The sequence below is a fragment of the Sphingomonas sp. BRN-1R genome (genome assembly GCF_057748035.1).
Genome location: NZ_CM173236.1, coordinates 285,547 through 395,490, shown reverse-complemented (window position 1 = coordinate 395,490; position 109,944 = coordinate 285,547). Strand labels below are relative to the sequence as shown.

Annotated in this window: 116 protein-coding genes and 1 tRNA gene (2 of these 117 cut by a window edge); 45 read left to right on the top strand and 72 right to left on the bottom strand. The window is 67.9% G+C overall.

Annotated elements, in window-relative coordinates; genetic code table 11:
• The 3 genes from AC3ANX_RS01880 to ppa form a co-directional block, all read left to right on the top strand.
• Positions 1–593: the 3' portion of a DUF1345 domain-containing protein gene (locus tag AC3ANX_RS01880; protein ID WP_488335356.1), read on the top strand. It extends 52 nt beyond the left edge of the window; 593 of the gene's 645 nt are visible here — the last part of the coding sequence; its start codon lies beyond the left edge, outside the window; it ends in the stop codon at positions 591–593.
• A 62-nt stretch (positions 594–655) separates the two neighbouring features.
• Complete coding sequence (locus AC3ANX_RS01875) at positions 656–2,575, top strand: M61 family metallopeptidase (protein WP_488335355.1); 1,920 nt, start codon at positions 656–658, stop codon at positions 2,573–2,575.
• 38 nt (positions 2,576–2,613) lie between these two features.
• Complete coding sequence (ppa, locus tag AC3ANX_RS01870) at positions 2,614–3,165, top strand: inorganic diphosphatase (protein ID WP_488335354.1); 552 nt, start codon at positions 2,614–2,616, stop codon at positions 3,163–3,165.
• Positions 3,166–3,291: 126 nt separating this feature from the next.
• On the opposite strand, the gene AC3ANX_RS01865 is transcribed toward ppa, so the two are convergent.
• The 8 genes from AC3ANX_RS01865 to hisG form a co-directional block, all read right to left on the bottom strand.
• Positions 3,292–3,645, bottom strand: a complete 354-nt coding sequence (locus AC3ANX_RS01865) for a TfoX/Sxy family protein (RefSeq protein ID WP_488335353.1) — start codon at positions 3,643–3,645, stop codon at positions 3,292–3,294.
• Positions 3,645–4,076: a GNAT family N-acetyltransferase gene (locus AC3ANX_RS01860; RefSeq protein WP_488336862.1), complete on the bottom strand. Its 432-nt coding sequence runs from the start codon at positions 4,074–4,076 to the stop codon at positions 3,645–3,647. Before AC3ANX_RS01860 ends, AC3ANX_RS01865 begins: the two co-directional genes overlap by 1 nt.
• A gap of 44 nt (positions 4,077–4,120) precedes the next feature.
• The gene (locus tag AC3ANX_RS01855; protein WP_488336861.1) at positions 4,121–5,011 is read right to left on the bottom strand and encodes a DMT family transporter; all 891 of its coding nucleotides are present in this window, start codon (positions 5,009–5,011) and stop codon (positions 4,121–4,123) included.
• A gap of 230 nt (positions 5,012–5,241) precedes the next feature.
• A complete protein-coding gene (locus tag AC3ANX_RS01850) occupies positions 5,242–5,718 on the bottom strand; it encodes a retropepsin-like aspartic protease family protein (protein ID WP_488335352.1) in 477 nt (158 codons plus the stop codon).
• Positions 5,719–5,864: 146 nt separating this feature from the next.
• The gene (gene ispG / locus AC3ANX_RS01845) at positions 5,865–6,989 is read right to left on the bottom strand and encodes a flavodoxin-dependent (E)-4-hydroxy-3-methylbut-2-enyl-diphosphate synthase (protein ID WP_488335351.1); all 1,125 of its coding nucleotides are present in this window, start codon (positions 6,987–6,989) and stop codon (positions 5,865–5,867) included.
• A gap of 67 nt (positions 6,990–7,056) precedes the next feature.
• On the bottom strand, positions 7,057–7,521 hold the full coding sequence (gene nusB, locus AC3ANX_RS01840) for a transcription antitermination factor NusB (protein ID WP_488335350.1): 465 nt from the start codon (positions 7,519–7,521) through the stop codon (positions 7,057–7,059).
• A 141-nt stretch (positions 7,522–7,662) separates the two neighbouring features.
• A complete protein-coding gene (gene hisD / locus AC3ANX_RS01835) occupies positions 7,663–8,946 on the bottom strand; it encodes a histidinol dehydrogenase (RefSeq protein ID WP_488335349.1) in 1,284 nt (427 codons plus the stop codon).
• Positions 8,943–9,605 carry an ATP phosphoribosyltransferase gene (gene hisG / locus AC3ANX_RS01830; protein ID WP_488335348.1) on the bottom strand — a complete coding sequence of 221 codons (663 nt, stop codon included), beginning with the start codon at positions 9,603–9,605 and terminating at the stop codon, positions 8,943–8,945. The genes hisD and hisG overlap by 4 nt, the downstream gene beginning before the upstream one ends.
• A 59-nt stretch (positions 9,606–9,664) precedes the next feature.
• Here hisG and AC3ANX_RS01825 point away from each other — a divergent pair, with 59 nt between their 5' ends.
• Positions 9,665–10,726: a DUF2332 domain-containing protein gene (locus tag AC3ANX_RS01825; RefSeq protein WP_488335347.1), complete on the top strand. Its 1,062-nt coding sequence runs from the start codon at positions 9,665–9,667 to the stop codon at positions 10,724–10,726.
• Between the two features lie 167 nt (positions 10,727–10,893).
• Here AC3ANX_RS01825 and bla read toward each other — a convergent pair whose 3' ends face one another.
• The 3 genes from bla to AC3ANX_RS01810 form a co-directional block, all read right to left on the bottom strand.
• The gene (gene bla / locus AC3ANX_RS01820; protein ID WP_488335346.1) at positions 10,894–11,946 is read right to left on the bottom strand and encodes a class A beta-lactamase; all 1,053 of its coding nucleotides are present in this window, start codon (positions 11,944–11,946) and stop codon (positions 10,894–10,896) included.
• Positions 11,947–12,126: 180 nt separating this feature from the next.
• Entirely contained in the window at positions 12,127–13,725 is a 1,599-nt protein-coding gene (gene nadB / locus AC3ANX_RS01815) for an L-aspartate oxidase (RefSeq protein ID WP_488335345.1), read from the bottom strand.
• Positions 13,726–13,814: 89 nt separating this feature from the next.
• Positions 13,815–14,741 (bottom strand): ABC transporter ATP-binding protein, encoded by a 927-nt coding sequence (locus tag AC3ANX_RS01810; RefSeq protein WP_488335344.1) that lies wholly within the window; start codon positions 14,739–14,741, stop codon positions 13,815–13,817.
• An 83-nt stretch (positions 14,742–14,824) separates the two neighbouring features.
• Between AC3ANX_RS01810 and AC3ANX_RS01805 the strand changes: the two genes are divergently transcribed.
• Together AC3ANX_RS01805 and tldD are read left to right on the top strand one after the other, a co-directional pair.
• Entirely contained in the window at positions 14,825–15,058 is a 234-nt protein-coding gene (locus AC3ANX_RS01805; RefSeq protein ID WP_488335343.1) for a zinc-finger domain-containing protein, read from the top strand.
• A gap of 47 nt (positions 15,059–15,105) precedes the next feature.
• Entirely contained in the window at positions 15,106–16,536 is a 1,431-nt protein-coding gene (tldD, locus tag AC3ANX_RS01800; protein WP_488335342.1) for a metalloprotease TldD, read from the top strand.
• A gap of 108 nt (positions 16,537–16,644) precedes the next feature.
• Here tldD and AC3ANX_RS01795 read toward each other — a convergent pair whose 3' ends face one another.
• Both AC3ANX_RS01795 and AC3ANX_RS01790 read right to left on the bottom strand, forming a co-directional pair.
• A complete protein-coding gene (locus AC3ANX_RS01795; RefSeq protein ID WP_488335341.1) occupies positions 16,645–16,941 on the bottom strand; it encodes a CcdB family protein in 297 nt (98 codons plus the stop codon).
• Positions 16,941–17,192 carry a type II toxin-antitoxin system CcdA family antitoxin gene (locus tag AC3ANX_RS01790; RefSeq protein WP_488335340.1) on the bottom strand — a complete coding sequence of 84 codons (252 nt, stop codon included), beginning with the start codon at positions 17,190–17,192 and terminating at the stop codon, positions 16,941–16,943. Before AC3ANX_RS01790 ends, AC3ANX_RS01795 begins: the two co-directional genes overlap by 1 nt.
• Positions 17,193–17,233: 41 nt before the next feature.
• On the opposite strand from AC3ANX_RS01790, the gene AC3ANX_RS01785 reads away from it, so the two are divergent.
• The 4 genes from AC3ANX_RS01785 (at position 17,234) to AC3ANX_RS01770 (ending at position 20,195) form a co-directional block, all read left to right on the top strand.
• The gene (locus AC3ANX_RS01785) at positions 17,234–18,172 is read left to right on the top strand and encodes a DUF5996 family protein (RefSeq protein WP_488335339.1); all 939 of its coding nucleotides are present in this window, start codon (positions 17,234–17,236) and stop codon (positions 18,170–18,172) included.
• Positions 18,172–18,375 carry a putative signal transducing protein gene (locus AC3ANX_RS01780; RefSeq protein ID WP_488335338.1) on the top strand — a complete coding sequence of 68 codons (204 nt, stop codon included), beginning with the start codon at positions 18,172–18,174 and terminating at the stop codon, positions 18,373–18,375. The genes AC3ANX_RS01785 and AC3ANX_RS01780 overlap by 1 nt, the downstream gene beginning before the upstream one ends.
• A gap of 144 nt (positions 18,376–18,519) precedes the next feature.
• Positions 18,520–18,858, top strand: a complete 339-nt coding sequence (locus AC3ANX_RS01775; RefSeq protein WP_488335337.1) for a P-II family nitrogen regulator — start codon at positions 18,520–18,522, stop codon at positions 18,856–18,858.
• Between the two features lie 11 nt (positions 18,859–18,869).
• Entirely contained in the window at positions 18,870–20,195 is a 1,326-nt protein-coding gene (locus tag AC3ANX_RS01770) for an ammonium transporter (protein WP_488335336.1), read from the top strand.
• Between the two features lie 254 nt (positions 20,196–20,449).
• Here AC3ANX_RS01770 and AC3ANX_RS01765 read toward each other — a convergent pair whose 3' ends face one another.
• Both AC3ANX_RS01765 and AC3ANX_RS01760 read right to left on the bottom strand, forming a co-directional pair.
• Positions 20,450–20,932, bottom strand: a complete 483-nt coding sequence (locus AC3ANX_RS01765) for a GNAT family N-acetyltransferase (RefSeq protein ID WP_488335335.1) — start codon at positions 20,930–20,932, stop codon at positions 20,450–20,452.
• A gap of 4 nt (positions 20,933–20,936) precedes the next feature.
• Positions 20,937–22,283 (bottom strand): NupC/NupG family nucleoside CNT transporter, encoded by a 1,347-nt coding sequence (locus tag AC3ANX_RS01760; protein WP_488335334.1) that lies wholly within the window; start codon positions 22,281–22,283, stop codon positions 20,937–20,939.
• A gap of 164 nt (positions 22,284–22,447) precedes the next feature.
• On the opposite strand from AC3ANX_RS01760, the gene AC3ANX_RS01755 reads away from it, so the two are divergent.
• Complete coding sequence (locus AC3ANX_RS01755) at positions 22,448–23,119, top strand: queuosine precursor transporter (protein ID WP_488335333.1); 672 nt, start codon at positions 22,448–22,450, stop codon at positions 23,117–23,119.
• Between the two features lie 6 nt (positions 23,120–23,125).
• Here the strand turns inward: AC3ANX_RS01755 and AC3ANX_RS01750 are convergent, their stop codons facing one another.
• The gene (locus AC3ANX_RS01750; RefSeq protein WP_488335332.1) at positions 23,126–25,159 is read right to left on the bottom strand and encodes a putative bifunctional diguanylate cyclase/phosphodiesterase; all 2,034 of its coding nucleotides are present in this window, start codon (positions 25,157–25,159) and stop codon (positions 23,126–23,128) included.
• A 120-nt stretch (positions 25,160–25,279) separates the two neighbouring features.
• Here AC3ANX_RS01750 and thiL point away from each other — a divergent pair, with 120 nt between their 5' ends.
• Together thiL and AC3ANX_RS01740 are read left to right on the top strand one after the other, a co-directional pair.
• The gene (gene thiL / locus AC3ANX_RS01745) at positions 25,280–26,191 is read left to right on the top strand and encodes a thiamine-phosphate kinase (RefSeq protein WP_488336860.1); all 912 of its coding nucleotides are present in this window, start codon (positions 25,280–25,282) and stop codon (positions 26,189–26,191) included.
• A 126-nt stretch (positions 26,192–26,317) separates the two neighbouring features.
• Complete coding sequence (locus AC3ANX_RS01740) at positions 26,318–28,435, top strand: sodium-translocating pyrophosphatase (RefSeq protein ID WP_488335331.1); 2,118 nt, start codon at positions 26,318–26,320, stop codon at positions 28,433–28,435.
• A 3-nt stretch (positions 28,436–28,438) separates the two neighbouring features.
• On the opposite strand, the gene AC3ANX_RS01735 is transcribed toward AC3ANX_RS01740, so the two are convergent.
• Positions 28,439–28,792, bottom strand: coding sequence for a response regulator (locus AC3ANX_RS01735; RefSeq protein WP_488335330.1), 354 nt, complete (start codon positions 28,790–28,792; stop codon positions 28,439–28,441).
• Positions 28,793–29,059: 267 nt separating this feature from the next.
• Between AC3ANX_RS01735 and AC3ANX_RS01730 the strand changes: the two genes are divergently transcribed.
• The gene (locus AC3ANX_RS01730; RefSeq protein ID WP_488335329.1) at positions 29,060–30,460 is read left to right on the top strand and encodes a DEAD/DEAH box helicase; all 1,401 of its coding nucleotides are present in this window, start codon (positions 29,060–29,062) and stop codon (positions 30,458–30,460) included.
• 77 nt (positions 30,461–30,537) lie between these two features.
• On the opposite strand, the gene AC3ANX_RS01725 is transcribed toward AC3ANX_RS01730, so the two are convergent.
• Genes AC3ANX_RS01725 through AC3ANX_RS01710 form a run of 4 tightly spaced genes read right to left on the bottom strand, consistent with a single transcriptional unit; the run spans position 30,538 to position 33,176 of the window.
• Positions 30,538–31,137, bottom strand: coding sequence for a winged helix-turn-helix domain-containing protein (locus tag AC3ANX_RS01725; protein WP_488335328.1), 600 nt, complete (start codon positions 31,135–31,137; stop codon positions 30,538–30,540).
• A gap of 43 nt (positions 31,138–31,180) precedes the next feature.
• Entirely contained in the window at positions 31,181–32,101 is a 921-nt protein-coding gene (locus AC3ANX_RS01720; protein WP_488335327.1) for a transposase, read from the bottom strand.
• Positions 32,089–33,027 (bottom strand): hypothetical protein, encoded by a 939-nt coding sequence (locus tag AC3ANX_RS01715; protein ID WP_488335326.1) that lies wholly within the window; start codon positions 33,025–33,027, stop codon positions 32,089–32,091. The genes AC3ANX_RS01720 and AC3ANX_RS01715 overlap by 13 nt, the downstream gene beginning before the upstream one ends.
• Positions 33,024–33,176: a hypothetical protein gene (locus AC3ANX_RS01710; RefSeq protein WP_488335325.1), complete on the bottom strand. Its 153-nt coding sequence runs from the start codon at positions 33,174–33,176 to the stop codon at positions 33,024–33,026. The genes AC3ANX_RS01715 and AC3ANX_RS01710 overlap by 4 nt, the downstream gene beginning before the upstream one ends.
• A 122-nt stretch (positions 33,177–33,298) precedes the next feature.
• Between AC3ANX_RS01710 and AC3ANX_RS01705 the strand changes: the two genes are divergently transcribed.
• The 4 genes from AC3ANX_RS01705 (at position 33,299) to AC3ANX_RS01690 (ending at position 34,918) form a co-directional block, all read left to right on the top strand.
• Positions 33,299–33,733: a PaaI family thioesterase gene (locus AC3ANX_RS01705; protein WP_488335324.1), complete on the top strand. Its 435-nt coding sequence runs from the start codon at positions 33,299–33,301 to the stop codon at positions 33,731–33,733.
• Complete coding sequence (locus AC3ANX_RS01700; protein WP_488335323.1) at positions 33,733–34,110, top strand: PaaI family thioesterase; 378 nt, start codon at positions 33,733–33,735, stop codon at positions 34,108–34,110. Before AC3ANX_RS01705 ends, AC3ANX_RS01700 begins: the two co-directional genes overlap by 1 nt.
• Complete coding sequence (locus tag AC3ANX_RS01695) at positions 34,107–34,553, top strand: hypothetical protein (protein ID WP_488335322.1); 447 nt, start codon at positions 34,107–34,109, stop codon at positions 34,551–34,553. The genes AC3ANX_RS01700 and AC3ANX_RS01695 overlap by 4 nt, the downstream gene beginning before the upstream one ends.
• 113 nt (positions 34,554–34,666) lie before the next feature.
• On the top strand, positions 34,667–34,918 hold the full coding sequence (locus tag AC3ANX_RS01690) for a hypothetical protein (protein WP_488335321.1): 252 nt from the start codon (positions 34,667–34,669) through the stop codon (positions 34,916–34,918).
• A gap of 44 nt (positions 34,919–34,962) precedes the next feature.
• On the opposite strand, the gene AC3ANX_RS01685 is transcribed toward AC3ANX_RS01690, so the two are convergent.
• The 14 genes from AC3ANX_RS01685 to rimP form a co-directional block, all read right to left on the bottom strand.
• Positions 34,963–35,433, bottom strand: coding sequence for an NUDIX domain-containing protein (locus AC3ANX_RS01685; RefSeq protein WP_488335320.1), 471 nt, complete (start codon positions 35,431–35,433; stop codon positions 34,963–34,965).
• A 182-nt stretch (positions 35,434–35,615) separates the two neighbouring features.
• Positions 35,616–37,964: a polyribonucleotide nucleotidyltransferase gene (gene pnp, locus AC3ANX_RS01680; protein WP_488335319.1), complete on the bottom strand. Its 2,349-nt coding sequence runs from the start codon at positions 37,962–37,964 to the stop codon at positions 35,616–35,618.
• Positions 37,965–38,197: 233 nt separating this feature from the next.
• Entirely contained in the window at positions 38,198–38,467 is a 270-nt protein-coding gene (gene rpsO, locus AC3ANX_RS01675) for a 30S ribosomal protein S15 (RefSeq protein ID WP_093223567.1), read from the bottom strand.
• Positions 38,468–38,487: 20 nt separating this feature from the next.
• The gene (truB, locus tag AC3ANX_RS01670) at positions 38,488–39,441 is read right to left on the bottom strand and encodes a tRNA pseudouridine(55) synthase TruB (RefSeq protein ID WP_488335318.1); all 954 of its coding nucleotides are present in this window, start codon (positions 39,439–39,441) and stop codon (positions 38,488–38,490) included.
• Between the two features lie 47 nt (positions 39,442–39,488).
• The gene (locus AC3ANX_RS01665) at positions 39,489–39,908 is read right to left on the bottom strand and encodes a DUF6491 family protein (protein WP_488335317.1); all 420 of its coding nucleotides are present in this window, start codon (positions 39,906–39,908) and stop codon (positions 39,489–39,491) included.
• Between the two features lie 29 nt (positions 39,909–39,937).
• Positions 39,938–40,516 (bottom strand): thymidine kinase, encoded by a 579-nt coding sequence (locus AC3ANX_RS01660; RefSeq protein WP_488335316.1) that lies wholly within the window; start codon positions 40,514–40,516, stop codon positions 39,938–39,940.
• Positions 40,517–40,933 carry a 30S ribosome-binding factor RbfA gene (gene rbfA / locus AC3ANX_RS01655; RefSeq protein WP_488335315.1) on the bottom strand — a complete coding sequence of 139 codons (417 nt, stop codon included), beginning with the start codon at positions 40,931–40,933 and terminating at the stop codon, positions 40,517–40,519. It lies immediately after the preceding gene.
• 4 nt (positions 40,934–40,937) lie between these two features.
• Complete coding sequence (locus AC3ANX_RS01650; protein ID WP_488335314.1) at positions 40,938–41,258, bottom strand: HNH endonuclease; 321 nt, start codon at positions 41,256–41,258, stop codon at positions 40,938–40,940.
• A 3-nt stretch (positions 41,259–41,261) separates the two neighbouring features.
• Complete coding sequence (locus AC3ANX_RS01645; protein WP_488335313.1) at positions 41,262–41,441, bottom strand: hypothetical protein; 180 nt, start codon at positions 41,439–41,441, stop codon at positions 41,262–41,264.
• Entirely contained in the window at positions 41,438–44,209 is a 2,772-nt protein-coding gene (gene infB, locus AC3ANX_RS01640; protein WP_488335312.1) for a translation initiation factor IF-2, read from the bottom strand. The genes AC3ANX_RS01645 and infB overlap by 4 nt, the downstream gene beginning before the upstream one ends.
• Positions 44,210–45,010, bottom strand: coding sequence for a DUF448 domain-containing protein (locus tag AC3ANX_RS01635; protein WP_488335311.1), 801 nt, complete (start codon positions 45,008–45,010; stop codon positions 44,210–44,212).
• Positions 44,991–45,227, bottom strand: a complete 237-nt coding sequence (locus AC3ANX_RS01630; RefSeq protein WP_488335310.1) for a tautomerase family protein — start codon at positions 45,225–45,227, stop codon at positions 44,991–44,993. Before AC3ANX_RS01630 ends, AC3ANX_RS01635 begins: the two co-directional genes overlap by 20 nt.
• A gap of 4 nt (positions 45,228–45,231) precedes the next feature.
• A complete protein-coding gene (nusA, locus tag AC3ANX_RS01625; RefSeq protein WP_488335309.1) occupies positions 45,232–46,869 on the bottom strand; it encodes a transcription termination factor NusA in 1,638 nt (545 codons plus the stop codon).
• Positions 46,869–47,474 (bottom strand): ribosome maturation protein RimP, encoded by a 606-nt coding sequence (gene rimP, locus AC3ANX_RS01620; RefSeq protein WP_488335308.1) that lies wholly within the window; start codon positions 47,472–47,474, stop codon positions 46,869–46,871. The genes nusA and rimP overlap by 1 nt, the downstream gene beginning before the upstream one ends.
• 163 nt (positions 47,475–47,637) lie before the next feature.
• Here rimP and AC3ANX_RS01615 point away from each other — a divergent pair, with 163 nt between their 5' ends.
• Together AC3ANX_RS01615 and AC3ANX_RS01610 are read left to right on the top strand one after the other, a co-directional pair.
• Positions 47,638–48,858 (top strand): PQQ-dependent sugar dehydrogenase, encoded by a 1,221-nt coding sequence (locus tag AC3ANX_RS01615; protein ID WP_488335307.1) that lies wholly within the window; start codon positions 47,638–47,640, stop codon positions 48,856–48,858.
• A 107-nt stretch (positions 48,859–48,965) separates the two neighbouring features.
• Positions 48,966–49,412 (top strand): hemerythrin domain-containing protein, encoded by a 447-nt coding sequence (locus AC3ANX_RS01610; protein ID WP_488335306.1) that lies wholly within the window; start codon positions 48,966–48,968, stop codon positions 49,410–49,412.
• Between the two features lie 38 nt (positions 49,413–49,450).
• Here the strand turns inward: AC3ANX_RS01610 and AC3ANX_RS01605 are convergent, their stop codons facing one another.
• The 5 genes from AC3ANX_RS01605 to rpiA form a co-directional block, all read right to left on the bottom strand.
• A complete protein-coding gene (locus AC3ANX_RS01605; protein WP_488335305.1) occupies positions 49,451–50,263 on the bottom strand; it encodes a Cof-type HAD-IIB family hydrolase in 813 nt (270 codons plus the stop codon).
• A complete protein-coding gene (gnd, locus tag AC3ANX_RS01600; protein ID WP_488335304.1) occupies positions 50,260–51,243 on the bottom strand; it encodes a phosphogluconate dehydrogenase (NAD(+)-dependent, decarboxylating) in 984 nt (327 codons plus the stop codon). The genes AC3ANX_RS01605 and gnd overlap by 4 nt, the downstream gene beginning before the upstream one ends.
• A gap of 122 nt (positions 51,244–51,365) precedes the next feature.
• Positions 51,366–52,490, bottom strand: coding sequence for a transaldolase (tal, locus tag AC3ANX_RS01595; protein ID WP_488335303.1), 1,125 nt, complete (start codon positions 52,488–52,490; stop codon positions 51,366–51,368).
• Complete coding sequence (gene tkt / locus AC3ANX_RS01590; RefSeq protein WP_488335302.1) at positions 52,487–54,577, bottom strand: transketolase; 2,091 nt, start codon at positions 54,575–54,577, stop codon at positions 52,487–52,489. The genes tal and tkt overlap by 4 nt, the downstream gene beginning before the upstream one ends.
• A 106-nt stretch (positions 54,578–54,683) precedes the next feature.
• The gene (gene rpiA / locus AC3ANX_RS01585; protein WP_488335301.1) at positions 54,684–55,364 is read right to left on the bottom strand and encodes a ribose-5-phosphate isomerase RpiA; all 681 of its coding nucleotides are present in this window, start codon (positions 55,362–55,364) and stop codon (positions 54,684–54,686) included.
• Positions 55,365–55,486: 122 nt separating this feature from the next.
• Here rpiA and AC3ANX_RS01580 point away from each other — a divergent pair, with 122 nt between their 5' ends.
• Positions 55,487–56,116 (top strand): DedA family protein, encoded by a 630-nt coding sequence (locus AC3ANX_RS01580; RefSeq protein WP_488335300.1) that lies wholly within the window; start codon positions 55,487–55,489, stop codon positions 56,114–56,116.
• Between the two features lie 91 nt (positions 56,117–56,207).
• Here AC3ANX_RS01580 and AC3ANX_RS01575 read toward each other — a convergent pair whose 3' ends face one another.
• The 5 genes from AC3ANX_RS01575 to AC3ANX_RS01555 all read right to left on the bottom strand — a co-directional run bounded on the left by AC3ANX_RS01575 (position 56,208) and on the right by AC3ANX_RS01555 (position 63,025).
• Positions 56,208–57,278 (bottom strand): cell wall hydrolase, encoded by a 1,071-nt coding sequence (locus AC3ANX_RS01575; protein ID WP_488335299.1) that lies wholly within the window; start codon positions 57,276–57,278, stop codon positions 56,208–56,210.
• A 176-nt stretch (positions 57,279–57,454) separates the two neighbouring features.
• Positions 57,455–60,280 carry a M16 family metallopeptidase gene (locus AC3ANX_RS01570; RefSeq protein ID WP_488335298.1) on the bottom strand — a complete coding sequence of 942 codons (2,826 nt, stop codon included), beginning with the start codon at positions 60,278–60,280 and terminating at the stop codon, positions 57,455–57,457.
• A 68-nt stretch (positions 60,281–60,348) separates the two neighbouring features.
• A complete protein-coding gene (locus AC3ANX_RS01565; protein WP_488335297.1) occupies positions 60,349–60,540 on the bottom strand; it encodes a hypothetical protein in 192 nt (63 codons plus the stop codon).
• Positions 60,537–61,682: a tRNA guanosine(34) transglycosylase Tgt gene (gene tgt / locus AC3ANX_RS01560; RefSeq protein ID WP_488335296.1), complete on the bottom strand. Its 1,146-nt coding sequence runs from the start codon at positions 61,680–61,682 to the stop codon at positions 60,537–60,539. The genes AC3ANX_RS01565 and tgt overlap by 4 nt, the downstream gene beginning before the upstream one ends.
• A gap of 35 nt (positions 61,683–61,717) precedes the next feature.
• Complete coding sequence (locus tag AC3ANX_RS01555) at positions 61,718–63,025, bottom strand: hemolysin family protein (RefSeq protein WP_488335295.1); 1,308 nt, start codon at positions 63,023–63,025, stop codon at positions 61,718–61,720.
• 143 nt (positions 63,026–63,168) lie between these two features.
• Between AC3ANX_RS01555 and AC3ANX_RS01550 the strand changes: the two genes are divergently transcribed.
• Positions 63,169–63,846, top strand: a complete 678-nt coding sequence (locus AC3ANX_RS01550; RefSeq protein ID WP_488335294.1) for a YiaD family glycine zipper/OmpA-like lipoprotein — start codon at positions 63,169–63,171, stop codon at positions 63,844–63,846.
• Positions 63,847–64,065: 219 nt separating this feature from the next.
• On the opposite strand, the gene AC3ANX_RS01545 is transcribed toward AC3ANX_RS01550, so the two are convergent.
• The 3 genes from AC3ANX_RS01545 to AC3ANX_RS01535 form a co-directional block, all read right to left on the bottom strand.
• Positions 64,066–64,494, bottom strand: a complete 429-nt coding sequence (locus AC3ANX_RS01545; RefSeq protein WP_488336859.1) for a nucleoside deaminase — start codon at positions 64,492–64,494, stop codon at positions 64,066–64,068.
• Positions 64,495–64,569: 75 nt separating this feature from the next.
• Positions 64,570–65,607 carry a nucleoside hydrolase gene (locus AC3ANX_RS01540; RefSeq protein ID WP_488335293.1) on the bottom strand — a complete coding sequence of 346 codons (1,038 nt, stop codon included), beginning with the start codon at positions 65,605–65,607 and terminating at the stop codon, positions 64,570–64,572.
• Between the two features lie 97 nt (positions 65,608–65,704).
• Entirely contained in the window at positions 65,705–65,989 is a 285-nt protein-coding gene (locus AC3ANX_RS01535) for a hypothetical protein (RefSeq protein WP_488335292.1), read from the bottom strand.
• Positions 65,990–66,155: 166 nt separating this feature from the next.
• Between AC3ANX_RS01535 and rpmB the strand changes: the two genes are divergently transcribed.
• Positions 66,156–66,452, top strand: a complete 297-nt coding sequence (gene rpmB, locus AC3ANX_RS01530) for a 50S ribosomal protein L28 (protein ID WP_488335291.1) — start codon at positions 66,156–66,158, stop codon at positions 66,450–66,452.
• Positions 66,453–66,458: 6 nt separating this feature from the next.
• Here rpmB and AC3ANX_RS01525 read toward each other — a convergent pair whose 3' ends face one another.
• On the bottom strand, positions 66,459–67,478 hold the full coding sequence (locus tag AC3ANX_RS01525) for an esterase-like activity of phytase family protein (RefSeq protein ID WP_488335290.1): 1,020 nt from the start codon (positions 67,476–67,478) through the stop codon (positions 66,459–66,461).
• Between the two features lie 197 nt (positions 67,479–67,675).
• Here AC3ANX_RS01525 and AC3ANX_RS01520 point away from each other — a divergent pair, with 197 nt between their 5' ends.
• A complete protein-coding gene (locus AC3ANX_RS01520; protein ID WP_488335289.1) occupies positions 67,676–68,068 on the top strand; it encodes a glycine zipper 2TM domain-containing protein in 393 nt (130 codons plus the stop codon).
• A gap of 419 nt (positions 68,069–68,487) precedes the next feature.
• On the opposite strand, the gene phbB is transcribed toward AC3ANX_RS01520, so the two are convergent.
• Genes phbB through AC3ANX_RS01505 form a run of 3 tightly spaced genes read right to left on the bottom strand, consistent with a single transcriptional unit; the run spans position 68,488 to position 72,473 of the window.
• Entirely contained in the window at positions 68,488–69,210 is a 723-nt protein-coding gene (gene phbB, locus AC3ANX_RS01515; RefSeq protein WP_488335288.1) for an acetoacetyl-CoA reductase, read from the bottom strand.
• Between the two features lie 30 nt (positions 69,211–69,240).
• Positions 69,241–70,245, bottom strand: a complete 1,005-nt coding sequence (gene hemH / locus AC3ANX_RS01510) for a ferrochelatase (protein WP_488335287.1) — start codon at positions 70,243–70,245, stop codon at positions 69,241–69,243.
• Positions 70,242–72,473 (bottom strand): xanthine dehydrogenase family protein molybdopterin-binding subunit, encoded by a 2,232-nt coding sequence (locus AC3ANX_RS01505; protein ID WP_488335286.1) that lies wholly within the window; start codon positions 72,471–72,473, stop codon positions 70,242–70,244. Before AC3ANX_RS01505 ends, hemH begins: the two co-directional genes overlap by 4 nt.
• A 175-nt stretch (positions 72,474–72,648) precedes the next feature.
• Between AC3ANX_RS01505 and lgt the strand changes: the two genes are divergently transcribed.
• From lgt to AC3ANX_RS01475, 6 genes are all read left to right on the top strand, one after another.
• Positions 72,649–73,542 (top strand): prolipoprotein diacylglyceryl transferase, encoded by an 894-nt coding sequence (lgt, locus tag AC3ANX_RS01500; protein WP_488335285.1) that lies wholly within the window; start codon positions 72,649–72,651, stop codon positions 73,540–73,542.
• 80 nt (positions 73,543–73,622) lie between these two features.
• Positions 73,623–74,591: a class I SAM-dependent methyltransferase gene (locus AC3ANX_RS01495; RefSeq protein WP_488335284.1), complete on the top strand. Its 969-nt coding sequence runs from the start codon at positions 73,623–73,625 to the stop codon at positions 74,589–74,591.
• Entirely contained in the window at positions 74,588–75,097 is a 510-nt protein-coding gene (locus AC3ANX_RS01490) for a GNAT family N-acetyltransferase (protein WP_488335283.1), read from the top strand. The genes AC3ANX_RS01495 and AC3ANX_RS01490 overlap by 4 nt, the downstream gene beginning before the upstream one ends.
• Entirely contained in the window at positions 75,094–75,855 is a 762-nt protein-coding gene (gene pgeF, locus AC3ANX_RS01485) for a peptidoglycan editing factor PgeF (protein WP_488335282.1), read from the top strand. The genes AC3ANX_RS01490 and pgeF overlap by 4 nt, the downstream gene beginning before the upstream one ends.
• 165 nt (positions 75,856–76,020) lie before the next feature.
• Complete coding sequence (locus tag AC3ANX_RS01480; RefSeq protein ID WP_488335281.1) at positions 76,021–77,340, top strand: cystathionine gamma-synthase family protein; 1,320 nt, start codon at positions 76,021–76,023, stop codon at positions 77,338–77,340.
• Positions 77,341–77,459: 119 nt separating this feature from the next.
• Complete coding sequence (locus tag AC3ANX_RS01475; RefSeq protein ID WP_488335280.1) at positions 77,460–79,772, top strand: GH92 family glycosyl hydrolase; 2,313 nt, start codon at positions 77,460–77,462, stop codon at positions 79,770–79,772.
• A 21-nt stretch (positions 79,773–79,793) separates the two neighbouring features.
• Here AC3ANX_RS01475 and AC3ANX_RS01470 read toward each other — a convergent pair whose 3' ends face one another.
• Positions 79,794–80,702, bottom strand: coding sequence for a LysR family transcriptional regulator (locus tag AC3ANX_RS01470; protein WP_488335279.1), 909 nt, complete (start codon positions 80,700–80,702; stop codon positions 79,794–79,796).
• A gap of 146 nt (positions 80,703–80,848) precedes the next feature.
• Between AC3ANX_RS01470 and AC3ANX_RS01465 the strand changes: the two genes are divergently transcribed.
• From AC3ANX_RS01465 to AC3ANX_RS01450, 4 genes are read left to right on the top strand one after another with little or no spacing between them, the layout of a single operon-like run.
• Positions 80,849–84,085 carry an efflux RND transporter permease subunit gene (locus AC3ANX_RS01465; protein ID WP_488335278.1) on the top strand — a complete coding sequence of 1,079 codons (3,237 nt, stop codon included), beginning with the start codon at positions 80,849–80,851 and terminating at the stop codon, positions 84,083–84,085.
• Complete coding sequence (locus tag AC3ANX_RS01460) at positions 84,078–85,232, top strand: efflux RND transporter periplasmic adaptor subunit (RefSeq protein WP_488335277.1); 1,155 nt, start codon at positions 84,078–84,080, stop codon at positions 85,230–85,232. Before AC3ANX_RS01465 ends, AC3ANX_RS01460 begins: the two co-directional genes overlap by 8 nt.
• Positions 85,222–86,622, top strand: a complete 1,401-nt coding sequence (locus AC3ANX_RS01455; protein ID WP_488335276.1) for an efflux transporter outer membrane subunit — start codon at positions 85,222–85,224, stop codon at positions 86,620–86,622. The genes AC3ANX_RS01460 and AC3ANX_RS01455 overlap by 11 nt, the downstream gene beginning before the upstream one ends.
• 46 nt (positions 86,623–86,668) lie before the next feature.
• On the top strand, positions 86,669–87,082 hold the full coding sequence (locus AC3ANX_RS01450; RefSeq protein ID WP_488335275.1) for a PilZ domain-containing protein: 414 nt from the start codon (positions 86,669–86,671) through the stop codon (positions 87,080–87,082).
• Positions 87,083–87,097: 15 nt separating this feature from the next.
• Here the strand turns inward: AC3ANX_RS01450 and AC3ANX_RS01445 are convergent, their stop codons facing one another.
• Entirely contained in the window at positions 87,098–88,006 is a 909-nt protein-coding gene (locus tag AC3ANX_RS01445; RefSeq protein WP_488335274.1) for a prephenate/arogenate dehydrogenase family protein, read from the bottom strand.
• Between the two features lie 101 nt (positions 88,007–88,107).
• Here AC3ANX_RS01445 and AC3ANX_RS01440 point away from each other — a divergent pair, with 101 nt between their 5' ends.
• The 3 genes from AC3ANX_RS01440 to AC3ANX_RS01430 all read left to right on the top strand — a co-directional run bounded on the left by AC3ANX_RS01440 (position 88,108) and on the right by AC3ANX_RS01430 (position 90,357).
• Entirely contained in the window at positions 88,108–89,676 is a 1,569-nt protein-coding gene (locus AC3ANX_RS01440) for a flavin monoamine oxidase family protein (protein ID WP_488335273.1), read from the top strand.
• An 11-nt stretch (positions 89,677–89,687) separates the two neighbouring features.
• Positions 89,688–90,125: a GNAT family N-acetyltransferase gene (locus AC3ANX_RS01435; RefSeq protein ID WP_488335272.1), complete on the top strand. Its 438-nt coding sequence runs from the start codon at positions 89,688–89,690 to the stop codon at positions 90,123–90,125.
• 67 nt (positions 90,126–90,192) lie between these two features.
• Positions 90,193–90,357 (top strand): hypothetical protein, encoded by a 165-nt coding sequence (locus tag AC3ANX_RS01430; protein ID WP_488335271.1) that lies wholly within the window; start codon positions 90,193–90,195, stop codon positions 90,355–90,357.
• 10 nt (positions 90,358–90,367) lie between these two features.
• On the opposite strand, the gene AC3ANX_RS01425 is transcribed toward AC3ANX_RS01430, so the two are convergent.
• From AC3ANX_RS01425 to AC3ANX_RS01405, 5 genes are all read right to left on the bottom strand, one after another.
• Positions 90,368–90,892, bottom strand: coding sequence for a GAF domain-containing protein (locus AC3ANX_RS01425; protein ID WP_488335270.1), 525 nt, complete (start codon positions 90,890–90,892; stop codon positions 90,368–90,370).
• A gap of 2 nt (positions 90,893–90,894) precedes the next feature.
• A complete protein-coding gene (ssb, locus tag AC3ANX_RS01420; RefSeq protein ID WP_488335269.1) occupies positions 90,895–91,458 on the bottom strand; it encodes a single-stranded DNA-binding protein in 564 nt (187 codons plus the stop codon).
• A 27-nt stretch (positions 91,459–91,485) separates the two neighbouring features.
• The gene (gene feoB, locus AC3ANX_RS01415) at positions 91,486–93,342 is read right to left on the bottom strand and encodes a ferrous iron transporter B (RefSeq protein WP_488335268.1); all 1,857 of its coding nucleotides are present in this window, start codon (positions 93,340–93,342) and stop codon (positions 91,486–91,488) included.
• Positions 93,343–93,355: 13 nt separating this feature from the next.
• Positions 93,356–93,622 (bottom strand): FeoA family protein, encoded by a 267-nt coding sequence (locus AC3ANX_RS01410; protein WP_488336858.1) that lies wholly within the window; start codon positions 93,620–93,622, stop codon positions 93,356–93,358.
• A 68-nt stretch (positions 93,623–93,690) separates the two neighbouring features.
• Entirely contained in the window at positions 93,691–94,782 is a 1,092-nt protein-coding gene (locus tag AC3ANX_RS01405) for an alkene reductase (protein ID WP_488335267.1), read from the bottom strand.
• A gap of 167 nt (positions 94,783–94,949) precedes the next feature.
• On the opposite strand from AC3ANX_RS01405, the gene AC3ANX_RS01400 reads away from it, so the two are divergent.
• Positions 94,950–95,609, top strand: coding sequence for a COQ9 family protein (locus AC3ANX_RS01400; protein ID WP_488335266.1), 660 nt, complete (start codon positions 94,950–94,952; stop codon positions 95,607–95,609).
• Here the strand turns inward: AC3ANX_RS01400 and ribH are convergent.
• The 8 genes from ribH to AC3ANX_RS01360 all read right to left on the bottom strand — a co-directional run bounded on the left by ribH (position 95,606) and on the right by AC3ANX_RS01360 (position 101,844).
• Entirely contained in the window at positions 95,606–96,025 is a 420-nt protein-coding gene (gene ribH / locus AC3ANX_RS01395; protein ID WP_488335265.1) for a 6,7-dimethyl-8-ribityllumazine synthase, read from the bottom strand. The two genes, AC3ANX_RS01400 and ribH, sit on opposite strands and share 4 nt — an antisense overlap.
• Positions 96,025–97,200 carry a 3,4-dihydroxy-2-butanone-4-phosphate synthase gene (ribB, locus tag AC3ANX_RS01390; protein WP_488335264.1) on the bottom strand — a complete coding sequence of 392 codons (1,176 nt, stop codon included), beginning with the start codon at positions 97,198–97,200 and terminating at the stop codon, positions 96,025–96,027. The genes ribH and ribB overlap by 1 nt, the downstream gene beginning before the upstream one ends.
• Positions 97,187–97,795: a riboflavin synthase gene (locus tag AC3ANX_RS01385; RefSeq protein WP_488335263.1), complete on the bottom strand. Its 609-nt coding sequence runs from the start codon at positions 97,793–97,795 to the stop codon at positions 97,187–97,189. Before AC3ANX_RS01385 ends, ribB begins: the two co-directional genes overlap by 14 nt.
• Positions 97,795–98,742: a bifunctional diaminohydroxyphosphoribosylaminopyrimidine deaminase/5-amino-6-(5-phosphoribosylamino)uracil reductase RibD gene (ribD, locus tag AC3ANX_RS01380; protein ID WP_488336857.1), complete on the bottom strand. Its 948-nt coding sequence runs from the start codon at positions 98,740–98,742 to the stop codon at positions 97,795–97,797. The genes AC3ANX_RS01385 and ribD overlap by 1 nt, the downstream gene beginning before the upstream one ends.
• 23 nt (positions 98,743–98,765) lie before the next feature.
• Positions 98,766–99,134 (bottom strand): hypothetical protein, encoded by a 369-nt coding sequence (locus AC3ANX_RS01375; protein ID WP_488335262.1) that lies wholly within the window; start codon positions 99,132–99,134, stop codon positions 98,766–98,768.
• 64 nt (positions 99,135–99,198) lie between these two features.
• Positions 99,199–99,876 (bottom strand): TonB family protein, encoded by a 678-nt coding sequence (locus AC3ANX_RS01370; RefSeq protein WP_488335261.1) that lies wholly within the window; start codon positions 99,874–99,876, stop codon positions 99,199–99,201.
• A gap of 93 nt (positions 99,877–99,969) precedes the next feature.
• Positions 99,970–101,292 (bottom strand): glutamate--tRNA ligase, encoded by a 1,323-nt coding sequence (locus tag AC3ANX_RS01365; RefSeq protein ID WP_488335260.1) that lies wholly within the window; start codon positions 101,290–101,292, stop codon positions 99,970–99,972.
• 21 nt (positions 101,293–101,313) lie between these two features.
• On the bottom strand, positions 101,314–101,844 hold the full coding sequence (locus tag AC3ANX_RS01360; RefSeq protein ID WP_488335259.1) for a YcxB family protein: 531 nt from the start codon (positions 101,842–101,844) through the stop codon (positions 101,314–101,316).
• Between the two features lie 80 nt (positions 101,845–101,924).
• Between AC3ANX_RS01360 and AC3ANX_RS01355 the strand changes: the two genes are divergently transcribed.
• Positions 101,925–102,860, top strand: a complete 936-nt coding sequence (locus AC3ANX_RS01355) for a ribose-phosphate pyrophosphokinase (protein ID WP_488335258.1) — start codon at positions 101,925–101,927, stop codon at positions 102,858–102,860.
• A 49-nt stretch (positions 102,861–102,909) separates the two neighbouring features.
• On the opposite strand, the gene AC3ANX_RS01350 is transcribed toward AC3ANX_RS01355, so the two are convergent.
• Together AC3ANX_RS01350 and AC3ANX_RS01345 are read right to left on the bottom strand one after the other, a co-directional pair.
• Positions 102,910–103,659, bottom strand: a complete 750-nt coding sequence (locus AC3ANX_RS01350; RefSeq protein ID WP_488335257.1) for a sulfite exporter TauE/SafE family protein — start codon at positions 103,657–103,659, stop codon at positions 102,910–102,912.
• The gene (locus tag AC3ANX_RS01345) at positions 103,656–104,180 is read right to left on the bottom strand and encodes a sterol desaturase family protein (RefSeq protein WP_488335256.1); all 525 of its coding nucleotides are present in this window, start codon (positions 104,178–104,180) and stop codon (positions 103,656–103,658) included. Before AC3ANX_RS01345 ends, AC3ANX_RS01350 begins: the two co-directional genes overlap by 4 nt.
• On the opposite strand from AC3ANX_RS01345, the gene AC3ANX_RS01340 reads away from it, so the two are divergent.
• From AC3ANX_RS01340 to AC3ANX_RS01315, 6 genes are all read left to right on the top strand, one after another.
• On the top strand, positions 104,179–104,487 hold the full coding sequence (locus AC3ANX_RS01340) for a hypothetical protein (protein ID WP_488335255.1): 309 nt from the start codon (positions 104,179–104,181) through the stop codon (positions 104,485–104,487). The two genes, AC3ANX_RS01345 and AC3ANX_RS01340, sit on opposite strands and share 2 nt — an antisense overlap.
• Positions 104,488–104,610: 123 nt before the next feature.
• Positions 104,611–105,810 (top strand): ADP-forming succinate--CoA ligase subunit beta, encoded by a 1,200-nt coding sequence (gene sucC, locus AC3ANX_RS01335; RefSeq protein WP_488335254.1) that lies wholly within the window; start codon positions 104,611–104,613, stop codon positions 105,808–105,810.
• Between the two features lie 115 nt (positions 105,811–105,925).
• Positions 105,926–106,675 (top strand): electron transfer flavoprotein subunit beta/FixA family protein, encoded by a 750-nt coding sequence (locus tag AC3ANX_RS01330; RefSeq protein WP_488335253.1) that lies wholly within the window; start codon positions 105,926–105,928, stop codon positions 106,673–106,675.
• Positions 106,672–107,601, top strand: a complete 930-nt coding sequence (locus tag AC3ANX_RS01325) for an electron transfer flavoprotein subunit alpha/FixB family protein (RefSeq protein WP_488335252.1) — start codon at positions 106,672–106,674, stop codon at positions 107,599–107,601. Before AC3ANX_RS01330 ends, AC3ANX_RS01325 begins: the two co-directional genes overlap by 4 nt.
• 126 nt (positions 107,602–107,727) lie before the next feature.
• Positions 107,728–108,402 carry a phytanoyl-CoA dioxygenase family protein gene (locus AC3ANX_RS01320; protein WP_488335251.1) on the top strand — a complete coding sequence of 225 codons (675 nt, stop codon included), beginning with the start codon at positions 107,728–107,730 and terminating at the stop codon, positions 108,400–108,402.
• A gap of 63 nt (positions 108,403–108,465) precedes the next feature.
• A complete protein-coding gene (locus AC3ANX_RS01315; RefSeq protein ID WP_488335250.1) occupies positions 108,466–108,690 on the top strand; it encodes a DUF3072 domain-containing protein in 225 nt (74 codons plus the stop codon).
• 190 nt (positions 108,691–108,880) lie between these two features.
• Here the strand turns inward: AC3ANX_RS01315 and infC are convergent, their stop codons facing one another.
• From infC to AC3ANX_RS01300, 3 genes are all read right to left on the bottom strand, one after another.
• The gene (gene infC / locus AC3ANX_RS01310; RefSeq protein ID WP_069204113.1) at positions 108,881–109,417 is read right to left on the bottom strand and encodes a translation initiation factor IF-3; all 537 of its coding nucleotides are present in this window, start codon (positions 109,415–109,417) and stop codon (positions 108,881–108,883) included.
• Positions 109,418–109,598: 181 nt separating this feature from the next.
• Positions 109,599–109,685, bottom strand: a tRNA-Leu gene (locus AC3ANX_RS01305).
• 213 nt (positions 109,686–109,898) lie between these two features.
• A protein-coding gene (locus tag AC3ANX_RS01300) for an MJ0042-type zinc finger domain-containing protein (RefSeq protein WP_488335249.1) crosses the window boundary here: on the bottom strand, positions 109,899–109,944 show its final stretch. 680 nt of this gene lie beyond the right edge of the window; 46 of the gene's 726 nt are visible here — the last part of the coding sequence; its start codon lies off the right edge, out of view — the gene reads right to left on this strand; the stop codon is at positions 109,899–109,901.

The window sequence follows — 109,944 nt, the reverse complement described above, 5'->3', positions numbered from 1 at the left end:
TCGCGATCGTCTTCGTCGCCGGGCTCGCCGCCGCGATCCCGCTGCTGGGGTGGAGCCGGGGGGCAATGGCGGCCTTCGACGCGGCGAGTTTCGTCTTCCTCCTGCTCGAAACGGCGTTGCTGCGCCATGACAAGGCGGACGAGATGCGTCGCACCGCGCGCACCAACGACGCCAATCGCGCCGGGCTGCTCGTCCTGACGGGTGTGACGATGCTCACCATCCTGGTCGCGGTCGCCAAGGAGATGCAGGGCAAAAGCGACCCCAAGATCATCGCGCTGGTGATCGCGACCCTGGTGCTGGCGTGGCTGTTCTCCAACACCGTCTATGCGCTGCATTATGCGCATCTCTATTACGGCGAAACCGACGACGGGAAGGATGCCGGCGGGCTCGACATTCCCAAATGCGACGAGCCCGATTACTGGGACTTCATCTATTTCAGCTTCACGCTCGGCATGACCTTCCAGACCTCCGACGTCGAGATCACCTCGCGGCAGATCCGCCGCGTTTCGCTTGGCCAGTGTCTGGCGGCGTTCGTGTTCAACCTCGGCGTGCTCGCCTTCACGATCAACACGTTGGGCAGCGGCGGGAACTGACTGGACGCGGGCGGCGGGCGCGGTCTAGGTTGCGGACATCATCCCTGTTTCCGCTGGATTTCATGCACCCCAAAATTGCCATCGCGCTCGGCGCCCTCGCCGCCGTTTCCCCCGTCCATGCCGAAAATTCGAAGCCGCAGCCGGTGCCCTTCCAGGACACGATCCCGGCCCCGCGCGACGTCGCGTTTCCGGGCACGGTGACGCTGAACATCGACGCGACCGACACGCGGCGCGGCATCTTCACCACGCAGGAGACGATCACCGGCGTGCAGGCCGGCCATATGGTGCTGCTGTTCCCGAAATGGCTGCCCGGCAACCATTCCCCCACGGGGCAGATCGACAAGCTCGCCGGGCTGCACATCATGGCGGGCGGCCCAAATGGAAATCGGGAGATTCCGTGGACGCGCGATCCGGTCGACGTCACCGCCTTCCATATCGACGTGCCGCAGGGTGCGAGCGCACTCGATATCCGCTTGCAGTTCCTCTCGGCGACCAAGGCCGATCAGGGCTCGATCGTGATGTCGCAGAACCTGCTGCGGCTCCAGTGGAACTCGATGAGCCTGTACCCGGCCGGCTATTTCACGCGCCGGATCCCCGTGCAGGCGACCGTGACCTATCCGAACGGGTGGAGCGCGGCTTCCGGCCTGCCGTCGACTGCGACCGGATCGGTCTATCGCTACCAGCCGACCGATTACGAGACCCTGGTCGATTCGCCGGTGCTCGCCGGGCGCTATTACAAGAAGTGGGCGCTGTCGCCGCGCGTCAACCTCGACGTCTTCGCCGACAACGCCGCCGAGCTTGCCGCCACGCCCGAACAGATCGACGCGCACAAGCGGCTGGTCGCGCAGGCAGTCAAGCTGTTCGGCGCGCAGCATTACGACACGTACGAATTCCTGCTCGCGATCTCCGATCAGATCGGCGGGATCGGCCTCGAACATCACCGTTCGTCGGAAGACGGCGTGAAGCTCGGCTATTTCCTCAACTGGAAGGACGGCCCCGGCCCGCGCAACCTGCTGCCGCACGAATACACGCATAGCTGGGACGGCAAGTTCCGCCGCGGCGCGGAGCTGTGGACCCCCGATTTCCGCACGCCGATGGTCGACAAATCCCTGTGGGTCTATGAAGGCCAAACGCAATTCTGGGGCTACGTCCTCCAGGCGCGTTCGGGCATCGTGTCCAAGCAGGACACGCTCGACATGTACGCCGGCATCGTCGCGCAGCTCGACACCCGCCCGGGCCGCAACTGGAAGCCGCTGATCGACACCACCAACGATCCCACCATGTCGCAGCGCCGCCCGCGCGGCTGGGTGAGCTACCAGCGTTCGGAAGATTATTACAACGAGGGGCTGCTGGTGTGGATGGAGGTCGATTCGATCCTGCGCCGCGAATCACACGGCAAGAAGTCGATCGACGATTTCGCCCGCGCGTTCTTCGGGCTCACGGACGGCGATTTCGGCGAAGTCACCTACACGTTCGACGATGTCGTGAAGACGCTCAACCAGATCTTGCCCTATGACTGGGCCGGTCTGCTCTCGAAGCGGCTCACCGAAACCGGCGCGCCCGCCCCGATCACCGGCTTCGCCGCCAACGGCTACACGCTCGTCTATACCGACGCGCAATCGCCGTCCGCCAAGGATTCCGAAAAGACCCGCAAGGTGACGGACCTCAGCTATTCGCTGGGCGTGACGGTCGGCAAGGATGCCGAGATCACCGCGGTGGGCTGGGACACGCCCGCTTTCAAGGCGGCGCTGACGCCCGGCGACACGATCGTCGCGGTCAACGGCGCATCCTATAGCGACGCCGCGCTGAAGGCTGCGATCACCGCCGCCAAGACCGCCACCACCCCGATCACGCTGCTGGTGAAGCATGGCGCAAGCATCGATCCCGTAACGATCGACTATCATGGCGGCTTGCGCTATCCGCACCTGCAAAAGACCGGCACCGGAGAGGGTGGTCTGGATCGCTTGCTGCAACCCCGCTAAGGGCTGCCACCGACCATCAGGGACAGGATAGAAGAACAATGCGGATCGACATGATTCCCACGGGCAAGAACCCGCCGGAAGACCTTAACGTCATCATCGAAGTTCCGGTCGGCGGCGAGCCGGTCAAGTATGAGTTCGACAAGGACAGCGGCGCGCTGTTCGTCGATCGCATCCTGCACACGCCGATGCGCTACCCGGCGAACTACGGCTTCATCCCGCACACGCTGTCGCCCGACGGCGATCCACTCGACGCGCTGGTCGTCGCGCGTTCGCCGTTCATCCCAGGCTGCGTGGTGCGCGTGCGCCCGATCGCGGTGCTCAACCTCGAGGACGAAGCCGGCGGCGACGAGAAGCTGCTGACCGTGCCGGTCGACGCGACCTTCCCCTATTACAGCAACATCGGCGAGGGCAGCGACCTGCCCGAGATCGTGATGCAGCAGATCGAGCACTTCTTCACCCATTACAAGGACTTGGAGAAGAAGAAGTGGGTCCGCGTCGGCAAGTGGCTCGGCGCAGAGGATGCACGCCGCATCGTGATGGAGTCGATCGAGCGCTACGCGCAGTCGAAGAAAGAACCGCACGCGGTTTGATGAGCACGTGGCGGGCGCACAGTGCTCGCCACGCCCGTCGCCCCGGCGCAGGCCGGGGCCGCTGTGTAACGTGAACAGCCGCTCGCCCAAAACCTGACGGCCCCGGCCTGCGCCGGGGCGACGCTTTCAGGTGCGCCGCTTTGCCTTTACCGGCGCACGCCGCGCGGCGGCGATCGCCAGCCCGGCCCATTCCCGCATCGCATCCATATCGTCGTACACATCATCGGGCGCGCGACGATAATTGATCGACTGCACCGTGCCGCCATCCCGCTCGACGGTGAAGCGCTCGGCACCCAGCGTATCCCAAACCGTCTCGCTCTCGGCATCGGCCTTGAACCACAAGGCGTCGTAGGCGAGGATCGCGAAGGCGAACCCGTCGCAATAGAGCGTCGCACCACCGAACAGGCGCTTGCGGCTGATCGCGCCCAGCGACGCGCACGTCTCCGCCGCCCAGTCCGCCAGCCCCGCATCAACCGCCATCAGCGCCCAGCCAGTGTGGCGAGTGTCTCGCCCGAGACGCGCTGCACGGTCCATGCGTCCATCGCCTCGGCCCCGATGCGGCGGTACAGTTCGACCGCCGGCGTGTTCCAGTCGAGCACCCACCATTCGAACCGCGCGCAGCCGCGATCCAGCGCCACGCCGGCAAGATGCCGCAACAGCGCCGATCCCGCCCCCGCCCCGCGTGCTGCGGGCGTGACGTAGAGGTCGTCGAGCCAGATGCCGCGCCGCCCCGTCCAGGTTGAGAAACTGTAGAAGAACACCGCCATGCCGACACGCACGCCGTCGATCTCGGCGATCAGCGCCTCGGCCGCCGGAGCCGCGCCGAACAGCGCCTCGTGCATCAGCGCTTCGGTCGAGACCACCGCTTCGGGCTCCTTTTCGAACGTGGCCAGCTCGCGCACGAAGCCCATGATGGTCGGTACGTCGTCTGCCTGGGCAAAGCGGATCGTCACGGTCACAATTCGGTCTCCAGTATCGGGGCGGTAGCACGCGCGCGCAGGCCACCGAGGCATCCGCAGATGATGAGCGCCGCGCCAGCCAGCGTGTAGAGCGACAGCGTTTCCGAAAACACCAGCCAGCCGAGCAGCGACGCCCATACGAAGCCGGTATATTCGCTCGGCGCAAGATCACTCGCGCGGCCACGCGCGTAGGCCCAGGACAGCAGCATCAGCGAGGTGGTGGCGAGCGCCGCCGCCCCCACCAGCGCCGGCCAGTGGTGTGCGGCCGGGGGCGCAGCGAACAGCGGCGCGGCGGCCAGCATCACCACCGCGACGATTCCTGTCTGGAAGAAGGCGATCTCGACCGGGCGGGCGACCTGCGCCTGTTGTCGCATCAGGATGATGTTCCACGCATAGCACAGTGCCGAACCGAGCACCGCGAGCGAGCCGAGCGCCGCCTCCGGCCCGAGCCGCCCCTGTGCCTGCCCCGCGAAGATGATCGCCACGCCGACCACCGCCACCCCTGAGCCGATCACCGCCCCCCGCCCGATCCGTTCCTTGAGCAGGACCGCCGCCAGCAACAGCGCGACGAGCGGCGCGACGAAGGTGAGCGCGACCGCCTGCGCCATCGGCACGCGCGCGAGCCCCCAGAAAAACTGGATCGTCATCGCCGCCGAGATGCAGCCGCGCAGCAGGTGGATGCGCAGCACCGCCGCCGTCGGCCAGCGCGTCCGCGCGGCGAGGAAGATCGCGCCGGTGAGGATCGTGCCCGCGACGCTGCGCCACAGGATTGCGTTATACGCGCCGATCGCCAGCGACAGACCCTTCATCACCGCGTCCATCGTCGAAAACACGGCGATTCCGAGCGTCGCGACGGCAAAGACGAGGACGGGCGACGCGGGCTTCATCGCGCGCATGTAGCGGGCGCGAGCGGATGCGTCAGCGGGAATTGACGGGGGAGATCATCAGCCACACTTATGGTCGCGATGGCGCATTCCGAAAGACTGCCGCCGCTACTCACCCGTTCGGGCTGAGCGAAGTCGAAGCACGTGCCACGGGCGCAGTGTTCTCGCACGCACTTCGACTAGGCTTAGTGCGAAGGGAGGGAGATGCGACGGTCGGGGATGTGAGGCCGAACTCAATCCAGCCGCATCGTGTCGCCGCTGATGCTCACCTGGTTGAGCCGACGCAGATAGCTCTGCCCGAGCAGCGAGATGTCGGCATCGGCGAGCACCACGCCGCGCACGTCGGCGGCGCGTTTGCCGTCGAGGTCTATCCCGGCGATCCGCACCGCCTGCCCGCGCACCTCGCCCGAGGCGCCGCGCCCGACCACTTCGAACCGGTTCGGGTCGAAGTCGATATGCGCGCGGCGGGCGTCGGCCTGCGTCAGCGCGACCGTATCCGCGCCAGTATCGACGACGAAGCGGATCGGCTCGTCGTTAACATTGGCGACCGTGAGGAAATGCCCGCTTTCGGCGCGGTCGATCACCGTCTCGACCGGCTTCTCCGCTTCGGGCGCGGCGACGACGGCGGGCGGAGCGGCGGGCTTGGCCGCCGGCAGCGACAGGCCGATCGCGATCCCTGCGACGATGACAATGGCGAGCGGCAGCTTCATGGCAACCATGCTAGACGCGCGTGGTTGAGCCGGCGTTAGCGGCGATGGTTAAGGGCGAGTCCGCTTCCTGTTCCCCGGCGAAGGCCGGGGTCCGGTCGGAAAGGTAGCAGCGACGCGCAACGCCGATTTATCATCGCCCCAACACATCACTCCGCCGCGACCGCCTCCGGCGCGTTCGCCGCCTCGATCTCAGCCGCCTTGGCTTCGACCAGTTGCACGATATGGTCGAGCATCCCCTCGTCGCCGACGGTGTGCGCGGTCACGCCCGACAGATAGACCATGTGCTTGCCATTGCCGCCGCCGGTCAGCCCGATATCGGTCTCGCGCGCCTCGCCGGGGCCGTTCACCACACAGCCCAGCACCGACAGCGACAGCGGCGTGCGGATATGCTGGAGCCGTGATTCGAGCGCCTCCACGGTGCGGATCACATCGAAGCCCTGCCGCGCACACGACGGGCACGAGACCACGCGCACGCCGCGGTTGCGGATGCCGAGCGCCTTGAGAATCTCGAAGCCGACGCGCACTTCCTCCTCGGGCTCGGCCGAGAGCGAGACGCGCAGCGTGTCGCCGATGCCGTACCACAGCAGCGAACCGATGCCGATCGACGACTTGACCGTACCGCCGACGAACCCGCCCGCCTCGGTGATGCCCAGGTGCAGCGGGCAATCCACCGCCTCGGCAAGCTGCTGGTAGGCGGCGACCGCCAAGAACAGGTCGGATGCCTTTACCGCGACCTTATATTCGTGGAAATCGTGATCCTGGAGCAGCTTGATATGATCGAGCGCCGATTCAACCAGCGCGTCCGGGCACGGCTCGCCATATTTTTCGAGCAGATCCTTCTCGAGGCTACCGGCGTTCACGCCGATGCGGATCGCGCAGCCGTTCGCCTTGGCGGCGTTGACGACTTCCTTCACCCGGTCCGACGAACCGATGTTGCCGGGGTTGATGCGCAGGCACGCAGCCCCCGCATCGGCGGCTTCGAGCGCGCGCTTGTAGTGGAAGTGGATGTCGGCGACGATCGGCACGTGGGCAGCGCGGACGATCTGCTTCAGCGCGGTGGTGCTCTCCACGTCTGGGCAGGAGACGCGGATGATATCGACACCGGCATCCTCGCAGCGGCGGATCTGGTCGATCGTCGCGCGCACGTCGCTGGTCGGCGTGTTGGTCATCGTCTGCACCGTTACCGGCGCGTCGCCGCCGACGGGGACGTTGCCGACCATGATCTGGCGGCTCTGACGACGGGCGATATCGCGCCACGGACGAAGGGACATGGGTACGGATTCCTTGGAGGTTTCTCAGGCCATATAGCGCTTTGTCGCCGCGACGTGAACCCGCGCGTCAGGCGGTGCGGCGCACGTCCCTGGCGATGCCGTCGAGCAGGCCGTTGACGAAGCCCGCCTCGCGCTTCTCGAAGAAGGCATGCGCGACATCGACATATTCGCTGATGACGGTGGCGACCGGCACGTCGACTCGCGCCAGCAGTTCGTAGGTGCCCGCGCGCAGGATCGCACGCATCGACTTGTCGAGCCGTTCGAGCGTCCAGCCGCTCGCCAGTTTCGCACGGATCGCGGCGTCAATCTCATCACCGCGCGCGGTCGCGCCGGTCACCACATCGTCGAAGAAGGCGACGTCGGCCTCGGCATATTCGGCATCCTCGATCGTCGCGCCGAGCCGGTGCGCGTGGAATTCGTGGAGCAGGCGGGGCACGGGCGTGCCCTCCATCTCATGCTGATACAGCGCTTGGGTAGCGGCAAGACGCGCGGCGGCGCGGGCCTTGGATCGGGCAGCGGTACGGGAAGACATGCGCGCGCCTGTATCAAAGGAATCGCCAGACGGGAACCGTTCTCCCGCGAAAGCGGGAGTCCAGATTCGGCGCGCAGCGCCGACCGCGCTGCCGCGCGCGATCTGGCAAGGGCTGGGCTCCCGCCCGCGCGGGAGCACGGGTCAGAGCCGCAAAGCCACCGACTTCGCGTGCGCGGGCAGGCCTTCGGTCTCGGCCAGCGCCACCGCCGCCGGGCCGATAGCGGCGAGGCTGGCGGGATCGAGTTGCAGGAAGCTGGTGCGCTTCATGAAGTCGAGCACCGACAGCCCGCTGGCGAAACGCGCGCGTCGTCCGGTCGGCAACACATGGTTTGGCCCGGCGACATAATCGCCGATCGCCTCCGGAGTATGCCGGCCGAGGAACACCGATCCGGCATGGCGCACCTGATCGAACAGCGCCTGCGGATCGTCGCACGCCAGTTCGAGATGCTCGGGCGCGAGCCGGTCGACCAGCGGCAGCGCTTCCTCAAGGCTGGCGGTGACGATGATCGCGCCGTTCGCATCCCAGCTTTGCCGCGCAGTATCGGCGGTGGCGAGCTGGCCGATCTGGAGATCGACCGCCTCGGCGACCGCTTCCGCGAAGGCCGCGTCGTCGGTGAACAGGATCGACTGGCTGGTCGGATCATGCTCGGCCTGACTGAGCAGATCGGCGGCGATCCATTCGGGATCGTTCTTGCCGTCCGCCACCACGACGATCTCGCTCGGTCCGGCCACCATGTCGATGCCGACGAGGCCGTACACCTGCCGTTTGGCCTCGGCGACCCAAGCGTTGCCCGGCCCGGTGATGACGTCGACCGCAGCGATCCGGCTGGTGCCGTAAGCGAGCGCGGCGATCGCCTGCGCCCCGCCGATCCGCCATACCTCGTCCACCCCGGCGATATGCGCGGCGGCGAGCACCAGCGGGTTGACCTCGCCGCCCGGCGTCGGCGTCACCATTACCAGCCGCTCGACCCCGGCGACGCGCGCGGGAATCGCGTTCATCAGCACCGAGGAGGGATAGGCCGCGCGCCCGCCGGGGATGTAGATGCCAGCCGCCGCAATCGCGTTCCAGCGCGCGCCGAGCCGCACGCCCGCCGCATCGGTGGTGTCGCTGTCGGCCGGCTTCTGCTTCTCATGATAGGCGGCGATGCGCGCGGCGGCGAGATCGAGCGCATCGCGCAGATCGGGCGCGAGCGCCTCGTAAGCGGCGATCCATTCCGACTTTTCGATCCGCCAGCCGGTCGCGTTGAGATCGTGGCGATCGAACTTCTCGGTGAACGCCGCCACCGCCGCATCGCCCTCGTCGCGCACGCTGGCGAGGATCGTGCGCACGTCGCGCGCGACATCGGCGTCGCTCTCGCGCCGCGCGTTGACCAGCGCGGTGAAATCGCGGTCGAACGACGGATCGGATGTGGAGAGGCGGATCACGCCACCACCTCCGCGCTCACCGCCTGCCGGAAGCGCTCGACCAGCGGCACGATCTCGGCGCGCGTCTTGAACGCCGCGCGGTTGACGACCAGCCGCGAGGAGACCTCGGCGATTACCTCGACCTCGACCAGCCCGTTCTCCTTGAGCGTCCGCCCCGACGACACCAGATCGACGATGCGCGGCGCCAGCCCCAGCAGCGGCGCCAGCTCCATCGCGCCGTTGAGCTTCACGCACTCGGCCTGCACGCCGCGCGCCTCGAAATGCTGCGCGGTGACATGCGGATATTTGGTGGCGATGCGGACATGGCTCCAGCCGCGCGGATCGTCGCCCGCCGCCATCTGCTGAGGCTCGGCCACCGACAGCCGGCAGTGGCCGATGCCGAGATCGACCGGCGCGTACAGTTCCGAATAGTCGAACTCGGCCAGCACGTCCGACCCGACGATGCCGAGTTGCGCCGCCCCGTGCGCGACGAAGGTCGCGACGTCGAACGCGCGCACGCGGATCAGGTCGATGCCCGGCGTCTCGGTATGGAAACGCAGCGCGCGGCTGTTCTCGTCGCTGAACGCGGCTTCGGGGACGATGCCAGCGCGCTTCAACAGCGGCACCGCTTCTTCGAGGATGCGGCCCTTGGGCACGGCGATGATGATCGGATCGGTCATGGATGGCGCGGCTTTACTTGGGCCGCCGCGCAGGCGCAACAGAGCGCAGGAGGCGAATCATGGGCGACGAAGCGACCAACCGGCAGGCGTTCGGGATCCAGCACGGCTTCTGCACCAAGATGGGCGCGCCGATCACCGCGCGGATCTGCGCCGCGCTGGCGGTGAGCCTCGACCGCAGCACGAGGACCGGCGCGCGCATCCTCGACTGGCCGGGCGAGCCGACCGCCGACGCGCTCCCCTTGCGCACCGTCGGCGGGTTGCACGCGCTCGATCTCGCCGGGGTCGCGCCCGCGCTGAGCCGGGTGTTCGCGGGCGAGATCGTCGCGGATGCGGCGGTGCAGGCGGTGTTGCGCGACGCTTTCGCCGCGCATGGCGACGCGCTGTACCCTTGGCTCGACGGGCCGCCGCAGACCAACGAGGCGGGGCGATCGGGGGTGCTGATGACGGGGCTGCTCGCCGTAGCGCGGCGTCATGGTTTGCCGCTGGAGTTGCTGGAGATCGGGTCGAGTGCGGGGCTCAACCTGTTGATCGACCGCTTCCGCTTCGATCTCGGCGGGATACGGGTCGGCCCCGAAGACTCGCCGGTGCTGATCCGCCCCGAATGGCGCGGAGCCCTGCCGGAAAGCGCACCGCTGACGATCCGCTCGGTACGCGGGGTGGAGATCGCACCGGTCGACGTGCGCGATCCCGCAGCGGCGGACCGGCTGCGCGCCTATGTCTGGGCGGACAATCCCGACCGTATGGAACGGCTGACGCAGGCGATCGCGATGATCCGCGCGCGGCCGGTCGCGCTCGAACAGGGTGATGCCGCCGACTGGGTCGAGGCGCGCCTTGCCGAGCCGCAAGCCGAGGGTCACGCGCGCGTGCTGATGCATTCGGTGGTGTGGCAGTATCTCGGCGGCGAGCGACAGGCGCGGATCGCGGCGGCGATGGCCGAAGCCGCCGAACGTGCCACATCAGAACGTCCGCTCGCGTGGGTGCGCATGGAGCCCGATCGCGTGGCGGCCGAGCAGCACTTGTGGGTGCAAAGCTGGCCCGATCACCCCGAACCGATGCTGCTGGCGCGCGCGCAGGCACATGGGAGCTGGATCGAGCCCACCCACCCCGTTCGTCCTGAGTAGCTGCCGAGTAGCCGCTTGCGGCGTATCGAGGTAGCGTATCGAAGGACAGGCCTCGAACGCCGCCTGTGCTTCGATACGGGCTCTCGATACGCCCTATGGGCTACTCGATCCCTACTCGGCACGAACGGGAGGAACAGCGGCCCCGGCCTGCGCCGGGGCGACGGTAACTAGGGGTTCGCCACCACCGCCGCGACCACCGATTGCATCAACTGCTGCCGCTGCGGGATGGTGCGCGGCGTGTCGCCGATCATCACCGCGATCGCATAGGCGCGCCCATCCGGCGCCATCAGCAGCCCGACATCGTTATACCCGGCGGTGCGCCCGGCGAGATCCTGCCCCGTGCCGGTCTTGTGCCCGAAGCTCCAGCCTGGCGGCACCGCGCCGCGCATCCGCTGCTTGCCGGTCTTGGACGATTCCATCGTGCCGATCAGCAGCGCGGTCGAATCGGCCGAGAGCAACTCGCCCTTCTTCAGCCGCGCGAGTGCGCCCGCGATCGCGCTCGGCGCGGCGCCGTCGGGCGGATCGGCGACATAGCGTTCGAACGCAGCAATCCGTGCCGATTGCGGCAGCCGCGCGCGCGCCAGCGAGAAGGCGTTACCGAACGCATATTCGGGCTTCCACGTGAGCCCGGCGGTGGCGCTTTGCAGCAATTTCTCACCCGGACCGAAGCGGATGTTGCCGAGCCCCTTGCGCGCGATGAAGTCCCGCACCGCGCTGGGGCCGCCGACGTAGCGCAGCAGCCGGTCGTTGCAGGTGTTGTCGCTCATCGTCAGCGCGCGGCGCAGCAATTCGCCGACCGTGGTCTGATACTGGCCGTCCTTGAGCAGCGACGCGACCGGCTGGTGGAACAGGGTCAGGTCGGCGCGGGTCAGCGTGATCGGATCGTCGAGCGTCAGGCGGCCGCGATCGCGGAAATCGAGCACGGTCATCGCCACCCACAGCTTGCTCACGCTTTGCTGCGGCAGGCGGACGTCCCCGTTGCTGTCGATCGTCCAGCCCTTGTCGATGCTGCGCACCGCGACGCCGACGCGCCCGTCGAAGCTGCGCGCCACCGCGCTGATCGCGCGGTTCAGCCCCTCGGGCGGGGCGACGGGGCGCGGCACCGACGGGGGCACCGCCATCACCACCTGCGCGTCGCCGCGTGCAGGTCTGGTGTTCGTCGCATGCGATGGCGTGCGTGCATCGTTCACGCACGAACAGAGTGCAACGGCAAGCAGCATGCCGGAAATCGGCCGGGAGGATTCGAACGCCAAGGTCTCGGTCACTTCATGGTTGCCCCGCGAACCCCCGTTGGCAGGAACGGCAAAAGTGCTGAATCTTTCGTGCGTTGGCAATATTGTATTATCCCTGCGCAGGCTCACGCAGCGATGAAGCGACGCAAATCGGCGACAGGCAGCCGCCTACGGCACCAGCACGGTGTCGATCGCCTCAGGCAGCATGTCCGGGTAATCGAGCGTATAGTGCAGTCCCCGGCTTTCCTTGCGGTGCAGCGCCGAACGCACGATCAGCTCGGCGGTCTGGAGCAGGTTGCGCAGCTCGATTAGGTCGGGCGTGACGCGGAAATGGCCGTAATAATCGTTCACCTCGTCGGTGAGCATGCGGATACGGTGCTGCGCGCGCTCGAGCCGTTTGGTGGTGCGCACGATGCCGACGTAATTCCACATGAAGCGGCGGATCTCGGTCCAATTCTGCTTGATGACCACCTCCTCGTCGGAATCGGCGACGCGGCTCTCGTCCCACGCCCGGATACGCGGTGGCGGCGGCAGATCGTCCCAATGCGCGGTGATGTGGCGCGCGCACGCCTCGCCGAACACGAAACATTCGAGCAGCGAGTTCGACGCGAGCCGGTTGGCGCCGTGCAGCCCGCTTTCCGAACATTCGCCCGCCGCATAGAGGCCGGGCAGATCGGTGCGCCCGTCGAGGTCGATGACGATGCCGCCGCAGGTATAATGTTGCGCGGGCACGACCGGGATCGGCTCCCTGGTCATGTCGATGCCGAGGCCGAGCAGCTTCTCCTGGATGTTGGGGAAATGCTCGTGGATGAACTCAGGGCCGCGGTGGCTGATGTCGAGATGGACGTAATCGAGCCCGAGCCGCTTGATCTCATGGTCGATCGCACGCGCGACGATATCGCGTGGCGCAAGTTCGGCGCGCGCGTCGAAATCGGGCATGAAGCGGTAGCCGCTGTCAGGCAGCAGCAGGTGCCCGCCCTCGCCGCGCACCGCCTCGGTGATGAGGAAGTTCTTGACGTCGAGATTGTAGAGGCAGGTCGGGTGGAACTGCATCATCTCCATGTTGGAGACGCGCGCGCCCGCCCGCCACGCCATCGCGATGCCGTCCCCGGTCGCGCCGCGCGGCGCGGTCGAGAACAGGTAGGTCCGCCCCGCCCCGCCCGTCGCCAGCACGGTCGCGCGCGCGGTGAACAGCTCGACGCGGCCGGTCTCGCGGTCGACCGCATAGACGCCCCAGACATGGCCAGCGCCCGAATAGCGCTCCTCGTGCTTGCTGGTGGCGAGATCGACGCACACCATGTCGGGGATCAGCCGGATGTTGGGATGCGCCTCCGCCGCCGTCTGCAACGCGACCTGCACGGCATGGCCGGTGGCATCGTCGACATGGACGATGCGACGGTGCGAATGGCCGCCCTCGCGGGTGAGGTGCGGCGCCCGATTGCCTTCGGGGCCGTCCATGTTGAAGGGCACGCCCAGTTCGGTCAGCCGCGCGATCGCCTTCGGCGCGTTCTCCACCACGAACTCGACGGTGGCGCGATCGTTGAGGCCCGCGCCGGCGATCATCGTGTCGTTGATGTGGCTCTCGAACGTGTCGCCGGGCTCCAGCACCGCCGCGATTCCACCCTGCGCCCAGGCGGTTGAGCCCTCGTCGAGCTTGCCCTTGGCGAGCACCGTCACCTTGAAGTGGTCGGCAAGGTTGAGCGCGGCGGTAAGCCCGGCCGCGCCGGAGCCGATGACGAGGACGTCGGAGGTATGCGCTTCAGCCATCGGCTCTTGTTCCGTTCGTGTCGAGCGAAGTCGAGACACCTGCGCCCGGCTCCGTGTCTCGACTTCGCTCGACACGAACGGGAGAGGGATCAGGCCGCGTTGGCCGCCCGCGTAAGGTTGAGGAACACGTCCTCGAGATCGGCCTCGCGCGTGCTGACGTCGACGATGCCGAACCCGTCGGACTGGATCGCCGCCAGCACGCCGCCCGCGTTCACCCGGTCCTTGCGATAGGTGATCTCGAGCACACGCTCGCCCTTCAGCACGATCTTCTCGAAACTGTCGTGCACCGGCACGCCGGTCACGTCGCGATCGACCGTCACCGCGACGATCTTCTCCTGCGCCATGCCGACCAGCTCGCGGGTCGGCTGGTTGGCGATGACGCGACCGTGGTTGATGATGGCGATGCGGTCGCACAGCTCCTCGGCCTCTTCGAGATAGTGCGTGGTCAGCACCACCGTCACGCCCTGCTCGTTGAGCGTCTTCACATAGGCCCAGAGCTGCTGGCGAAGCTCGATGTCGACGCCCGCGGTCGGCTCGTCGAGCACCAGCACCGGCGGCGAATGCGTCATCGCCTTGGCAACCATCAGCCGGCGCTTCATGCCGCCGGACAGCGTGCGGGCATAGGCATTGGCCTTGTCCTCGAGATGCACCGCGCGCAGCAGCTCCATCGAGTGGCGCTTGCCCTTCGGCACGCCGTACAGGCCGGCGGCGATCTCCAGCGTCTCGAAAGGCGAGAAGAAGGGATCGAAGGTGATCTCCTGGTTGACGATGCCGATCGACGCCTTGGCGTTGCGCGGGTGCTGATCGATGTCGAAGCCCCAGATCGAGGCATGGCCGCCGGTCTTGTTGACGAGCCCCGCCAGGATATTGATGAGCGTCGACTTGCCCGCGCCGTTCGGCCCGAGCAGCCCGAAGATCTCCCCGCGCGGCACATCGAACGTCACTCCATCGAGCGCGCGCTTGCCGCCCTGATAGGTCTTGCACAGATCGACGATGGAGATCGCGGCTTCGGTCATGGTTTCGCGCATACGCCCTCAAACGTGCGGCGCAACCCTAAAGGCGATTGAGTGCGCTTCGGCTCCTTGCTATCGCAACGCCCATGATCGTACCGCCCGAAACCACCCGCGTCTCCCAGCCCCGCGTCGCCTGTGACGGCGCGAGCGATATCCCCGGCGGCGCCGCGCTCGGCCACCCGCGCGTGTTCCTCGAGATCGACGAAGCCGGCTATGTCGATTGTGGCTATTGCGACCGTCGCTTCATCCTCATCGGCGGCCCCGCCGACGGCGTCGACCAGTCGACGCTGCCCGATCATCCGGATGGCGCCAGCGTCTGATCGCGCGGGCGTGATGACATCGCGTTTCGCTGCCCTATATTGATGCGATGACCAGCCCAACCGATCCGCGCGCCTTCCTCTATCATGACGGCCAGCTCTCGCCCGATGCGGCGCTGGCGCTCACCGAAAGCGCATTGTCGCGCGCCGACGACGGCGAACTCTACCTGCAATATCGCAAGTCGGAGGCGTTCGGCTTCGACGACGGGCGGTTGAAGACCGCGAGCTACGACACGCATTCGGGCTTCGGCCTGCGCGCCGTATCGGGCGAGACCACCGCGTTCGCGCACGCCAACGAACTCTCCGCCGACGCGATCCGCCGTGCGTCCGAGACGATGGCGCTGATCGATCCCGCCACCGGCCCCAAGGCCGCGCCCCCGCGCGCGACCAACCGCCACCTCTATACCGATGCCGATCCGCTCGATCTGGTGCCGTTCGCCGACAAGGTGAACCTCTGCCAGACGATCGACGCCGCCGCGCGCGCGCGCGATCCGCGTGTGGCGCAGGTGTCGGTGTCGCTGATGGGAAGCTGGCAGGTGGTCGAGATCGTCCGTCCTGACGGCTTCGTCGCGACCGACGTGCGCCCGCTGGTGCGGCTGAACGTCTCGATCGTGGTCGAACAGAACGGCCGGCGCGAGACCGGTACGCACGGGCTCGGCGGGCGCTATCTCTACGCCGATCTGTTCGCGGCCGAGACGTGGAACCGCGCGATCGACATGGCGCTGGCGCAGGCGGTGGTGAACCTCGATTCGGTCGCCGCACCCGCCGGCGAGATGACCGTGCTGCTCGGGCCGGGCTGGCCGGGCATCCTGCTCCACGAGGCGATCGGCCACGGGCTGGAGGGCGATTTCAACCGCAAGGGCACCTCGGCCTTCTCGGGCCGCATCGGCGAGCGCGTCGCTGCGCCCGGCGTGACGGTGGTCGACGACGGTTCGATCATGGACCGGCGCGGCTCGCTGTCGATCGATGACGAGGGCACGCCCAGCCAGGAAAACGTGCTGATCGAGGACGGCATCCTCAAGGGCTATATCCATGATCGCCTCAACGCGCGGCTGATGGGCGTCGCCCCGACCGGCAATGGCCGCCGCGAGAGCTTCGCGCACGCGCCGATGCCGCGCATGACCAACACCTTCATGCGGGGCGGTAACGACGATCCCGCCGAGCTGCTCAGCCGCGTGAAGACCGGCATCTTCGCCAAATCGTTCGGCGGCGGTCAGGTCGACATCGTGTCGGGCAAGTTCGTCTTTTCCTGCACCGAGGCGTACCGCATCGAGAACGGCAAGATCGGCGCGCCGATCAAGGGCGCGACTTTGATCGGCGACGGGCCGTCGTGCCTCACCAAGGTGAAGGGCATCGGCAACGACTTCGCGCTCGACGAGGGCGTCGGCATGTGCGGCAAGGGCGGGCAATCGGTTCCGGCCGGCGTCGGCCAGCCGACCTTGCTGGTCGAGGGGCTTACGGTCGGCGGGACTGCGGTCTAGGCTTCGTGCAGCGGATTAGCGGCAGCTAATCCGCGCCCGGCACGAAGCCCGGCCGGCCTCGCGCCAGCGAGGACCGACGGCGTGGCTTCGCCACGCCGCGCCTGAGGTTCAGATGCCGGAGATCAGGAAATCGAGCGCGCCTTTAATCGCATACTCATGCTCGATAAGTGTCCCGATACGCTCGCGCAGTAGCCGTGCATCAAGCGCGGTCGCGAAGTGCGTCTTGAGAACGAGGCGATCTCCGTTGAGCGCCAGTAGCGGGTTGAGACGCGCCGATACCTGGCTACCCTCCTCAATTGTCTGGAGCGGAACCACAAGCCGGGTTCCCAGCCCTGATACCAAGTCGGACTGACAATCGACGACCAGCTCGCCATCGGGCAACAGAAACACCTCGAACTGTGCCATCAGAACAGGCGATACTTCTCCAGAGGCAGCCCATGCTCCTCGACCCAGCGATTGTTCGCCTCGATCGCCTCGCGGTTCTCCTCCTGCCAGCGTCGCCAGCGCTCAGCCTTGACCGCTTTGGCAAGCGCCTCCTCGCTGGTACGCGACAGGCTGATGCCGTATTGCTTGGCCTCCGCCACCACCGCTTCGTCGAGCGACAGGTTGACCGAGCGGCGCTTGGGCGGCGATAGCGGTTTCACGAGCATGCGCATAGACTATGCGCATGCCGTATGCGGGTCAAACGGAGACGGCGATGCACGACGACTGGCCCCAACTCAATTGGCCGACATGGCGCGAGACCGCCATCGCGCTGCAACTGCGCACGCAAATCGTCGGCAAGGTGCGGCTCGCGCTGACGCCGTGGCTCAACCATAGCTGGCATGTGCCGCTCTATGTTTCGGCACGCGGGCTCACCACCTCGGCGATTCCGGTGGGCGGCCGTATCCTCGAGATCGACTTCGATTTTCTGCACGACCGGCTGATCTTCATCACCAGCGACGGGCGTAGCCGGGGCGTCGGCCTTCACGCCGGCAGCATCGCCGATTTTCACACGGCCGTGATCGCGTGCCTGAGCGATCTCGACGTACCCGCCAGCTTCGACGGCACGCCCAGCGAAATGGCCGACGCGACACCCTTCGCCGAGGATCACGCGCACCGCCCCTATGATGCGAACACGGTGCGCAGCTTCTGGCAGGCGCTGATCCGCACATCGCGCGTGTTCGGGCAGTTCCGCACCGGCTTCCTCGGCAAGGCAAGCCCGGTGCATTTCTTCTGGGGCAGCTTCGATCTCGCCGTGACGCGCTTCTCGGGCCGCGCCGCGCCGCGCCATCCCGGCGGCGTGCCCGGCCTGCCCGACGATGTGACGTGCGAGGCCTATAGCCACGAGGAAGCGAGCATCGGCTTCTGGCCGGGCAGCGACGCCTATCCGACCGCCGCCTTCTACGCCTACGCCTATCCTTTGCCCGAGGGCTATGCCGCCGCCGCGATCGCGCCTGAACAGGCAGTGTGGGACACGACGCTCGGCGAGTTCATCCTGCCGTATGAAGCGGTCCGCACCGCCGCCGACCCGGATGCGGCGATCCTCGCCTTCTGCCACAGCAGCTACGATGCCGTTGCCGATCTGGCAGGGTGGGACCGCGACGCGCTCGAATGCCCGCTCGGTCATCCGCGCGTGCCGCGGGTGGTCGCCTGATGGCCATCGTGGAAATCGGCCGCTTCAATCGCAACGAAGCGCATATCGTGATCGGGCGGCTGGAGGCGGAGGGAATCCCCGCGCTGGCGCTCGATGCCAATGCGAGCATCGCCGACGGCAGCTACCTGTTCATCCCGGTCCGGGTGATGGTGGACGAAGATGATGCCGAGGATGCGCGCCGGATCGTCGCCGACGCTGCCTGAAATTCAGGCAGTTTCTCGCAACTGCACAAAATTTACCTGGCGATAAGGTTTTGTTCCTGCCAACCGGCGCGAAAATGCGTCGTTTCGACTTGGCACGCGGCTTGCTGAACACCTTTTCGGGATAAAGCGAAAAGGGGGCGTCGAGTGAAGCTCGTTATTGCCATCATCAAACCATTCAAGCTCGACGAGGTGCGCGAGGCGCTCACCGAGATCGGGGTCGCGGGCATGACCGTCACCGAGGTGAAGGGTTTCGGCCGCCAGAAGGGCCAGACCGAAATCTATCGCGGTGCCGAATACAGCACCAACATGGTGCCGAAGATCAAGATCGAGATCGTCTGCGCGTCCGATCTGGCGGCCAAGGTGGTCGAATCGATCCAGGCTTCCGCCAACACCGGCGCGATCGGCGACGGCAAGATCTTCGTCCTCGACGTCGGGCAGGCGGTGCGCATCCGCACCGGCGAAACCGACGAGACGGCATTGTGAGAGGGGTAGCGATGAAACACGGATTGAAGATCGCCGGCGCCGCCGGCCTCGCCGCGCTGGCGTTCGCCGCGCTGCCCGCCTGGGCGCAGGCGGCCACGCCCGCGCCGACCGTCAACAAGGGCGATACCGCGTGGATGATGACCTCCACGCTGCTCGTGCTGATGATGATCGTACCGGGCCTCGCGTTGTTCTACGGCGGCCTCACCCGCGCCAAGAACATGCTGTCGACCATGACGCAGATCGGCGCGGTCGCCTGCCTCGCGATGCTGCTGTGGGTGATGTACGGCTATACGATGGCCTTTGGCGACGGCGGCAACGACTTCGTCTCGGGCTTCGGCAAGGCGTTCCTGAAGGGCATCACGCCCGATTCGACGGCGGCGACCTTCACCGCCGGCGTCGCCATTCCCGAATATGTCTTCATCTGCTTCCAGATGACGTTCGCGGCGATCACCGTCGCGCTCGTGCTCGGCTCGGTGGTGGAGCGCATGAAGTTCTCCGCCGTGATGGTGTTCGGCGCGGTGTGGCTGACGATCGTCTATTTCCCGATCGCGCACATGGTGTGGGCTTCGGGGGGGCTGTTCTTCAAGGCGGGCGCGCTCGATTTCGCGGGCGGCACCGTGGTGCACATCAACGCCGGCGTCTCGGCGCTGGTTTCCGCGCTGATCCTCGGCAAGCGTATCGGCTATCCGACCGAGCGCATGGCGCCGCACTCGCTGACGATGACCGGCATCGGCACCGGCCTGCTGTGGGTGGGCTGGTTCGGCTTCAACGCCGGCTCCGCCCTCGAAGCGAACGGCTCGGCCGGTCTCGCCATGATCAACACCTTCGTCGCGACCGCCGCTGCGGCGCTGGCGTGGATGCTGGTCGAGCGGGCCAACGGCCACAAGGGTTCGGCACTCGGCTTCTGCTCGGGCATCGTCGCCGGCCTCGTCGCCGTCACCCCGGCTGCGGGCAATTCCGGGCCGTTCGGCGCGATCGTCCTCGGCGCGATCGCTTCGGTGGTGTGCTATTATGCGGTCTCGTTCCTGAAACCCAAGCTCGGCTATGACGACGCGCTCGACGCATTCGGCGTCCACGGCATCGGCGGCATGATCGGCGCGGTCGGCACCGGCATCGTCTATGCCCCGACGCTCGGCGGACCCGGCAAGCCCGATTTCAACATGGGCCATCAGGTGCTCGTCCAAGTCGAAGCGGTCGCTACGACGATCGTCTGGGCCGCGATCGGCACCGTGATCGCCATCTTCATCGCCAAGGCGCTGACCGGCCTGCGTGTCTCCCCCGAAGTCGAGCTGGAAGGCCTCGACATCGGTGAGCACGGCGAGCGCGCCTACAACTGATCCAGATCGGGGCGGGCCCGAGACGCTCGCCCCCCACCGCGTTCCTCCTGCGGACGACCTTAGGCCGGTGCGGCGACGCACCGGCCTTTTTTTTTGCGCGCGTCACAGGATGCGGATCGTCGCCCCCCGCTGTTCGGAAAGCCGCGCCAGCCCTGCACCGATAGACGGTGCACCGGGCAAGCTGGCGAAGGCGGCGGAATGGCAGCCGGGCTGCCGGGCGAACCGCGCGGCGATCCCCGGCCGCGGCCGCCACCTCACAGCGTGCGGAACATCACCAGCGCATCGACCGCGCCGAGCGTGGGATGCGCGAACGCACCCGGCAGCGTGCCGACGACCGCGAATCCGCAGGACTGCCACAGCGCCACCGCCCGCGCGTTGCTCGACACCACGAAGTTGAACTGCATCGCCCGGAACCCTGCCGCCCGCGCCCGCTCCAGCGAATCCGCGCACATGCCCCGCGCGACGCCGCGTCCGGTTGCCTCGGGCGCGGTCACATAGCCGCAATTGGCAACATGCGCGCCGCCGCCGGCCTGATTGGCGCGCAGCGTGTAAGTGCCGAGGATCGTGCCGGCATCCTCGGCGACGAACACCTGCTTGCCCGCCGCGAACCAATGATCGAGCGCCGCCGCCTCGGTCATCTCGCGGTCGAGCGCATAGGTCTCGCCCGCGCGAATCACCGGCGCGAGGGTCTGCCAGATGCGCGCGCGATCCCCCGCCGCGGCCGGGCGGATCGCCACGCCATCAGGCGACCAGCAGCCCGGCCAGCGCCGCCGACATCAGGTTGGCGAGGCTTCCCGCCGCCAGCGCGCGCAGGCCCAGCTTGGCGATCATCGGGCGCTGGTTGGGCGCGAGGCTGCCGGTCGATGCCATCTGGATCGCGATCGAGCTGAAATTGGCGAACCCGCACAGCGCGAAGGTGACGATCGCGACGGTGTGCGGGCTCAACCCCGGCATCTTGCCAAGCTGGTCGAACGCGACGAATTCGTTGAGCACGACCTTGGTGCCGAGCAACCCGCCCGCCGCCTGCGCTTCGCTCCAGGGTATGTTGAGCAGCCACGCCACCGGCGCGAACACCACGCCGAGGATTTCCTGGAAGCTCAGCGCCGCGTGGCCGAACATGCCGCCCACCGCGCCGAGGATACCGTTGGCGAGCGCCACCAGCGACACGAACGCCAGCACCATCGCACCGACTGCGACCGCGATCTGCACGCCGGTGCGCGCGCCCTCGGCGGCGGCTTGGATGACGTTGGCGGCGCGCTCCTCATGCGGCGCCTCGACCGCGCGGATCGTCTGGTCCTCGAGGTCGATCGCGGTCGCGCCGTCGAGCGCGGGGTCGCCTTCGGGCAGGCGTGGATCGGGCATGACGATCTTCGCCATCAGCAGCCCGCCCGGCGCCGACATAAACGACGCGGCGAGCAGATACGGCAGCGCGCCTGGGCCCAGGAACAGCGCATAAGCGGCGAGGATCGTCCCCGCCACGCCCGCCATGCCCACCGTCATCACCGCGAACAGTTGCGAGGGCGCGAGCCCGGCGAGGTACGGGCGGATCACCAGCGGCGCCTCGCTCTGCCCGACAAAGATGTTGGCGGCCGCGCACAGCGACTCGACCTTGCTGACGCCGACCACCCGCTCGATCGCGCCGCCGATCCAGCGCACGACGAGCTGCATCACACCGATATGGTAGAGCACCGAAACCAGCGCCGCGAAGAAGATGATGACCGGCAGCGCCCCCAATGCGAAGGCATGCGCGGGATAGACGCAGTGCGCAGCGGCGGTGTCGAGCGGCTGGTGCGCGCCCGTCCCGAGCGGCTGTGCGGTCGTCACCACGCACGCGGGGTTGGTGAGATCGCCGAAGATCACCCGCGTTCCCTCGCCCGCATAGCCGAGCAGCGCGGACACGCCTTCGGCCATGCCTTGGATGATCTGCCGCCCGATCGGCACGTACAACACCAGCACCGCGATCGCGACCTGAAGCCCGAACGCCGCGCCGACCACGCGCGGCCGGATCGCGCGCCGATCGGAGGAGAGCGCGAGCGCGATCAGGAGGATGACGACGATGCCGGCGATGCCGGTCAGGAATTTGGTCATGCGGTTCGTTCGCGCCCATGCGTCGGGACGCCGCCCCCGGGCGCCCGTTTTCGCCCGCACCATACAGGCGCGATGCGGTCGCGCCAGAGCTTAACGTCGCGTGCGGCGACGGCGTCCGGAGCCAACCCTTTGACGCGCGTGCGAAACGCGGTAGCGTCGCGCGGATGCAAAAGCCGCCTCTCGCGATCCCGCGCTCGCTCTTCGCCTTCTCGATCTTCTACGGCGGCATGGTGTGCATCGCCGGCGTACTCGGCAACAAGCAGGTCTCGCTTGGCCCCATCTCCGCGATCGGGCCGATGCTGGGGCTGGGGCCACTCGCGATCGAGGCCGGCATCGCCGCGTTCCTGCTGCTCGTCATCACCTCGAGCGCGGTCGCCGAACTGCACGGCGGCGCGGTCGCCACCCGGCTGGTGCGCTTCGGGTTCGTGCCGCTTGTCGTCTCGGTGCTGCTGTCGCTGCTCGTGCTGGCGCTGCCCGCCGCGCCCGACATGACGCCCGAGCGGCAGACCGCGTTCGCGATGATGATGGGCGGTACGCCGCGCATCTGGCTGGGCGGCATCATCTCCTACGGCATTTCGCAGACGCTCAACGTCACCCTCTTCTCGATGCTGAAGGGGCGCGAGGGCAGCAGGATGCTCTGGCTGCGTGCGGGCGTGGCGAGCATTCTCAGCCAGATCGTCGACACGCTGCTGTTCGTGACGATCGCCTTTGCCGGCGTGTTCCCGATCGGCGAGCTGCTGATCGGGCAGATGATCGTCAAGGTGCTGCTGTCGGCGGTACTCGTGCCGCCGCTGATCTACGCCTTCGTCGCGCTCGGCCGCCGGCTCGATGCCTGAGCGCGGTCAGCCGGCCGCGGCGCGGCGCGGCGCGGTGGGCGTGTGGCCCTCGGCCTGCGGCTGCGGCATCGGGCGACCCATCAGATAGCCCTGCCCCATCGCGCACCCTTCGGCGCGCAGGATCGAATATTGCTCGGGCGTCTCGATCCCCTCGGCCAGCACCGGGATGCCGAGCGTCTTGCCGATCGCCAGCACCGCGCGGACGATGCCGAGCGCCTGTCCGCTCTGCTCGATCCGCGCGACGAAGCAGCGGTCGAGCTTGATCTTGTCGAACGGGAACGAGCCGAGCACTTCGAGCGAGGAATAGCCGGTCCCGAAATCGTCGAGCGCGACCGCCACGCCGAGCGCCTTGATCCGCCTGAGCGCGTGCAGCGCCTGGGTGCGATCGGCCATGATCGCCGATTCGGTCAGCTCGATCTCGAGCCGCGCGGGCGGCAGCCGCGAGGCCATCAGCGCTTCGTGGATACGCTGCGGCAGGTCGGGTTCGGCAAGCTGGCTCGGCGAGACGTTGACCGCGACCTTGGGCGATCCGCTCCACTGTGCGGCATCCTCGCACGCCTGGCGCAGCGCCCAGTCGCCGAGCGTGCCGATCAGCCCGTGCTTCTCCGCCGCCGGAATGAAATCGGCGGGAGAGACCGCGCCCCGCACCGGATGATGCCAGCGCGCGAGCGATTCGTAGCCGACCAGAGTGCCGTCGGCGAGGCTGGTCTGCGGCTGGTAATAGAGCTGGAGCTGACCACGCTGGATCGCCAGCTTGAGATCGGAGGCGAGCGAGCGCTGCTTGCGCACCGCCTCGTCGACGCAGCCGTCGTAGAAGCACAAGGGCGTATCGCCGGTGGCACGGTGGCGCGCCAATGCGGCGTTGTTGACCAGCATGTCGGCGGACTGCGAATCGTCCGGGTAGATCGCCACGCCGACCGAGGCGGCGATCTCGACGCGCACGCCCTCGATCTCGATCGGCGCGGAGCAGGCGGTGCGGATGCGCGCGAGGAAGTCGGCAAGCTCGGGCCGCGAGGAGAAGCGCTTGAGCGCGCCGAACTCGTCACCGGCCAGCCGGGCGACGCGCTCGCCCTCGTCCACGCCGTCGCTCAGCCGCGCGGCGACGGCACGCAGCACGAGATCGCCGAACAGGTGGCCGTAGGAATCGTTGATCGAATCGAACCGGTCCATGTCGATCGAGATCACCGCGAACCGCGCCTGCGTCTCCTGCGCCCACAGGATCTTGCCGGCGAGATGCTCCTCGAAGCCGGCGCGGTTGGGCAAGCCGGTGAGCGGATCGGTGAGCGCCATGCGGCTGAGCTGCGTGCCAAGCGTGCGCCGAAGTTGCTGGTCGATCAGCCAGCTCATCGCGCCCGCCGCGATCACCACCAGCCCGACCAGCGCCGCCGCGATCGCCATGACCGCGGTTTCCGCGCGCGGCGCGCGCGCAAGCAGCGGCATCGGATCGATCGCGGTTACGCCGGTGAAATGCAGGCTGGAGATGGCGGCCACCAGCAGCGGCGCGGCCCAGCGGGCGGAAAGGTGGCGCACCGTACCGCGCGCCGTCGCCAGCGCGAGCGCGCCGAGCGTCAGCACCAGAGCGACCGACGCGGCGACATAGACGGCCTGCCCGCGCGCGATCTCTCCAACGTCGAACGCCATTGCGCCAAGATAATGCATCGCCGCGATGGCGAGCCCCAGCACCGCACCACCCGCCCAGCTCGCGCGCCGATCGGTGCGCAGCGCGGCGATGGTGAAGCCGGCATAGGCGCCGCCGATCGCAATCAGCAGCGACACCGCCGCCATCACCGGCTCCTGCGCATCGGGCACGATGGCGACATAGGCGAGCGTGGCGACGTAATGCGTGCACCAGATCGCGAACCCGGCGACCACGGCGGCGAGGAACAGCCAGCCCATCCGCTCCAGCCCGCGCGTTTCCACGCCGCTCGCACGCACGAACAGGCGCATCGCCGCCACCGATCCGGCGACGCACAGCAGCGCGGCGAGCAGCAGCAGGGCGTGGTCGTGCTTGCCGCCGATGCAGGACAATACGGCGATCATCGTGTGCGGTACTTCCCTGTTCTTCCCGTTGCCGTCGTGGCGTTCCCCTGCCTTATAGGATCGTTTATGCCCGGAGTGGGCAGCGGGCAGGGAAAAGCGACGGGTATGAGCGGGAGCGGCATGAGCGAGCGCGCCTTTATCGAGGCTCTGCGCGGGATCGCGCGAGACCCCGCCGCGCGTGGCCTTACAGACGATGCCGCCGTGTGCGCGCCGCCCGTCGGTGCGCTGGTGCTGACTCACGACATGCTGGTCGAGGGCGTGCATTTCCTCAGCTCCGACCCGGCAGGCGACGTGGCGTGGAAACTCGTCGCGGTGAACCTGTCGGACCTTGCCGCCAAGGGCGCGGCTCCGATCGGCGTATTGATGGGCTATGGCCTGACCGGCGACGCGGCGTGGGATGCTGCCTTCCTTGCCGGGCTCGGCGCGGCGCTCGCGGCGTTCGACGTGCCGCTGCTCGGCGGCGATACCGTCGCGCAGCCGGCCGGCGATGCGCGCGTGCTCGGCCTCACCGCGCTCGGTACGGGCGGCGCGGTGGTGCCGGGTCGCACCGGCGCGCGGGCGGGCGACGCGCTCTACGTGACCGGCACGATCGGCAATGCCGGCGCTGGGCTGGCGATCGCGCGTGGCGGCGCGGGGGACGCCGCATTGCTCGCCGCCTACCGTCGCCCGCAGCCGCGTCTCGCCGAGGGCCGCGCGCTCGCGCCGGTGGTGAGCGCGATGATGGACGTGTCCGACGGGTTGCTGATCGACGCCGAGCGGATGGCGGCGGCAAGCGGGCTGGCGGTGGAGGTCGACCTTGCAGCCATACCGTTGTCGGCACCCTTGCGTGCGCTCGGCGATGATCCCGCGGCGCGGATCGCGGCGGCGACGGCGGGGGACGATTACGAATTGCTGTTCGCGGCGACCGACGACGCGGCGCTGCCTGTGGCGGCGACACGGGTCGGGCGGTTTTCGGCGGGTGCGGGGCTGACGCTCGTCGATGGCGCGGAGCCGGTCGGGCTGCCGGGGCGGCTGGGGTATCTGCACGGCTGACCCGCCCATTCGTCCGGGGTGGTCAGGGTGTTGCCATCGTCTCACGCAGGTCTATACCTGAACCCATGAGGACGGAGGCGGCCACGCAGCCGACCATCCGCCCCTGACATTAGGGGAAGGATCAGCATGACGATTGTCTATGCCGCCATCATCTGTGGCCTGATTGCCGTGGCCTACGGCGTCTTCACCAGCGGGCAGGTGCTGCGCGCCCCGCCCGGCAACGACAGGATGCAGGACATCGCCGCCGCCATCCAGGAAGGCGCCAAGGCGTATCTCGGCCGGCAATATCGCACCATCGCCATCGTCGGCCTCGTCGTGGCGATCATCCTCGCAGTGACGCTCGGCATCGTCTCGACGATCGGCTTCGTGATCGGCGCGGTGCTGTCGGGGGTGGCGGGCTATGTCGGCATGAACATCTCGGTGCGCGCCAACGTCCGCACCGCCGAGGCCGCGCGCACCTCGCTTCAGGGCGGGTTGACCCTCGCCTTCCGCTCGGGCGCGGTGACGGGGATGCTGGTGGCGGGGCTCGGTCTGCTGGCGATCTCGGGGTTCTTCTGGTATCTGGTCGCGGTCGCGCACCACGCCCCGGCCGACCGCGTGATCGTCGAGGCGCTCACCGCGCTCGCGTTCGGCGCATCGCTGATCTCGATCTTCGCGCGGCTGGGCGGCGGCATCTTCACCAAGGCGGCCGACGTCGGCGCGGATCTGGTCGGCAAGGTCGAGGCCGGCATTCCCGAGGACGATCCCCGCAACCCCGCCGTCATCGCCGACAACGTCGGTGATAACGTCGGCGATTGCGCGGGCATGGCCGCCGATCTGTTCGAAACCTATGTGGTGACGCTCGGCGTGACGATGATCTCGATCGCGCTCGCCTTCAAAAACGCCGACCAGTTGTTGGCGCTGATGACGTTGCCGCTGATCGTCGGCGGGGTGTGCATCCTCACCTCGATCGCCGGCACGTTCATGGTGCGTTTGGGGAAGGGCACGATCATGGGTGCGCTCTACAAGGGGTTCTGGACCTCGGCTTTGCTGTCGGTGCCCGCGATCTATTTCGCGACGCACTGGGCGCTGGGCGACCTCTCCGCACCGATCGGCGCGAACGGCTTCCTCGATCCGCAGGCTTCGGGCGGCATCACCGGCATGAGCCTGTTCTGGTCGATGATGATCGGTCTCGCCGTGACGGGCCTGCTGGTGTGGATCACCGAATATTACACCGGCACCAACTATCGCCCGGTCCGCTCGATCGCAAAGGCGTCCGAAACGGGCCATGGCACCAACGTCATCCAGGGCCTCGCCGTCAGCCTGGAGGCGACCGCAATGCCGACGATCGTGATCGTCGTCGCGGTGGTCGCCGCCTATCAGCTTGCCGGGGTGATCGGCATCGCCTTCGCCGCGACCGCGATGCTGGCGCAGGCGGGCATGGTGGTGGCGCTCGACGCTTACGGCCCGGTGACGGACAATGCCGGCGGCATCGCCGAGATGGCCGGCTTGCCCGACGATGTGCGCACCCGCACCGACGCGTTGGACGCGGTCGGCAACACCACCAAGGCCGTCACCAAGGGCTATGCGATCGGCTCGGCCGCGCTCGCCGCGCTGGTGCTGTTCGGGGCGTACACCAGCGATCTCAAGGAGTATTTCACCGGCCTCACCGTCGATTTCACGCTCTCCAACCCCTATGTCATCGTCGGGCTGCTGCTCGGCGCGCTGCTGCCGTACCTGTTCGGCGCGATGGGGATGACCGCGGTCGGTCGCGCGGCGGGCGCTGTGGTCGAGGAGGTGCGCGAGCAGTTCCGCACCAACCCCGGCATCATGGCGGGCACCAGCCGCCCCGATTATGCGCGCACCGTCGATCTCGTCACCAAGGCGGCGATCCGCGAGATGATCGTGCCCTCTCTGCTGCCGGTGCTGAGCCCGATCGCGGTGTATTTCATCGTGACGTTGGTCGCGGGTCAGGCGTCGGGCTTCGCGGCGCTGGGCGCGATGCTGCTCGGCGTGATCGTCTCCGGGCTTTTCGTCGCGATCTCGATGACGAGCGGCGGCGGCGCGTGGGACAATGCCAAGAAGTTCATCGAGGACGGCAACCACGGCGGCAAGGGCAGCGAGGCGCACAAAGCGGCGGTGACGGGCGACACGGTCGGCGACCCCTACAAGGACACCGCCGGCCCGGCGGTCAACCCGATGATCAAGATCACCAACATCGTCGCGCTGCTGCTGCTCGCCGCGCTGGCGGGCGGGGTGAGCTGACGTCTAGCGAACCGGCGCGACCGTGCGGAACGCAGCGCGCACCATGCCGTCGGCGACCGGTTTGGCGAGAATCGGCGCATCGGGCGCGCACGGCACGCACTGGTCAGGCGATGCGGTGATGTAGATCACCGGCACCGGCCCCATTTCGTCGAGGATCGTCTGGACGGCGCGCGGGCCGGTGCCTTCGCGCAGCATCACGTCGGAGGTGATGACGTCGGGCCGCCGCACGCGCGCCTCGTTCACGGCGTCATCCTCGGTTTCGGCGAACGAAAAACTCGTCGCCCCGGCCGATACCAGCATATCCTGTATGTCGAAGGCCAACAGCGGCTCGTCTTCAATAATCAGAACATGACACATTCTCGCGTCTCCTTACGACCATAACGCAGGTTAAGCCGCATCGGACCCATGGCCGCGCGCGAATTCGGTGCATCATCATTGACTTTTCGCAATGCAGCGAACATATGCGGGGCACCGAGGCGTCTTGCAGCGTGATCGAACCGAGAGGTTCGAGGCTCCGCCCCGGATATTTCGCAAGGCTTCCCTATTCACGCGGGGTGTCGGTTTCCCCCGCCACCCGTGTGCCGTCGTGCGCGCGGGCATGGCCTGATAATGGATTTTCTCCCCATGACTTTCGCTAAACTCGGCCTCGCCGAACCGCTCGTCCGCGCGCTCGAGGCAAAGGGCTATTCGGCCCCCACGCCGATCCAGCAGCAGTCGATCCCCATGCTGCTCGAAGGCCGCGATCTGCTCGGCATCGCGCAGACCGGCACCGGCAAGACCGCCGCGTTCGTGCTCCCCTCGATCCAGAACCTCGTCGCCAACGACAAGCGCGTGCTGCCGACGCACTGCCGCATGCTGGTGCTCGCACCGACCCGCGAGCTCGCCAGCCAGATCGCCGACAGCGCGCGCGAATATGGCAAATTCTCCAAGATGTCGGTCGCGACCGTGTTCGGCGGCGTCAGCATCAACAAGAACCGTCAGGACATGATGCGCGGCGTCGACATCCTCGTCGCGACGCCGGGCCGCCTGCTCGACCTGATCGAACAGCGCTTCGTGAGCCTCGCCACGCTGGAGATCCTCGTGCTCGACGAAGCCGACCAGATGCTCGACCTCGGCTTCATCCATGCGCTCAAAAAGATCGTCCGCATGCTGCCCAAGCAGCGCCAGACCTTGTTCTTCTCGGCGACGATGCCCGCCGCGATCCGTGATCTCGCCGACCAGTTCCTGACCGACCCCGCCACCGTCAAGGTCGCACCGGTCTCCTCGACGGCCGAGCGGGTCGATCAGTTCGTCACGCTGGTGAACCAGTCGGAGAAGCAGGCGCTGCTCACCATCCACCTGCGCAACCCGGAGATCGAGCGCTGCCTCGTCTTCACGCGCACCAAGCATGGCGCCGACCGCGTCGTGAAGCTGCTCGCCGCCAACGGCATCGCGTCCAACGCAATCCACGGCAACAAGAGCCAGCCGCAGCGCGAGCGTGCGCTGGGCGAGTTCAAGTCGGGCAAGGTCAAGGTGCTGATCGCCACCGATATCGCCGCGCGCGGCATCGACGTGTCGGGCGTCAGCCACGTGTTCAACTTCGAACTGCCCAACGTGCCCGAGCAGTACGTCCACCGCATCGGCCGCACCGCGCGTGCGGGCGCGTCGGGCGTGGCGATCAGCTTCTGCGCGGATGACGAGAAGCCGTTCCTGCGCGACATCGAGCGGCTGACCAAGGTCAAGCCGACCCCGCTGCCGCTGCCGGCCGACTTCACCGCCGAGCAGGCGCGCATCAAGGCGGCGCGTCCGGCCGGTTCGGACACGCCCGAGCGCCGCATCGACGATTCGGGCCGTCACCGTCAGGGCCCGCGCGCCACGCACGCGGCGCGCCCGACCGGCGAGCGCCCCGCCGGTGGCGCTGGTCGCCCCGGTGGTCAGGGTCGGCCCGGCGGCCAAGGTCGTCCGGGTGGCGGCGGCGGCCGTCCCGGCGGCCCGCGCCGCCAGTCTTCGGGTGGCGGTGGTCGCCGCTCGCCCGCGGCGGGCTGATCCGGGTACAGATCCGATCGGATGATCGAAGGGCAGGTTCGCACGCGCGGACCTGCCCTTTGCTTTATGCGACATCCTCACGGCTCCGGCACCACCAGCCGATACCCGACGCCTTTCTCGGTGAGCAGCATCGGCCGGTCGAACCCGCGATCGAGCCGCGCACGCAACCGCGACACCTGCACCTCCAGCGCGTTTGTGCCGGGATGGAAGTGCAGATCCCACACCGCCTTGCGCAAAGTCTCGCGCGGGACGACCGCGCCTAAGTGACGCGCGAGGTAGAGCAGCACCGCATATTCGCGCGGCAACAGGCCGAGCGGTTGCCCGTCGCGGGTGACGCGACGTTCCACCCGGTCGATCAGCAGCGGCCCGACGCGGATCACATCCAACCGGGCAGAGCGGCGCAGCAGCGCCGCCAGACGCGCGGCGATCAACGCGTCGCTCGCGGCGGCAGGCACCGCATCGTGCGCGCCCGCGTCGAGCGCCTGTGTCACCGCGTGATCGTCCCCCTCCACGACATGGAGTGTCGGCAGGTGCGCAGGGCAGGCCGCGCCCGGAAAGCGGAGCGCGACGCTCGCCGCGGCCGCCCGTCCACCGGCGGCGACCAGCCGCACGCCGCGCGCGACCGCCTCCGCCGCCAGACCGGCCCGCACGCCGCCAAAGACCAGAGCTTCGTCCACCTCGGCGGCAGGCTACCGCCGAAATCACCAAAATGACGGAGACTCACACCGTTCCGGATGCGTCTGTTCCTGCAAGCTGCGCGAGCCGCAGCCGCGCATGTCCGGCGACATAGTGATCCGGATCACCCGCCGCCGCCTCGAACAGAGCCGTCCGCGCGGAGCGATCGTCCAGCACCGAAGCCAACGCAGCAAAGGCCGTCACGCGCATACGCGGCTCGGCATGACGCGCGGCAAACTGCTGCGCGAGCGCGGCACCACCCTCGCCGCCCAGATGCGCGGCTAGCGCGACCAGCCCCTCCGCCGGCGCGGTGGTGAGTCCGGCCGCGATCGTTCCCGCATCCACGTCGAAGCGGAACTGCTCGCGCCACGCCTGCCCGACCTCGTAGAACAGCACGTTGAGCGACACCGAAAAACGGTCGGGCGGCAATTGCACATGCACGTCGCGCCGCGCGCGGTAGAGCATCAGCTTGCCGGGATCGAGCCGCGACCGCTCGACGAAGCGCAGCCCCGCTACCCCGCCGGGCACCCCTGTCACCGCCGACACATCATAGTCGTAATAATCGCTCCAATAGCCCGGGCCGTCATAGCCATAGGTCAGGAACGAGAAATTGTGGTCGTGGGGCAAATCATAGAAGAACGGCGTGGTCCCGCTCGCGCGCACCACCGCATCGGCGCGCGCCGGCCAGAAATTGGCGCGCAGCAGATAGCGGCCGGTGGGTGGCCTCAGCATGAAGACCTGCGCGCCATAGGCGTTGCCCTCGACCTGCCCCGCGCAGCGCCGCTCGAGTTCGGCGATGACGAGATCGCCCAGGAAACGCGGGTTGCGCCCGAGCCGCGCCAGCAGCGGGCCGAGCGCGGCAAGCGAATCCTCGTCGCGCGGATCGAAGTCCGCCACGTCGAGCGCCTCGGCGAGATCGTCCAGGCCGATCGCCGCACCGGTGTCGGGTGCGATCACGCGCGGCATGGCATCGCCTCGCGCGTGTCCGGGATCAGCGCCAGCGTCGCGCGGGCGGCGGCGCGCACCTCCTCATGCGGATCGCCCGCCGCCATCTCGCGCAGGCGCGGCACCGCAGCGGCGGCGTCGAGCGCGAGCCACTCGCGCATCGCCGGCCAGCGCAGGAAGAAACCGGCATCGCGCGTCGCCGCCTCGAAGCAACCACCGGCATCGGCGCGCCCGGCCAGCCGCAGATAGGCGAGCAGCATCTGCATGCGCGCCGGTCGCTCGTCGAGCATCGCACAGCGCAGCAAAGCGCCGTCCGCAACCGCATATTCGCGCACATACGGCGATGCGCCGGCGCGGATCGTGGCGGTGAGCGTCACCACATCGCGAGTCGCGCCGACCAGCATCTGCCCGTGCGTGCGTCCGTCGAGCCGCACCACCGCGCCGTCCACCAGCGATTCTTCACCAAGCGCGCGGCATGGCGGCGCAGCGACGGCGCGGAAGTCCTCCCCCGCGGCATCCGCCATCCACAGCCGCCGCCGCGCACCGCCCGCACGCACGTAGCGGATCACACTCAGCCGCCCCGAGAGCGTGACGTGCCGCGCCGCTCCCGCCGCTGCGAGCGCATCGGCCGACAGGATCGTCGCGGTCAGCGATATCGCCGGCCGGTCGAACAGCACGATGCTGAAGCGCGCGCCGTCCCGACTTACGACGAACGGCGGGTCGAACAGCGGCTCTGCCTGCATCTCTTCGAGCAGCGGGGCGAGCAGCGCGCCCACCCACGTGTCGTCCGCCAGCACGCGCTCGGCGGCGGCGGCGAGGTGGTCGGCCTCGTCCCCCACGAAGGCCGCGTCGAGCATGCGGAGGACGGGGTGCCCGGCGAAGTCCGCAGCGGCGCGCCTCGATCGCGCCGCCGCCGCGTCGAGCACGGCGCGATCGATCGTCATCATCCGCCCGGCTGGCTCGCCACATGCGCGAGCCCGACGAGATATTCGAACAGATCGTCGCCACCCGACTCGAGACCACCGATGCTGCCCAACGTCCCAACCTGCGTCTCCAGGTGCGCGATACGGTCGATGTCGATTGTCCATTCGGTCATGTTCGTCTCCCCGCGCCCGATTGCGCGAGGCGATAGCTACGGTCGCGGTAGCGGTGGCGGCGAGTTACATCGCTGTAATGCCCCGCTTGCCTGCGGCGGTGCGGCGGTGCGATAGGAGGCGCATGGCACTCCCCGATCCGAGCAGCTTCATCCCCGCCGATTTCGTCGCGATGATGGAAGGGCATCACGGCGGCGCGCTCGGGCTGGAATATCGCGCGCACGGCACCGACTGGGCCGAACTCGCATTGCCCTATCGTGCCGACCTGATCGGCGATCTGTCGCGCGACGTGCTCGCCTCCGGGCCGATCCTCGCGCTGATGGACTCGGCCACCAGCTTCGCGGTGCGGATGAAGGTGGGCGTCGCGCGGCCGCATGCCACGCTCGATCTGCGCATCGACTATGCGCGCCCGGCGGTGCCCGGCCGCACCGTAATCGGCCGCGGCGAATGCTATCGCACCACGCGCGCGATCTCGTTCGTGCGCGGCATCGCGCATGATGGCGACCCGGCCGACCCGATCGCCAATGTCGCGGGCACCTTCATGTTCACGGATCTGTGATGGACGACATCCCTTATGCCAGCCTGCTCGGCGCCGCGATGGTCGAGTGCGATCCGACGCTGCTGACGTTGCCGTTCGGTGGCAATGTGATTGGGCGGCCCGGCTTCCTGCACGGCGGCGCCATCGGCGGATTTCTGGAGGTCGCCTCGATCGTCGCGTTGCGCCACGCGCTCGGCATCGAAAGCGACGCACGGATCAAGCCGATCAACCTGACGGTGGATTTCATGCGCGGCGGCCGCGACAAGCCCACCTTCGCGCGCGGCGTCGTCACCCGGCTCGGCACGCGTGTCGCCAATGTCGATGCGAGCGCGTGGCAGGATGATCCGTCGCGGCCGATCGCGGCGGCGCGGATGAACTATCTGATCGAACGCGCATGAACCCGATCGAGGCGCTGCTCGGCACCGCGCAGGCGGCGCGCCAGTCGGGCGATCTGGCGGCGGCGATCGACCACCAGACCGTCGCGGTCGAGATGCTGCGCGGCGGCTCCAACCCGCTCGCGCTGGCGCAGGCGCTGCGCCACCGCGCCGACATGCTGATCGAGGGCGACCGCGCCGGCGATGCGGAGGCCGACGTGGCGCAGGCCTTGTGGTTCTACGCGCAGGTGCCCGATGCGCCGCCGCTCGACGTGGCCAACGCGGTGCGCTGCGCGGCGACGCAGGCCGAAGCGGTCGGCGACGTGGCCGGTGCGATCGCTTTGTGGCGCGAGGCACGCACGCGCTATGCGGCGCTGAGCGCAGTGTTCGAGGCGATGACCGGCAGCGCCGCCAATCCCGGCGTGGCCGAGGCGACCGCGCGGATCGAGGCGCTGGGCGGGGAGTAACCGTTGCGCCCCAACCGCGGAGGTTGGTGGAAAGCGGACGCGCTGCGCAACAAATCTGCAAATCTGAGATGTAGGGGTCGGCGCCATAAGGTGTTCGCGTTTGGGAGTGCCACGTGAAGACAATACTTACGCGCTGGCTGATAGCGTTCGGACTGTCAGCACTCCTTCCTACTTTCGCGCTTACCGCCTACGCAGCACTTTATATGCCAAGCATGAAAGGGGTCGGAGAATTTATGTCCGGCTGGGTTGAACTTACCTTGATTCAGTTTCGCTTTCCATTTGGCTGGCTCCCGGCCTATATTCTAAGCATATTGCTGACTTTCGTCTGGCATCTACTATTAAGATGGCGAAATGATGAGCGGTGAAAAACGCCTCGGTCACGTCCTTTGATAGGGAAACCCGACCGCGTTCACCAATCGCCGATCCCGCTCACGCCGGAACGATACTCGGCAATGCGTCGCGCCGTTGCCGCAGAGGTGTTTTGTGGAAGCTGATTGATGGGGAACCACCGCGCTTCCTCAATTTCGCTGACGTCTGTTATCTTCAGACCACTTGAAGTCGAGAAAGTCCGTGCGACGAATATCACGATGTGGTCGTCTTTTGCCTCACGGCGGCTATGATACACGCCGAGCACGCGCTCTATACGTGGACTGTCGACAGAGACTTCTTCTTTAAGTTCTCGCAGTAGCGCCGCGTCGCTACTTTCGCCCTTTTTGACGCCCCCGCCCGGCAGATACCAAGCATCCGAATATGTGTGTCGAACGAGCGCGACGCGCTCGTCCTGATCAAGAAGAACAGCACGGGTGCCGAGGGTTCGTGGCTTCGTAACCCGCCAAACAAGTCTTGCGATCTTTTGGATCAATCGATGCTGTAGCGCCATCTCAGGCCTCCCGCACTAACGGTATCAGCGACCAATCGGGATGTCTCTTACTGGCTAACCGCACGCCCAGCATCAAAAGATCAGCAACTGGGCGGGACCAGACACTCGCCTTTCCAGACCGCGCAACAAAAAAGGCCCGGGGTCGCCCCCGAGCCTCTTTCGTCATCGCTACCTGCGAAAGATCAGTCGCGATCGCCGGTCAGGAAGGCGGGCGCGAACTCGGGCGCGGGGCCGTCCTCGTTGCCGCCCGACGACTCGCGCTTGGGGCCACGGCCTTCGCGGCGGGGGCCACGGTCGCCGCGGCCTTCGCCGCCCCGGCCACCGTCACGTCCGCCTTCGCCACGCGGGCCACGGCCACCGTCGCCGTCACGGCGCGGACCACGCGGGCCACGGTCGCCACCCTCACGCGGCTCGCGTGCGGGGCGCGAGTCTTCCAGCTCGGCGCCGGTTTCCTGATCGACGACGCGCATCGACAGGCGAACCTTGCCACGCGGGTCGATCTCGAGAACCTTGACCTTGACCTCCTGGCCCTCCTTGAGGACGTCCGAGACCTTCTCGACGCGCTCGTTCTTGATCTCCGAGACGTGGACGAGACCGTCCTTGCCGCCCATGAAGTTCACGAACGCACCGAAGTCCACCAGGTTGACGACCTTGCCGTCATAGACCTTGCCGACTTCGGCTTCCTCGACGAGGCCCTTGATCCACTTGATCGCGGCTTCGATCTGCGCCGGATCGGACGACGACACCTTGATGACGCCCTCGTCGTCGATGTCGACCTTGGCGCCGGTGGTGGCGACGATCTCGCGGATCACCTTGCCGCCGGTGCCGATCACTTCACGGATCTTCGACTTGTCGATCTGGAAGCTCTCGATGCGCGGTGCGTGCGCCGACAGCTCGGTGCGGGTCGACGACAGCGCCTTCGACATTTCGCCGAGGATGTGCGCGCGGCCTTCCTTGGCCTGTTCGAGCGCGACACGCATGATCTCTTCGGTGATGCCGGCGATCTTGATGTCCATCTGCATCGTGGTGATGCCGGCCTCGGTGCCCGCGACCTTGAAGTCCATGTCGCCGAGGTGATCCTCATCACCCAGGATGTCCGACAGAACCGCAAAGTCCTTGCCTTCGAGGATCAGGCCCATCGCGATGCCCGACACCGGACGCTTGAGCGGCACGCCCGCGTCCATCATCGACAGCGAACCCCCGCACACCGTCGCCATCGACGACGAGCCGTTCGACTCGGTGATGTCCGACAGAACGCGGATCGTGTAGGGGAACTCGTCCTTCGACGGCAGCACCGGATGCAGCGCGCGCCAGGCGAGCTTGCCGTGGCCGACTTCACGACGGCCCGGCGCACCGAAGCGGCCGACTTCACCGACCGAGTACGGCGGGAAGTTGTAGTGCAGCATGAAGTTTTCGTACGACAGGCCGGTCAACCCGTCGATCATCTGCTCCGCATCCTTGGTGCCGAGCGTGGTGGTGCAGATCGCCTGCGTCTCGCCGCGCGTGAACAGCGCCGAACCGTGCGTGCGCGGCAGGAAGTGGACCATCGCCTCGATCGGACGGATCTGCTTGGTGTTGCGGCCGTCGATGCGCTGGCCGTCCTTGAGGATGGCGCCGCGGACAATTTCCGCTTCCAGCTTCTTCATCAGCTTGCCGGCAGCCATCTGGTCCTGCGGGGTCGCATCCGCGAAGGCGGCCTTGCCCTTGGCGCGCGCCTCGTTGAGCAGGCCCGAACGCTTGGACTTGTCGGTCACCTTGTAGGCAGCGGCGATGTCCTTGCCGATCAGCTTCTTGAGCTTGTCCTTGGCAGCCGACAGGTCGGCCTGCGGGGCCATTTCCCACGGGTCCTTGGCGGCCTGCTCGGCAAGGTCGATGATCCCGTTAACGACTTCGCGGCATGCCTTGTGCGCGAACTGGACCGCGCCGAGCATGACCTCTTCCGAAAGCTCCTTGGCTTCCGATTCGACCATCATCACGGCGTCGCCGGTGGCGGCGACGACGAGGTCGAGGTCACCCGCCTTGATCTGCTCGTTGGTCGGGTTGAGGATGTACTCGCCGTCGACATAGCCGACGCGCGCCGCGCCGATTGGGCCCATGAACGGCACGCCCGAGATCGTCAGCGCAGCCGATGCCGCGACCATCGCGAGGATGTCCGGCTCGTTTTCGCCGTCATAGCTCAGCACCTGGGCGATGACGTTGATCTCGTTGTAGAAACCTTCCGGGAACAGCGGGCGGATCGGACGGTCGATGAGACGCGAGACCAGGGTCTCCTTCTCGGTCGCGCCGCGCTCGCGCTTGAAGAAGCCGCCGGGGATGCGGCCGGCCGCGCTGTACTTTTCCTGATAATGGACGGTGAGCGGGAAGAAGTCCTGGCCCTCCTTCACGCTGCGCGCCGCCGTAACGGCGCAGAGAACGACGGTTTCGCCGAGCGTCGCGATGATCGCGCCGTCGGCCTGGCGGGCAACGCGGCCCGTTTCCAGCGTGAGGGTCTTGCCGCCCCACTGGATGCTGGTGGTCTTGATATCGAACATGATGTTTCCTTCACACCGCCGGCCAGATGCCGGGCGGGGCCTGTCTGCGGACTTGACCGGTCCGCGCGGTTCGGAACCTGTCTTGGCTCCCCTGTCGGGACGACGGCCGAATTGCCGGTCTTCCCGTGGTACGTCCGCGGCGGTTTCGCCGTGGCTCGGGGCCGCATACACCATTTCGGCGCGCGACGCTTGAGGGTTTTGCAAAAAGGGCGCCCCGAGGGACGCCCTTTCGATTACTTGCGAAGGCCGAGCTTCGCGATCAGATCGAGGTAACGCTGACCGTCCTTGTGACGGAGATAGTCGAGCAGCGCGCGGCGCTTGTTGACCATCATCAGCAGGCCGCGACGCGAATGGTTGTCCTTGGCATGGCCCTTGAAATGCTCGGTCAGGTTGCGGATGCGCTCTGTCAGGATCGCGATCTGGACCTCGGGGCTGCCGGTGTCGCCTTCGGCGCGGCCGTGATCCTTGATGAGTTCCTGGCGCTTCTCTGCGGTGATCGTCATGTGTTTTCCTTCGACATCTTCTACAGGTTGAAGCCGCGTTCGACCCGGACGTTTCCGTACCTAACCTCGACCAGCGCGACGGGCATGTCACCCAGCAGCGCAAAATGGAGGCCATCTTCAGCGGCGATCCCGGCCAGCACACGCCCCTGTCGGAGCGCCCCTGCCTGGTCGGGGGTGAGGGATAGAGCCGGGATGTCGTCCAGCCCCGCCCTCAATGGCAGGAGTATCTGTTCAAGGGTGCGCCCCATAGCGTGCTGGTCGAGATTGTCCAGCGATATCGCCTGGGTGAGGTCGAACGGCCCAGCCTTGGTGCGGCGGAGCATGGTGACAGTGCCGACCGTGCCGAGCGCCAGCGCGATGTCGCGCGCGAGGCTGCGGATATAGGTGCCCTTGGAAACGTGCGCGGTGAGGGTAGCCTCCCCGATCGTCGCCCCGGCGCAGGCCGGGGCCGCTGCGTGTTGGGCACCCACCTCGCCAAGCCCCACAGCGGCCCCGGCCTGCGCCGGGGCGACGGCGAGGCTGTGAATCGTCACCGCCCGCGTTGCCAGCACCACCTCCGCGCCCGCGCGCGCGAGATCGTAGGCGCGCTCGCCATCCACCTTCAGCGCGGAATAGGCCGGCGGGACCTGTTCGATCGGCCCGGTGAAGCGCGGCAGCACCGCCGCCAGCGCCGCCGCCGTCGGCCGCACGTCGCTGGTGGCGATCACCTTGCCCTCGGCATCGAGCGTGTCGGTCTGCTCGCCGAAACGGACGGTGAAATCATACACCTTGTCGCTGTCGAGCATCCGCCCGGCGAGCTTGGTCGCCTCGCCCACCGCGATCGGCAGCACGCCCGTAGCGAGCGGGTCGAGCGTGCCGCCGTGCCCGACCTTCCACTTGCCATAGCCGCCCTGCCGCAGCACGCGCTTCACCGCCGAGACGCCCTGCGTCGAGCCGAGCCCCAGAGGTTTGTCGAGAATGATCCAGCCATGCATCCGCCCGCGCCTAGCGGGGGAAGGCGCGCCCGTCAGCCCCGATAACGTCAGCCCCGCTTGATGTGGTTGAGGCCGGGCTTGAGCCGCCCCGGCTTGGGCTTGGGGGCGGCGCTGGCGGTGAGGCTGCCGATCGGGCAGCGCTGGCCGTCGACCAGCAGGGTGCCGGTGCGATCGAACGAATCGCCGCTGAAACGCGCATCGACCCCGATCATCGCCGCGAACGACAGCCCTCGGCACACGCCGATCACCTTGGCATAATACCAGCGCTGTCGCCGATCCTGAAGCCACGCGCCACGATCGCCATCGCTCTCGAAACCGGCAAGCGTCTGGTCGCGCGCGGGCATGCTGACTTCCTTGCCGATCTGCGCGGGCGACCAGCCGCCGGTCTTGGCATCGGGCTTCGCGTCGGCCTGCGCAACCGAGGGCACGATGGCGAGCAGGGTGGCGAACATGAGCGGCTTGAGCAAAGCGGATCTCCTACAGCGCGCCCCGCGCCCTAGATCGCGCCGGCTGAACGCTCCATGAAATGCCGACGGCACAAAGCGATGTAGCGGTCGTTGCCGCCGATTTCGGTCTGCGTGCCATGCGTGACAGCCTGGCCCTCGGCATCGACGCGCAGGTTCATCGTCGCCTTGCGCCCGCATTCACACACCGATTTGATCTCGATCAGCGAATCGGCCAGCGCCAGCAGCCGCGCCGATCCTGCGAACAGGGCCCCGCGAAAATCGGTGCGCAATCCATATGCCAGCACCGGAATGCCGTGCCGATCGGCAAGCCGCGCGAGCTGATCGACCTGCACAGGGTCGAGGAACTGCGCCTCGTCGACCAGCACGCAAGCAGGCAGCGCATCCTGCGCCAGCGTGACCGCCTCAAGATCGGTCGCGGCATCGAACGCCAGCGCGGGCGCGGCCAGCCCGATCCGCGACGTGATCGTCCCCGCCGCGAACCGATCGTCGATCGCGGCGGTGAACAGCAACGTCCGCATGCCCCGCTCGCGATAGTTGAAGTCGGCCTGAAGCAGGTTGGTCGATTTGCCCGCATTCATCGAGGCGTAGTAGAAATAGAGCTTGGCCATTCAGGCGGACTCCGCAGGCCCGTCCTCGCTTTCGCCCAAATCCTGCGCGACATGCGGCGCGCGCAGCAACTGGTCGATATGGCTGCCCTCGTCGAAGCTCTCGTCTGCCACGAACTTCAGCTTGGCGGCGTAGCGCGTCTGCACCCGCCCGGCGACCTCGCGCTGGAGGTACGCGGTGTTGGTGCGCAGCGCCTTGAGCACCGCCTCCTCGTCCTTGCCGAGCAGCGCCTTCACGAAACAGGTCGCGTGGCGCAGATCGGGCGACATGCGCACCTCGGTGATCGTCACGGCGTGGCTGGCGAGCGTCTCGTCATGCACGTCGCCGCGCATCAGGATGTCGGACAACGCATGACGCACCTGTTCGCCGACGCGGAGCAGGCGGACGGAGCGGGTTTCGGGGGTTTCGGCTGGTCTCATGATCTCATCTTGTACGGCGCGCGGTCGGCGCATGGAAGTCGGCAGGCTTGTCGGCGATCCACGCGAGGAACTTCGCCAGTCTCGGGTCTTGCGCCACACATTCGGCCACCCCGAGACGCGCCAGCTCGGCATTGGTGAAAGCGGCATGGATCGCGCGATGGCAGATCGGATGCACCGGCACCGTCTCGCGCCCGCCCCGGCTTTTCGGCAGCGGATGATGCTGTTCGGTCTTGCGCCCGAGCGGCCTTGCGCACAGCCAGCAGATCGCGGGCGTCGCGACGGCGCGTTCCGCAACCGCCGCGGCGATACGGCGCGCCCGGCGCATCGCTCAGCGCAGGAGCATCGAAGCGAGCGGCACCGCTGCCAGCACCAGCAACGGCAGGCACCCGGCAGAAACCGCTTCGCCGAGGCACCCGCAGCCTTCGGGCAGCACGTCGAAGATCACGTCGCCGGCCGCATCGCGCACGGGCGAACGGCCGGTTTCCCGCCGCTCGCCCGCGTCGCTCACAGCGTCCGTTCGCGCAGCTCGACCTCGAAGGTTTCGAGGAAGTCGCCCGGCTTGATGTCGACGAAGTTCTGCGTGAACGTCACGCCGCACTCCAACCCTGCGCGAACCTCCGGCACGTCGTCCTTGAACCTACGCAGCGAGGCGATCTCGCCCTGGTAGATGATGACGTCGTTGCGCGTGATGCGCGCCTTGAGCGCCTTGCGGATGTTGCCTTCGGTGACGAGCAGACCCGCCGCCTTGCCGTGCTTGCCCGCCGAGAACACCTCGCGGATTTCGGCGCGGCCGACCACCGTCTCGAACGCTTCCGGCCCAAGCTCGCCCGCCATGCCGGCGCGGATCTCGTCGATCAGGTCGTAGATCACGTCGTAATATTTGAATGCGACCTTCTGACGCTCGGCGATCTCGCGCGCTTTCGCGTTCGGACGGACGTTGAAGCCGATGATCGGTGCGCCTGAGGCACCGGCCAAGGTCACATCGCTCTCGGTGATGCCACCAACGCCCGAGTGCAGCACCCGCGCCTTGATGTCGTCGGTCGAGATCTTGTTGATCGACGACACGATCGCCTCGACCGAACCTTGCGTATCGGCCTTGACGACGAGCGGATATTCGATCGCCTGCTTGTCCTTGAGCGCGGAGAACATGCTCTCCAGGCTGGCCGGGGCCGACGTGGTGCGCTTGTTGGTGATGACGCTCTGGCGATATTCGGCGACTTCGCGCGCACGCGCCTCGTTCTCGACCACTGACAGCAGATCGCCCGCACGCGGCACGCCCGAAAGACCCAGCACCTCGACCGGCATCGACGGACCGGCTTCCTTGAGCTGCTGGCCTTTGTCGTTGGTCATCGCGCGGACCTTGCCGCTCTCCGCACCCACGACGAACACGTCGCCGACCTTGAGCGTGCCACGACCCACCAGGATCGTCGCGACCGGACCGCGGCCCTTGTCGAGCTTCGCCTCGATCACCGCGCCCTCGGCCATACGGTCGGGGTTGGCGCGCAGTTCGAGCAGTTCGGCCTGAAGCTGGATCTTCTCGATCAGCGTGTCGAGCCCGGTCTTCTTGAGCGCCGACACCTCGACGTCCTGCACGTCGCCCGACATCTCCTCAACGACCACGTCGTACTGGAGCAGCGCCTCGCGGACCTTCTGCGGGTTGGCGTCGTGCTTGTCGACCTTGTTGATCGCCACGATCATCGGCACGCCAGCCGCCTTGGTGTGGTTGATCGCCTCCACCGTCTGCGGCTTGATGCTGTCGTCCGCCGCGACCACGAGCACGACGATGTCGGTCACGTTGGCGCCGCGCGCGCGCATCTCGGTAAAGGCCTCATGGCCCGGCGTGTCGAGGAAGGTGATCTTCGACTTGTCCTTCAGCGTCACCTGATACGCGCCGATGTGCTGGGTGATGCCGCCGGCCTCGCCCTTCACCACGTCGGTGCCGCGCAGCGCGTCGAGCAGGCTGGTCTTGCCGTGATCGACATGGCCCATGATCGTGACGACCGGCGGACGCGGCTTCAGCAAGGCTTCGTCGTCGGTGTCGGTCTCGATCGCGAGGTCGATGTCCGAATCGCTCACGCGCACGATGTTGTGGCCGAACTCCGTCACGAGCAGCTCGGCGGTGTCCTGATCGATCGTCTGCGTCATCGTGACGGGCATGCCCATCTTGAACAGCGTCTTGACCAGGTCCGCACCCTTCTCCGCCATACGGTTGGCGAGTTCCTGCACGGTGATCGTCTCGGGCACCTGCACGTCGCGGATCTGCTTGGCCTGCGCCTCGCGCGGGCCGCCCATCCGGCGGTTTTCCTTCTCGCGCGCACGCTTCAGCGCGGCGAGGCTGCGGGCGCGCGCGCCGTCACCATCGCCGAGCGCGCGGTTGACGGTGAGCTTGCCGGCGGTGCGGCGATCGTCGCCCTTGCGGTCGCGCTGAGTCGGGCGCGCCGGTTCGCTGCCGGGGCGCTTCGGCGCGAGGCCGGAGGGCGCGGCGGCGGATGCGCTCGGGCTCGAAGGCGCGGCGGCCGGAGTCGGCGCGGGCGTGGGCGCCGGCGCGGGACGCGGCCGTTCGGGGCGCGGCACCGGTGTGAACAGGCGCGGCGCGGGCAGGCTCGAATCAAGCGTGATCGTCAGCGGCGGGGGCGGCGGCGCGGGCGGGGCCGCGACCGGTGCAGGCGCGCGCACCGGGGCTGCGGCCTGAACCGGCGCGGGCGTCGGGGCTGGCGCGGGTGCCGGCGGGGTGGGCTCCGCAACCGGCGCGGGTGCGGGCGCAGGCGCTTCCGCGACCGGCTCGGGCTTCGGCGCGGGTTCGGGCGCAGGGGGCGGAGCCGCGGCGGCACGGGCGCGCTCCTCGGCGCGACGGCGATCTTCCTCGATCGCTTCCTGACGCGCACGCTCCTCGCGGCGGCGGGTTTCCTCGAGCGCGTTCATCCGCGACTCTTCGGCCTCGCGCAGCAGCTTGGCCTGAAGCTCCTGACGCGACAGCAGCGAATTGGCGGGCGATGCCGGCGCCGGGCGCGGCTCGGGCGCACGCGCCTGCGGGGCTGCCGGGCGCGGGGCGGCGGCCGCCGGTGCGGGCGGCGCGGCGGGCGCCGGTGCGGCGGGTGCCGCCGGCTCGGGCTCACCCGGGCGGCGCAGCGTGCGGGCGCGCTTCACCTCGACCACGACGTTGTTCGAACGCCCATGGCTGAAGCTCTGCTTGACCACGCCGGTCTCGACGGTACGCTTCACCCCAAGCGGTTGGCGCATGCCCAGTTTCGGCTTTTCGTTATCGGTATCGCTCACTCAAATTCCTCGTAACGTCGTATCGGCATCGGGCTCCGGCCCTGAAGTCTCCGGCTCGGCGTCGTTTGGCGACGCCGATGCGCCCTGCGAGGCCGTTTCGCAAGACGAGAGGATGGGGTCGGGTCCGAGAAAATGCAGCCAGCGGTGGATCGCTTCTTCCACGCGCGCGGCGGCATCACGCTCCGTCAGGCCGATATGTACCACATTCTGCCGTCCCAGCGCCACGGCCAATATGGTGCGGGGCACCGGCAAAACCAACCCCCTCAGATCGGACCCTTCGGCATCGCGCCCGACGCGCCATGCCTGATCGAGCTTGCGGTTGCCGTCGGTGCCCGCATCGCAGGCGTGGAGCAGCAGGTGGAGCTGGCCCGAGCGCGCGGCGGTCTCGATCTTTTCCGATCCGGTCAGCAACGTGCCCGAACGCGATTCGAGCCCGAGCCGGTCGAGCGCGGCGCGTTCCAGCGCGGCGGCGAGCCGTTCAGGCAGATCGGCGGGTACCGCGATCGGCCCGGTCTTGAACGCACGCGCGAGCGCACCCTTCAGCTTGCCCTTGGCGATCGCCGTTTCAAGCTCGCCGCGCGTGACGCCGATCCACGCGCCGCGCCCCGGCGCCTTGGCGCGCACGTCGGGCAGCACCGCGCCGTCGGGCGACAGCGCGAGTCGCACCAGCGCCTCGCGCGGCGCACGATCGCCGGTGAGGATGCAGCGGCGGATCGGTTCGGCGGCGGACACATGCCCGCGCTTGTCGACCCGCGCCGGTGGTGGTGGAGCGCCTAGCGTCTCATCGTGAGGATTCCGCATGCGCGTCCTCCTGCACTGTCGGCCTCGGCGCATCGCGGTCGGCCAGCAACCGGCCGCCCGCCGCGTAATTCTCAGTCGAGATTTCCTCGATCACGATCTGCACCGCCGCCGCCGGCTTGCCGAGCCGCGCGACCAGGCTGGCGGTGACGTCGGCGACGACGCCCGCTTTCTGCTCGCGCGTGGCGGTGCCCGCCATCCGGATGCTGACGAACGGCATGCGCTCAGGCTTCCTCTTCGCTGGTCGCGGCAGGGCTGGTCGCGGTGGGGGCGGCGGGCTCGTCGTCGAACCAGTGCGCGCGTGCGGCCATAATAATCTCGTTGCCCTGCTCGTCCGACAGACCGTACTCGCCGAGCACGCCGCCACGATCCTCGCTGCGGCCCTCGGTGCGCTTGGGGGCGTCGTCGTTACGGCGGCGCTGCTCCTGACGCTTCTTCTGGACGAGTTCGTCGGTCGCAAGATCAGCGAGATCGTCAAGCGTCTTGATGCCCGCCTTGCCGAGCGTGACCAGCATCGCCTCCGTCAGATACGGCATCGTCGCGAGATCGTCCTCGACGCCGAGTTCGCGGCGCAGCGTGCGATTGGCTTCCTCGCGGCGCTCGAGCGCCTCGGTCGCGCGGCTCTGCAATTCAGCGGCGAGATCCTCGTCGAAGCCTTCGATGCCCGAGATTTCGTCTGCCTCGACATAGGCGACTTCCTCGAGGCTGGTAAAGCCCTCGGCGACCAGCAACTGCGCGAGCGTCTCGTCGACGTCGAGCTCGCCCTGGAACATCTCGGTACGCTCGGTGAATTCCTTCTGGCGCTTCTCGCTCGCATCCTGCTCGGTGAGGATGTCGATCGCCTTGGCGGTAAGCTGCGAGGCGAGCCGCACGTTCTGGCCACGACGGCCGATCGCGAGGCTGAGCTGATCGTCGGGCACCACGACCTCGATCCGCTCCTCTTCCTCGTCGATCACCACGCGCGACACCGATGCCGGCTGGAGCGCGTTGACGACGAAGGTGGCGATATCGGGCGACCACGGGATGATGTCGATCTTCTCGCCCTGCATTTCCTGCACCACCGCCTGCACGCGGCTGCCCTTCATGCCGACGCACGCGCCGACCGGGTCGATGCTCGAATCGTGGCTGATGACGCCGATCTTGGCGCGGCTGCCCGGATCGCGCGCCGCCGCCTTGATCTCGATGATGCCGTCGTAGATTTCCGGCACTTCCTGCGCGAACAGCTTCTTCATGAAGTCGGGATGCGCGCGGCTGAGGAAGATCTGCGGCCCGCGGTTCTCGCGGCGCACGTTGAGGATCAGCGAGCGGATGCGGTCGTTCACGCGCACCACTTCGCGCGGGATCTGCTGGTCGCGGCGGATCACGCCTTCCGCGCGGCCGAGATCGACCACGACGTGACCGAACTCGACGCGCTTGACGACGCCGGTGATGATCTCGCCCTGACGATCCTTGAACTCTTCGAACTGACGGTCGCGCTCGGCGTCGCGGACCTTCTGGAAGATCACCTGCTTGGCGGCCTGCGCGGCGATGCGGCCGAACTCGATCGGGGGCAGCGGATCGACGATATAGTCGCCGATCTCCGCGCCCTTCTGGAGCTTCTGCGCTTCCTTGAGGTTCACCTGCTTGAAGAAGTCGTCGACCGCCTCGACCACTTCGACCACGCGCCACAGCCGCAGATCGCCGCTGTTGGGGTCGAGCTTGGCGCGGATGTCGTTCTCGGCGCCGTAGCGGGCGCGGGCGGCGCGCTGGATTGCGTCCTCCATCGCCTCGATGACGATGCCCTTGTCGATCATCTTCTCGCTGGCGACCGAGTTCGCGATCGCGATCAGCTCGGCCTTGTTGGCGGAAACGGCGGTGGCCATCAGTTCAGTCCCTTATCCTTGGCGCTCTCCAGCGCCGCATCTTCGTGCAGGTCTTCGTCGGAATCGTCTTCGAACGTCACTTCCTCGTCGGCGCCTTCCATCGAAAGCGGCCGGGTCGCGGCGAGCAGCCGGTCGGTGAACAGCAATTTGGCGTCGGCCACGTCGGCGAAACCGATCGTCATGTCGCCCTGCTTGCGCACCTCGATGGTGATGCGGTCGCCCTCGACGTGCTTGATCGGGCCGGTGAGCTGCTTGCGCCCCTCGACGGCTTGCGCGAGCACGATGCGGGCATCATGCCCGGCCCAGTCCGCGAAATCCTGCAACCGCGTGAGCGGGCGGTCGATGCCGGGCGACGACACTTCGAGGCGATATTCCTCGTCGATCAGGTCTTTGCCCTCCGCCTCCAGCTCGTCCATCCGGTCCGAGATGCGGCGCGACAGATCGGCGCAGTCCTCGATCGTGAGCTGGCGCGTATCGGGGCGCTCCGCCATCACCTGAAGCGTCAGATCGCCCGAGCCGCCGAACAGCTTCACGCGCACCAGATCGAAACCGAGCGCCTTCGCCTCCGGTTCGATCAACGCGTTCAGCTTCGCGAAGTCCGCCATCGATGCTCCAAACAAGCAGGGTTGTCGCCGGAACCGGGTGGCTCCGACCTCTTCACCATAACGATGTAGAGAATATGCCGCCGATATAGGCCGAAAGCCCCTTGCTGGCAAGCGCGACGATTTGCCGCTTGGAACGCGTGCGCCGATCGCTAAGATCGCGGATATGATCCGCCTTGCCCCCGCGTTGCTGCTTGGCCTTGCCGCCTGCACCCCTTTCTCCGCGAATGCAGGAGCCAGTGGCGGCAACACCGCCGCCGCCCGGACCGACACCGCGCAGTCGGGGCCGCTGTTCACCGCCACCAAGCAGGGCCAGTTCGACACGCCATTCGCGATGGCGTTCCTGCCCGACGGCAGCCTGCTCGTCACCGAGAAAGCGGGCAAGCTCAAGCTGCGCGACCCCAGCGGCCATATCCGCGACGTGGCGGGGGTGCCCAAGGTGCGGGACATCACGCAGGGCGGGCTGCTCGACGTCGCGGTCGCGCCCGATTTCGCGGCGAGCCACGCCATCTACCTCACCTACTCCGAATCGCGCCCGCACGGGGCCGCGCTGGCGATGGCGCGCGCGACATTGGTCGGCACGCAGTTGCAGGGCGTCAACGTGATCTGGCGCCAGGGATCGGACGGCGAAGGCGGTCAGTTCGGCGCGGTGATCGCGTTCGCGCCCGACGGCAAGTCGCTGTTCCTCTCCTCGGGCGAGCGCCAGCGCTTCACGCCTGCGCAGGACATCAACCAGAAGCTCGGTAAGATCCTCCACCTCACGCTCGACGGCAAGCCCGCACCGGGCAACCCGTTCGCGGGGAAGACCGGCACGCCCACGGTCACCGTGTTCGAGCCGCCCGAGAATACCGGCGCCGCCTTCAAGGAAAAGGGCACGCAGCAGCCGGTCGACGGGCCCAACACCGCGCCGGCCGAGATCTGGAGCATGGGCCACCGCAACCCCTATGGCCTCGCCTTCGACAAGGACGGCCGCCTGTGGGAGATCGAGATGGGACCGAAGGGCGGCGACGAGGTCAATCTCATCCTGCCCGGCAAGAATTACGGCTGGCCCAAGGCGTCGAACGGCAGCAATTACGACGGCACCGACATTCCCGATCACAAGCCCGGCGACGGCTTCGAAGCGCCCAAGGTGTTCTGGAACCCGTCGATCTCGCCGGGTGGGCTGATGATCTATTCGGGCGATCTGTTCCCGCAGTGGAAAGGCTCCGCGTTCGTCGCCGCACTATCGGGCGAGGCGCTGATCCGCGTGAAGCTTGATGGCGACAAGGCCGCGAAAGCCGAGCAATGGCCGATGCAGACGCGCATCCGCGGCGTGGCGCAGGGGCCGGACGGCGCGGTGTGGCTGTTGCAGGATGACGGCGCGCTGATGAAGCTCATGCCCCGCTGAACCGCCCGGCCCGATCCGGCTAGACCGCCCCCACGCTCACGCGGCTGCGTTAACATAGATCAAACGGTTGCTCGTTACTCTCGTCGTCCGCGGGGGTGGGGAACGAGATGAGCTACCAAAGACTGATCGCCGAGCATGACCGGATCGACACCGCATTGGTGCGGCTGCTCAACCAAGTCGACGCGGTGTCGTCCGATCCGATCGGCGCGTTGCTCGCGCTTTCCGCGCTGGCCGACGAATTGCGCACGCATCTCGCGCATGAGGAGGCCTTTCTCTACCCCGACCTGATCGCAAGTGGCGCGCAAACCTTCCCGCAGATCGCCGCCGATTTCGTGCGCGAGTTCGCCGAAGTGCGCCACGATTGGGGGCGCTATCTGCACGAATGGACCGCGCAAGCGATGGCGGCGGACTGGCTCGGCTTCCGCCACGAGACGCACGCGATGGCGGCACGGCTCGCCAATCGCGTGGCGGCGGAGAACCGCCTACTCTATGCCGCCGCGCTGCGCGAAAGCGTCATCCCGTTACGCGATCCGCCCGCGCGCCACGCGGCCTGAGGCGACGCGCTCCCGCGCGCTGGCGGGAGCGCGCGGGATCAGGCGAGGATGATCGTATCGATCGCCTGCGCCACGCCATCCGCATCGTTTGCCGCCGTGACGTGCCGGGCGAGCGACTTCACCCCGTCGGGCGCCTGCCCCATCGCGATCGACACGGCGGCGCGTGCGAACATCGGCAGGTCGTTATACTGATCGCCGATCACCGCGACCTGCGACAGCGGCACGCCGAAACTTTCGGCAAGCGCACCGATGCCGTCGCCCTTGTTGGCGGCAGTCGCGGTCATGTCGAGATAATAGGTCTGCGACTGGCCGATCGTCGCCTGCCCGCCGAACGCGGCGCGCGCGCGGTCGAGCAACCCGGCGAGCACCGCCGGATCGTCGCTGACGAAAGTGATCTTGTCGGCATGGTCGTACCAGGGCGAGAAATCCTCGACCACAACCGGCGCCTGGTTCGACGAGACTCGCTCGCTGGCAAAATGCGGGCCTTCCTCGGCATGCGCGAACCAGCGATCGTCCGCGAACAGCCACGGTGCAACGGCGAGCCCCTGCGCCAGCTCGAACATGCCCTTCACCACGGCCGGCGGGATGCGGTGCTGGCTCAGCACCGTTCCGTCGCGCTTGAAGATCGTGCCGCCGTTGAACGCGCCGATCGGCACGTCGAGGCCGAGCGTCTCCACGATCGGCATCACCCCCGAACGCGGGCGGGCACTGATGACGGTGAAGCCGATCCCGGCCGCCTTGAGCCGCTCCACCGCCGCGATCGTGCCGGGGGTGAGCTGCTTCTTCTTGTCGACCAGAGTGCCGTCGAGATCGGAGATGAACAGCCGGATACCGTCGTTCGCCACGCTCATTGCGGCATTTCGACATGGCCGCCGAAGCCGAACCGCATCGCCGACAGCAGTTTGTCGCCGAACGTATGCTCGACCCGGCTGCGATAGCGCGCGTACAGGGCAGCGGAGAGGACGTTGGCGGGCACCTTCTCCTCCATCGCCGCGTCGATCGTCCACTGGCCCTCGCCCGAATCGGCGACGCTGCCGGTGAAGTGTTCGAGCATCTGATCCTTGGCGAGCCCGATCGCGGTGAGGTCGAGCAGCCACGACGAGATCACGCTGCCGCGCCGCCACACTTCGGCGATATCGGTGAGGTTGAGGTCGAAGCGCTCGTCCTCGGCGACATGCTCGGACGACTTGCCCTTGAGGATGTCGAAGCCCTCGGCATAGGCCTGCATCAGACCATATTCGATGCCGTTGTGGACCATCTTGACGAAGTGCCCCGCCCCCGCCGGCCCGGCATGGATATAGCCGAGTTCGGCGCGCGGATCTTCCTTCTCGTTGTCGCGGCCCGGCGTGCGCGGGATCGTGCCGAGCCCGGGCGCGAGTGCCTCAAGGATCGGGTCGAGCGTCTTGATCGTCTCGGCATCGCCGCCGACCATCATGCAATAGCCGCGCTCCAGACCCCAGACGCCGCCTGAGGTGCCGACGTCGACGTAATGCACCTGCTTCTCCGCCAGTGCCTTGGCGCGGCGAATGTCGTCCTTGTAGAAGCTATTGCCGCCGTCGATGATGATGCCGCCGGGGCCGCATTGCTCGGCGAGGTCGGCGACGGTCTGCTCGGTCGGCGCGCCGGCGGGCAGCATCACCCAGTAGATCGCGGGATCGGCGAGCTTACCCTGCATGTCGGCAAGCGAGGAGGCTCCCGTCGCACCATCGGCGGCGAGCGCGGCGACAGCCTTCTCGTCGCGGTCGTACACCACCGTCTCGTGGCCCGCGCGCATCAGCCGCCGCGCGATGTTGCCGCCCATCCGGCCGAGGCCGATGATACCGATCTTCATGAGGATACTCCTGCAATTCTGGACACCGTTCCCCCGCGCAGGCGGGGGTTCAGAGCAACAAACGCCGCGCCGCAAGCTCTGGTCCCCCGCTTTCGCGGGGGAACAGGGTCATACGGCAACTGTTACGCGGTCGCCGGCTGCTTGGCGGCGATCGACCCGAGCAGATCGTCGAACGCCTTGGAGAAGGACGCGACGCCTTCCTCGACCAACGTCTCGGTCACGCCGTCGAGATCAAGGCCGAGCCGTTCGGCTTCGGACAGGACGTGGCGCGCGCCGGCGATATCGCTGGTGAGCGTGTTGCCGGGCGTGCCGTGGTCGCGGAACGCGTCCATCGTCTTGGGCGGCACGGTGTTGACCGTGTCCGGACCGATCAGTTCGTCCAGGTACAAGGTGTCGGGATAATCCGGGTTCTTGGTGCCGGTCGACGCCCAGAGCAGCCGCTGCACCTGTGCGCCCTTGGCGGCGAGCGCCTGCCAGCGCGCGCCCTTGGAGAATTCGAGAAACCAGTCGTAGGCGAGCTTGGCGTTGGCGACCGCGACCTTGCCGCGGATCGCCTTCAGCGCCTCGCTCTCCGCGTCGCCGTCCTTGATGCGCGCGTCGATCTTGTCGTCGATCTTGCTGTCGATGCGGCTGACGAAGAAGCTCGCCACGCTGGCGATGCGGTCGATCGGCAGCCCCTTTGCGACGCGCTCCTCAAGCCCCTCGACATAGGCGAGCGCGACCGCCTGATAGGCCGAGTTCGAGAACAAGAGCGTCACGTTAACGTTGATCCCCGCCGCGATCGTCGCCGCGATCGCGGGCACGCCCGCCGGCGTGCCGGGGATCTTGATCATCAGGTTGGAGCGATCGACCGCCTTCCACAGCTTCTGCGCCTCGGCGATGGTCGCATCGGTGTCGTTGGCGAGATAGGGCGACACTTCGAGGCTGACATAGCCGTCCTTCGCGTCGAGCCGCTCGTACACCGGTGCCAGCGTCTCCGCCGCCGCCTTGATGTCCTGGATCGCGAGATATTCGTAGCGGTCCATCGTCAGCGCGCCGGGATGCTCCTTGTCGAACCCGGCAAGCGTCTCGTCATAGGCGTCACCGTGGCCCATCGCCTTTTCGAAGATCGACGGGTTGGAGGTGACGCCGGTTAGGCCGTCCTCGTCGACCAGCTTCTGAAGGCCACCGGCCTCCAGAAACTTGCGATCGACGAAATCGAGCCAGAGCGCCTGACCGTGACTGGTGAGATCCTTCAGCAGACTCATTTCGCGTCCTTTCCGAGCAACTCGCGCGACACCTTGACGACATTGTCGACGGTGAAGCCGTACTTATCCTGCAACTTGGCGAGCGGTGCCGATGCACCGAACGTCGACATGGTGATCGTCGCGCCGTCGAGGCCGACATAGCGGTCCCAGCCGATCTCCCCGCCCTGCTCAATCGCGAGGCGCGCACGTACACCCTTGGGCAGCACGCTCTCCTTGTAAGCGGCGTCCTGCGTTTCGTAGCGGTGCCAGCTCGGCAGCGAGACGACGCGCACCTTGACGCCGTCGGCCGTCAGCTTCTCATAGGCGGCGATCGCCAGCGATAACTCGCTGCCGGTCGCGATCAGGATCAGCTCGGGCGTGCCGTCCGAATCGGCGACGACATAGCCGCCCTTCATCAGCCCCTCGGCCGACGCATATTTGGTGCGATCGATGGTGGGGAGCGCCTGGCGCGACAGCACGAGCGCGGTCGGGTTGTTGCCCGATTCGAGCGCCGCCTTCCACGCATAGGACACTTCGTTGGCATCGCCCGGACGGATCGTGTCGAGCCCCGGCGTCGCGCGCAGCATGGCGAGATGCTCGATCGGCTGGTGGGTCGGGCCATCCTCGCCCACACCGATCGAATCGTGCGTGAACACCCACACCACGCCCAGCTCCATGATCGCGGAGAGCCGGATCGGCGCGCGCATGTAATCGGTGAACACGAAGAAGGTCGAACCGTAGGAGCGCAGGTACGACAGCGCCATGCCGTTGACGACGCCGCCCATCGCATGTTCGCGCACGCCGAAGTGGAAGTTGGTGCCCGCGTAATTGTCCGCCTCGAACGATGGCGCACCCTTGATGTCGGTCTTGGTCGAGGGCGACAGATCGGCCGCGCCGCCGACCAGCCACGGGATTTCCTTGGCGAGCGCGTTGAGCACCTTGCCGCCCGAATCGCGGCTGGCGAGGCCCTTGGCGTCGGGCTCGAAGGTCGGCAGCTTGGCTTCCCAGCCCTTGGGCAGCTTGCTCGCGAACAGATCGTCGAGTTCGGCGGCGAGTTCGGGATGCGCGTCATGATATTTGGCGAACGATGCCTGCCACGCCTCGCACAGCGGCTGGCCGCGATCGGTCATCGCCGCCTTGAAGCGATCGGCGACACCATCGGGCACGAGGAACTTGGCATCCTCAGGCCAGCCATAGGCCTGCTTGGTGAGGCGGATGTTCTCCTCGCCGAGCGGTTCGCCATGCGCCTTCTCGCTGCCGGCGCGGGGGGAACCCCAGCCGATGATCGAATGGACGACGATGAAGGTCGGCTTGTCATCGGTCGCGCGGAACGTGTCGAACGCGGCGGTCAGCGCGGCGATATCGTTGGCGTCGTTCACATGGATGACGTTCCAGCCGTACGCCTCGAAGCGCTTGCCGACATCCTCGTCGAAGGCGAGCGCGGTGTCACCCTCGATCGAGATATGGTTGCTGTCGTAGATCCAGCACAGGTTGGAAAGCTTGAGGTGCCCGGCGAGCGACGCCGCCTCGGCCGACACGCCTTCCATCATGCAGCCGTCACCGGCGAGCGCGTACACGTCATGATCGAACAACGTATAGCCCGGCTTGTTGTACCGCGCCGCCAGCCAGCGCTCGGCGATCGCCATGCCGACCGAGTTGCTCACGCCCGCGCCGAGCGGCCCGGTGGTCGTCTCGACGCCGGTGGTGTGGCGATATTCGGGGTGGCCCGGCGTCTTCGAGGAAAGCTGGCGGAAGCCCTTGAGGTCGTCGAGGCTGAGCGCGGGCTTGCCGCTCTTGTTGCCGTCCTTGTCGATCTCCTCGATCCCGGCGAGGTGGATCAGCGCGTAGAGCAGCATCGAGGCATGGCCGACCGACAGCACGAAACGGTCGCGGTTGGGCCAGTCGGGCGTCGCCGGATCGTAGCGCAGGAACTTGGTCCAGATCGTATGGCCCACGGGCGCCAGCGCCATCGGCGTGCCGGGGTGGCCCGAATTGGCCGCCTGCACCGCGTCCATCGCCAGCGTGCGGATCGTGTCAATCGCGAGGCGCTCGGGCGAGCCGTCCTCGTGCAGATCCGGCGTGGTGCTGATGGTCTGGGCATCGGACATCAAAAAGGCCTTTCTTATCGTGGACGGCAAACGCCACCGCGCTGATGTAGTTGCGTTGACCAGACGGAAATCGACAAGGGACCGATCCGCCTGCGTTACGACCTCCCTATACGGGGCGCTCGATCCGAGTCACCAGCCCGTTTTGCGCAACGATGGCGCTATCGACTTCGCGCAGGAACAGCCCGTGGCCGAGCACCCCCGGGATCGCCGACAGCGTCGCATCGAGCGCGAGCGGATCGCCGGGATCGGCGAAGCGACAGTCGAGCACGAGATTGTCCTGATCGGTGCGGAACGGCGCGGCCTCCCCGCCGCGAAGCGTCACGTCGGCGCTAAGCGCGGCGAGCCGCGCCGCGACGAAGGCCCGCGCGAACGGCAGCACCTCGACCGGCAGCCTGGCCGCGCCGATCGCGTCGACGCGCTTCGACCCATCGGCGATGACGATCATCCGCGTGGCGGACGCGGCGACGATCTTCTCGCGCAGCATCGCCCCGCCCGCGCCCTTGATCGCGTAGAGCCGCGCGTCGATCTCGTCCGCCCCGTCGATGACGAGATCGGTCGCGGCGACATCGGCGAAGTCGAGCACGGCGATACCGACCTCGCGCGCCAGATCGGCGCTGCGCTGCGAGGTGGCGACCGCGCGCACCCGCAAGCCCGCCCGCACCCGCTCGCCGAGCCGCGAAATCGCGAACGCTGCGGTCGATCCCGTGCCGAGGCCGACGAGCATGCCGTCCGCCACCTCGTCCACCGCCGCGTATGCCGCCGCGCGTTTGTCTTCGTCCGCGTTCATGCCGGCCTTTCGCAGCCCCGTCGCCCTCAGGTAGGCGCCTTGCGCGAAAATTCCATGTCATACCGTCGTATCGTGGCGACTTTCCGCTGGCAGCCGCCCGGTTGCCGGGGCAGAGCGAGCGCATGGTCGAAAAGATTCTCGGGGTGCTCGCCACCATCATCATCCACGTCATCTCGAGCGGGGGCTATCTCGGCGTCGCGCTGCTGATGGCGATCGAATCGGCGTGCATCCCGCTTCCGTCCGAAATCATCATGCCGTTCGCGGGCTATCTCGTCTGGAAGGGCGAGCTGAACCTGCTGCTGGTGGCGACGGCGGGGGCGATCGGCTGCAACCTCGGCTCAATCGTCGCTTACGAGATCGGCAAGCGCGGCGGCCGTCCGCTTGCCGAGCGCTGGGGCCGCTACGTGCTGGTGGGCCCAGGCGAACTCGACACCGCCGACCGCTTCTTCGCGCGTTTCGGTGGGATCGCGGTGCTGATCGCGCGGCTGCTGCCGCTGCTCCGCTCGTTCATCGCCTTCCCGGCCGGGGTCGCGCGGATGCCGCTGGTGCCGTTCCACATCTATACGTTCGTGGGGTCGTGGCCGTGGTGCTTCGGGCTGGCGTGGCTCGGCGCGACGCTGGGGGAGAAGTGGGACAGCGATCCGCGCGTGAAGGCCGCGTTCCACAGCGCCGACGTGGTGATCGCCGTCGTGCTGCTGGCGGGCGTGGCGTTCTTCGTGTGGCACCGCATGCGTGGGCTGAAGAAACGCTGACATTCCGATCCCCGGCGAAGGCCGGGGTCCACTGGGGGGACAGAGTACAACGCTCGTTACGTCTGCGCCGTAACGCGTCGCGGTAACGGCGTCAGCGCAGCGGCTTGCCCGAATCCTTCCACTTGTCGAGGATCTGCGAATCGCCCGGCTGCGCTTCCGCCGGAGCGGGGGTGACGGGCGTGCCGCTCTGCGCATAGGCGGGCTGGATCGCGGCGGGCGCGGTGCGGGGCTGCGGCTGCGGCTGGGGCAGCGGCACGGTCGCCCCCGCCAGCGTGAGCGCGGGCACCGCCACCGGCAGCGGATCGGCGCGCGGGTGCGGTCCGGGCACGGGCTCGCCGCCTGCGTAGATCTGGCGGAACGCGGCGGGCGTGCCCCACCAGCCCTGCCAGCGGTGGAAGAAGTGTGCGCCGATCGCGGCGGTCATCACCAGATGGCGGTTCCACGCCGGGGTGACGGCATAGGTATGGTAATGCGTCGCCAGCCCTACCGGCGCACAGACATAGCCGCCGAGCGCGGCGGCGGCGACGCGCATCGCGCGTAGCCAATAGGCGCGCGAGGGTGCGCCGCGCGCCATCGAACCGTCGCAGGCGAAGCTGAACTGGCAGCCGCTGCGCTCCGACCCCTGATAGACCACGCCGCACACCGTCGCCGGGAAGGCGGGGTGCCGCACGCGGTTGAGGATCACCTGCGCGACCGCCTGCTGGCCGGCGTCGGGCTCGGTCGCCGCCTCGTAATAGATCGCGGTCGTCAGGCAATCGAGGGCGCGCCCGCGATCGAGCGGGCTGGCGCGGCGCATGTCGAACGGCGCGGCCGGGTGGACCGTACCATCGCTCGCGGGCAGCGCCGCCGCCTCGGGCGGGAGCGGCAGGTCGGGCAGCGCGATCGTGCCGGTGGTGCCCTTGGCGGGCGCGGCGAACGACGGTGCCGGATCGGCAACCGCGTCGGCGGCGTAGAGCAGAGCGGCGCCAGGGAAATGATCCTCCGCCTCATATCCGCTCGCCACCGCCACGGCGGGGGCGACGCGCGCGGCCTGATCCTCGATCGCGCGATAGGCGGCATGCGCGGATACGCCGAGACACACCAGCAGCACGACGCCGACGAGGTGCAGCCACGTCACGCGCCGCGAATCGAGGAAGCCCCGCAAGGTCACGAGGCCGCGCATAGCCGATCAGAGGTTACGCGACTGCTGCGATTTGCGGCGTGTCTCGCCGCGAAACACTTGATGGTTAACGTAATTCTTCACCGCGTCGCCCCGGCGCAGGCCGGGGCCGCTGTGTAATTTGGCGACTGTCTCGCATCCAACGCAGCGGCCCCGGCCTGCGCCGGGGCGACATCTCCTTACCTTAGCGCCGCCTTGCCGAGATCGAGCGCGCTCGCCGGGATCACCTCCACCTGTGGGTAGGCCTTCTTCAGCGCGGGCAGGAACAGCTTGGCGTCGCCCACCACCACCACGCTCGCGCGCGCCGGGTCGATCACCGCCTTGGCCGCCGCCTGCACCGCTGCCGGATCGACCGCCGTCACCGCCGGGATGTAGCGCTTCAGCTCATCGAGCGGCACGCCCTCCAGCACATATTGGCCGAGCAGCCCCGCGATCCCGCCCGTCGTCTCGCTGTTGCGGCCGAAGCTGCCGATCAGCACCGCCTTTCGCGTCTCCAGCTCCGCCGCCGGCACCGGCTCGGTGCCGAGCCGCTTCATCTGCTCGATCATGATCGCAACCGTGTCGGGCGCGGTCGGGTTCTTGGTCTGCGTGCGTGCGGACAGCGTGCCGGGGCGGCTGTGGACGTTGAGCGAGCTGCTCGCGCCGTAAGCCAGCCCGCGTTTGATGCGGATCTCGCTGTTCAGCCGCGACGAATAGCCGCCGCCGAGCACGGCATTGGCCACGCTCGCCGGATAGAAGGCCGGGTCGCTGCGCGCGATGCCGGGCCGCGCGACCACCACCCCCGCCTGCCCGGCGTCCGGCATGTCGACGACGATCACACGCGGTGCCGGATAGGGCGCGGCGACCACGACCGGTTCGACGGGCGCGGCGGGGGCGGACCACCGGCCGAAATTCGCCTCGGCCAGCGCCTTCGCGTGCGCCGCCGTCACATCGCCGACCAGGATCAGCGTCGCATGGTCGGGCCGCCACGCTTTGGCATAGGTGTCGCGAACGTCGCCTTGCGTGATCGCCCTGAGCGAGGCGGGCGTACCCGACAGCGGGTGGCCGTAGGGCGCATCGCCGAACACCGCGCGCGCCGCGACCAGCGACGACAGCGGGCCGGGATCCTTGAGCGTGACAGTCACGCCGTCGATCGCCTGCGTGCGGGCGCGCTCGATCTCGTCCGCCGCGAACACCGGATGCTGCGCGACATCGGCAAGGATGGTGAGCGCAGGCGCGGCCTGATCGGACTTGATCGTGACCGCGACGTCCGAACCGTCCCAGCCGGCGTCGGACGAGATCGAGCCGCCCAGCGCCTCGATCTCGCGCGCGATCTGCGTCGCGGAGCGGGTGGTGGTGCCCTTGGTCATCACGTCCGCGGTGAGATCGGCGAGGCCCGCGCGCGTCGCGGGATCGTCCGCGCCGCCGCCGGTCGCCACCAGTGCGGCGCTCAGGAGCGGCAGTTCGTGGCGCTCGACCACCACCACGCGCAGGCCGTTGGCGAGGCGGAATTCGTTCGGGCTCGGGATGGCGGCGGCGACGGCCACGCCCGGTGCAGGCGGGGCGACGCGATCGGCGACGGCGGCGAGTTCGGGCGTGGCGATATGCGCGGGCGGGGTGAGCGCCGCGACCTGGACGGTGCTCGCCACCGCGATCGTATCGCCTTTCGCACCAGCCTCGGGTGGGAGATAGGTGATCGTCGCCGAACCTTCGTCACGCAGATATTTGCGCGCGACGCGCTGCACGTCGGCGGCGGTGATCTTGGCGATCTCCGCCAACTGCTGGTCCGAGGTACGCGGATCTCCGTCGATGATCGCCGACATGGCGAGCGCGCGCGCCTTGCCCTCCGCCGTCTCGCGGCCGAGCAGCGCCTGCGTGAGGATCTGGTTCTTCGCCTCGGTCAGTTCCTCCGCGCTCACCGGCTGATCGCGCAGCCGCGCGATCTGCGTGCGGAGCGCCGCCTCGCCCGCCGCGACCGGCTTGCCGCCCGCCATCATCGCGAACACGAACAGATTGCCCGGCCCCTGCTTGGTATCCATGAGGCTCTGCGCCTGCGCGGCGAGTTGGTCGCGATAGACGAGGTTCTCGTACAGGCGCGAACTTTCGCCGGTCGACAGCACCGCGTTGAGCACGGTGAGCGCGGGGTTGTCGGGATCGTTGTCGGCGGGCAACTGGTAGCCGATCGCCACCGCCGGCAGCGGCGTGTTGGGCTCATAGACGGTGTAGCGCGTCGGCTTGGTGCGCGCAGGCTCGGTGACGGTGACGCGCGGGATCGTGCCGGCGGGCCGCTTGATCGGGGCGAAATACTGGTCGACCCACGCGTCGAGCTGGGTGGGATTGAAATTGCCCGACACCACCAGCACGGCATTGTCGGGCCGGTAATAGACCGCGTGGAACGCGCGCACGTCGTCGATCGAGGCGCTGTCGAGATTGGCGATGCTGCCGATCGTCGAGCGTGCGTAAGGATGCCGCGTGTACGACACCGCCGAAGCATAGGCCGAAAACAATTTGCCGTACGGCTGCGCGAAGTCGCCGCGCAGTTCCTCCTTCACCACGTCGCGTTCGGAGGCGAAGTTGGCGGGATCGACCACGAGGTTCGCCATCCGGTCGGCCTCCGCGAACAACAGCCGCTGGAGGTGGTTGGCGGGAATCGTCTCATGATATTCGGTGTAATCGTCGCTGGTCGAGGCGTTGTTGTTGCCGCCGACATCCTCGGTCAGCCGGTCGAACGTCTCGGGCGGCAGATTGCGGGTCGCCTTGAACATGAGGTGTTCGAACAGGTGCGCGAAGCCCGAGCGCCCGGCGGGATCGTCCTTCGACCCGACATTGTACCACATCTGCACCGACACGTTCGACGTGCCGGTATCGCGGATCGCATAGACCTTGAGCCCGTTGGGCAAAGTACGCTCGGTAAAGTCGAGCGGCTTGAACGTCGCCGAGGGCGCATTCGGCTTGGCGCTTTCACCGTGCGCGGCGAGCGGAAGCAGGGCGGCGCCCAGCATGAGGGCGGCACGAAACAGGCGCATTCGCATCTCCGAACAACGAAACGCGCACCCTTGGCCGGGCGCGGCGTGCTGTCAATCGGCGCGCGAGGTCACTTCTTGCGGCTGCGGTTCACGTAGAGGAACGCCGCCGCCATCGCCGCCGAGCCGACGCCGATCGCGATCGGCACCACCGGCCAGTGATCGCCGTTATAGACCTTGCCGTCGCCGGCCGCTTCGCGCGCGCGCTTGGCATCGCGGGCGGCGGCGGCGATCTCGTTGAGTTCCTCGGTCGCTTCGGTCATGTCACGCTCTCCCTTTTGCCGGTATAAGCCGATCTGAAATCGTTCGCGAACGCCGTCAGCGTGCCGGCCGCGATCGCGTCGCGAAGATCGGCCATCAACGCCTGATAGAAGCAAAGGTTGTGTTCGGTCATCAGCATCGCGCCGAGGATCTCGCCCGCGCGCACCAAATGGTGGATATAGGCGCGGCTCCACGTGGTGCAGACCGGGCAACCGCAGGCGGGATCGAGCGGCCCCTGATCCTCGGCGAACCTGGCGTTGCGCAGGTTGATCGGGCCGCCGCGCGTGAACGCCTGCCCGGTGCGGCCCGAGCGGGTCGGCAGCACGCAATCGAACATGTCGATGCCGCGCTCGACCGCGCCGACGATATCGTCGGGCTTGCCGACCCCCATCAGATAGCGCGGTTTGTCCTGCGGCAACTGGTCGGGCGCGAAATCTAGACAGCCGAACATCGCCTCCTGCCCCTCGCCGACCGCGAGCCCGCCGACCGCATAGCCGTCGAAGCCGATGTCGATCAGCGCGCCCGCACTGTCGCCGCGCAACGTCCGGTCGAGTGCGCCCTGCTGGATGCCGAAGATCGCGGCATTCTCGGCGTGTTCGCCGCCGCTGTCGAAAGCGTCGCGGCTGCGTTTCGCCCAGCGCATTGAGCGCGCCATCGCCGCCGCCTGCACCTCAGGCGTCGAAGTGGTCGGCACCAGCTCGTCGAACGCCATGACGATATCCGAGCCGAGCAGCCGCTGAATCTCGATCGATCGCTCCGGGCTGAGCGTGTGGCGCGTGCCGTCGAGGTGGCTCTTGAAGGTAACGCCGTTCTCGTCGCGCTTCGTGAGATCGGACAGGCTCATCACCTGATAGCCGCCCGAATCGGTGAGGATCGGCCGGTCCCAGCCCATGAAGCCATGCAGGCCGCCCAGCCGCGCCACCCGTTCCGCGCCGGGGCGCAGCATCAGGTGATAGGTGTTGCCGAGGATGATATCCGCGCCCGCCTTGCGCACGTCGCCGGGCTTCATCGCCTTCACGGTGGCGGCGGTGCCGACCGGCATGAAGGCGGGCGTGCGGATCTCGCCGCGCCGCATCTGGAGGGTGCCGGTGCGCGCCTTGCCGTCGGTGGCGCTGATGGTGAACTCGAAACGCGGGGCCGTCATTCCGGGGTGTTAGCCCGGATCGGGCCGATGGGGAACTACCCTGTCGCGCGGCTGACCAGCAGCTTGTCGATCCGCCGCCCATCGAGATCGACCACCTCGAAGGTCCAGCCCTGCTCCTCGAAATGCTCGCCCTCGCCCGGCAGATGGCGGAACTTGGCGAGCGCGAGACCGGCGACGGTGGCGTAGTCGCGATCCTCGGGCAGATCGATGCACAGCCGCTCGGCCAGCGCATCCGCCGCCATGTTGCCCGCCACCAGCAAAGATCCGTCGTCGCGCTCGACCACCGAGGGCGCCTCGTCGGGGTCGGCGTCGGAGGCGAACTCGCCCGCGATCGCGGCGAGCAGGTCGGCCGGCGTCACGATCCCTTCGAAATGGCCATATTCGTCGTGGATCAGCGCCATCGGCACTTCCGCCTGCCGCAGCGCGTCGAGCGCGTCCATCGCGTCGATCTGGTCGAGCACGACCGGCGCCGCACGCATCAGCGCACGCAGGTCGAGCGGCTCGCCCCGGAACAAGGCGATCGCCACATCGCGTGCCTGCACCACGCCGATCACCTTGTCGACCGACCCCTCCGCCACCGGCAGCCGGCTGTGCGACGCGTCCATCAGCGCCAGCCGCACGCCGGCCTCGTCCAGCGTCGCGTCGATCCACTCGACATCGGTGCGCGGCGTCATCACCTCGCGCACCGGCCGGTCGGCAAGCCGCACCACGCCCGAGATGATCGAGCGTTCATGCTCCTCGATCACGCCCGACTTGCTCGCCTCCGCGACGATCAGGTGGAGCTCCTCGGCGGTGACGTGCTCCTCGGTCTTGCGGTCGAGCCGCATCAGCCGGAACAGCAAGGCCGAGGACGAATCGAGCAGCCACACCACCGGCGCGCAGGCCCACGCCAGCACCAGCACCGGCCGCGCCGCCACCGCCGCGATCCGCTCGGGCGCGCGCAGCGCAATCTGCTTGGGCACCAGCTCGCCCACCACCAGCGAGAGATAGGTGGTGATGCCGATCACCAACGCGAAGCCCAGCGTCTCGGTGGTCTGCGCCGGCAAGCCCAGCCATTGCAGCCGCGCCGCCACCGGCGCGCCGAGGCTCGCGCCCGAATAGGCGCCGGACAGGATGCCGATCAGCGTGATGCCGACCTGCGTGGTCGACAGGATCTTGCCCGGATCGGCGGCGAGCGCGATTGCGGTATCCGCGCCGCGCACCTTCGCGCGCGCCATCGCCTCCAGCCGTGCACGACGCGACGAGACGATCGCCAGTTCGGACATCGCGAACAGGCCGTTGAGGAAGATCAGCGCGACGATGATCGCGACGTCGATCCAGGGAAAGGGAGAGAGCGGGTGCATGGCGCCGCTCCTCCTTTGGCGCACAACGCGGCGCTTCACAACAGCACTTGCATGTCTGCTTCGTTTCGCGGCGATTCGGTTCGCAGGTGGAACAGCTTTGTGCGACGGCGGGTTATGCTCGATCGACATCGAAGGGGAAGATCATGCGTCCGTTCCGCACCATAATGACGGGCACCGCGCTCGCCGCGCTGCTCGCCACGACCGCGTGCGTCACCGACCCCGATACCGGGCGGCAGCATCTGTCGAACACAGCGATCGGCGGCATCGGCGGCGCGCTCGGCGGCTATCTGCTCGGCGATCTGGTCGGCGGGCGGCACGATCGCACCGCCAAGATCGCGGGCGCAGGCATCGGCGGGCTGACCGGCGCCGCGATCGGCGCCTATATGGACAAGCAGGAGCGTGACCTGCGCGAGCGCACCGCCGGCACCGAGGTCCGCGTGATCCGGCAGGGCGACGATCTGATCCTGTCGATCCCCTCAGGCATCAACTTCGCCTATAACAGCGACACGGTCGCCCCCGCCTTCCAGCATACGCTCGACGATGTGGCGCGCGTGCTGGGGCAGTACGAGCGCACCTATATCGACATCTACGGGCATACCGATGCGGTCGGGTCCGACCAGTACAACCAGGCGCTGTCCGAGCGGCGGGCGAAGTCGGTGGCGGACTATCTCGTCTCGCGCGGGGTGCAGGCGGCACGCATCGCGACGCGCGGATACGGCAAGACCCAGCCGGTCGCCGCCAACGACACCGAGGACGGCCGCGCAGCCAACCGCCGTGTCGAGATCAAGATCGTGCCGATCGCCCAGAACGATCTGGGGTAAGAGCCGCACCACGCGAGAACACCGCTCGTCCCGAGCGAAGCCGAGCGACGACCGGCACGCAGGTGCCTCGACTTCGCTCGACACGAACGAATTGAGAGCAATGTAACCTTACACCCGTTCGTGCTGAGCAAAGTCGAAGCGCGTGCCATAAGCCGACGTAGCGCTTCGCACACGTCCTTCGACTTCGCTCGGCGCGAACGGTGGCAGGGTTGCGCTATCTCACCGCCGCGCCGCGAAGAAATCGCGCAACACCGCCGCAGCCTCGCCCTCTGCGATGCCGGGATAGATTTCGGGCCGGTGGTGGATGGTGGGTTGCGTGAACAGCCTCGGCCCATGCTCGACCGCGCCGCCCTTGGGGTCGCTCGCGCCGTAATAGAGCCGGCCGATCCGTGCATGCGCGATCGCGCCCGCGCACATCGCGCAGGGCTCCAGCGTCACCCACAGATCACAGTCGCTCAACCGGTCGCCGCCGATCGCTTCCGCCGCCGCGCGGATCGCGAGGATTTCGGCATGCGCGGTCGGGTCGTGCCGCGCGCGCGGGGCGTTGGCGGCGACCGCGATGATCGCCCCGCCGCGCACGATCGCCGCGCCGACCGGCACCTCCCCGGCAGCGGCAGCGGCGGCAGCGGCGTCGAGCGCGGCGCGCATCGGTGGAGGAACGGGGAACATCACCCCATCCATGCCGGAGCCTCGCCGCTTGTCCAGCGCGACGTTGCCGCCCGTTCAGCCCGCGCGGCCGGAGGCGCGGAATTTGCTCACCATGTCGCGGAAGGTCAGCCCGGCGTCGATCGCGGTATAGACCCGCATCGGGCGTCCGTCCGCAGCCGCCTGATACGCGCCACCCTCGGTGAGCCGTGGCGTCGGCAGCGGCGTGTAGCGGCTCGACGACGCATCGGGCTGGAACGGCGATTGCAGCGCGGTGAGCGTGACGAGCGGGCTGTCGCCCAGCACATAGGTTTCGCCCCTTGGCATCCGGAAGGCGGGCGGCGCCTTGGCGATGATCGCAAGCACGCGGTCGACCTCGCCCTTGAGGAAGCGCCCGAGCGGCCCGGTTGCGGCGAGATCGTCCAGCTCGGCATATCCGAACAGCATCTGGCGATAGGCGTCGCGCGGCACCTGCCAGATTTCGATGTCCGATTCGTTGAAGATCACCTGCGCCGCGAGCAGATCGAGACTCACGTTATATTCCACCTCGACCGGCCCGGGCGGCGGCAGCGCCAGCCCGGCATGTTCGCCCCCACCGATCCATACCAGCTTCAGCCGCTTGCCGATGCGCGGTTCCGCCAGCCACGCCAGCGCAAGCTCGGTCAGCCCCGCACCGGCGGCATAATATAGCGGCGCGGTCGTATCGGTGCGCATCGCCTCGCGGACGATCGCGGCGGTGGCGGGGCTTGGCCGCCAGCTTTTCCGCGACGCCATCGCCCGCTCCGCACCGGCGAGCACCACCGGGCGCTGGCCCTGCCCGATCACCTGCAACAGCGCGCGCGCCTTGTCGGCGGCGTCGCTCGCCTGATGCGGGCTATGGTCCCACGGTTCGTCGGCATGGAGATGCGTGCCGACGATCAGCGGCGTCGCGACCGACGGACACAGCAACAGGTGCGCGAGCTGAAACAACCCATCCGGATCGCCGGAGAAATCATTGTCGCTGATGACGCGAATGCGTGGCTCGACGGCTTGCCCACGCACGCGTGCAGGCAGGGCAAGGCTTGCACCAAGCCCGCATCCACCCGCGAGCACCCCACGCCGCGTGATCGCCGCCATCATCCTGCTCCCGCCGTTTCCCGGGGGCGAGCGTGCAACATCGGCGCACGCCTAGTCGAATACGCATTCGCTATGGCGGCATAGCGGCCGCGGATGGTTATTGCGCGGTGGCGTTGCTGGTGCCGTCGCCGGGCTTGTTGACCTGGATGGTCGGCACCGCGATCGTCTTCTGCGTGGTGCCGACCGTTGGCACGTCCACGACCTTGTCCTTTGTGCCGACCGACAGCGTGGCCATGTTGGCGGTGACGGCGGGCGCGGTGCCGGCATCGACATGCACGCTCGGCAAGGTGCCGGGGCGGGTCTGGAACGACAACAGGCCAAGCGATACCATCGCGACCACGATGACGGCGGCAATGCCGACCAAGGCTAACAGGAAACGCATGGAGTCTCTCCCCAAAGAGCAAATCGAATCGTTACCGTAACCAACGCAGCGCCCGCCGGTTCGTTGCATCGGCGTACTCGGACACGTGAATCGGTTGACCTTCGCGGACATCCCCGTTATGCGCCCACGCCTTCACGGGATCACCCCCAGCATTCAGGATTACAGCATGTCGCGCATTTGCGAACTGACCGGCAAGGGCCGGATGGTGGGGAACAATGTCTCCCACGCCAACAACAAGACCAAGCGTACCTTCCTGCCGAACCTCCAGAACGTCACCCTGATGTCGGAAGCGCTCGGCACCAGCGTGAAGCTGCGCGTTTCGACGCACGGCCTGCGTTCGGTCGAGCATGTCGGCGGGCTCGACAACTGGCTGGTCAAGACCAGCGACGACAAGCTTTCGCTGCGCGCACGCCGCATCAAGCGCGACGTCGCCAAGAAGATCTCGACTCAGGCTGCTGCCTGAGATCGCTCAGGGCCGGGCGGCGCTTCGCGGCGCGCCCGGCTCGTCGAGCCTGAACTTCAGCAGCAGGCTGCGCTGAAGCATCGACTGGTTGTCGTCGCACACCAGCCACAGGATCGTCCGCCCACCTTCTCTGGTCGCGGCGATCCCTTCGAAATTCTCATGGATCAGCGGCGGCGCCAGCGTGGCGATCTCGCGACCATGCACCACCGCGCCCGGCCGAATCGCCGCGCGGTCGATCACCACCAGCTTGCTTGAGAAGACGAACGGCAGTTCGAAGCGGCGGTTGAGTACGATCAGCCGTCCGTCGGGCAGCACGGTCATGTCGCTCGGGTCGTAGTGCGCGGGCGGGACGTAGCTGAACCGATAGCCGCGATTCGGCGCGCGAACGGGATCGCCGGTGAAGCGGATCGCGGCGCGACCCTTGCCCTTCGGCCACGGATCCTGCTCGCCGATCGCGATCGCGCCACCGCCCCAGCCGGTTCCGGGCAGGAAGGTGAAGCTTTCCGCGCCCTCGTTGGCCGGCCACGCCGCCATGGCCTTGGGCGCGACCTTGCCGAGCGCGTGGCGGAAATCGGGCGTGTAGCGCCACAGCATGTTGCTCGTCTCGAACCCGGCGACGATGCTGCCGTCCTTGGGGTCGACGCTCATCGATTCGCTATCGCGGTCGGTCTTCGACCAGCCGGTGCCCGGTCCCGCCGGCAGATCGCCGAACGCGGCGCGGCGCGCTTGCCACGCAGCGTCGAGCGTGAACTGCACGACGTTCCCACCATCGCTCAGCAGCGTGATACGGCGGTCGCGCGTGACGTGGATCGAGGAGAAGCCGCCGAACGCCTTGTCCGGGCTTGTCAGCCGCACGCCGCCCAGCCACACCAGCGCGCCGACCCGGTTGCGCCCGGGGTGCGCGGCATCGAGCATGACGGGCGCGGTGTGGATGACGGGGCGGTCGCCCATCAGCGGCAGGCGCGGCTCGCCGACCCAATCGGGTGTGAAGACCAGCGCGAGCAGGCAGGACAGAACGATGCGCATCCGTGCTGCCGTGGGCGATGCCGCGGCGCGGCGCAATGGTGCCGCGTGATGAACGGCGGATAACGGGTGCGTTCAGTCTCGGCTCAAGGCAAGTGCGGCATAACGCTTCCATCGAGCGGCACGGAGCCGAATCGGACCAGCCTTGGCGGCGCCGAAACGCCCGCGCCCGCGTTGGTCCGGTTTTCGGGAGAAGGACGATGATGAAACAGCTTTCGCTCGCAGCTGCCGCATGTGTGATGGCCGCCGGCGGCATCGCCGCGACCCCGGCTTCGGCACAATATTACGGCGGCGACCACTATGACCACGGGTATCGCGACGGCCCCGGCCACGGTGATTATCGCCGCTACGACCGTCGCGGCTATGACGATCGCCGCGGTTTTGACGACCGCGGCTACGACCGCCGCCGCTACCGCTCGAACCGGTGCAGCAGCGCGACCGGCACGATCCTGGGCGCGATCGCCGGCGGGCTGCTCGGCAATTCGGTGGCGGGGCGCGGGGATCGCGGCGTCGGCACCGTGCTCGGCGCGGGCGCGGGTGCGCTCGCCGGGCGGGCGATCGATCAGTCGGATAATCCGAGATATTGTCGCTGACGGCCGGGCGGAGGCGCGGCCTCCGCGCCGGTGCGCGCAAGCGCATCGCCCGGCCCGGCCGGCGGGTCGGCGCCAGCCTAACCCGACCGACGGCGGCGGCTTCGCCGTCGTCAGCTAACCGGAGGGAACCATCCGTCCGCCTAAGCGATCTACAGGCTTCACCCGTGTGGCGTATCGGGTTGAAGCGGGGGGCCGAGGCCGCAAGGTATCGGCCCCCTTGCCTCGGGGCGGCACGTTTGCCGCGTCAGAGTTTACCCCCGTGTTGCGTAGCCGGGGTCGAAGGGGTCGGCGCAGGTATGCGGCGGCCCCTTCCTGTGTTTCGGGCGTGCCGACGGCAAAGCCGTCGGCCAGGTTCGGCTGGTGCCGACCTGCCGGCCGCGCCGGGCGCGGGCGGGCCGGCGTGGCCGGCCCTGCGCCCGTCAGTACATATGCTGCCCGCCGTTGATGCTCAGCGTCGAGCCCGTCACGAAGCCGCCGTCCTCCGAACACAGGAACACCACGCCGCGCGCGATCTCGTGCGCCTGCCCCAACCGTCCGACCGGGATCTTGGCGACGATCTTTTCCAGCACGTCGGCAGGCACCGCCGCGACCATGTCGGTGTCGATATAGCCCGGCGCGATGGCGTTGACCGTCACGCCGGCGCGCGCGCCTTCCTGCGCCAGTGCCTTGGTGAAGCCGTGAATGCCCGACTTGGCGGCGGCATAGTTGACCTGACCGTACTGCCCCGCCTGACCGTTGATCGAGCCGATGTTGACGATCCGCCCCCATTTGCGCTCACGCATGCCGGGGAACGTAGCCTTGGCCATGTTGAAACACCCGCCGAGATTGGTGTCCATCACCTCTTTCCACATCTCGTAGGTCATCTTCAGGATCGTACCGTCGCGGGTGATGCCCGCGTTGTTGACGACGATGTCGACCGGCCCCAGCTCCTCGGCGACCTTCGCGCAGCCGGCGAGGCAGGCCTCATGATCGGCCACGTCCCATTTATAGGCCTTGATGCCGGTCCGCTCGGTGAACTCGCGCGCACGCTCATCGTTGCCGGCATAGGTTGCGGCGACCGTCACGCCTGCATCCTCAAGCGCGAGGCTGATCGCCTCGCCGATACCGCGCGTTCCACCGGTAACAATTGCTACGCGTGCCATGCCTCTCTCCTTTAACTCACACTGATGCGCCTAGGCGGCGGAACGCCACCCTTCAAGTTCTTGTCCGAGGATTTCGCGCAGCATCGCGATTCCGCCCGCGCTGTCGTTGAGACAGGGCAGATAGGCGAAGTCAGTCCCGCCCGCCGCGAGGAACGTCTCGCGCCCGCGAATCGTCAACTCCTCGAGCGTTTCGAGGCAATCCGCCGAGAAGCCCGGCGCGACGATTGCGATTCGCTTAATGCCCTGTCCCGGCAGCGCGGCGAGCGTCGTGTCGGTGGCCGGTTCGAGCCATTTGGCGCGGCCGAAGCGCGACTGGAAGGTGATCGTCAGCGGCCGCCCGAGCGCCTCCGACAACAGCCGCGCGGTCTTCTGGCAGTGGCAATGGTAGGGATCGCCGAGTTCGAGCGTGCGCTGCGGCATGCCATGAAAGCTGGCGAGAATCGTATCCGGCTGGAAGTCGAGACCCGCGAGTGCCGCCTCGACGGAAGCCTTGAGCGCCGCGATATAGCGCGGGTCGTCGTAATAGGGCGGCAGCGTGCGGAGCGCCGGCTGCCAGCGCATGCCGGCAAGCGTGGCGAAGGCAAAGTCGTTGGCGGTGGCGGTCGTCGCGGCGCTATATTGCGGGTAGAGTGGTGCTATCAGGATGCGCTCGCACCCGGCCGCCTTCATCGCCGCCAGCCGCGCCGGGATCGACGGATTGCCGTAGCGCATCGCCCAGTCGACCAGCACGTCCGCGCCGAACGCCGCAGCCAGCGCGCGCGCCTGCGCCGCCGTGATCGCGGCGAGCGGCGAGCCGTCCTCGCGCCACACTTGACCGTAAGCATGCGCGGACTTCTTCGGCCGCGTGTTGAGGATGATGCCACGCAGGATCGGCTGCCACAGCAGCGGTGGCAATTCGACCACGCGACGATCGGACAGGAACTCGCGCAGGTAGCGTTTCACCGCCCGCGCATCGGCGGCGTCGGGCGTGCCGAGATTGACGAGCAGCACGCCGATGCGCGGCGCGGGGACGGGTGGATGGTTCGGGGGAATCATGGCGTGAGCGGTAAGGCACGGATGCGCGCGCCCGTCGAGGCTTGCAGCGCATTGGCGATCGCGGGCGCGACCGCGGGCACCGCGAGTTCGCTCACCCCGCCTGGCTCCGCCTCGCTCGAGATCAGTTCGACGGTGATGTCGGGCGTGTCGGCGAGGCGCGGCAGGCCGAGATCGTCGAACCCGCGCGCCGTGGCGAGGTTCTCGCTGAAGCCGGTGGCGGCGCCGGTCGCCGCCGCCATGCCGAAGATCAGCCCGCCCTCGATCTGCTGGCGGACGAGATCGGGGTTGATCTGCCGCCCGCAATCGACCGCCGCGACGATGCGGTCGACCACCACCGAGCGATCATCGTCGAGATGCGCCTCGGCCAGCACTGCGATGTGGCTGCCGCGAAAGCTGTGGCAGGCGATGCCCTGCCCGCTGCCCGGCACCCCGCCCTCCCACCCGCCGAGCGAGGCGGCGGTCGACAGGCAGCGCGCCAGCCGCGCGTCGCCGCCGAGCATGGCGATGCGGAACGACAAAGCCTCGGTGCCGGCGACATGCGCGAGTTCGTCGATGAAACATTCGGTGAAGAAGGCGGTGTAGCTGTGTGCGCCCGATCGCCAGTGCCCGGTCGGCACGCCGATGTCGGCGGGATGATGGTCGATCGCATAGGCCGGGATTCGGTAGAACGGCCGCGCGCCCGCCACCGCATAGCGATCGCCCGCGCCGGGCAGCGCGAGCACCGCGCGCGCCGTCGCATCCTCGGCGAGCAGTCGGCCCGCCAGTTCCCGCCCGGTCGCGGGGGCGGCGATCTTGGCCTGCCAGCCGAGGATCTGGCCGTTGCCTCCAAGCCGCGCCGCCATCCGCGCCTGCGCGGGCGGGCGATAGCGATCGTGCAGCAGATCCTCCGACCGCGACCAGGTGAGCTGCACCGGCCGCTTGAGATCGCGCGCCAGCACCGCCGCCTGCGCCCCGGCGAGATGTTCGAGATTGGCGCCGAACGATCCGCCGATCAGCATCGGATAAACGATCACCGCACCCTCGGAGATGCCGAGCGCGGCGGCCGCGGCGGCGCGGGCGAGGCCGGGTGCCTGCGTGGGCAACCACAGTTCGAGCTTGCCGTCGGTGTAGCGTGCGGTCGCCGTCATCGTCCCGATCGCGGCGTGGACCGCGAGACCGGCGCGATAGTCCGCAGTGACGACGCGCGCGCCCTTGAACACCGGCGTCAGGTCGCCCTCCGCCCAGATCCGCGTGCCTTCGCCCTTCAGCGCGGCGGCGAGCGCGGCATCGATACTGTCGCTGTTGATGATGGCGCCGGTGGTCGAGAATTTCGGGGCGAGCGCATCGAGCGCGCGGTTCGCCGCCCACCAGTTGCTCGCCACCGCCGCCACCCAATTGTCGTTGGTGACGACCGAGAGCATCCCATGCACCTTCGCCGCCGCCGCGCGATCGACCGAGAGCAGTTTCGAATCGCCGACCGGCGCCTGCCGGATCGCGGCGAACACCATGTCGGGCAGGCGGATGTCGCCCGCGAAATTGGCCGATCCGTCGACCTTGGCGGGCGCGTCGAGCCGGGGCGGCGACTGGCCCGACAGGCGCGTGCCACCTTCGCCACGCAGCGGTAGCGGATCGGGCAAGGTGCCGCCTGCCGCGCTCGCCGCCAACTCGCTGAAGCGCAGCCGGTCCTTGCCGTGCGTGACGAAACCACCCTCCGCCGCGCAGGCCTGCCACGCGACATTCCACCGCTTCGCCGCCGCCTTGCACAGCAGCACGCGCGCGGCAGCGCCCGCCTGCCGCAATGGCGCCTCGAACGCGCGCACCGAGGTCGATCCGGCAGTGAGCAGCAGCGCGCTCCGCCGGGCATGGCCCTCGCGCAGCGGCACCGGCAGCGCATCGAACATGCCCTCGAACAAAGTGTCGGCGGCGAGCGGATTGGCGTAGAGCGGGTTGAGCGGCGCGGGCTGCACCGCCACCGTGCGCCAGTCCGCGCCGAGTTCGTCCGCCAGGATCTGCGGGAGCGCGGTATAGACGCCCTGTCCGTGCTCGGCCTGCGGCACCGCGACGGTGACGACACCATCTTCGCCGATCTTGAGGAACGCGCCAAACCCGGTCTCGCCGCGCGCGAGCGGCACATTGGCCGCATAGCGGCGCGGCCACACCGCCCAGGCCACGATCAGCCCCACGCCCACGCCGCCGCCCACGAGCAGGCCACGCCGGCTGACTGTGCTTCCCTCTCCGCGCGCTGCCATTATCTCGTCCTACCGCGCGTTTCCCCGCGCCACCATCCCTAACGCATCCGAACGGGGATCGGTTCGCATGGCGCGAGGCTTCTTTGCCGCGTGACCGGGCACGTCCGCCTGTTCCACTTGGTATCGCGGGCCACGGCGACTATGGAAGCGAAACGAACGACCGAGGACTTGCCGCTTGACCCTTTCCACCCTCACCGCGCTCGCTGCGTCCGCGCAGACGCATCTGCGCTTCGAGCAGTTTCACCTCAACCCGGTCGCCGTGCCGCTTCACCTCGGCTTCATCAACTTCGACATCAAATGGTATTCGATCGCCTATATCACCGGCATCATCGTCGGCTGGTGGTATCTGCTCAAGCTGCTCGCGCAGCCCGGCAGCCCGATGGCGCGGCGGCATGCCGACGATCTGGTGTTCTACGCGACGCTCGGCATCATCCTCGGCGGGCGGCTGGGGTACGCCCTGTTCTACGCGCCCGAGATGTTCCTCCACCCGCTCAACATCCTGCGGTTGTGGGACGGCGGCATGTCGTTCCACGGCGGGATGATCGGCACCTCGCTCGGCATCATCCTGTTCGCGCGCAACCACAAGCTGAACTGGCTGCGCGTCCACGATTATCTGGCGTGCTGCGTGCCGTTCGGCCTGTTCTTCGGGCGGATCGCCAATTTCGTGAACGGCGAGCTGTGGGGCAAGCCGAGCGACGTGCCGTGGGCGATCATCTTCACGCGCGGCGGCGGCGACGTCCCGCGCCATCCGAGTCAGCTTTACGAGGCGGGGCTGGAAGGGATCGCGCTGTTCGCGGTGCTGTGGTTCTTCTTCTGGCGCACCAAGGCGCGCTACGAGCCGGGCAAGCTCGTCGGCATCTTCCTGATCGGCTACGGGCTCGCGCGCTTCGTCGTCGAGTTCTTCCGTGAACCCGATTCGCAGTTCGCCGGCACCTTTTTCGCCACCACCATCCACATGGGACAGGTGCTGACGCTGCCGATGATCCTCGGCGGCGCCTACCTGGTCGCCACCGCCAAGGGGCGCCGCACCCGTATCGAATCGATCGCGGGCACGGAGAGCGTAGCCTGAGCGCTCCCGAAGCGGCGACCCTCGCCGACCGGCTCGCGCGCGCGATCACGCTCGCCGGGCCGATCCCGATCGCGCAGTTCATGGCCGCCGCCAATGCGCACTATTATGCGACGCGCGATCCCCTGGGCGCGGGCGGCGATTTCACCACCGCGCCCGAGATCAGCCAGATGTTCGGCGAGCTGATCGGGCTGTGGGCGGCCGACCTGTGGGACCGTGCCGGGCGGCCGGAGGTGGCGTGGGTCGAGTGCGGCCCCGGTCGCGGCACGCTCACCGCCGACGCGCTGCGCGCCGCCGCCGGCGCGGGCTTCGCGCCGCCGGTGCATTTCGTCGAGAGCAGCCCGGTGCTGCGCGCCGCCCAGGCGGAGCGCGTGGCCGGGGCGATCTGGCATGACGACGTGACGACCCTGCCCGAGGACGTCGCGCTGATCGTCGTCGCCAACGAATTCTTCGACGCGCTGCCGATCCGCCAGCTCGTCCGCACCCGCGATGGTTGGGCGGAACGGTTCGTCGCCTGCCAGGACACGTTGTTCCTGCCCGTCGCGGGCAAGCCGGTGCCGCCAGAGATCATCCCCGAGCCGTTGCGCGATGCCGCGCCGGGATCGATCATCGAGACGTCGCCCGCCAGCGTCGCGATCTTCCGTGCGCTCGCCCGGCAGGTGGCGCGGCAGGGCGGCGCTATGCTGACGATCGACTATGGCTACGAAGGCCCGGCGATCGGCGACACCTTGCAGGCGGTACGCGGCCATGCCTTCGCCAACCCGTTCGAACAGCCCGGCGACACCGATCTGACCGCGCATGTCGATTTCGCCACGCTCGCGGCCGGTGCGGCCAAGGAAGGCGCGGTCGCGTGGCCGCTCGTAGGGCAAGGCGATCTGCTGCGCGCGCTCGGCATCGACGCACGCGCCGCCACGCTTGGCCGGGCCGCGCCCGACCGTGCCGACGGTATCGCCGCCGATCGCGCGCGGCTGGTCGAGGAGATGGGGGCGCTGTTCAAGGCGCTCGCCGTCACCGCGCCGGGTTGGCCGCAGCCGGCGGGGTTCTTCGCGTGATACACTACCGCGACGCGCGCGCCGCCGACGCCGCGCCGCTCTCCGCGATGGCGCGGCAATCCTTCGTGGAGACGTTCGGCACGCTGTACAGCCCGTCCGATCTGTCCGGGTTCCTCGACGATGCGTTCGGCGTCAATGGGTTTGCCGCGCAACTTTCCGATCCCGATTTCACCGTGCGCCTCGCGGTGGCGGAGGGCGAGATCATCGCCTTCGCCAAGATGGGGCCGGTCACGTTCCCCGGCGAATGGCGACCCGATGCGATCGAACTCTATCAGTTCTACGTGCTCGCGCCCTGGCAGGGACAAGGCGTCGCGCAGGAGATGATGAACTGGGCGATCTTTCACGCGCGCGACCATGGCGCGCGCGAGATCATCCTCAGCGTCTATGTCGACAACCATCGCGCACGCCGCTTCTACGAACGCTACGGTTTCGAGGAGATCGGCGCCTATGCCTTCCGCGTCGGCGAGACCATCGACGACGATCGTTTGATGAGACTGGTGATATGACGGTGGAAATCAACCGCGCCCGCGCGCTCGACGGGGTCGCGCATGGCTTCCTGGGGCGGCGCGGCGGCGTGTCCGAGGGGATTCACGCCGGGCTCAACGTCGGGCTTGGGTCGGACGACGATCCGCAGGCGATCGCCGAGAACCGGCAGCGTGCGGCCGAGGCGGTGCTGCCCGGCGCAGCGCTCGTCACGCTCTATCAGGTCCATTCGGCCGATACGGTGACGGTGCTCAGCGCGTTCGAGGAGCGGCTGCGCCCGCACGCCGATGCGCTCGTAACCGATCGGCCGGGGCTCGCGCTCGGCATCCTCACCGCCGATTGCGCGCCGGTGCTGCTGGCGGACCGCGCGGCCGGCGTGGTCGGCGCGGCGCATGCCGGGTGGAAGGGTGCGCTCGGCGGGGTCACCACCTCCGCCATCCTCGCGATGGAGACGCTGGGCGCGCGGCGCGAGCGCATCGTCGCCGCGATCGGCCCGTGCATCGCGCGCGCCAGCTACGAGGTCGACGACGCGTTCGCGATGCGCTTCGGCGCGGCCGACCCGGAGAACGAGCGCTTCTTCTCGGGTGGGCGCGACGGCCACCACCAGTTCGATCTCGAAGCCTATGTCGCGCACCGGCTGGCCAGCGAAGGCGTCGGCCGCGTCGAGATGCTGGGGCTCGACACCTATGCCGACGAGGACCGTTTCTTCAGCTTCCGCCGCGCGACGCATCGCGGCGAACCGGGCTATGGGCGGCAGGTGTCGATCATCGGCCTGGCCTGATCGTCGCCCCGGCGCAGGCCGGGGCCGCTGCGTAGCTTTGGCGAGCCGAGTGCCCCGCACCCAGCGCCCCGGCCTGCGCCGGGCGACGGATGGGGTGCTGCCTTTTCCCACCCAAATCGTTACATCTGCAACAGACCCGCATCGGCGGGCACGCAGGAGACGAGCATGACCAAGGAAACCGAAGCCGATCTCACCGGCGGTGCACCCCAGCGCCGCGCCAAGCCGGCACTCGAATCGATCGGCGATCGCAAGCTCAGCCCCGCGACGCGGATGATGGGGCACGGCTATGATCCCATGCTGTCCGAAGGCTCGCTCAAGCCCCCGATCTTCCTCACCTCCACCTTCGTCTTTCCCAATGCGGCGGCGGGCAAGCGCCATTTCGAGGGCGTCACCGGCAAGCGGCCCGGCGGTGCGGACGGCCTCGTCTATTCGCGCTTCAACGGCCCCAATCAGGAGATCCTCGAGGACCGGCTCGGCGTGTGGGAGGAGGCGGAGGATGCACTCGCGTTCTCCTCGGGCATGTCGGCGATCGCCACCCTGTTCCTCGCGATTGTCGCGCCGGGCGACACGATCGTCCATTCCGGCCCGCTCTATGCCGCGACCGAGACGCTGATCGCGCGCATCCTCGGCAAGTTCGGGGTCAAGTGGCTCGACTTCCCGGCGGGTGCCACCCGCGAGGAAATCGACGCGGTGATGACGGAGGCAGCCAAGGGCAAGGTCGCGCTGATCTATCTCGAAAGCCCCGCCAACCCGACCAACGCGCTGGTCGACATCGAGGCGGTGGCGGCGAGCCGCGACGCGATCTTCGCCGACGCGGCCGAGAAGCCACCGATCGCGATCGACAACACCTTCCTCGGGCCATTGTGGCAGCAGCCGCTGCGCCACGGCGCCGATCTGGTGGTCTATAGCCTCACCAAATATGCCGGCGGGCATAGCGATCTCGTCGCAGGCGGCGTGCTTGGCAGCAAAGCGCACATCAACACCATCCGCGCGATGCGCAACACGATCGGCACGATCTGCGACCCGCATACCGCGTGGATGCTGCTGCGCAGCCTCGAAACGCTCGAACTGCGCATGAGCCGCGCGGGCGAGAATGCGGCGAAGGTCTGCGCCTTCCTCGACGGGCATCCCAAGGTTGAGCGGGTCGGCTATCTCGGCTTCCTCGAAGCGCAAGGCGATGCGCGACAGGCCGACATTTACCGGCGGCATTGCCTCGGCGCGGGCAGCACCTTCTCGCTGTTCCTCAAAGGCGGCGAGGCGGAGAGTTTCCGCTTCCTCGATGCGCTGCGGATCGCCAAGCTCGCGGTCAGCCTCGGCGGCACCGAAACGCTGGCCAGCCATCCCGCCGGCATGACCCACCTGTCGGTGCCCGAAGCGCGCAAGGCGGCGCTGGGCATCACCGACAATCTGGTGCGCATCTCGATCGGGGTGGAGGATGCCGGCGACCTGATCGCCGATTTCGAACAGGCGCTGGCGGCGATCTAGGATCGACTCCCGATCCGTTCGTGCCAAACCTGCTTCGACGTCGCTCGGCACGAACGGATAAGGACATCAAATTGGCTTTTTCGGTGGCGGGGCGGCGGCGCGCCTGCTTAACTCCGCCGATGCGCCATCCCCTTCTGCTCGCCGTCCTGCTCGCCTCCACACCGCTCGCCGCGCAGACCGCACCCGCGCCGATCGACGCGGTCGATCCGATGATCGGCACCGGCGGCGAGGGCCACACCTTCCCCGGCGCGACCGCGCCGTTCGGGATGGTGCAATTATCGCCCGATACCGACACGCGCTGTCAGGTCCGCGAATGCTACAGTCACGCCGCCGGCTATCGCTACGAAGACCCGACGATCCAGGGGTTCAGCCACACGCATTTCTCGGGCGCGGGGCATAGCGATCTTGGCGACGTGCTGGTGATGCCCGCCGCCGGCGCGCGTGTCGAACTCGATCCCGGCGATCCCAAGCAGCCCGGCACCGGCTATCGCTCGCGCTTCGACCACAGATCCGAGGTCGCGCACCCCGGCTATTATGCGGTGACGCTCGCCGACAGCAAGGTGCGCGCCGAGCTCACCGCCGGCACGCGCATCGGCGTGCATCGCTACACCTTCCCGGCGGGACAGGCGGCGCATCTGCTGATCGACCTGCGCTCCTCGCTGTACGATTATCCCGGCAAAGTGTTGTGGTCGGGACTGCATCTGCGCGCGGACGGCACGCTCACCGGCTTTCGCGAAACGCGCGGCTGGGCGCCGGGACGCAAGCTGTATTTCGCGATGCGCTTTTCTGCGCCGCCGACCGATCACGCCTTCCTCGATCGCGAGGAGAAGGTGATCTACAAGGGCTTTCAGGGTCCGGGGCGCGGCAGCGATGCGCTGGCCGAGAAGCTGGGGCGGGCGCTCGAGGCGCGGCTCGATTTCGGCACACTCGCCGCACCGCTTGAGGTCAAGGTTGCGCTGTCGGGGGTGGACGAGAACGCCGCTGTCGCCAATCTCGCCAGCGAACCCGGCGGTTTCGACGCGATCCGCAAGCAGACCGCCACCGCGTGGAGCAAGGCGCTCGGCGCGGTGCAGATCGACGCGCCCGCGCCGATCCGCACCAGCGTCTATACCGCGCTCTACCATGCCCTGCTCGCCCCGAGTGTCTGGAGCGATGCCGACGGTCGCTATCGCGGGCCGGACGATCAGGTCCATCAGGCCAAAGGCTTTACCGTCCGCTCGACCTTCTCGTTGTGGGATACGTTTCGCGCCGAACATCCGCTGCTCACGCTGGTCCAGCCCGAACAGACCACCGCCGATGTCGTGCAGTCGCTGGTGGCGAGCCAGCAGCAGAGCCCCGACGGCATCCTGCCGGTCTGGCAGTTCGCCGGGCGCGAGACGTGGTGCATGATCGGCTATCACGCCGTCCCCGTCATCGCCGACGCCTATCTGAAGGGCCTGCGCGGCTTCGATGCCGAGGCTGCGCTCGCGGCGATGGTGGCGAGCGCCGACCACCGCGCCTACGGTGGCTTGGGCGAGTATATCGATCGCGGCTATGTGCCGATTGACAAGGAGCCCGAGGCGGCGTCCAAGACGGTCGAGTACGCCTTCGACGACTGGTCGATCGCGCGCATGGCACGCGCGATGGGCAAGACCGCGATCGCCGACCGCTTCGAGAAGCGCGCGGGCAACTGGCGCAACAGCTTCGACGTGAAGACCGGCTGGCTGCGCGCGCGGCTGTCGACCGGAGCCTTCCGCACGCCGTTCGATCCAACCGCGATCAACTATGGTTCGGATTATACGGAAGGCAATGCCTGGCAATATAGCTGGTTCGTGCCACAGGACGAGGCGGCGCTGATCGCCACGCTCGGCGGCGACGCCAAGACGATCGCCAAGCTTGATGCGATGTTCGACTATGACAACAGCAAGCTCGATTACAGCCATGCCGAGGATATCGCCGGGCTGATCGGCCAATATATTCACGGCAACGAGCCGAGCCACCACGTCGCCTATCTGTACGATTATGCGGGCGCGCCGTGGCGCACGCAGGAACGGCTCAAACAGATTGTCGACAGCCAGTACAAGCCGACCCCGCAGGGCCTCGCCGGCAACGACGATCTCGGCCAGATGTCGGCGTGGCTGGTGTTCACCGCGCTCGGTTTCTACCCCGTCACGCCGGGCTCGAACCAATATGTCATCGGCCGCCCGTTCGTATCGCGCGCGGTGCTGGCCCTGCCGAACGGCAAGCGCTTCACCGTGGTGGCGGACGGGCTGTCCGATGCGAACCGCTATGTCGGCGCGGTGACGCTCGACGGTAAGCCGCTCACGCGCAGCTTCGTGACCGATGCGGAGATCCGGCGCGGCGGCGAACTGCGCTTCACCATGGCCGCGACTCCGAACAGGACGTGGGCGAGCGCGCCGGCGGCACGGCCCTTCTCGATGTCGGCGCGCTGAGCGCGTCCAGCCGGAAACGGATCAGCCCGCGCCCGGCGTCTCCAGCATCGCGAGGAAGTTGCGGCACGGCAGCGTCGCATCGCGGTGGTGCACCAGCCACAGCATGATCGACGCGGCCTCATCCGCGATCACGCGGTAGGTCAGCATCGGCGATTGCAGCGTGCGCAGCGATTCGACCACCACCATCACACCGACCCCCGCCGCCGCCAGCCCGAACAGCGTCGTCACGTCGGTGACGACCTGCGCGATGCGCGGCTCGATCCCGCTGTCGCGCAGCAGATCGAGCAGGGTGCTGGTGAACGTGCTGCGTTCGTTCGAATAGAGGACGAGCGGCTCGTCGGCGAGATCGGCGATCCGCACGCTGTCGTGCGCGGCGAGCCGGTGCCCGGGTGGACAGGCGACGTAGAGCCGTTCGCTGAGGAACGGCTGCGCGACCAGCGTCTCGGGCAGGTCGGGCAGCATCCGGCCGCGCTGGAACGCCGCGTCGAGCAGATGATCCTCGATCTGCTGGAAATGGTCCGCGCCCGCGATCTCGCGCAGTACCAGCGCCACTTCGGGATAGCGGCTGCGGAACGCGGCGATCGCGTTCGAGATCGCCGGCACGAACGGCGCCGAGGCGCTGAACCCGATCGCGAGTTCGCCAAGCTCGCCGCGGGCCGCGCGCCGCGCCACCGAAACGGCGTTGTCCGCCTCACGCAAGGTTGCGCGCGCGGCATCGAGGAACAGCCGACCCGCCGGGGTGAGCGCGACGCGCCGACTGGTGCGTTCGAGCAGCCGCACCTGCAACTCCTCCTCCAGCGCGCGGATCTGCTGGCTGAGCGGGGGTTGCGAGATGCCGAGGTGCGTGGCCGCCCGCGCGAAATGCAGATCCTCGGCGACCTGAACGAAATAGCGGAGGTGGCGTAGCTCCATGATTGATAGGGCTACCATATCAATCATGCCGTAAACAATATTGGACAGCGATGTTTCAGCGGCGCACTTCGCCGCATCGCACAAGAACCCACGTCGGCGATTTTCCTCCCTATGACACGCGCACGGCTCGTACCGCCGCACCCGTCCAGCTTCGGAACCCAACGATGATCGGTATCGTCCGAACGGCGCTCCAGCGCCCGTTGACCTTCATCGTGATGGCGATCCTGATCGCGATCATCGGCGTGCTGACCGCGATGCGCACCCCGGTCGACATCTTTCCCGACATTCGCGTGCCGGTGATCGCCACCGCCTGGCAATATGCCGGTCTGCCGCCGGACCAGATGAGCGGGCGCATCATCACGCCGTTCGAACGCGTGCTGACCACCACCGTCAACGATATCGACCATATCGAAAGCCAGTCGCTGCCCGGCATCGGGGTGGTGAAGATCTATTTCCAGCCGGGCGCCGACATCCGCACCGCCACCGCGCAGGTGACGTCGGTCAGCCAGACCGTGCTCAAGCAGCTTCCGCCGGGCATCACCCCGCCGCTGATCCTCAACTACAATGCGTCGACCGTACCGATCCTCCAGCTTGCGCTGTCGGGCAAGGGGCTGAGCGAAGGGCGCATGTTCGATCTCGCGCAGAACCAGATCCGCCCGGGTCTCGTCGTGGTGCCGGGCGCCGCCGTCCCCTATCCATCGGGCGGCCGCACGCGCCAGATCCAGATCGATCTCAACCCCGAGGCGCTCCAGTCGAAGGGGCTGTCGGGTCAGGACGTTGGCAATGCGATCGCCGCGCAGAACCAGATCAACCCGGCCGGTTTCGCCAAGATCGGCAGCTTCCAGTACAGCGTGCAGCTCAACAACGCGCCGAGCACGATCGAGGAGCTGAACGCGCTGCCGATCAAGGTCGTCAACGGCGCGACCATCTATATGCGCGACGTGGCGCACGTCCGCGACGGTTCGGCCCCGCAGACCAACGTGGTGCACGTCGACGGCTCGCGCTCGGTGCTCATCACCATCCTCAAGAACGGCGCGACCTCGACGCTGGCGATCGTGCAGGGCATCAAGGATGCGCTGCCCAAGATCCAGGCGACCCTGCCGCCCGAGTTGAAGGTGGTGCCGCTCGCCGATCAGTCGCTGTTCGTGAAGGCGGCGGTGGAGGGCGTCATCAAGGAAGGCGCGATCGCCGCCGCGCTCACCTCGCTGATGATCCTGCTGTTCCTGGGCTCGTGGCGGTCGACCGTCATCATCGCGATTTCGATCCCGCTCGCCATCCTGTCGGCGATCATCGCGCTGGCGGTAACGGGAAACACGCTCAACACGATGACGCTGGGCGGCCTCAGCCTCGCGGTCGGCATCCTCGTCGACGACGCCACGGTGACGATCGAGAACATCAACTGGCACCTCGAACAGGGCAAGCCGGTGATCCAGTCGATCCTCGACGGCGCCGCGCAGATCGTAACGCCGGCGTTCGTCTCGCTGTTGTGCATCTGTATCGTGTTCGTGCCGATGTTCTTCTTACCCGGCGTGTCGGGCTTCCTGTTCGTGCCGCTCGCTCTGTCGGTGGTGTTCGCAATGATCGCGTCGTTCATCCTGTCGCGCACGCTGGTGCCGACGATGGCGATGTACCTGCTCAAGCCCCATGTCGCGCACGATCACGCCAGCGACAGCGGCATGGACGCGGCCGATCACGACCAGCACGCCGCCGGTGCGCCGGCGTCGCGCAACCCGCTGGTGCGCTTCCAGCGTGGGTTCGAGCGGCAGTTCGAAAAGGTCCGTAGCGGCTATGTCAGCCTGCTCGAACGCGCGCTCGGCGCGCCCAAGCCGTTCGTCATCGGCTTCCTCGTCTGCGTCGCCGCATCGTTCCTGCTGGCGCCGTTCCTCGGCGAGAACTTCTTCCCGTCCGTCGATGCCGGTCAGATGGCGCTCCACGTCCGCGCGCCGGTCGGCTCGCGCATCGAGGATACGTCGGCCGAGTTCGACCGCATCGAACGCCGGATTCGCGAAGTCATCCCGGCGAACGAGCTGGTGTCGGTGGTCGATAACATCGGCCTGCCGGTCAGCTCGATCAACACGACCTATAACAACTCCGGCACGATCGGCCCGCAGGACGGCGATATCCTCATCCAGCTAAGCGAGGGCCACAAGCCGACTGCGGGGTACGTCCAGAAGCTGCGCGAGGAGCTGCCCAAGGCGTTCACCGGCACGACCTTCTCGTTCCTGCCCGCCGACATCACCAGCCAGATCCTGAACTTCGGCGCGCCTGCCCCGATCGACATCCAGGTGACCGGCAAGGTGGACGCGCAGAACCAGGCGCTCGCCAAGGAGATCCTGCGCCGGATCGGCACGATCCCCGGCATCGCCGACGCGCGCATCCAGCAGTCGGCGCGTTACCCGCAGCTCAACGTCGATATCGACCGCAGCCGCGCTGGCCAGTACGGCCTCAACGAACGCGACGTGACCAACAGCCTCGGCAACGCGCTCGCGGGTACGTCGCAGACCGCGCCGGTCTATTTCCTCGATCCCAAGAGCGGCGTGTCCTACCCCGTCGTCGCGCAGACGCCCGAATACCAGATCGGTTCGCTCAGCGATCTCGCCAATGTGCCCGTCACCGCAGCGAACGGCGGCAGCGCACAGATCATCGGCGGCATCGGCAGCATCAAGCGCGCCAATGCGGCGGCGGTCGTCTCGCACTACAACATCGCGCCGGTGACGGACGTGTACGCCACCACCAACGGCCGTGATCTCGGCGCGGTGGCGGGCGACATCAACGCGGTGCTCAAGAGCCTGAAGGACAAGACTCCTAAGGGCGTCACCGTCACGCTGCGCGGCCAATATGCGACGATGCAGACCGCCTTCTCCGGTTTAGGCTTCGGTCTGGTGGGTGCGATCGTGCTGATCTACCTGCTGATCGTGGTCAACTTCCAGAGCTGGCTCGACCCGTTCGTCATCATCACCGCGCTCCCTGGCGCGCTCGCCGGCATCATCTGGATGCTGTTCATCACCGGCACCACCCTGTCGGTGCCGGCGTTGACCGGCGCGATCATGTGCATGGGCGTGGCAACCGCGAACGCGATTCTGGTCGTCAGCTTCGCGCGCGAACGGCTGGTCGAACTCGGCAACGCCACCGCCGCCGCGCTGGAGGCGGGGCAGGTCCGCTTCCGCCCGGTGCTGATGACCGCGCTCGCCATGATCATCGGCATGCTGCCGATGGCGATGGGCTTCGGCGAGGGCGGCGAGCAGAACGCGCCGCTCGGGCGCGCCGTGATCGGCGGGCTTACCGTCGCCACCTTCGCGACCTTGATGTTCGTTCCCGTCATCTTCAGCCTGGTGCATCGCCGCCACGGCAAAACCGCACCCGGCGCGACGCCGGACCATCTGGAGCTTGCACATGCCTGAGGGCAACGGCCGCAATTTGAAGACCATCGGCGCGGGCGGCGTGATCGCCGCGGTGGCGATCGTCGGTGTGGGCATCGCGACGCGCTCGCATTCGGAAAGCCAGCTCGCCACCTGGACGGCGACGCAGGCGGTGCCGACCGTCACCGTCATCCGCCCCGCGCAGAGCAAGGCGGCAAGCGCGCTGGTGCTGCCCGCCCAGCTTGCCGCACTGCAATCCGCGCCGATCTACGCGCGCACCAGCGGCTATGTCCGTAAATGGCTCGTCGATATCGGCGACAGCGTGCGGCAGGGGCAGACGCTCGCGGTGCTCGACGCGCCCGAGGTCGACCAGCAGCTCGCCGCCGCACGCGCCGACTACCAGACCGCACGCGCCAACCAGCAGCTCGCCGCCAGCACCGCGACGCGCTGGAAGACGATGCTCGCCAAGGATGCGGTGTCGAAGCAGGAAACCGACGAGAAGGTCGGCGATCTCGCCGCCAAGACCGCGCTGACCAACGCCGCCAGCGCCAACGTCAACCGGCTGCAATATACGCAAGGCTTCACCCGGCTGATCGCGCCGTTCTCGGGCGTCGTCACCACCCGCTCGACCAACGTCGGTTCGCTGGTGACGGCGGGGAGCGCCGCCTCGACGCCGCTGTTCACCGTCGCCGACATCAGCCGCATCCGCATCTATGTGAAGGTGCCGCAGGCCTATTCCGCGCAGGTCCATCAGGGCATGGAGGTGAAGCTCACCCTGCCCGAATACCCCGGCCGCACCTTTACCGCGCAGATGACGCGATCGGCCGATGCGGTCGACACCGGATCGGGCACGGTGCTGGTCGAATTGCAGGCCCCCAACGGCGACCGCGCGCTGAAGCCCGGCGCCTATGCGCAGGCGAGCTTCCCCGTCACCGGACACGGCAGCGCGGTGGAGCTGCCGGCCAGTGCGATGATCGTCGGGCAGAACGGCACGCAGGTCGCGGTGGTCGGCGCGGACGGTCGCGCGCTCATCAAGACGGTGACGATCGGCCAGGATCTCGGCGACCGCGTGCAGATCAGCGCCGGCCTCTCGCCGAACGACCGCGTGATCGACAGTCCGCCCGATTCGCTGCAATCGGGCGACAAGGTGCAGGTCGCAACCGCCCGGAGCGCGGCCAGTGGCAAATAAGACCGGCTGGCTGCTGACGCTGACGGCCGCATTGCTCGGCGGCTGCTCGCTCGCCCCCGATTACCAGCGCCCGGCCACGGTCGCCGCCCCCGCCTACAAGGAAGCGGCGCCGTGGCAGCCCGCCGCCAGTACCCCGGCGCCGGCCGGCAAATGGTGGGAAGCGTTCGGCGATCCGGCGCTCAATCCGCTGGAGGAGCGGATCGAGAAGGGCAATTTCGATCTTGCCGCCGCGGTCGCGCGCTACGATCAGGCGCGGTCGCTGGTGCGACAGGCGCGCGCCGATCTGTTCCCGCAGATCAGCGCGGACGCGAGCGTCGACCGCACCCGCCTGTCTGCCAATCGCCCGGTCGCGCGCGGGCTCGCCTCGACGCAGACCGACAAGATCGTCGGCGGCTCGCTCGCCTATGAACTCGATCTGTTCGGGCGGGTGCGCAACAACATCGCCGCGGGCACCGCCAACGCGCGCGCCTCCGCGTTCGACGTGGCGGGGGTGCGGCTTGGGCTCCAGAGCCAGCTTGCCGCGACCTATTTCGATCTGCGCGGGCTCGATGCGCGGATCATCCTGCTCAACCAGACCGTTGCGTCCTACCAGCGTGCGTTCGACCTGACCGACACGCGCCACAGCGGCGGCATCGCCTCGGGCATCGACGTCAGCCGCGCGCAGGCACAATTGTCGAGCGCGAGGTCCGAACTCTCCTCGGTCGAGATCGACCGTGCGCGCGACGAACATGCCATCGCCGTGCTCGTCGGCGAAACGCCCTCGACCTTCGCGATTCCGGTGGCCGACGACCAGACCCGCCCGCCGGCGATCGCGCCCGGCCTTCCCTCCACCCTGCTCGAACGTCGCCCCGACATCGCGGCGGCCGAGCGGCGCGTCGCCGCCGCCAACGCGCAGATCGGCGTGGCCCGGGCGGCGTTCTTCCCCAACGTGACGCTCGGCGCGCAAGGCGGGTTCGAATCGATCGGCGGCGACTGGCTCAACACCGCCAGCAGCTTCTGGGCGCTCGGCCCCGCGCAGGCGGTGCTGACAGTGTTCGACGGCGGCCGGCGCGCGGCGCAGGTCCGGCAGGCGCGCGCGCAGTTCGACGAGGCGGCGGCGAACTACCGCCAGACGGTGCTGACCGCGTTCCGCGAAGTCGAGGACGATCTCGCGCAGCAGCGGCTGCTCGTCGCCGGCGAAGCCAATCAGGCCGCCGCCGCCAAGGCCGCCGAGCGGACCCGCGATCTCGCACTGATCCGCTACCGCGACGGTGCATCCGACTATCTCGAGGTCGTCACCGCACAGACCGCCGCGCTCGATGCTGAACGCGCCCTGCTCCAGTTGCGCACGCAGCAATTGCAGGCGGCGAGCGACACCTTCCGCGCGCTCGGCGGCAATGCCGGGCAGTAAACATCCCGAGATTGCACGCGCGCGCCGCTCGCCCCACATAGCCGCCATGACCGAACCTTCCGACCTCGCGGGCAAGACGACGAACACCCGCCAGCCCCGCGCCAGCGTGATGCTGAGCGCCACGGTCGAGCGGTTCGGTGGCGCCGAGCCGTCGAAGCACCGCGTTCGCGATCTTTCCTCGGGCGGCGTCCGCATCGATCAGGCGACCGGCCTCCAGGTCGGGGCCACGGTGCTCGTCTCGGTCGGCGCGCTTCAGGCGGTCGGCGCGACCGTGGTGTGGATCGAGACAGGATCGGCGGGGTTGCGCTTCCTCGAGCCGATCGACCCCGACGCCGCGCGCGCCAAAACCGCGATCACGCCGCGCCCCAAGGCAGCGGCAGCGCACGACGTGCGCATCGAAGGCCCCACCGCCGGCTGGATGCCCGACCGTCCCAACCCGTACCACAAACCGCGCGGCTGACCGGCGGCACCTCCGTCAGTCGTGCGTCCGTCCGAAATCGGGCGCGGGATCGTCCTGACCCGAATCGATGATCGAGCGGCGCACCGCGCGCGTGCGGGTGAACAGATCGAACAGCTCGTCGCCCTTGCCCCAGCGGATCGCGCGTTGCAGCGCGCTGAGATCCTCCGAGAAGCGTTGCAGCATATCGAGCACCGCCTCGCGATTGGACAGGAACACGTCGCGCCACATCGTCGGATCGGACGCGGCGATGCGGGTGAAATCGCGAAATCCGCCGGCCGAATATTTGATGACCTCGGACTGCGTGACCTCCTCCATGTCCGACGCGGTGCCGACGATCGTATAGGCGATCAGGTGCGGCAGGTGGCTGGTGATCGCCAGCACGCGGTCGTGATGGTCCGGCGCCATCGTCTCCACCTCGGCACCGAGCCGCCGCCAGAACTCGCACACCCGCTCCACCGCAAAGGGCGCGGCGCCCTCGGGCGGGGTGACGATACACCAGCGATGCTTGAACAGGGTGGCGAAGCCTGCCTCCGGTCCACTGTTCTCCGTGCCCGCGACGGGGTGCGCCGGGATCACCGTTGCGTCGGGCAGCGCCTCGGCAAGCGCGCGCATCACCTCCGCCTTGCACGATCCGACATCGCTGACGATCGCGTCGGCGGGCAGATCCTCGGCGATCGCCGCCGCCGCCGCGCCCATCGCGCCGACCGGCACGCACAGGATGATGAGATCGGCGTCGATCACGCTCGCGCCTGCCGTATCGGTCACGTCGTCGAACAGGTCGAGCCGATCGGCGGTGGCGCGCACCTCCGCATCGGCATCGTATCCGGTCAGCCGCACGCTCGGCATATAGGCCCGCACCGCCCGCGCGACGGAGGAGCCGATCAGACCGATGCCGATGATGGTGACGCGGGAAAAGGGCAGCATGCGCGAGCGCATGACGGATGCCGCCCTTTAAGGCAAGCTGGGGCACGCCCAAGCTGGCGCTCTCCTCTCCGCCTGCTATCAGGGCGCGGAGAAGGGGCGATATGCGCGGTAGCGGTTTTGTGTGGGAGGCGCTGGCTGCGGCCAGGCGGCTCAATCTTGGTGCGATGGGCGCGGCAGCACCGGAGGCGGGCATGCCCGGCGAGACGCGGCGCGCGGTGCTCAAGGCGCTCGGCGCGGGCGGGCTTGCCGCCGCGTTGGCGGAGCCCGCCTTCGCCGCGCCGGTCGCGCCCGGCCCGGTCGCAATCATCGGCGGCGGCATGGCGGGTTTGAGCGCGCTGTGGCACCTCACGCAGGCGGGCATCGACGCGCGGCTGTACGAGGCGCGGCCCCGCCTCGGCGGGCGGATGTGGACGTCGAAGGTGGCGGGCCAGCCCGCGATCGAGATGGGCGGCCAGTTCGTCAACACCGATCATGCCGACATGCACGCGCTGTGCCGTGAGTTCGGCCTCGCGCTGATCGACCGCAAGGGCTTCGCGCATCGCACGATGATCGTTCAGGACGGCAAGGAAATCCCCGAAGGCAAGCTCGCCGGGGCGTTGCGCGGCATCGCCGGGCAGATCGACGCCGATGCGGTGCGGCTCGACCAGAATTACGCGCAAGTGTCGCTCGATCTCGATCAGCTGAGTTTCAACGGGTATCTCGACAAATATGCGCGGCTCATGCCCGATCCGTGGGTGCGCAACCTGCTCGAAAGCACCGCGCGCACCGAATATGGCTGCGAACCGGCGCAAGCCTCCGCGATCGAGCTGATCTTCAACCTGCCCGCGATCGAGGGGCGGCGGATCGACGTGCTCAGCCGCAGCGACGAACGCTTCCTCATCAGCGGCGGCAGCAGCGCGCTGATCGCGGCGATGGCGCAGCGGCTCGGCGGGCGGATCACGACGGGCAAGACGGTCAAGCGCGTCGATGCGCTGGGCGCAGGCGTGCGGCTGGTGTTCGCGGACGGCAAGACCGCCGATGCGTCCGCCGTGATCGTCGCGACGCCCGCCGGCATCACGCGCAACATCGCTTTCACCGTGCCGCTGCCCCCGCTGTGGCAGCGCTTCATCGCCGAGGTCGGGTTGGGGCGCAATGAGAAGGTGCAGGCGGCGACGGCGACCCGGCCCTGGGAAAAGCCGATCGGGCGCGGCGGCGAGGTATGGGACGTGTCGCGGGCATCGGGCATGGCGCAGGGCTGGGACGCGGGCGTGCGCCCGGCGACCGGGCCGGGTGGCGTATGGAACTGGTTCCTTGGCGGCGCGCAGGTCGGCGCGGCCGACACCGGCGACGCGCGCGCGCAGGCGAAACGCTTCGCCGCGCAGGTCGAAAGCGCGCTGCCCGGCATGGGCGCGGCCACGCGCGCCGCGCGCCGCACCGCCTGGCACCGCGACCCGCTGACGATGGGCGGCTATGTCAACTTCCGTCCCGGCCAGTTGACGCGGTTCGGCCGGCTGATCTGGACCGAAACCGACGGCGTCGCCTCGCGCCCGGTGCCGTCGGGGCCGGTGCATTTCGCAGGCGAGCATCTCTCGGACGCCTATCCCGGCTATATGAATGGCGGCGCGCAGACCGGACGGCTCGCGGCGCAGGCGATCATCGCCGCACGCGCGCCGGCGCGGCGATTCGGCTGAAAGGGGTTCGCATGGACGAGATCATTCTTTCCGACGACAGGTCGCAGCTTCAGGTCGCGCGCATCCACGGCTGGCTAGCGTCGAGCTACTGGTCGCCCGGCATTGCGCTGGCGCTGGTCGAGAAGGCGATCGCAGGCTCGCATTGCCTTGGCGCATATCGCGCCGGTGAGCAGATCGGCTTCGCGCGGATGATTACCGATCACGCGACCTTCGCGTGGCTCGCCGACGTGTGGATCGACGAGGCCGCGCGCGGGAATGGGCTCGGCCGGCGGATGGTGGGCTGGTTCCTCGATCACCCCGATTTTGCCGGGCTGCGCAGGATCGGGCTCGTCACCAAGGATGCGCACGGCGTCTATGCCGCGCTCGGCTTCCACCCGCTGCTGCGGACTGATCGCTACATGGAGCGGCTCGACCCCGCTTTTGCCGAGGCGTTGCGGACGCAGCCGTAAGCGTGAACCATTTTCGCCAACGATGGTTGGTCGCACGAAGGCTGCGGCCGCGTAAGTGGAGCGTGATATGAGCGACGAACAGCTGAACCCCGGCGATCAGGCCGCCCCCGGCACCCCCGGCACCGGCGAGAACCTCTGCCCGACGTGCGGCGGCAGCGGCAAACTCGACGGTGGCGCATGCGAGACGTGCGGCGGCACCGGCCGTGTGATCGAAGGGATCGGCGGCGCCTGACGCGCCGCCGCTACAGCCGCCCCGTCTCGACCGCGCGGAAGCGCGACATCACGTCCGCCGCCAGCACCAGCAGCCCCTGGTGCTGGAGCGGCGTCAGCGCGTCGTGCGGAACCGTGTCGATCACGCACAGCGCGCCGAGCGGTACGCCCGCGTCGCTGATGAGCGGCGCGCCCGCATAGAAGCGGATGTACGGCTCGCCCGTCACCAACGCGGTGTTGGCGAACCTCGGGTCGGCGAGCGCGTCGGGCACGACCATCACCTCGCCGCTTAGCATTGCGAACTGGCAGAACGACATCTCGCGCGGCGTGGCGGTCAGATCGGTGCCGGTGCGCGACACGAAGCACTGGATATGCTCCTCGACCAGACTGACCAGCGCGACCGGCGTATCGCACAGCGAGGCGGCGAAATCGGTGATCGCGCGCAGCGCCGCCCCGCCGGTGAGCGAGGTGAGATCATAAGCGGCGAGCGCTTCGGCGCGGACCGCTTCGTCAAGCCGCCACCCGCGACCGGCGGGTGGCTTTTGCGAGTTCGGCATGGTCAGAACGGAACGTCGTCGTCGAGGTCGTCGGCGAAGCCGCCGCCGCGATTGCCGCCAGCCGGCGCTGCGCCACCCGACCGGCCACCGCCGCCGAAGCTGCTGCCGCCACCGCCGCCATAGCCGCCGCGACCACCGCCGCCGCCGCCAAAGTCCTCGTTACCACCGAAGTCGTCGCGCACGGCACCGCCGCCCCCGCCGCCAGCACCACCGCCCGGGCCGTCGAGCATCGTCAGCACCGCGTTGAAGCCCTGCAACACGATCTCGGTCGAATATTTGTCCTGACCCTGCTGGTCCTGCCACTTCCGGGTCTGGAGCTGGCCTTCGATATAGACCTTGCTTCCCTTGCGCAGGAACCGCTCGGCGACATTGGCGAGACCTTCGCTGAAGATCGCGACCGAATGCCATTCGGTCTTTTCCTTGCGCTCGCCGGTGTTGCGATCCTTCCACGATTCGGACGTGGCGATGCGCAGGTTCACCACCTTGCCACCGTTCTGGAAGGATCGGCTCTCGGGATCGCGCCCGAGATTACCGACGAGAATCACCTTGTTAACGCTGCCAGCCAACACCTGCTCCTAGAATTGCGAACAGCCCTATGCCCCGAGCGCGACCGCGAGCCAATAGGTGGCACCGGCGGCAACGTAGGCAAGCACGAAAAGATATCCTACCATGAAGGCCGGCCATTTCCAGCCATTCGTCTCACGCCTCGTCACCGCAATGGTGGAAATACATTGCGGCGCGAACACGAACCACATCAGGAAAGCGAGTGCGGTCGGCAATGTCCAGCGCGCGTGGAGCGTGTGAGCGATCTGCGCCTCGCCCGCGTCGCTGCCCGATTCGTCGATCGCATAGACGGTGCCGAGCGCCGCCACCGCCACCTCGCGCGCCGCCATCGCCGGGATCAGCGCGAGCACGATGTCGCGGTTGAAGCCGATCGGACGAAACGCCGGTTCGATGCCGTTGGCGATGCGCCCGGCGATCGAATAGTTGACCGGCGACACCGCGCTGCCCTCGGGCGGCTTGGGGAAGCTGAGCAGCGCCCACAGCACGATGGTGGTGAAGGCGATGGTGGTGCCGGCGCGCTTGAGGAAGATCGCCGCGCGGCTCCACAGCCCGATCGCGAGATGGTTGAGCCGCGGCAACTGGTATTTGGGCATCTCCATCATGAAGCCCGAAGACGCGCCCTGCGTCACCGTCCTGCGCAGTACCACCGCCACCACGAACGCGCCGACCACCCCCATGATGTAGAGCCCGAGCATCACCAGCCCCTGAAGCCCTACGCCGGGCAGCACGCGCGTGTTGGGGATCAGCGCGCCGATGATGAGCGTATAGACCGGCAGCCGCGCCGAACACGTCATCAGCGGCGCGACGAGAATGGTGGTGAGCCGGTCCTTCTCGTCGTCGATCGTGCGGGTCGACATGATGCCCGGCACCGCGCAGGCGAACGACGACAGCAGCGGGATGAAGGCGCGCCCCGACAGGCCGGCATGCGCCATCAGCCGGTCCATCAGGAACGCGGCACGCACCATATAGCCGCTCGCCTCGAGCACGAGGATGAACAGGAACATCACCAGGATTTGCGGCAGGAACTTCACCACCGCGCCCACGCCGGCGATCACGCCATCGGTAATGAGCGAGCGCAGGATCGAATCGGGCATCACCTGCTTGACCAGCCCCGACACCCAGTCGAACCCGGCGGCGATCGCGTCAGCGGGGGCGGCGCCCGCCCAGAATACGGTCTGGAACATCACGAACAGGATCGCGAGCAGCATCACCACACCCGACACCGGATGCAGCGCGACCGAATCGAGCGCATGCCCCCAGCGCCGCACCGGCGCTTCCGACACGGTGGCGAGCGCGGCGATTTTCCGCGCGCGACGTTGCAGCGTGACGATATCCTCGTCGGCCCCACGCCTGGCGGAGCGCGGCGCGGCGCTGGTGATGAGCGTGTCGAGCTGCTCGCGCAGATCGTCCAGCCCGCGCCTGCGCACCGCCACGGTCGGCACGACGGCCACGCCGAGTTCACGCGACAGCCGCTCGGGATCGAGCTTCAGCCCGTCGCGTTCGGCGAGGTCGATCATGTTGAGCGCGACCACCACCGGCAGCCCGAGCGCGATCAATTGCAGCGTGAAGCGCAGATGATTGTCGAGATTCGACGCATCCACCACCACCACCAGCGCGTCGGGGAGCCGCTCGCCCGCCTGCGTGCCGGCGAGGAAGTCGCGCGTCACCCGCTCGTCGGGACTGGAGGGTTCGAGGCTGTAGGCGCCGGGCAGGTCGACCAGTTCGACTGGGCGACCATCGGGCAGCACCAGCCGCCCCGAATGCCGCTCGACCGTGACGCCGGGGTAATTGCCGACCTTCTGGCGCGCACCGGTCAGCGCGTTGAACAGGGCGCTCTTGCCGGCATTGGGGTTGCCGACCAGCGCCACCAGCGGCGCGGCGTTCATGCTCAGGCCCCGGTCAAACGTGCTGCGGCGAAACGCGGATGGTATTGGCGACGGTCCGGCGCAACGCCACCGTCATCCGCCCGATCCGGCACGCGATCGGCCCCTTGCCGATCAGCGAGCGGTGCAGCACCTCGACGCCGACGCCCTCGTCGAAACCGAGTTCGCGCAGGCGTCGCGCCTCGGGCACGCTCAGCCGCTCCCAGTCGATCCCCGCGACGGTGGCGGGCTGACGATTGGGCAGCGATTCGAGGCTGAGGATCGAGTCCACGCGCGAGAACATGTTCATTGCGACTGATTATCAATAGAGTGGGGCCGACGCCAGCATTATCGTCGGCCCCGCGCGTCCAATCAGGCCGCCACCGTTTCCGGCAGCGCGGGATAATCGACATAGCCCTTCGGCCCCTGGCTGTACCAGGTCGCCATGTCGGAGGTGTTGAGCGGCGCGCCCGTCTCCAGCCGGTGCGGCAGATCGGGGTTGGCGAGGAAGGTGCGCCCGAACGTCACCGCGTCCGCCACGTCCGCGTCGATCACCGCCTGCGCCTTGTCGGCGGTGTCATAGTCCGAATTGACCGCCAGCGGGCCGGTGAAAACCTTGCGGATCGCGGGCGACAGGCGCGGCACGTCGGTCTTGCCGAAGGTGCCATCGGGGCCGGGTTCGCGCAGTTCGAGGAAGCCGATGCCGAGCTCGGACAGCAGCTTGGCCGCATGGGTGAACAATGGCTCCGGGTTGCTGTCGTCCACGCCCTGCGAATCGCCGTTGGGTGAAAGCCGCACCGACGTGCGCCCTGCTCCGGCCACTGCGACGACGCGTTCCGCCACCTCGCGCAGCAGGCGCGTGCGGTTCTCGATCGAGCCGCCGTACGCATCGTCGCGCAGATTGGCGTTGTCGCGCAGGAACTGGTCGATCAGATAGCCATTGGCGGCATGGATCTGCACTCCGTCGAACCCGGCTGCGAGCGCGTTGCGCGTGGCGCGCTCGTAATCGTCGAGGATGCCGGGGATCTCGTCGACGCGCAGCGGGCGCGCGGTCTCGAACGGCCTGCGCCCGTCATAGGTGTGCGCCTGCCCCTCGGTCGCGGTGGCCGAGGACGAGACCGGCTGCTCGCCCGTCACCGAGGAATGCACCTGCCGGCCCATGTGCCAGAGTTGCGCGACGATGCGGCCACCCGCTTCGTGAACCGCCGCCGTCACCGGCTGCCAGGCGGCGACCTGTTCGTCGCTCCACAGGCCCGGCGCATAGGGCCAGCCGAGCCCCTGCTGCGAAATGCCGGTCGCCTCGCTGATAATGAGGCCGGCGCTCGCACGCTGGCGGTAATAGTCGACCATCAGCGGCGTCGGCACATGCTCGCGGGTGGCGCGGCCGCGTGTCAGCGGCGCCATCAGGATACGGTTGGGCGCGACGATATCGCCAAGCGTGACGGGCGAGAACAACGAAGGCATACGGGCGAAATCCTTGTGGTGCCGGATGCGGCCAAGGTGGGAGCCGCGACAGCGCCCCGCACCCTTGCGCGGTTCCAAGAAAATCTGCGGCCCGGCAAACCGCCGTTTGCCGGTGCGTGGTTGCATCGCCGCGTTCGAAGCACCACAAGGCCAGCCGGAGACCGATGATGCAGACGATATCGCAAGACGCCACGCTGGACGAGATCGCGCTCGGGCTCGCGCCGGCGATCGCCGCCAACGCAGCATTCGACGGCTGGAGCACGGCCGCGCGCGACGCCGCCGCCGATGCCGCCGGGGTGGACCGCGACGTGGCGCTGCTCGCGCTGCCCGGCCAGCTCGAGATGATCGGCGCATGGTTCCACAGCATCGACATCGCGATGCTGGCGCGCGTCACGCCCGAACATGCCGCAACGCTGAAGATCCGCGCCCGCATCACCGCGTTGGTCGAGGCACGGCTCGCCGTGGTCGCGCCCGACCGGGAGGCGCTGCGCCGTGCGTTCGCGATCCTCGCGCTGCCGCAGAACGTCGCGACGGGGGCGAAGCTCGGCTGGACGGCGGCGGACGGCATCTGGCGCGCCGCCGGCGATACCGCGACCGACTACAACCATTATACCAAGCGCGCGACGCTCGCGGCGATCTATGCCGCGACGATGACGGTGTTCCTCGACGATACCAGCGAAGGCTGGGCCGACACGCGCGCATTCCTCGCGCGGCGGATCGACGGGATCATGCGGTTCGAAAAGGCCAAGGCCGGCCTCCTCGCGCGTGCGGAATACCGGCCGAGCCTGTCGCGCTTCATCGGCCGGCTGCGCTACCCCGCCGTTTAGGCGAAGCGCGCGCGCAGATCGAGCATGGCGAGCGCGGCCTTGGCCGCCTCGCCGCCCTTGTCCTTCTCTGCTCGCTTGGCGCGGGTGAGCGCCTGCGCCTCGTTCTCGGTTGTAAGGATGCCGTTGCCGATCGCGAGGCCGTCCATCGACAGCGCCATCAGCCCGCGCGCGCTCTCGCCCGCGACGATCTCGAAATGATAGGTCTCGCCGCGGATCACCACGCCGATGCCGACGAACGCGTCGTAGCGCCCGGTCTCCGCCGCCAGTGCGATCGCGCCGGGGATTTCGAGCGCACCGGGCACGGTGACGGTTTCGTGGCTATGCCCCGCGTCCTCGATCGCGGCACGCGCGCCTTCGAGCAGCAGGTCGTTGAGGTGGGTGTAGAAGCGCGCCTCGACGATCAGAACCCTGGCCATCAGGCGTTCCCCTCGACCACGCGTTCGACTTCGCGTTCACCGACGATCGACAGGCCATAGCCTTCGAGCGCGACGAGGGTGTGATGCGTGTTGGTGAGCAGCACCATGTCGTGCACGCCAAGCTCGGCCAGCACCTGCGCGCCGATGCCATAATCGCGCAATTCCTCGACGTCGCTTTCCTTGGAGCCGTTCTTCAGCACTTCCATCTGGCGCGACACCATGTTCTGCATCGCGCGGTTGATGATGACGACGACGCCGCTGCCTTCTTCGGCGATCATCTTCATCGCGCCGGCGAGCAGCCCTTCGCGGTCCGACTTCTCCCCGAACGTGTCCGCGAACACCGACAGCGTGTGCATGCGCACCAAAGTTGGCTTGGACGGATCGATGCTACCCTTGACGAGCGCCATCGTCTCAGACCCGACCGCCTTGTTGTAGAAGCTGATCGCGGTCCAGTCGCCGCCCCAGCGGCTGGTGAAGCGCGTGTCGGCGCGGCGTTCGAGCAGATGGTCGTGGCGGCGGCGATACGCGATCAGATCGCGAATCGTGCCGATCTTGAGATTATGGCGCTGCGCGAACGCAACGAGATCGTCCAATCGCGCCATCGTGCCGTCGTCGTTCATCACCTCGCAGATGACGCCCGAGGGGTTCAGTCCGGCGAGCCGCGAGACGTCCACCGCCGCCTCGGTATGGCCGGCGCGGATCAGCACGCCGCCGCGCTTGGCGACGAGCGGAAAGACATGGCCGGGGCTGACGATCTCCGCCTTGCCGCGGCTGCTGTCGATCGCCACCGCGACGGTGCGCGCACGGTCGGCGGCGGAGATGCCGGTGGTGACGCCCTCTTTCGCCTCGATCGAGATGGTGAAGGCGGTTTCGTGCCGCGTGCCGTTGTTGCGGCTCATCAGGTCGAGCCCGAGCTCGTCCACGCGCTCCTTGGTGAGCGCAAGGCAGATCAGCCCGCGCCCGTGCGTTGCCATGAAGTTGATCGCGTCGGGCGTCGCCATCTGCGCCGGGATGATGAGATCGCCCTCGTTCTCGCGGTCCTCGTCGTCGACGAGGATGTACATGCGGCCGTTGCGCGCCTCGTCGATGATCTCCTCCGGGCTGGAGAGGAAGCCGTGGCGGAGGCGATGCAGATCGCCCGTGCTGGACGGATTGCGGGGTTCAGCGTTTGGCACGATAGGCTTCCATGCGTTGGAGGTAGCGGGCGAGCACGTCGATCTCGATGTTCATCGTGTCGCCCAGGGCGGCCGATCCGATCGCGGTGACGGCGGCGGTATGCGGAATGATGTTGACGCCGATGCGAACGCCGTCCGCCACGTCCGCGACGCTGTTGACGGTGAGCGACACCCCGTCGAGCGTGACCGAGCCTTTTTCCGCCATATACGGCGCAATCTCGGGGCCGGCGTGGATGGTGATGCGTTTCGAACCACCCTCGTCGTGCAGATCGACGATGCGGCCGATGCCATCGACATGGCCGGTGACGATATGGCCGCCGAGTTCGTCGCCGAGTTTCAGCGCGCGTTCGAGGTTGAGCGTGCGGCCCTGCACCCACTGCGCGGCGGCGGTGCGCGACAGCGTTTCGCCCGAAACGTCGACCGCGAACCAGCCCGGCGCCTTGTCGACCACGGTCAGGCATACGCCCGAACAGGCGATCGACGCACCGAGATCGACAGTAGCGGTATCATAGGCCGTCCCGATCCGGATGCGCGTATCGCCGCGCTTCTCCACGGCCTCTATCGTGCCGACGTCGGTGATGATTCCGGTGAACATCAGTCTTTCCTCACGCGCTCGTAGACCTCGAGTCGATCGCTGCCAAGCGCCCGCGCGTCAAGCAGCGTCCAGCGATGATGCGCTTCGGCAAGATCGGTGAGGCCGATATCGGGCAAGGTGCGCCCGGCGCCAATGACAATCGGCGCGCGATAGAGCAACAATCGGTCGGCGAGATCCGCCGCCAGGAACGCCGCCGCCGTAACCGCGCCGCCTTCGACCAGCAGATGATCGACCCCGTCCAGCCCGGCGATCGCGGCGGGTTCGGCGAGCGTGGTCCAGCCGGGTTCGGGCGTGGCGGAGAGCAGGACGCGGCGCGGGCTGCGCGCGTCGAGGCCGGCGAGCCGCACGTCGAGCGTGGGTGCATCCGCCGCGAACGTGCCGCGCCCGACCAGAATCGCATCGTGGCGCGCGCGTTCGAGATGGGTATGCGCGCGCGCCTCGGGGCCGGTGATCCAGCGGCTGCGGCCATCCGCCATCGCCAGCGCGCCATCGAGCGACAGCGCGAGTTTCACCGTGACATGCGGGCGGCCGAGACGCTGGCGGGTGAGGAAACCGGCCATGCCGCGCGCCGCCTCGGCCGCGCCAGTCCCGACCGCCACCGCGACGCCCGCCGCCGCGAGTCGCGCGACGCCTTGGCCGTTGGTGCGCGGATCGGGATCACCCAGCGCGATCACCACGCGCGCCACGCCGGCGGCGACGAGCAGATCGGCACAGGCCGGCCCGCGCGCCGACACATGCGCGCACGGTTCGAGCGTGACGTAGCAAGTCGCGCCGCGCGACTTTGCGCCCGCTTCGTCAAGCGCCATCGCTTCGGCATGTGGTCGCCCACCCGGCTGGGTCCAGCCGCGCCCGACCACCACGCCTTCGCCCACGATCACGCAACCGACGTTGGGGTTGGGCGTCGACCGCCCGCGCGCGCGTTCGGCGAGCGACAGCGCCGCCGCCATCCAGCGCGCGTCTTCGGACACGGTCAGTACAGGCCGACCGAGTTCATCTGATCGCCGAGCCGTTTGAAGATCGCGCGCTTCTCCGCTTCGAGTCGCCGCTCGGCCTCCTCGCGTTTGGTCTGCTCGGGGCCGTCGATCTTCTGCTGGGCGCGGATCTCGGCATCGGTGCGGTCCGCTTTCCATTGCTGCACGTAGATGATGTCGCGGTGGTATTCGCGCGGTTTGCCCCGCATCTCGATCGTGAAGCCGTAGAGCATCAGAAAGGTAAGCCCGATCGCGGCGGTGAGAAACACGATCTCATGCCGCTGGCGCCTGCGCATATAGGCGAGCAGATCGGTGACCGCGCCGCGCGGCGATGCGGCGTTGGCAAGGTCTTCGGACATCCAGGGCATGCGGAACTTCATGGGACCGAAGATAGGGGCGGCACGCGACGCGCGCCACCCCTGCCCGCCTCGCTCATTCGCTCTCGGCAAGCACGAAGCTGACCGCGACCTCGCGCCACGCCTCGACGGGGATGCCGTCGCGCGTCGCCGGCTTGAAGCGCCATTTGTCGAGCGCACGCTTGCGCGTCACCTCGAAAAACGAATCGCTGGTGGCGGTGACGCGGGCAATGTCCTTCACCCGCCCATCGACGCCGACCAGCACGCGCACCACGACGCGACCGTCATGCCCGGCGCGCTGCTCGTCGGGCGGGAACACCGGCTGGAACAGATTGGCGTAGCGCTGGTCGATGGTCGGCTGGGTGAGCACCGGGGGCAGCGGCTTGGCCGGCAGCACGACACCACCGCCGCCACTGGCCGCGCCATCGACAGGAGTGGGGGTGAAGGTCGGCACCGCGATCGGCGTGGGATCGGCGATCTTGGTGACGATCACGCTCTTGCTGGTATCGACCGGCTGGCGCGTCGCCTGTTCGATAACCTTATGCTGTGGCTCGGGCTTTGGCGGCGGTGGTGGCGGAGGCGGCGGGACCGGGTCGAGCGGGATGTTATCGACCGTGAAGGGCGGATCGAAATGCTTGGTGAAGGTCGGGTTGGCGAACAGCACCAGTCCGCCGAGGATTGCGCCGTTGATGGCGAGCGCAAGAATGACGCTGCCTGGATTGACGTGACGCCGTGCGTGGCGATCCGCATACATGCCTGCTCTCCTTCTCCTGGAGTCGCCGCCCGGTTCGACGGCATCAGCATGATGTTACATCATCACGTCCGGCGCAAGAGAGATGTTATATCCTCAAGAAAGCCGCGCGATCGTGCGTTCGCGGCCGATCAGCGGCAGCAGCGCCTTCATGTCGGGACCGTGATCGAGCCCGGTCAGCGCCCGCCTGAGCGGCAGGAACAACGCCTTGCCGCTGCGCCCGCGCGCCGCCTTCAACGCGGCGGTGAGCGCGCCCCACGGCTCGCCGGTCCAGTCGAGCGTCGCGGCGACTCGGGCTGCTTCGGCAAGGAAATCGGCGTCGGCGGGATCGCGCTCGGACGCGATCGGCCCCTCGATCACGCGCCACCATTCCCCCGCCTCATCGATTCGCGTGAGGTTCGGCCGCACCGCCTCCCATTCCGCCGCGCCCATGCCGGCGGGCAGACGATCGGCGACCCGGGCGAACCCGAGCTGGTGAACGATCCGGCTGTTGAGCGCCGCCAGCTCCGCCTCGTCGAAGCGCGCGGGCGCACGGCCGAAACGCGCGAAGTCGAACCCCTCGACCAGCGGCGCGGTGTCGACCAGCGGCTCGACCGCGTCGCTGGTGCCGATCCGCGCGAGCAGAGCGCGCACCGCCTCGGGCTCGATGCCGCTTTCCCGGAAATGCTGGACGCCGAGGCTGCCGAGTCGCTTCGACAATTTACCCTCGCTTCCGGTCAGCAGCGCCTCGTGCGCGAAGGCGGGCGGGGTCGCCCCCATTGCCTCAAACATCTGGAGCTGGAGCGCGGTGTTCGACACATGATCCTCGCCGCGCACGACATGGGTGATACCCATCTCGGCATCGTCGATCGCGGAGGGCAGCATATAGAGCCACGATCCGTCGGCGCGGCGGATGACGGGATCGCTCATCGTCCTGGCGTCGAAGCGCTGCGGGCCGCGAATCAGATCGTCCCACACGATCGGCGCATCATGGTCGAGCTTGAAGCGCCAGTGCGGGGCGACGCCCTCGCTTTCCAGTTTCGCGCGATCGGCATCGCTCAGCGCGAGCGCGGCGCGGTCGTACAGCGGCGGCAGCCCGCGTCCGGCGGCGATCTTGCGCTTGAGGTCGAGCTCGGCTTGCGTCTCATAGGCCGGATAGACCCGCCCCGCCGCCTTGAGCGCCTCGAACCGCGCCTCGTACAGCGCGAACCGCGCCGACTGGCGTTCCTCGCCCGCCGGGGTCAGCCCGAGCCAGGCGAGATCGGCGCGGATCGCCTCGACATAGCGCTCCTCGCTACGCTCGGCATCGGTATCGTCGATGCGCAGCCAGAACTCCCCGCCCTGTTTCTGTGCCCACAACCAGTTGTGGAGCGCGGTGCGGATGTTGCCGACGTGGAGCAGGCCGGTCGGCGAGGGGGCGAAGCGGGTACGGACGGTCATGTCGCCGCTCTAGGCGCGCCTTCAGTAGATCGGCAAGCCGGAGCGCTCGAGCGTCGCGCGCAGATCCTCGACGCCACCCTCCGCGAACGCGCGGCGCGGCAGGAACTGGAACAAGGTGTCGTTCATATAGATGAGGAATGCGGGTTCGGTCTCGCGCCAGCCTCGGAAATCCGCCCAGGGCGTCTGCCCGCTCGCCGTGGCCGAGTCGCAACCTAGCCCCGCGTCCGACCAGCGGTGATCGAACTGCTGGTGGATGGTGCGCTGCTGGCGGAACAGTTTCGCGGCGCGGCGCGGCAACATCAGCAGGTTGAAGCCGAGGATGATCGCAAGCGCACCGATCCCGCCCGCCGCTCCGCCCAGCGCCGTCGCGAGCGCCGCACCGGGGTCGCCATCGAAGACCAAGGCGATCCCGGTTATGACGGCGATCGCGCCCAGCATGACCATAATGGTGCGAACCCAGAAGCGCCGCGCAACCAGCCTTCTCAGAGAGTTGGCACGAACCGCCGCGACATAATCGGCTTCGGTCGGGGTGAATGTGACACTTCCTGTCATGAATCGCTCCGGCAAGCCCTTCCCCCGACGGTAGCGCGCTTCTAAGGGGGCGGCAAAGATCGCGCGTAAGGGGCCTCGCCATGAAACTGTTGACCGGCAACTCCAACCTGCCGCTGGCGCGCGACATCGCCGCCTATCTTGAAACGCCGCTGACGCAGGCAAGCGTGCGGCGCTTCGCCGACGAGGAGGTGTTCGTCGAAATCCAGGAGAACGTGCGCGGCGAGGACGTGTTCGTGATCCAGTCGACCGGCTACCCCGCCAACGACAATCTGATGGAGCTGTTGATCTGCATCGACGCGCTCAAGCGCGCGTCGGCCAAGCGGATCACCGCCGTCGTTCCGTATTTCGGCTATGCCCGGCAGGATCGCAAACCGGGGCCGCGCACGCCGATCTCGGCCAAGCTGGTGGCGAACCTCATCACCGTGGCCGGCGCCAACCGCGTGCTGTCGGTCGATCTCCACGCCGGGCAGATCCAGGGCTTCTTCGATATCCCCACCGACAATCTGTTCGCCGCACCGGTCATGTCGGCGGATATCGAGACGCGGTTCGGCGGGCGCAACCTGATGGTCGTCTCGCCCGACGTCGGCGGCGTGGTGCGTGCGCGTGCGCTGGCCAAGCGACTCGACAACGCGCCGCTCGCGATCGTCGACAAACGGCGCGAACGGGCAGGCGAATCGGAGGTGATGAACATCATCGGCGACGTCGAGGGGCGGTTCTGCATCCTGATCGACGATATCGTCGATTCGGCGGGTACGCTCTGCAACGCCGCCGCCGCGCTGAAGGAAGCCGGTGCGGCGGGCGTGGTCGCCTATGTCACGCACGGCGTGCTGTCGGGCGGTGCGGTCGCGCGCGTCGAGGCGTCGGAACTGGAGGAGCTGGTCATCACCGATTCGATCGGCGCGCACGAGGTGATCCGCGCCGCCAAGCGTATCCGCCACCTGACGATCGCGCCGCTGCTCGGCGAGGCGATCAAGCGGATCGCCGACGAAAGCTCGGTGTCGTCGCTGTTCGACTGACGCAGCCGGCGCGCAACCCCCGCCCGTTCGTGCTGAGCGTGGAGGTCGCTTAGACCACTGCGTCCCACACCAGCTTCACGCCCACCACGATCATCAGCACGTAGATCGCGGTGTAGAAGCGCGCTGGCGACACCCGCCGCACCAGCCACACGCCCGCGACCGTCGACACGATCGCCACCGGCATCAGCAACGCCGCCGCCGTCAGGGTTTCGCGCGTGAACTGGCCGAGCGCCCAATAGGCAGGCACTTTCAGCCAGTTGGTCGCGGCGAAGAAGATCGCGGTGGTGCCGACCAGCACGTCGCGCTTCAGCCCGCGCGGCAGCACCCACATCTGGAACGGCGGCTGCCCGGCATGCGCAATCTGGCTGGTGAAGCCCGACACCAAACCCGCCAGCGTTCCCACCCAACCCGGCGAGCGACGTGTCGCCACCGCACCCCCGCGCCGGGCCAGCCACAGCCGATAGAGCCCGAATACGGTCGAGATCGCACCGACCAGCCCAAGCACCGCGTCCGGATCGACATGCGCCGCGAACAGATAGGCAAGCGCGATGCCGACGATCGCGCCCGGCAGCATCCACGCCAGCACATAGCCGTCCCAATCGCGCCGGAACGCCCACACGCTCACCACGTCCTGCACGATCAGGATCGGCAGCAGGATCGCCGCCGCGCGAACCGGCGACACCGCCATGGCGAGGATCGGCAGCGACAGCGCACTCAGCCCCGCGAACCCGCCTTTCGACAGGCCGAGCAGGATCACTGCCGGCACCGCCAGCGCGTAGAACAGCACCGATTCGTTCACCGTCCGGTCGGCGCCCGCACGCCCGCACGGGCACGACGCTTGAGTTCGGCCTTCAGCGCGTCGGGCCTAGGCGCGTAGAGGAAGCCGAAGCTGACCGTGCCGTGTTTGGTCTCGACGACATGGTGCAGCCGGTGCGCCTGCACGATCCGCTTCATATAAGAGGAGCGCGGCACGTAGCGATGGGTCACGCGGTTGTGGACGATGATGTCGTGAAACCCCGCGTAGATCGCGCCATAGGCGGCGATCCCCGCGCCGATCCACGTCCAGCCCGGCCACCAGCCGAGTTGCACGCCACCAAGCAGCAGCACGAACGACGGCACCGCGAAGATCACCGCATACAGATCGTTCAGCTCCCAGGTGCCGGTGCGTGCGCGGTGGTGGCTGGCGTGGAGGAACCAGCCCGGCCCGTGCATCACCCAGCGATGCGCGGCGTAGGCGAACAGCTCCATGCCCGCGATGGTGGCGACGAAGAGGAGAAGGGCGTTTGTCCACGGCATGGTGGAGGCGTATAGCGCGGCCATGCCAAAGACGCGACGCCTGATCCCGTTCCTGCTCGCCACCATGCTCGCCGCCTGCGCGATGCCCGAGACCCAGCTCCGCGACGGGCTGATCCACCAGGGCGTACCGCAGCCGGTCGCGAGCTGCATGGCCGCGCGCATGACCGACCGCCTGTCGCTGCTTCAGCTTCGGCGCCTCGCCGAAATCGGCAGGGCGAAGCGCGCGCGGGGACTCGACGAATTGCTGTACCGGCTGCGCTCGCTCGACGATCCCAGGATCGTCGACGTCACCGCGACGTCGGCTGCGCTCTGCGCGCTTACCTCGCGCTGATAACGTCTCGCAAGAGCAATAGAGAGGCGGTTTGATCTGCCCGTGCTGCGCTGCGGGGGTGGATTCCTCGGCGTGGCTGTGCTTTAGGCGGGTGAACTCCCGCAAGTCGAAAGGCGCGCCGACATGAACATTCACGAATATCAGGCCAAGGAACTGCTCGCGAAGTTTGGTGTGCCGGTTCCGGCGGGCTATGCCGCGATGACCGTCGAAGAGGCCGTCGAGGTCTCCAAGAAGCTGCCCGGGCCGCTCTATGTGGTGAAGTCGCAGATCCACGCCGGCGGCCGCGGCAAGGGCAAGTTCAAGGAACTCGCGCCCGACGCCAAGGGCGGCGTCCGCCTCGCCTGGAGCGAGGAAGAGGTTCGCGCAGCCGCTGCCGACATGCTCGGCAACACGCTCGTCACGGTTCAGACCGGCGAGCATGGCAAGCAGGTCAACCGCCTCTACATCACCGACGGCGCGGACATCGAGAAGGAATTCTACCTCGCGCTGCTCGTCAACCGCGCGACCGGCCGCGTCTCGATGGTCGCCTCGACCGAGGGTGGCATGGACATCGAGACCGTCGCGCACGAGAGCCCTGAGAAGATCCACGCGATCGACATCGACACCGCGACGGGCTTCATGCCGCACCACGGTCGCGCCGTCGCCGCAGCGCTCGGCCTGACCGGCGATCTCGCCAAGCAGGCCGCCTCGACCGCGTCGAAGCTGTACGCCGCGTTCCTCGGCACCGACGCCGAGCAGATCGAGATCAACCCGCTCGCCGTCACCAAGCAGGGCCAGCTCCTCGTGCTCGACGCCAAGGTCGGCTTCGACGGCAACGCCATGTTCCGCCACAAGGACCTGATGGAACTGCGCGACGAGACCGAGGAAGATCCCGCCGAGCTGGAAGCTTCGAAGTACGACCTCGCCTATATCAAGCTCGATGGTGATATCGGCTGCATGGTCAACGGCGCCGGTCTCGCGATGGCGACGATGGACATCATCAAGCTGAACGGCATGTTCCCCGCGAACTTCCTCGATGTTGGCGGCGGCGCCAACAAGGAGAAGGTGACCGCGGCGTTCAAGATCATCCTCGCCGATCCGAACGTGAAGGGCATCCTCGTCAACATCTTTGGCGGCATCATGAAGTGCGACATCATCGCCGAGGGCATCGTCGCCGCTGCCAAGGAAGTGAACCTGTCGGTGCCGCTGGTCGTCCGCCTCGAAGGCACCAACGTCCAGCAGGGCAAGGACATCCTCGCCAACTCCGGTCTGGCGATCGTTCCCGCCAACGATCTCGGCGATGCCGCCAAGAAGATCGTCGCCGAGGTGCAGAAGGCCGCGTAAGCGGTTTGCAAAGGCACGTGCGGCTGGTTTGCAACTTTACAATTGCCAACCGGCCGCTCTATCGCTCACGGCGGTCCTGTAGCGCCGTGCCGCGCGAAACGAGAAGGACTGCCGCATGAAGGTGCTGGTGCCGGTCAAGCGCGTGCTTGACTATAACGTGAAGCCACGGGTGAAGGCGGACGGATCGGGTGTCGATCTGGCCAACGTCAAGATGAGCATGAACCCGTTCGACGAGATCGCCGTCGAAGAGGCGATCCGCCTCAAGGAAAAGGGTGTCGCCACCGAGATCGTGGTGGTCTCGATCGGCGAGCCCAAGGCGCAGGACACTTTGCGCACCGCGCTGGCGATGGGCGCCGACCGCGCCATCCTCGTCACGTCGGACACGAAGGTCGAGCCGCTCGGCGTGGCCAAGCTCTTGAAGGCGATCGCCGACGAGGAGCAGCCCGGGCTGGTGATCCTCGGCAAGCAGGCGATCGACGATGACAACAACCAGACCGGGCAGATGCTCGCCGCGCTGACCGGCTGGGGCCAGGGCACGTTCGCCTCCAAGGTCGAGGTGTCGGGTGACAGCGTCACCGTGACGCGCGAGGTTGATGGCGGCGCCGAGACCGAGACGCTCAGGCTGCCCGCGATCGTTACGACCGACCTGCGCCTCAACGAGCCGCGCTACGCCTCGCTCCCCAACATCATGAAGGCCAAGTCCAAGCCGCTCGCGACCAAGGCCGCCGCCGATTACGGCGTCGACATTGCCCCGCGCGTGACGACGCTGAAGGTGGTCGAGCCGGCCAAGCGCTCGGCCGGGATCAAGGTCGCCGATGTCGACGAACTGGTCGGCAAATTGCAATCGATGGGAGTCGCCAAATGAAGACGCTCGTCTGGGTCGAACATGACGGTCAGGCCGTCAAGGACGCCACGCTCTCCACCGTCACCGCTGCCGGCAAGCTCGGCGACGTGACCTTGCTGGTCGCGGGCGAAGGCGTCGGCGCGGTCGCCGACGCTGCCGCGAAGATCGCCGGCGTGTCGAAGGTGCTGCGCGCCGATGATGCCGCGCTGGCGCACGCGCTGGCGGAAAATGTCGCGCCGCTCGTCGCCACGCTGATGGCCGAGCATGACGCGTTCCTCGTCCCCGCCACCACCAACGGCAAGAACATCGCGCCGCGCGTGGCGGCCTTGCTCGACGTGATGATGATCTCCGACATCCTCTCGGTCGAAGGCGCGGACACGTTCACGCGGCCGATCTACGCCGGCAACGCGATCGCGACGGTGCAGACCAAAGACGCCAAGCTGGTGATCTCGGTACGCGGCACCGCCTTCGAGAAGGCGGCGACCGAAGGCGGCTCGGCGACGGTCGAGCCGGTCGGTGGCGCGGCGGATGCCGGCGTGTCGAGCTATGTCGGCAGCGAGATCGCCAAGTCGGTGCGGCCCGAGCTGACCTCGGCCAAGATCATCGTCTCGGGCGGTCGCGCGCTTCAAAGCGGCGAGAACTTCACGCAGATCATCGAGCCGCTCGCCGACAAGCTCGGCGCGGGCGTGGGCGCGAGCCGCGCTGCGGTCGATGCGGGCTATGTCCCCAACGACTATCAGGTCGGCCAGACCGGCAAGATCGTCGCGCCTGAGGTCTATGTCGCGGTCGGCATCTCGGGGGCGATCCAGCACCTCGCCGGCATGAAGGACTCCAAGGTCATCATCGCGATCAACAAGGACGAGGACGCGCCGATCTTCCAGGTCGCCGACATCGGTCTGGTCGGCGATCTGTTCAAGGTCGTGCCGGAGTTGACCTCGAAACTGTAGGTCGGCAGCGCGCTGCCGACCGGTGCCCGCAAGCGAAGCGAGCGGGCAACAGTTCGACCGGCCGGCGCGGCTACAGCCGCGACCGACGACGCGGGGTTTGCCCGCGCGTCGCGTTCCGCTGAAACGATGACACCCGCCACCCTCACCCTCGCGGACCACGGCGCCACCCGCCTCGACGGCGCGGCAACGGCGCTCCTACCTGAATTGTACGCGCTCGCCGCATCCCTCCCGCCCGAACGCGCGGGCACACGCATTCACGCACAGCCCGTACTTTCCGCCCTGCTTGAGCCTGACGCCGCGCTCGGCCGCCTCGCCGCAGCGCGGCTCGGCCCCACCACGCGCGCGGTGCGTGCGATCCTGTTCGACAAAACGCCCGCAACGAACTGGGCGCTGGGCTGGCATCAGGACCGCGTAATTGTCGTACGCGAGCGAATCGACACGCCCGGCTATGGCCCCTGGTCGATCAAACAGGGGCTGATCCATGTCGCGCCGCCGCCAGCGCTTCAGGCGGGCATGCTGACGATGCGGGTTCATCTCGACGCAGTGCCCGCCACCAACGCACCATTGCTGATCGCGCCCGGCTCGCACCGGCTCGGCCGCATCGCCGAGGAGCGCATCGCAACCGTGGTGCGCGATCATGGCAGCGTGATGTGCCTCGCCGAAGCTGGCGACGTCTGGCTGTACGCCACGCCGATCGTCCACGCCTCCGCCGCTTCGCAAACCGCGACGCGCCGCCGTGTGCTTCAGATCGATTTCGCGGCATGCGACGTGCCGAACGGATTGCGCTGGTTCGGCGTCTGATCCCGCAGCGGAACCGCCCGCCCTGCCCCGCGTTGGAACAGACAACGAACATGCGAGGCAGATATGACCGATACCGTTCACAACCCGAAGCTTGAAGATCATCCCGGCTCGAACGCCGAGAAGGACCCCGCCAACTGGGTGTCGGGCGGCGACCCGATGACAGGCGCACAGGCGAGCTACCTGACCACACTCAGCGAGGAAGCGGGCGAGGAGCCGCCGGCGGAGGATCTTACCAAGGCGGAAGCGTCGCAGCGGATCGACGCGCTCAAGGACACGCTCGACCGTTAAGGACCGACCGGTGCCCGGGAATCGACACCCGGGCACCAGCGCTGGGCGTACCGCGCAGCACGGCAAACCGGTGCTACGCCGCTGCACACTCAGGTGGAACTCGAGGGCTGACGCACGGCGGCGCACGTCGAGAGCAGCTTGAGCAGCAAGTCAGCACCCGACGCGACGCGAGTCGCAGCCGGGCGCTACATCACTTCGGCGAGAGCACCATCAGCATCTGGCGGCCTTCCATGCGCGGATAGGCTTCGACCTTCGCGGTTTCGGCGGCGTCCGCCTGAACGCGCTGGAGAAGCTGCATGCCGAGCTGGCCGTGCGAAAGTTCGCGGCCACGGAAGCGCAGCGTGACCTTGACCTTGTCACCCTCACCAATGAACTCGATGATCTTCTTCATCTTGGTGTCATAGTCGTGGTCGTCGATGTTCGGACGCATTTTGATCTCCTTGATCTCCTGCGTCTTCTGCGACTTGCGTGCGAGGTTCGCCTTCTTCTGCGCCTCGTACTTGAACTTGCCCACGTCGAGGAACTTGGCGACGGGCGGATCGGCGTTGGGCGACACTTCGACAAGGTCGAGCCCGACGGCCTGTGCCTGTTCGAACGCCTCGCGCGTGTACATGACACCCAGATTCTCGCCGTCCTGATCGATCACGCGGACCTTGGGCGACTGGATGAATTCATTGAAGCGCGGGCCGTTCATCGGCATCGGCGCGCCCTGCGGGCGCCGGATCATGGGAGGACGTATGGGTATTGCTCCTGATGTTTCAGACCAGCCCATATAGGGGATTTCGCACAAAAGCGAAAGATGCGCTGCGCAGCGCTCGCGATTTTGCCACGCAGGCGCGATTCAGTCTCGTGGGAAGGAGGCCTGCTCCGGCAGCGCGTGCCCGTAGGCACGCGCTGATCCGGGAGAGTGGTGCGGTCGAGAAGACTCGAACTTCCACGGCCTTTCGGCCACAACGACCTCAACGTTGCGCGTCTACCAGTTCCGCCACGACCGCACGTGATACACCGGGTAAGCCCCGGTGGCTGGCAGGCGAGCGCCACTAGCAGGGCGATTTCAGGCTGGCAACACCCAATTACGCTTTCTTCGAAAACGGCACCAGCCCGCTCCCCCACCCGGCCTCCCACTCAGAGTCTAGATGGGAGGCCGGGTGGGGGAGCGGGCTGGCGCCGCGGAAATGCGCTCTTTCGCGCATTTCGCAAACAAACGCTCAATCCCGTCCGTCGCCCGAGAAGCTCAGCACCAGCTTCTTGGCG

Excerpts from the sequence above, each read along its gene's own strand:
- AC3ANX_RS01875 (WP_488335355.1), top strand. The coding sequence starts at position 656 with ATGCACCCCAAAATTGCCATCGCGCTCGGCGCCCTCGCCGCCGTTTCC.
- ppa (WP_488335354.1), top strand. The coding sequence starts at position 2,614 with ATGCGGATCGACATGATTCCCACGGGCAAGAACCCGCCGGAAGACCTT.
- AC3ANX_RS01865 (WP_488335353.1), bottom strand. The coding sequence starts at position 3,645 with ATGGCGGTTGATGCGGGGCTGGCGGACTGGGCGGCGGAGACGTGCGCG.
- AC3ANX_RS01860 (WP_488336862.1), bottom strand. The coding sequence starts at position 4,076 with ATGGGCTTCGTGCGCGAGCTGGCCACGTTCGAAAAGGAGCCCGAAGCG.
- AC3ANX_RS01855 (WP_488336861.1), bottom strand. The coding sequence starts at position 5,011 with ATGAAGCCCGCGTCGCCCGTCCTCGTCTTTGCCGTCGCGACGCTCGGA.
- AC3ANX_RS01850 (WP_488335352.1), bottom strand. The coding sequence starts at position 5,718 with ATGAAGCTGCCGCTCGCCATTGTCATCGTCGCAGGGATCGCGATCGGC.
- ispG (WP_488335351.1), bottom strand. The coding sequence starts at position 6,989 with ATGTCCCTTCGTCCGTGGCGCGATATCGCCCGTCGTCAGAGCCGCCAG.
- nusB (WP_488335350.1), bottom strand. The coding sequence starts at position 7,521 with ATGTCTTCCCGTACCGCTGCCCGATCCAAGGCCCGCGCCGCCGCGCGT.
- hisG (WP_488335348.1), bottom strand. The coding sequence starts at position 9,605 with ATGACCGATCCGATCATCATCGCCGTGCCCAAGGGCCGCATCCTCGAA.
- AC3ANX_RS01825 (WP_488335347.1), top strand. The coding sequence starts at position 9,665 with ATGGGCGACGAAGCGACCAACCGGCAGGCGTTCGGGATCCAGCACGGC.
- bla (WP_488335346.1), bottom strand. The coding sequence starts at position 11,946 with ATGCTGCTTGCCGTTGCACTCTGTTCGTGCGTGAACGATGCACGCACG.
- nadB (WP_488335345.1), bottom strand. The coding sequence starts at position 13,725 with ATGGCTGAAGCGCATACCTCCGACGTCCTCGTCATCGGCTCCGGCGCG.
- AC3ANX_RS01810 (WP_488335344.1), bottom strand. The coding sequence starts at position 14,741 with ATGACCGAAGCCGCGATCTCCATCGTCGATCTGTGCAAGACCTATCAG.
- AC3ANX_RS01805 (WP_488335343.1), top strand. The coding sequence starts at position 14,825 with ATGATCGTACCGCCCGAAACCACCCGCGTCTCCCAGCCCCGCGTCGCC.
- tldD (WP_488335342.1), top strand. The coding sequence starts at position 15,106 with ATGACCAGCCCAACCGATCCGCGCGCCTTCCTCTATCATGACGGCCAG.
- AC3ANX_RS01795 (WP_488335341.1), bottom strand. The coding sequence starts at position 16,941 with ATGGCACAGTTCGAGGTGTTTCTGTTGCCCGATGGCGAGCTGGTCGTC.
- AC3ANX_RS01790 (WP_488335340.1), bottom strand. The coding sequence starts at position 17,192 with ATGCGCATGCTCGTGAAACCGCTATCGCCGCCCAAGCGCCGCTCGGTC.
- AC3ANX_RS01785 (WP_488335339.1), top strand. The coding sequence starts at position 17,234 with ATGCACGACGACTGGCCCCAACTCAATTGGCCGACATGGCGCGAGACC.
- AC3ANX_RS01780 (WP_488335338.1), top strand. The coding sequence starts at position 18,172 with ATGGCCATCGTGGAAATCGGCCGCTTCAATCGCAACGAAGCGCATATC.
- AC3ANX_RS01770 (WP_488335336.1), top strand. The coding sequence starts at position 18,870 with ATGAAACACGGATTGAAGATCGCCGGCGCCGCCGGCCTCGCCGCGCTG.
- AC3ANX_RS01760 (WP_488335334.1), bottom strand. The coding sequence starts at position 22,283 with ATGACCAAATTCCTGACCGGCATCGCCGGCATCGTCGTCATCCTCCTG.
- AC3ANX_RS01755 (WP_488335333.1), top strand. The coding sequence starts at position 22,448 with ATGCAAAAGCCGCCTCTCGCGATCCCGCGCTCGCTCTTCGCCTTCTCG.
- AC3ANX_RS01750 (WP_488335332.1), bottom strand. The coding sequence starts at position 25,159 with ATGATCGCCGTATTGTCCTGCATCGGCGGCAAGCACGACCACGCCCTG.
- thiL (WP_488336860.1), top strand. The coding sequence starts at position 25,280 with ATGAGCGAGCGCGCCTTTATCGAGGCTCTGCGCGGGATCGCGCGAGAC.
- AC3ANX_RS01740 (WP_488335331.1), top strand. The coding sequence starts at position 26,318 with ATGACGATTGTCTATGCCGCCATCATCTGTGGCCTGATTGCCGTGGCC.
- AC3ANX_RS01735 (WP_488335330.1), bottom strand. The coding sequence starts at position 28,792 with ATGTGTCATGTTCTGATTATTGAAGACGAGCCGCTGTTGGCCTTCGAC.
- AC3ANX_RS01730 (WP_488335329.1), top strand. The coding sequence starts at position 29,060 with ATGACTTTCGCTAAACTCGGCCTCGCCGAACCGCTCGTCCGCGCGCTC.
- AC3ANX_RS01720 (WP_488335327.1), bottom strand. The coding sequence starts at position 32,101 with ATGCCGCGCGTGATCGCACCCGACACCGGTGCGGCGATCGGCCTGGAC.
- AC3ANX_RS01715 (WP_488335326.1), bottom strand. The coding sequence starts at position 33,027 with ATGATGACGATCGATCGCGCCGTGCTCGACGCGGCGGCGGCGCGATCG.
- AC3ANX_RS01710 (WP_488335325.1), bottom strand. The coding sequence starts at position 33,176 with ATGACCGAATGGACAATCGACATCGACCGTATCGCGCACCTGGAGACG.
- AC3ANX_RS01705 (WP_488335324.1), top strand. The coding sequence starts at position 33,299 with ATGGCACTCCCCGATCCGAGCAGCTTCATCCCCGCCGATTTCGTCGCG.
- AC3ANX_RS01700 (WP_488335323.1), top strand. The coding sequence starts at position 33,733 with ATGGACGACATCCCTTATGCCAGCCTGCTCGGCGCCGCGATGGTCGAG.
- AC3ANX_RS01695 (WP_488335322.1), top strand. The coding sequence starts at position 34,107 with ATGAACCCGATCGAGGCGCTGCTCGGCACCGCGCAGGCGGCGCGCCAG.
- AC3ANX_RS01685 (WP_488335320.1), bottom strand. The coding sequence starts at position 35,433 with ATGGCGCTACAGCATCGATTGATCCAAAAGATCGCAAGACTTGTTTGG.
- pnp (WP_488335319.1), bottom strand. The coding sequence starts at position 37,964 with ATGTTCGATATCAAGACCACCAGCATCCAGTGGGGCGGCAAGACCCTC.
- rpsO (WP_093223567.1), bottom strand. The coding sequence starts at position 38,467 with ATGACGATCACCGCAGAGAAGCGCCAGGAACTCATCAAGGATCACGGC.
- truB (WP_488335318.1), bottom strand. The coding sequence starts at position 39,441 with ATGCATGGCTGGATCATTCTCGACAAACCTCTGGGGCTCGGCTCGACG.
- AC3ANX_RS01660 (WP_488335316.1), bottom strand. The coding sequence starts at position 40,516 with ATGGCCAAGCTCTATTTCTACTACGCCTCGATGAATGCGGGCAAATCG.
- rbfA (WP_488335315.1), bottom strand. The coding sequence starts at position 40,933 with ATGAGACCAGCCGAAACCCCCGAAACCCGCTCCGTCCGCCTGCTCCGC.
- AC3ANX_RS01650 (WP_488335314.1), bottom strand. The coding sequence starts at position 41,258 with ATGCGCCGGGCGCGCCGTATCGCCGCGGCGGTTGCGGAACGCGCCGTC.
- AC3ANX_RS01635 (WP_488335311.1), bottom strand. The coding sequence starts at position 45,010 with ATGCGGAATCCTCACGATGAGACGCTAGGCGCTCCACCACCACCGGCG.
- AC3ANX_RS01630 (WP_488335310.1), bottom strand. The coding sequence starts at position 45,227 with ATGCCGTTCGTCAGCATCCGGATGGCGGGCACCGCCACGCGCGAGCAG.
- nusA (WP_488335309.1), bottom strand. The coding sequence starts at position 46,869 with ATGGCCACCGCCGTTTCCGCCAACAAGGCCGAGCTGATCGCGATCGCG.
- rimP (WP_488335308.1), bottom strand. The coding sequence starts at position 47,474 with ATGGCGGACTTCGCGAAGCTGAACGCGTTGATCGAACCGGAGGCGAAG.
- AC3ANX_RS01615 (WP_488335307.1), top strand. The coding sequence starts at position 47,638 with ATGATCCGCCTTGCCCCCGCGTTGCTGCTTGGCCTTGCCGCCTGCACC.
- AC3ANX_RS01610 (WP_488335306.1), top strand. The coding sequence starts at position 48,966 with ATGAGCTACCAAAGACTGATCGCCGAGCATGACCGGATCGACACCGCA.
- AC3ANX_RS01605 (WP_488335305.1), bottom strand. The coding sequence starts at position 50,263 with ATGAGCGTGGCGAACGACGGTATCCGGCTGTTCATCTCCGATCTCGAC.
- gnd (WP_488335304.1), bottom strand. The coding sequence starts at position 51,243 with ATGAAGATCGGTATCATCGGCCTCGGCCGGATGGGCGGCAACATCGCG.
- tal (WP_488335303.1), bottom strand. The coding sequence starts at position 52,490 with ATGAGTCTGCTGAAGGATCTCACCAGTCACGGTCAGGCGCTCTGGCTC.
- tkt (WP_488335302.1), bottom strand. The coding sequence starts at position 54,577 with ATGTCCGATGCCCAGACCATCAGCACCACGCCGGATCTGCACGAGGAC.
- rpiA (WP_488335301.1), bottom strand. The coding sequence starts at position 55,364 with ATGAACGCGGACGAAGACAAACGCGCGGCGGCATACGCGGCGGTGGAC.
- AC3ANX_RS01580 (WP_488335300.1), top strand. The coding sequence starts at position 55,487 with ATGGTCGAAAAGATTCTCGGGGTGCTCGCCACCATCATCATCCACGTC.
- AC3ANX_RS01575 (WP_488335299.1), bottom strand. The coding sequence starts at position 57,278 with ATGCGCGGCCTCGTGACCTTGCGGGGCTTCCTCGATTCGCGGCGCGTG.
- AC3ANX_RS01570 (WP_488335298.1), bottom strand. The coding sequence starts at position 60,280 with ATGCGCCTGTTTCGTGCCGCCCTCATGCTGGGCGCCGCCCTGCTTCCG.
- AC3ANX_RS01565 (WP_488335297.1), bottom strand. The coding sequence starts at position 60,540 with ATGACCGAAGCGACCGAGGAACTCAACGAGATCGCCGCCGCCGCCCGC.
- tgt (WP_488335296.1), bottom strand. The coding sequence starts at position 61,682 with ATGACGGCCCCGCGTTTCGAGTTCACCATCAGCGCCACCGACGGCAAG.
- AC3ANX_RS01555 (WP_488335295.1), bottom strand. The coding sequence starts at position 63,025 with ATGCACCCGCTCTCTCCCTTTCCCTGGATCGACGTCGCGATCATCGTC.
- AC3ANX_RS01550 (WP_488335294.1), top strand. The coding sequence starts at position 63,169 with ATGCGTCCGTTCCGCACCATAATGACGGGCACCGCGCTCGCCGCGCTG.
- AC3ANX_RS01545 (WP_488336859.1), bottom strand. The coding sequence starts at position 64,494 with ATGCGCGCCGCGCTCGACGCCGCTGCCGCCGCTGCCGCTGCCGGGGAG.
- AC3ANX_RS01540 (WP_488335293.1), bottom strand. The coding sequence starts at position 65,607 with ATGGCGGCGATCACGCGGCGTGGGGTGCTCGCGGGTGGATGCGGGCTT.
- AC3ANX_RS01535 (WP_488335292.1), bottom strand. The coding sequence starts at position 65,989 with ATGCGTTTCCTGTTAGCCTTGGTCGGCATTGCCGCCGTCATCGTGGTC.
- rpmB (WP_488335291.1), top strand. The coding sequence starts at position 66,156 with ATGTCGCGCATTTGCGAACTGACCGGCAAGGGCCGGATGGTGGGGAAC.
- AC3ANX_RS01525 (WP_488335290.1), bottom strand. The coding sequence starts at position 67,478 with ATGCGCATCGTTCTGTCCTGCCTGCTCGCGCTGGTCTTCACACCCGAT.
- AC3ANX_RS01520 (WP_488335289.1), top strand. The coding sequence starts at position 67,676 with ATGATGAAACAGCTTTCGCTCGCAGCTGCCGCATGTGTGATGGCCGCC.
- phbB (WP_488335288.1), bottom strand. The coding sequence starts at position 69,210 with ATGGCACGCGTAGCAATTGTTACCGGTGGAACGCGCGGTATCGGCGAG.
- hemH (WP_488335287.1), bottom strand. The coding sequence starts at position 70,245 with ATGATTCCCCCGAACCATCCACCCGTCCCCGCGCCGCGCATCGGCGTG.
- AC3ANX_RS01505 (WP_488335286.1), bottom strand. The coding sequence starts at position 72,473 with ATGGCAGCGCGCGGAGAGGGAAGCACAGTCAGCCGGCGTGGCCTGCTC.
- AC3ANX_RS01495 (WP_488335284.1), top strand. The coding sequence starts at position 73,623 with ATGGCCGCCGCCAATGCGCACTATTATGCGACGCGCGATCCCCTGGGC.
- pgeF (WP_488335282.1), top strand. The coding sequence starts at position 75,094 with ATGACGGTGGAAATCAACCGCGCCCGCGCGCTCGACGGGGTCGCGCAT.
- AC3ANX_RS01480 (WP_488335281.1), top strand. The coding sequence starts at position 76,021 with ATGACCAAGGAAACCGAAGCCGATCTCACCGGCGGTGCACCCCAGCGC.
- AC3ANX_RS01475 (WP_488335280.1), top strand. The coding sequence starts at position 77,460 with ATGCGCCATCCCCTTCTGCTCGCCGTCCTGCTCGCCTCCACACCGCTC.
- AC3ANX_RS01470 (WP_488335279.1), bottom strand. The coding sequence starts at position 80,702 with ATGGTAGCCCTATCAATCATGGAGCTACGCCACCTCCGCTATTTCGTT.
- AC3ANX_RS01465 (WP_488335278.1), top strand. The coding sequence starts at position 80,849 with ATGATCGGTATCGTCCGAACGGCGCTCCAGCGCCCGTTGACCTTCATC.
- AC3ANX_RS01460 (WP_488335277.1), top strand. The coding sequence starts at position 84,078 with ATGCCTGAGGGCAACGGCCGCAATTTGAAGACCATCGGCGCGGGCGGC.
- AC3ANX_RS01450 (WP_488335275.1), top strand. The coding sequence starts at position 86,669 with ATGACCGAACCTTCCGACCTCGCGGGCAAGACGACGAACACCCGCCAG.
- AC3ANX_RS01445 (WP_488335274.1), bottom strand. The coding sequence starts at position 88,006 with ATGCTGCCCTTTTCCCGCGTCACCATCATCGGCATCGGTCTGATCGGC.
- AC3ANX_RS01440 (WP_488335273.1), top strand. The coding sequence starts at position 88,108 with ATGCGCGGTAGCGGTTTTGTGTGGGAGGCGCTGGCTGCGGCCAGGCGG.
- AC3ANX_RS01435 (WP_488335272.1), top strand. The coding sequence starts at position 89,688 with ATGGACGAGATCATTCTTTCCGACGACAGGTCGCAGCTTCAGGTCGCG.
- AC3ANX_RS01430 (WP_488335271.1), top strand. The coding sequence starts at position 90,193 with ATGAGCGACGAACAGCTGAACCCCGGCGATCAGGCCGCCCCCGGCACC.
- AC3ANX_RS01425 (WP_488335270.1), bottom strand. The coding sequence starts at position 90,892 with ATGCCGAACTCGCAAAAGCCACCCGCCGGTCGCGGGTGGCGGCTTGAC.
- feoB (WP_488335268.1), bottom strand. The coding sequence starts at position 93,342 with ATGAACGCCGCGCCGCTGGTGGCGCTGGTCGGCAACCCCAATGCCGGC.
- AC3ANX_RS01410 (WP_488336858.1), bottom strand. The coding sequence starts at position 93,622 with ATGTTCTCGCGCGTGGACTCGATCCTCAGCCTCGAATCGCTGCCCAAT.
- AC3ANX_RS01405 (WP_488335267.1), bottom strand. The coding sequence starts at position 94,782 with ATGCCTTCGTTGTTCTCGCCCGTCACGCTTGGCGATATCGTCGCGCCC.
- AC3ANX_RS01400 (WP_488335266.1), top strand. The coding sequence starts at position 94,950 with ATGCAGACGATATCGCAAGACGCCACGCTGGACGAGATCGCGCTCGGG.
- ribH (WP_488335265.1), bottom strand. The coding sequence starts at position 96,025 with ATGGCCAGGGTTCTGATCGTCGAGGCGCGCTTCTACACCCACCTCAAC.
- AC3ANX_RS01385 (WP_488335263.1), bottom strand. The coding sequence starts at position 97,795 with ATGTTCACCGGAATCATCACCGACGTCGGCACGATAGAGGCCGTGGAG.
- ribD (WP_488336857.1), bottom strand. The coding sequence starts at position 98,742 with ATGGCGGCGGCGCTGTCGCTCGCCGAACGCGCGCGCGGGCGGTCGACG.
- AC3ANX_RS01375 (WP_488335262.1), bottom strand. The coding sequence starts at position 99,134 with ATGCCCTGGATGTCCGAAGACCTTGCCAACGCCGCATCGCCGCGCGGC.
- AC3ANX_RS01370 (WP_488335261.1), bottom strand. The coding sequence starts at position 99,876 with ATGTATGCGGATCGCCACGCACGGCGTCACGTCAATCCAGGCAGCGTC.
- AC3ANX_RS01365 (WP_488335260.1), bottom strand. The coding sequence starts at position 101,292 with ATGACCGTCCGTACCCGCTTCGCCCCCTCGCCGACCGGCCTGCTCCAC.
- AC3ANX_RS01360 (WP_488335259.1), bottom strand. The coding sequence starts at position 101,844 with ATGACAGGAAGTGTCACATTCACCCCGACCGAAGCCGATTATGTCGCG.
- AC3ANX_RS01355 (WP_488335258.1), top strand. The coding sequence starts at position 101,925 with ATGAAACTGTTGACCGGCAACTCCAACCTGCCGCTGGCGCGCGACATC.
- AC3ANX_RS01340 (WP_488335255.1), top strand. The coding sequence starts at position 104,179 with ATGCCAAAGACGCGACGCCTGATCCCGTTCCTGCTCGCCACCATGCTC.
- AC3ANX_RS01345 (WP_488335256.1), bottom strand. The coding sequence starts at position 104,180 with ATGGCCGCGCTATACGCCTCCACCATGCCGTGGACAAACGCCCTTCTC.
- sucC (WP_488335254.1), top strand. The coding sequence starts at position 104,611 with ATGAACATTCACGAATATCAGGCCAAGGAACTGCTCGCGAAGTTTGGT.
- AC3ANX_RS01330 (WP_488335253.1), top strand. The coding sequence starts at position 105,926 with ATGAAGGTGCTGGTGCCGGTCAAGCGCGTGCTTGACTATAACGTGAAG.
- AC3ANX_RS01325 (WP_488335252.1), top strand. The coding sequence starts at position 106,672 with ATGAAGACGCTCGTCTGGGTCGAACATGACGGTCAGGCCGTCAAGGAC.
- AC3ANX_RS01320 (WP_488335251.1), top strand. The coding sequence starts at position 107,728 with ATGACACCCGCCACCCTCACCCTCGCGGACCACGGCGCCACCCGCCTC.
- AC3ANX_RS01315 (WP_488335250.1), top strand. The coding sequence starts at position 108,466 with ATGACCGATACCGTTCACAACCCGAAGCTTGAAGATCATCCCGGCTCG.
- infC (WP_069204113.1), bottom strand. The coding sequence starts at position 109,417 with ATGATCCGGCGCCCGCAGGGCGCGCCGATGCCGATGAACGGCCCGCGC.